Below are 112,297 nucleotides of genomic sequence, written 5' to 3' on the forward strand. Positions count from 1 at the left end.
ATAGAACCGCAACGCAGCAATACCTATGGCATGGGGATATACAAGAATATCTCGGACAATGAAATCGAGATTGGACTGGAAGGTTATTACCGAGCCTCTGAAAATAATTTAACCTACAAACCTGGGGCGGATTTCTTTCTTGAAGAATTTCTTGAAAGGGATGTGGTGCCGGCAGACGGAGAGGCCTATGGCGTTGAATTAAGCTTTAAAAAACCAAAAGGAAAGTTCAACGGTTGGTTCAACTATACCTGGTCGAGAAGTCTTTTGCGTTCACAACAGGAAAAACTTGCCGACCGGGTGAACAATAACGAATGGTATGCCTCCGATTTCGATAGGCCCCATGTCTTCAACGGAACGGTGAATTTTGAGGGTGATAAATACAATACCTGGAGTTTTAATTTTACTGCACAGACCGGAAGACCCTTTACGGTGGCTAATAGTGTTTTTGCCTTAGAGGATATTAACGTGCCTATATTTATTGAGCGCAACAATGCAAGATTACGACCCTATCATCGCCTTGATTTTTCATGGAAAGTAAAATATGGTAGAAATCCCAATCGAAAATGGGTAGGGGATTGGACCTTTACCATTTACAACTTATACAGCAGAAGAAACCCGTTCAATCTGTATTATTCTCAACGACAGGGAGCGGTAGATTCTGAAGTCTTTTTAGGAAGTCCTCTGGGCACTTATGAACTTTCAATTATGAACAGCCCGCTGATTGCCGTCACTTATAACTTTGTGTTCAACTAGAAAAGCGACTATTTTTTATAGAATTTCGTCTTTACGGTTTGTTCTTGCGAACGAATCGAAATCATATAAATACCGGATTCTAAATTGGAAATGGGAATATTCAAGGCGTTGTTCTTGATCTCCCATTTGTGGTGTAATATCGCGTTTCCGTATAGGTCGGAAACAATGATTTCAGCGCGATTACTGTTTTGAAGTCCTAATACGTTGACCACGTTGATGGCCGGGTTTGGAAACACCTTGACTTTTTGTACGGTTATCTCTTGACTGACCGGATCACTCTTGCCGTCATCGATTTGTGCGAACGAAGTTTGAAGCCCTACAAAGAGCATAATAAGTATGAAATGAAGCTTTTTCAAGATAGTTTACTTTTAAGAATTCAGCTTCATATGATGTTCTGTATTCAACAACGTATTTCATCGATCATTCGTATTATTTTTTGAAAAGCTTAACAGTTGAAGGGCTATTTTTGAGTAATAAAATTTCCCTAGGCTTTATTTGGGGCGTGGCACCCAGATTATTCAGGTTGACACAGCATCAGGAGTCAAGAACCAAGAGACAAGACGAAAGACAATTTTCAATGACTTCATTTCCCCTTTGGGGGCTAGCGGGTTTCTAATGCGCCTCTAACCAATCGTTTCCTTCGCCTAATTCAACATCCAAGGGTACGGAAAGTTTATAGGCATTCTCCATCTCAGATTTGACCATAGCCTTGAGCTTCTCCAGTTCAGGTTTATAGGCATCGAATACCAATTCATCATGCACTTGCAGCAGCATTTTGGATTTGTAATTTTCTTCAGATAGGTTTTTGTGGATGTTGATCATCGCCAATTTGATGATATCGGCTGCACTGCCTTGAATGGGTGCGTTGACCGCATTCCGTTCTGCCGCAGCGCGCACGACTTGATTACTTCCATTGATATCCTTTAAATATCTACGACGACCTAAAACGGTTTGTACATAGCCATGGTCGCGAGCAAAATCGATTTGTTCGCCCATGTAATTTCGGAGCTTTGGGTAGGTCTTGTAGTAGGTTTCAATAAGTTCTTTTGCCTCGGATCGAGAGAGGTCGGTTTGATTACTGAGTCCAAAGGCGGAGACACCATAGATGATTCCAAAATTGACTGTTTTGGCATTACCTCGTTGTTCTCTGGTTACTTCTTCAAGGGGAACGTTAAAAACCTTTGAAGCCGTCGAGGCATGAATGTCTTTCCCATTTTTAAAAGCCTCGATCATCGTAGTTTCTTCACTAAGGGCAGCAATGATGCGCAGTTCTATCTGCGAATAATCCGCTGCCAATAGAACATAGTTTTCATCCCTGGGAATAAAGGCCTTGCGAACTTGTCTCCCGCGCTCGGTGCGGATGGGAATGTTCTGCAAATTCGGATTGTTACTGCTCAAACGCCCAGTGGCGGCAACGGTCTGCATATAATCGGTATGAACCCGTCCTGTGGATGGCTCTACCTGTTCGGGCAGCGCATCTACATAGGTGCTTTTCAGTTTGGATAGTCCGCGATATTCCAGCACATTTCGAATGATTTCATGGTCTTTGGCCAAATACGAAAGCACATCTTCCGCAGTTGAATATTGTCCTGTTTTGGTCTTTTTGGGCTTATCGACCAATTTCATTTTATTAAAAAGGATTTCCCCTAATTGTTTGGGCGAACCTATATTGAATTCTTCTCCGGCATCCGCATATATTTTTTGCTCTAGATTTTTGATATCGCTATCCAAATCTGTGGAAAGCGATTTTAAAAACTCCTCGTTCAAATTGATGCCTTCCAATTCCATATCCGCCAAAACATGCAATAGCGGAATCTCTATATCATTAAAAAGGTCTTCGGTCTTCGCTTCGGCCAGCTCGGGTCTAAAGTGTTGTGCCAGTTGAAAGGTGATGTCGGCATCCTCGACCGCGTATTCTGTTTGCTGTTCCAAAGGCACATCACGCATATTCAATTGGTTTTTGCCTTTTTTGCCAATGAGTTCGGTGATCGATACCGGGGTGTAGTTGAGGTAGGTTTCCGAAAGCACATCCATATTGTGCCGCATATCGGGATTGATTAAATAATGCGCCAACATGGTATCGAAGAACTTGCCTTTGACCTTGACCTTATATTTGTCCAAGACTTTGATGTCATACTTCAAGTTCTGTCCGATTTTCTCGATGGCCTCCGATTCGAAAAAAGGGCGAAGTTGTTCGATAAGTTCTTGCGCTTCTATTTTATCCTCCGGAAAGGGAACATAAAATCCCTTAGTAGGCTCCCAAGAAAAAGCGATACCCACCAATTCTGCGGTCAAGGGGTTTATTCCGGTCGTCTCCGTATCGAAACAGACAGAAGACTGCTTCATCAGATTTTGAAGAAAAAGTTTCATCGCCATTCCAGGCGCTATGCTCTGATAAACATGGGGAACATCTTTAATGGTTTGTCGGCTTGAAACATCTTTGATGGTAGCCGGACTCGCGCCATCGTTTCCGAACAAAGAAAACTGTCCGCCACCCGCTGCTTGAGCTTGCTTTTTGGCAGTTGGTGTACTGGTGACCTGGGTTTGGGGCGTATCCTCTTCCCCTGAAAATATTTTAATAAACTGATCTTTCAATCTACGGAACTCCAACTCCTCAAAAATCTCCTGTACTTTTTCATTATCCGGAACGGACATTTCATAATCTTTGGCATCGAATTTTACATCACAATCGATGCATATGGTCGCCAATTTTTTGGAAAGCAGTCCCAATTCCTTATTGGCCTCGACTTTTTCTTTCAAAGCCCCTTTGAGCTTATCAGTGTTGGCAAAAAGATTTTCAATGGACCCAAATTCGGCAATGAATTTTTTGGCAGTCTTATCACCAACTCCGGGAAGTCCGGGAATGTTATCGCTCGCATCACCCATCATACCTAAGTAATCGATGACCTGTTCGGGCCGCTCGACCCCAAAGCGTTTTTGCACTTCCGGTATGCCCCAAATTTCAATTCCGTTGCCCATACGCGCTGGGCGGTACATGAAAATGTTCTCGGAGACGAGTTGACCAAAATCCTTGTCAGGAGTGACCATAAAGACTTTATAATCTTCCTTTTCGGCCTGCTTGGCCAAAGTACCGATGATGTCATCGGCTTCCCAACCTTCCAAGACCACTGAGGGAATATGCATCGCCTTTAGAATATCTTGAATATAGGGTACGGCAATTTTAATGGCATCGGGCGTCTCATCACGATTGGCTTTGTAGTCTTCAAATAGTTCGGTACGTTCCGTGCTGCCCCCCTTGTCAAAACAAACGGCCAGATGATCCGGTTTTTCACGTTTGATGACATCAAAGAGCGAATTCATAAAACCCATAATGGCCGAAGTGTCCATGCCCTTTGAATTGATTCGAGGGTTCTTTATGAGGGCATAATAGCCCCTGAAAATCAGAGCGTATGCGTCGAGAAGAAAAAGTCGTTTTTGGTCTGCCATAATTGGAAGTTAGAAATACGAATTTAGAGGTATGAAGTTTAAAATACTAAAGTCTTTAAAAGTAGAAAAAAGAGCCTAGAATCAAGAGTCATGACCCAAGACTTTTTGCAGGTGTGACCCATATCAAAAAAGGAGGCGCTTTAGTTTCGTTATTCTTATGACTTCAAATAACTTGTTACCTCCTTATTTTCATGTCCTTTAGTTGAATATTCGCGATAGGTAAATCCCGGATGAACGCAATACCCCCCTGTTTCCCCTTTTTTATTGATAGCAATAAAACCGATTTGAAAATCATCTCGGTCCTTGTTCTTTTCCATAATGCGCCTTACACCTTCTTCGCAGGCTTCTTGGGGTGATTTTCCCTGTCGCATCAGTTCGACGATCAGAAAACTACCAACGGTACGTACGACTTCCTCACCAACTCCGGTGGCCGTTGCGCCCCCGATTTCATTGTCAACAAAAAGTCCTGCTCCGATAATTGGGGAATCTCCGACGCGTCCTGCATACTTATAGCCCATTCCGCTTGTGGTACATGCCCCTGCAATATCTCCATTCTTATCAATGGCCAACATACCAATGGTGTCGTGGTTTTCGATATTGATTACCGTCTCATATTTGGAGGTCTTTTTCCATTCCCCCCATTCCAATCGGGACTGTTCAGTGAGCAAGTTGGTCTTTTTAAAACCTTGTTCATAGGCGAACTGTTCCGCACCTTTTCCGGCCAGCATGACATGGGGAGTCTCTTCCATAACCTTTCTTGCTACAGAAATCGGATGCGCTATATTTTGCATACAGAGTACGGCTCCGCAATTGCTGTCCTTATCCATGATACAGGCATCCAAAGTCACGTTTCCATCGCGGTCAGGTCTACCACCAACACCCACGGTCTGATTGTTCACATCGGCCTCTTCGACCATGACACCCTGTTCTACGGCATCCAAAGAGGCACCTCCATTTTCAAGTACTTCCCAGGCTTTGGTGGTCGCATTGTGAAAATCCCAGGTACAGATTGCAATTGGGCGAATGGCCTGCAAGGTCTCAATGGCCCTGGTTTTTTTGGCTTCTTCGTTACATGAGGCAAAAAGGGGAGTGGTAAATATTCCCGCGCTAGCGGCACTTGAATTTTTAAGAAACTTTCTTCGTTGCATGGGCTGTGTTGCTTACTTTTAGGACACTAAATATAGCGAAAATGCTAGTAGAAGTTTGCGCCAATTCTTTGGAATCTGCCTTGAATGCCGAAAAGGCCGGTGTGGATCGAATCGAGCTATGCTCAGAGTTGGCGGTGGGGGGCGTTACCCCCTCGTATGGGTTGTTGAAAAGTATCAAAAAGTATATTTCGATTCCTGTGCACGTACTTATTCGACCGAGAAGCGGAGACTTTACCTATTCCGAATACGACTTTGAAATCATGAAACAGGATATTGAACTTTGTGTGGATTTGGGTTTCGAAGGAATTGTTTCAGGGGTATTGCACAAAGACTTTTCATTAGATTTTGAACGAACGGCAGTACTTCGGAAAGCTTCCGGTACTTTGAAGTTTACTTTTCATAGGGCTTTTGATTGGGTGAAAGATCCATTAAGCGCTTTGGGGCGATTAGAGGATATTTCGGTCGATTATATATTATCATCCGGACAACGGAAATCCGCTCCCGAAGGCATTGAACTTCTGGCCCAGCTACATCGTAATTCCACTACGTGTACCATTATGCCCGGTGGAGGAATTCGCCCTGAAAACGTACATTTTTTTAAAGAAATTGGGTTCAAAGCCATACATCTATCCGGAGTGAAATTTGAAAGAACCTTGCCAAGCGAACCCATGGTCTCTATGAACTCACCTTCTTTTCTCAAGGATGACGAACTCGGTATCAGTGATGTTGAAACACTGCGAGGCGTTGTAAATGAAGTTAAATAATGCGAATAATGGATAACAATTTGAGACAGAAAATCCTTTTGCCCTAACCCTAAAGGGTAAGGATTTTCTTGAATATTCTTGTTTTCGAGAATTTTTCCTCCCTTTAGGGTTTGGAGAAATGAAAAATTCGTGCTGTTTGCTTATCCATTATTCAAGTTAAATAAAATGCAAAAGGGTCAATGTAACCGGCTCGAAAAAATATCTTTGTAAAAAATCGCTATGCTCCGTTGGATCATTTTTATTCTTATATACTTAGCGCTAGGTCTTTATGCCCTTCAGGCCCTAAAGACGATTACACGCCTACCTTGGGTCTATTACCTGTTCATTGCCTTATGCCTCTTGGTATTGGGTAACTTTATCTTTCAATTCACTTGGGGAGAGGCTGAAGGTAGAGTACTTAGCCGCCCAAAAAGTTATGCCTTTGGTTTTTTGATAACGGTAATAACATTTCAGTTGATTACCATTCTGTTTCTTTTTTCAGAAGATATTTTTCGATTGCTGGCAGGGGCCTATCATAAATTTCTAGGAGGAGATAAAACATTTACTGTCCCTGAGCGCAGAAGGTTCATGAGTCTTTTAGGCATGGGTCTAGCGGCCATTCCCTTTGGGGCATTATTATATGGCATGTATAAGGGCAAATACAATTTTAAGGTATTGAAATACGATTTGGAATTCGATGATTTACCGGATGCTTTTGATGGATATCGCATTACACAGATTTCAGATGTACATAGTGGAAGTTTTGATGACCAGAAGAAAATCGAATATGCCATCGACCTGGTCAACCAACAAAAGAGCGATGTACTTTTTTTACCGGGGATATGGTCAATAATAAGGCGGAGGAAATGAATCTTTGGAAAGAACTTTTCGCTACCTTGGGTGCGCCCGACGGAAAGTTCTCGGTTTTAGGAAACCATGATTATGGCGACTATGTAGATTGGGATACTCCGGAAGCCAAGGCCGAAAACCTACAACAACTGATCAACCTTCAAAAAGAAATCGGATTCGATCTCTTGCTCAACGAAAGTAGATATCTTCAAAAAGGAAACGATCGATTGGCCTTGATAGGCGTAGAGAATTGGGGCAGGGGAGGATTCAAAAAAGCCGGTGACCTGAAAAAAGCGACCGAAGGAATTTCTAAAGACGACTTTAAGATTTTATTGAGCCACGACCCATCACATTGGGAAGATGTGGTCATCAACGATGATTACCATTATCACCTGACGTTAAGCGGCCATACCCACGGTATGCAGTTCGGTATCGAGATTCCTGGATGGATCAAGTGGAGTCCCGTAAAGTGGCGTTACAAATATTGGGCGGGCATTTACAGTGAACTCGGACAATTCATCAATGTCAACCGTGGTTTTGGTTTTTGGGCTACCCCGGTAGGGTAGGTATTTGGCCCGAAATCTCGGTCATAACCCTAAAAAAGAAACGGATTACCTGATTTAAGAGCGTTTTTCGATTACAATTAAGTCGCCAGCACCACTATTTTATCAAATTTTATTACATTTGGCGGATAACACAATGCATACCATATGTCAAAATTTGGCGATCTTATCGATTTAAAAGTTCCGGTGTTGTTGGACTTTTATGCGGAATGGAATGAACAGTCTACTGCGATGCACGCCGTACTCCGTGATGTAGCTGCCGCCTTGGGCGATAAAAGTAAGGTCATCAAAATCGATGTGGACAAAAACAAAGAGCTTTCCCAAGCACTACGTGTCAAAGGGTTGCCCACGCTTATGATCTACAAAAAAGGTGAGATGGTATGGCGCCAGAGCGGTGAGCAAGATGCCAATACACTTATTGGGATTCTTAAGGAGTATGTTTAGTAAAATCTAAGACCCCAGAAATCTAGAGGGTCTCAATCTTTTAATTTATTTTCCATCTGGCACCAGAACCGTGTCCAAAACGTCTTCTGTTTCCGTGTTGTCGACGGCTATAGTATCTGAAATACCTACCGTATCGACCATATCGGGATTTCTTTCGGGCGTCACATTCATTTCAGGCTCTTCGTCTTTATAAAAATGACTGAATCTGTCAATATATTCATTGAAGATCAACGTTTCTTTTTCGGCCATTTCCCGATCATTGTTGTTGATCAAGATGTCGATATTTCTGCGATAGGCCTCCATATCGGAAATAATCTCGTCGATTCTTTCGTATTGCGCATCTAATGTCATTCCTGCATAGTAGGTGAGGCGCTCTTGGTATTTGGTCTTCAATTTCTCGAACAGTTCACGCGCTTTGGTAGTCTCCCCCACCTTGTAGTAGCCATCTGCAAAGGGCTCTGCAAACGTATAGTACCCGAAATAGTCCAGCGGCATATTTTCCATGGCCATATTGATAATATCCTTGGCCTTATCGATTTTATTTTCGTCGATCAAGGTTTCGGTCAATCGGGCAAGATTGCTACGGTACGAAATACTTTGAATTCGGGTTTGTGGATCGTGATAAATATCAGGGCTTCCCGAATTGCCCCAATCCCATTTCTTTACGATGTTGTACATGAGATCGCTATCGATTCTTCCCATTTCAAACGAGTTCTTACGCTCCGTTTTAATGGGAACCAATTTGTAGGCCATGCCATCCAATTGCAAATAATCTTTCATCCAAATATATTCGGCATCGTCGAAGCTTCCTCCTGAAAAATACAAAGGTCTTTTCCAATCATTATTGGCCAAAATATCCAGCATCATCATGCTTTTTTTAGTAATCGCAGTGGTGGGCAAATCAATATCTATATAGTCCACGATTTCAGCGGAATCCTTTATTTTGACCAGTCCGCTTTCCAAAACATTTTTCTTGTTGACCGAAACACGGATTTTATTGGTCGGATAATACACGATATTCTGGGTGTTCATGGAGTAATCGCTCAAATCGGCACCTTGTTGTTGCAGAATATGTTTCAATTTGGTCTGTGGCTTGTCACTATCGAGCCAGTTGATAAAATCTTTAATAGGCCAACGATTTTCGGTCACACCTTGGTGGTACAAAACATCTCGGGAGCCCCAACGGTATTTATCATGTTCAATTTGCGAGGGAATAGGGTCACTCTCATAGGCCTTTCGCTTCATTTGATCAACATACCAATCCGTTTCGAAAAGGCTGGTACACACGATGCGCACATCGGTGCGGTATCCCTCTATTTCTTGCGCGTACCATAACGGGAAGGTGTCATTGTCGCCGATGGTAAATAAAATGGCACCGGTATCTTCTTGACATGAATCGAGATAGGCCTTGGCCGAGGCATTGGCCGTAAAACGGTTGGAACGGTCGTGGTCGTCCCAATTCTGATAGGCCATAACGGTGGGTACGGCAAGTAAGCAAACCGCGGTGACGACTGGAGCCAATATTTTTGGGGTCAACCATTTTTTGAATTCATCGAAGAGTCCGTAAACCCCGAGACCTATCCATAGGGCGAACACGTAGAAGGAACCCACCAAAGAATAATCGCGTTCGCGCGGTTGAAAAATATAGGGGTTGGTGTAGAATTGAATGGCCAGGCCCGTGAACAAAAAGAATATAGCCAGTACCCAAAACTGTTTCGGATTTTTAGAGATTTGAAAAATCAATCCGATCAATCCTAAAATCAAGGGTAAAAAGAAATACGTGTTACGGGCCTTGTTGTTCTCAATGTCGCTAGGTAGGTTGTCTTGACTACCCAAGCGCATGGCATCCACGATCGGAATACCTGACAACCAATTACCATTGCCATTGTACCGGCCCTGAACATCGTTTTCCTTTCCGGCGAAGTTCCACATAAAATACCGCCAGTACATATATCCGAACTGGAATTCGAACATATACTTTATATTTTGCCATACCGTCGGTGGTTCGACTTCGAGGTATTCGTTAAATCTTTTTAGGAAGCTGATATACTGTTCCGCATCGATCTCACCGTTGGCAAACCCAGTTTTTACTTGATCTACGGCCTTGCGCAATTCTTCATTGGATTGCTTCATCTTAAAATTGAGAGGCCCGAAATACTGCATATAGTTTTCGGCGTTTTGACCGCTCCACATACGCGGAAGAATTCCCTGATGTTTTGGATTGGGGCCTTGCAAGGCATTCTCATAATGGTTAACGATGACATATTTGCCCAAGGTCTCGTCTTTCTCGTATTTGGGTTTTTCGTCCTTGTCTTCTCCTGCCGGAGCGAACATATCGGAATAGTAGGTGCCATAAATGGGACTGTCTACTCCGGGATATTGCTCTCGATTGTAATACGCCAATAAGGAACGTGCATCCGAAGGATTATTCTCATTGATGACCACTTGCGCATTCGCACGGATCGGAAGCATGATCCACGACGAAAATCCTAAGAACAAGAACATCAAACAGAGCACGATGGTATTAGCGGTCTTGTAATTGTTCTTACGGGTATAGTTCAGCCCCCAATAGAATGCCCCGATAAATAAGAGTCCAATAATGATGGATCCCGAGTTAAAGGGCAGCCCTATGCTGTTGATGAAAAAGACCTCTCCCCATCCAAAAAGGACCAACACATAAGTCAATGAAAACTTATAGACTAGCATCAAGATACCGATGACGGCAATGTTGGCGATAAGAAAATTCTTGACCGTGGTTTTTTTGTAGGTCTGAAAATAATAAAGTAGGCCGATAGAGGGTATCGCCAAAAAGCCCATAAATTGGATGCCGAAGGTCAACCCGACCACGAACGAAATAAGTATGATCCATCGGTTGCCCCTCGGGTCGTGAAGAGTGTCTGTCCATTTTAGCCCCATCCAAAGAAGCAGCGCCATGATAAAACTGGCCATAGAATATACTTCGGTCTCCACGGCATTGAACCAAAAGCTATCGGAAAAGGTAAAGGCCAAACTGCCCACAAGGCCGCTACCTAAAATGGCGATGGCTTTGCTATTCGTTATTTTTTCATCTTTATCGATGAGTTTGCGAACGAGGTTGGTAATCGTCCAAAACATAAAGAGAATGGTAAAGGCACTGGAAACGCCCGAAACATAATTGACCATGCGTGCCACTTGGTCCGGTTCGAGCGCGAACATGGCGAAAAATGCGCCGATCATTTGTAAAAGAGGTGCCCCTGGTGGGTGCCCTACCTGTAGTTTTGCTGAGGTGGCGATGTATTCACCGGCATCCCAAAAACTATTGGTGGGTTCTACGGTTATGGTGTAGACGATAAGGGCTATAAAAAAAACGGACCAACCCAAGATGGTGTCCCACTTCTCGAAGTTCTTTGAAAACATGTACTGTTCGGTTTATTCGATGCGGCGAATTTAGTAATTATAATAGATTTATGGATAGAATTTCATAAATCGTTAACAGCGTAATACAATCGAATTTTTAGGTTATTGTACTTAAAAATGTTTGTGCAAACCAAACTTTGTTCTAAATTTGCACGCTCAATTGCGGTAATGGCCTATGGTGTAATTGGCAACACAGCTGGTTTTGGTCCAGTCGTTCTAGGTTCGAGTCCTAGTAGGCCAACAAGAAAACCCCTTGATTTCGTTGAAATCAAGGGGTTTTTGTATTGTTGGGTACAACATAGGTACAACAAAAGTTGAAATCAACTGATATTAAATGGCTTTAAATAATATTTAGGAACAGTTAAAACATTGATAATGTGCTCATTTACTGTTCATTGGTCAAACATGCTCCAATACTCTAAATTCTATGGGATTTATGTAAATTCATTAGTTTTCTAGAAATCGTTAGATTTTTACTTTAATCCTTATATCTGATTTCCAAATTTCCCCCTAGATCTCATCAGGTTTGAGATTTAATTCATAACCTTTCAGAACTGACCAATATCATGGCAAAAATGTAGCTCTCGCACTACCTTGGTCACATTAAATTTCTAGGTCATGAACCAAAAAGAATCCAAAAGTAGATTTGAACCCCGACAGCAGACTCTTTTTTGCCATAGGGCTTACACCAGTAATCTTTCTTGTATGGAGGACATTGGACAAGAGTTATGATACAAGTAAGGAGGCCGAGTGTATCATCGCCCTTACCTCGGACTAGACCAGAAATGTAGAAAGAGAGATCTGTAATGGTTCCTTATTGTATTCCTGTTAATTTTAAATTGTTGTAACTTCCTTAATATTAGACTGAATTAAAATCTATCCATAAAAGGAAAGCATGTGGACTACAATCCTTCTTATTCTTTATGTTATCATCGCCATATCCATCGTAATAAGCATCTTATTGCATGGGGCGAAACCCTCTAAGACATTAGCTTGGTTATTAGCCATATTTACCGTTCCGGTGGGAGGTATCATATTGTATCTGCTATTGGGAAGAAACCGCAGAAAGAACAAGCTGTTGAAACTCAAAAAGAATACATTCTTTAATCTGCCCCGACCGTCTACCAGCCACATGGCATCTATAGGCGGTAAGTACCGAAAATTGATGATCTTGGTTTATCATAATTCGCATTTCCCCCCAACGGAAAATAATCGACTTCAACTACTCAAGGACGGAAAAATGACCTTCGAATCTATTTTTGATGCCTTGGAACGTGCCCGAACTCAAATACATCTACAATATTATATTTTTGAGGAAGGGGAACTCGCCGATAGGTTATTGCTTCTTTTTGAACAAAAGATAGACCAAGGTGTCTCGATACGAATGATTTATGATAGTATCGGCAGCTTTTCATTAAGCAAGCCATATTTAGAAAAACTACGTGCTATTGGTGTTGAGGTATATCCCTTTCTACCCTTTAGGTTTGGTCGGTTTCTTTCCTCTTTAAACTATCGAAACCATCGAAAGATTATTGTGGTAGACGGCACGGTCGCCTTTACCGGTGGCATCAACATATCGGATAAGTACCTTAAGGGAGATCCAGCGTTGGGTAATTGGCACGATATGCACCTGAGACTTGAAGGATCTGCTGCCGATCATCTGGACAATGTTTTTGCCATGGATTGGTTTCTGGTAAGTCAAAGATCAATTGAGCCACTTTCACGACCAAATAAGATAATTGCAGATAATTCAGGGAAACTGGTACAGATTGCATCGGGTGGCCCCGACGATGATTTTCCTTCGCTGGAACAGGCTTATTTTACCATTATCAATAAAGCCAAGGATTATCTTTACATTACCAATCCCTATGTCATTCCAGGACAGGCCATTATGCAGGCTTTACAAAGCGCGGCCCTTGGGGGAGTAGATGTTCGACTGATGGTATCCGAAAATGCCGATAATAAAATTGTCAACTGGTGTGTAAGGTCCTATTTTGAAACCTTGCTTAAATCCCATGTTAAAATCTATCTTTTTCCCGATGGATTTTTGCATAGTAAGATTATTGTCAGTGATGATACCATTGCAACCATAGGGACGGCCAACTTGGACGACCGCAGTTTTGAACAGAACTATGAGGTCAATGCCATTGTTTATGACAAGACTTTCACCGAAGAGTTAAAGAAAGATTTTCTAAAGGAAGCAAACGTTAGTAAAATACTTTCATACCATGAATATTTAGAAAGACCATGGAGTGACAAGTTGAAGGAAGGTTTTGGCAAAGTGTTCAGTCCGGTGTTATGAGTTGATCAATTCAAGCCCTAGTTCGTTTTTGCATGTTCCTTACTCCTAGCTATCCATATTCTGGAATTATATACCTGTAATTTCATCCTTTCGCTCTTTTCTGAAAATTAAATCTTGTTCCTCCATTGCAGTGACCACAAGTTTTATATAATCCTTTACCGACTTTTCTACATCCTGCGGATCGGTTATATCTATACCTCCCCTCCAAATCATTGCCCTTTCTTTGCCCTCACAAATGCAATACAAGGTAGTCTGTGCATGATATACCGTAAATGTGTCGTAGTAACCTTCATCGTTATAGATTCCCTGTTGCATTAGGTAATCCTCGTTGAACCGGCCTTGATAGTTGTCCCATATCCATAATAAAAGTCTTGTGATTTTTATAATTATGGGGTTATCAATAAAGTCTAGGAGGGGGCCCATGATCTTTCATTTCTAAATAAAACCGCCAAAACAATTTGTGTTTTGGCGGTTCGTTTAGACATTAACCAACTAATTTTTATGCCTAAAATAGTCCCGTACCAAGGCTTTGGTCTGGTTTTCAGTCATACTATCGGCTTTTGCGACCGTTTTCAATTTTTTAGCTAGATCCTTGTGTTCTTCCATCAACTCTTTCCGGAACTTTTCATTGGTGTCCGCTGGGCCGAATAGAGCTATTGCATCGGCATCCCTGATGGCATCTGCAAGGTTTTTGAAATATGCTTTAAGTTGATGCTTTTCCCTTTCCAGGTATTTACTGTCCTGAATCACGTCTTGGGGTCCCCATTTGGCAGAACGTGTCCTGGATCCTCCCGCTGGTTTCAAAAATTCAAGATTCGAGTAAATTGTTTCCAATTTTTCTCCCTCATCGTTCAAACGTACGATATGGGCTTTTTCCTTGTCCATCCAAATTCCTACATTTTTCATGTCCGTATGTTTTTAGTGTAAAGCCAAAATCGGCGTGGTGGCATCATAGCCAATTTCCTTGACCAAAGGTTTTGAAAAGACGCTGCCAAAAAAGAAGTGCTTTCTATTGATAAAGGCGATCATATCGCTACCCCGACTTTCCACAAAAGAGGTTATTCCATCTGAAATGTCGTTATCCGTTAGCATATGAAAGCTGTGGTCTACATTTCCTAGAATTTCGTCCAAGAGTTGTTTGTTGTTTTCTTGAGCCTCGTTCAGTTCGCGTTTTTTGTTGATGTATAAGACCCTAATGGCGGCATTGTGCATTTTTGCGATTTCTATTAAGTAATTCAATTCTTTTCGCTTGAAAGTCGACTTATAATTCGTTGGAAACACAATTTCCTTCGGAATGGAAAAGCGCACCTCTTCCGGGACTGCAAGAACAGGACATTCCCTGATTTTCTCCATGGTGTTTACAGTATGACTGCCAAATATCACACCCTTGGCACCCGTAGCTCCTTGGGTACCCATGACCACGAGATCGATATCTTTTTCGGCGATGGTCTGCTTGATGGCTTCCGATAAAAAGTTAAAGCTAGAAATCGTACGGTAAGTATGGTTTGGGTTGTCGTGGTGCAGTTCCAAAATATCCAACAGTTTTACGAATCCCTCTTTAGATTCTTCTTTTGCTGCTTCGTAGGGCGCACTGCCCGGTTCCGGTATGATTAAAGTATCCGTAGTATAGCTATTCACCCGAAATACGTTTAAAAAATAGAATTCACAGGTCTGTTTTTTATAAAGGTCCAGTGCATAGCGTATGGCATTCAACGCATTTTTTGAAAAATCCGTAGGTACTAATATTCTCTTGCCCATGACATTTCTTTTTTAGGTTCTTTGGTAAAATTAGAAGGCAAGGGGTCGATTACCTATGACAATTATCAGTCTTGATGTGGAAGTATTAAAAAGGGGATATCCGAATAGATACTGACATCCTTGATGACAGGTTCGCGTACCAACTTTTCGAAAAAGCTTCGTTTGTGGTGTGCCATTGCAAACATATCAATGTCAAGTTTTTCTAAAAAAGTATCTATTACCTGGGCCTTATCGGTAAAATTCTGCATCCAATGAAAACTATGATCGACATTCTTTAGGCAAAGTTCCAGTAGCTTTCTATGGGACTCCTGTTCTTTGTTCAGAATTTTCTCTTCATTGATATGCATGACCCGAATGGAGGCATCGCTAAACGAGGCCAAATACAATAACGGAGCTATCGTTTCCTTGGCACAGCCTTTTTTGAAATCGGTCACAAAAGCAATTTCTTTAGGCGCCTTGTAATCAATTTGTTTGGGCACCGCCAAAATAGGGCATTTGGTCAATGTGTTGGCAGCTTGCACAGTATTACTTCCTAAAAAGATTTCTTTGGCACCCGTATTACCTTTCGTGCCCATAACTACCAAATCTATTTGATGATCGTCAATGGTTTTAGCCAATACCTTAACAAGTATCCCTTTTTTTGAAATTGTCTGAAAACGGTGTTGGGGGTTTTCGGTGTCCATTATGATTTTATGGTAGGTACTTGTCAACTTTTCTTTTGATTCTGTCGCTATTTCCTTTAGCCGTTTCTTACTACCAAAAAGTTTGGTTTTTTTTCCATGTAAGGGCGTGTTTTCATCAAAAACATTCAGTATGTAAATGGCACAAGGTCTTGATGCCATTAATTTGGAAATATAGAATAGCGCGCAATAGGCGTCGTTCGAGAAATCAGTGGCAACCAATATGTTCTTCATCGTTTTCATCTTATAATTGTGGAATGACCATAAAAGGTACCGTAATATGGAACCCAATTTTTTTGATGACCGGTTCTATAAACAGACGCTCTAAAAACGTATGTTTGTTCTGTACCATGACCAATAGATTGATTTTTTCCTTGAGCTGAAAATCATTGATGGCATCGATAATTTCGTTGTCTGGCATATCATGGAAAAGAGCCTTATCTCCTAAAAGCTTTTCAAGTTGCAGCTTGTGTTTTTCCTGTGTACTCGTGAGGTCAAATTCTGTACGGACATGCATCACGTTGATTCGGGATTGGTGTTCTTCTGCGATGGTCAAAAGGGCATCGAAGTTTTCCTTTTTATACTCGATTTCATAATCTGTGGGAAACAAGATTTCTTTAGGGGCTTCATACTCAAATTTTGGAGGTACCGCTAATACGGCACACTTGGCCCTTTTAATAACGTGTACGGTATTGGTGCCGAACAGAATTTCCTTTGCCCCGGTGGCTCCTTTGGTACCCATGACCACTAAACCTATATTTTCATTTTCTATGGTTTCAGCGATTTCGCCCAATAGGGTATTGAAGGCCGTATGCACCTTAAAGGTGTGCTTCGGATTTTCATACAGATTTTCCAAACTACTTTGTAATTGCTCCAACTGCGTTTGGGAAGTTTCATGCATTATATCGCCCAGGCCAATCTGTCCCGGACTCCCCAAAAGATATTCTGTATGATAGATGGGAGGTGTATAGGTATGCAAAAGATAGAAAGTACATTCTATATCTTTAAAAGCAAGCAGGGCATATCGGATTGCTTCAAAAGCGTTATCGGAAAAGTCGGTGGGCAGTAAAATTCGCTTCATTGCGCTGGAATTTAGATTTCGATATAAATCTAGCGGAGAAGAATTCCAAAAACCATGATATCGGTCAGTTGGGCGTATTTATGGTTTTGGTAATTTTATATTTAAAGTTTAAACCTATGAAGAGCAGTTTCAATAAGATTATCGATTCGGAGATACCGGTTCTGGTAGATTTTTACGCGGATTGGTGCGGACCGTGCAAAATGCTGGCGCCGATATTAAAACAAGTGAAGGACGAAATGGGCGATGCCCTGAAAATCGTAAAGATAGATGTGGATAAAAATCAGCCCTTAGCAAACAAATATCAGGTTCGTGGCGTGCCGACCATGCTTTTGTTCAAAAACGGGCAACCGGTCTGGCGGCAATCAGGGGTTTTACAAAAGGCGGATATTGTACAAATTGTAAAATCCCATAGTTAGGCGAATTGCTTGCTATTTAAGGGTTATTCATGCAACACCAAAAAAGGGATGGTGGTATGGTAACTGATTTTCTCTACGGTAGGCCTGAACAAAATTCGTTGTAGGAAATTCAGGTTTTTTGCGACCATAACGACCATGTCGATATCCCTGCTTTCCGTAAAACATTGCACGGCCGTCTCCAGTTTTTCTCCCGTTACTTTATGGAAACTATGCTCGGTTCCTGAAAAATAATCGCCTAGATATTCTTGGTTCTTGGTTTGTTCCATGGTAAGTTCCTCGCCGGCTTTAGAAATGTAGAGAAAGCGCACCGAAGAACTGTTCACTAACGCAAACTCTTTTATAGCTTCCAATACTTTGATATCGTAACTCAAATGATAGTCCGTAGGGAAAGCGATTTCTTTGGGTCTGTGATATTCTGTATCCTCAGGAACTGCCAAAACGGGACACTTTACCTTGGTAATTACATTACCAGTGTTACTCCCCATCGCAACCGCTTTTAGGCCGCTGGCACCTTTTGTGCCCATGATGATCGATCAATGTTTTTGTCCTCGACCTCTTGCTTAATATGGTCTGTAAAAAATCCATAGAACGCCAGGATATGAAACGTATGCTTAGTGTTAAAGGGCTGCCGTTCTATCTCTTTAAGCAGTTTTTCAAGTTTTTCAATGCTTTTCTTTAGAATACTTTGCTCAAGAAGTTCTTGGGTCGCATACATGGCCGCTTCGCCACCCGCATGGGCCGCAATGGGGCTTACATGTACTATGTAAAAGGTACATTTTGATTTTTTGAACAAGGCCATTCCATACTGCATGGCGTTCCAGGCATTATCTGAAAAATCTGTGGGTATCAGTATGTTTTTCATCGTTGCAGTTCTATGTATTGCTATTTTAAAAGTAATCGACCCTTAATCTCTTCCCAATGACGAATATCATGATTTCGTTTTCAACTGACCTAATTTCATTTTAAGTTCGCCGGTTCTGTCTTATTTTTCAGAAAACCTAGAAAAATGAAAGCACTCACTACCCTAAAAAATGTGGACTCCGATTCCTGTAAGAAAATTATCGTTCGCAACTTGAACCGCATATTGGACATCCGAATTATCGACAGCGATGTTGAGAATGGTATACTCTGTTTCCTTTATAATGGACAGAAGGCCTTATTACGCTATCAATCTATTAGGGGAAAGATCAAAAATGGTACTTCGGTATGAAAGGCCACTCGTTTTATTACGTTCTCCTTTGTCAACTTCTCAAAAAAACTATGCCAATAATTGATCATCGCTATCATCCCGATATTCTTATTTTCGGATGCATACGACATAATAGCCTCAGAGATTTTGGCATGCCCTTCGACCTCCATAAATTTATAGTTCAATCCTTTTAGCAGCTGGGTCAATAAATCTTTATTGGTCTCCTGTTGGCGGCTCAATCCTTTTCCTTTATCTACATGAACAACTAGAATCTCGGAGTTCCAAAGTTTGGCTATTTCGATAAGCGGAACCAGTTCCACTTTTAAATAGGTATGTTCAAAATTTGTGGCGAAAGCAATTTTGTCCGGCAGGTCAAAGTCATAATTGCCGGGCACTGCCATAATCGGACAGAAGTCTAAGTTCTGTAAGACCTTAATGGTACTGCTGCCCATAAACACTTCCTTGGCCGCTGAAGAACCTTTAGTGCCCATAAAAATATAGTAGATATTCTCGTCTATGGCGGTGCGGCCAATGGCGTTTATCAAGGTATCGGCGATACTCAGGCCTTCAAAAGAGTGGAGCGGGTTTTCATTTTCGGATTCCAATTCTTGTACAAGCCGTTTTATGTTTCTTTCCGACTCTTCTTTTATGGCTCGGAACAAACGAGTATCCTTCGCCTTGCCCATGGTGCTGCTCAATCCAGAAGCCCCTACTTCAAAGGAGTTCAAAACATAAAACTTGCACTCGACCTTTTCGAATAGATAAATGGCATAATCGATTGCATTATGGGCATTTGCTGAAAAATCAGTGGGTAAAAGAATATGTTTGGTTTTCATGGCACTTTCTTTCAATTCAAATAATTAAGACTTATCATTTCTCAGGAAGCATCAACACCGGAACTTTGGAGTGAAAAGCGATTTTTTTCACGACCGGCTCCCCGATGACTTTTTCCCAAAACGTGTGGTGATAGCGTATCATCGCCATCAAATCCGCATCATTTTCAGACAAGTATTTTTCAACGCTATCGGAGATGTTCCCATCAAATTCTACGTTTTGGAAGGAATAGTCCAAAGTTGAAAGACGATTCTCCAAAATTTTTAGATTTGCCTTTTGAGTATCGTTCAACAAAAATTCAACCGCTACATGCAGAATCTGTATGTTGGCTTTCCAAAGTGCGGCCAATTCGGTCAACGGCAAGAGTTCGAACTTTTCAAAGGTTCTTGTAAAATCAGTGGGGAAGATCAAGGTTTTCAAATTTTGAAAATTATAGCCGGATGGCACCACCAGAACAGGGCAATTTCTTACCCTTTTCAGCACCTTTACCGTATTACTACCTATAAAGATTTCTTTGGCACCCGTTGCGCCTTGTGTTCCCATTACTACAAGGTCGATATCTTTTTCCGATACCAGTTCCCTAACAGCCTCCTCTAAGGTTTCCGATTTTGAAACAGTTTCGAAACTGTGTTTTGGATTACTATGGTTTTTATTCAAATACCCCAAAACCTTATCCAACTCCTGGGTTGAATATTGTGCCAACGAATCGTAAATGGTACCTAAGCGCGTTTGGCCTTTTCGACCAAGCATATTCAATGCACTGGGTTCATAGGCATGTAAAATGTAAAACTTACATGTTACTTCGGTATAAAGTTTGACAGCCGTAAATATGGCGTTCCAAGCATTATCTGAAAAATCGGTGGGCAAGAGGATTTTCTTCATATGATATTATTTTTTACTTTCTTCAGAGGCATAGGGCATGACCAAAAATGGAATTTTGGTATGATAGCCGATGGAGTCTACATTTGGCTGTACGATCAATCGATCTAAAAAGGAATGTTTACGGTTCATCATGGCCAAAAGTCCGACACCGTGCTGTTCGATATACTCATGGATAGCGTTGGGCATCAATTTGCCCTTGACCTGTTCAAATTTGGGATGTAGCGTATAATAATAGGATGCCAAAGACGCTTTGTTCTCTCTTTGGCCATCCGTTAGGTCATAATCGTCCTTTACGTTCAGAATGGTCAGTTTAGCATTATGCATTTTGGTCATATCGATAAGCATTTGTACTTCCTCTTTCTCAACGGAATTTACATAATCGGAAGGAAATAAAACGGATTTCAGTTCCCTGAAGACATATCCGTTGGGAACGACCAATACGGGTATTCTCGATTTTCTGATGACGTGAACGGTGCGTGTGCCAAGAAATATTTCCTTGGCACCAGTGGCCCCTTGGGTGCCCATGATGATTATATCAATGTTTTTACTTTCGGTTACTTCCCTGATTTCATCTGTTAGCATGTTAAAGGCCGAAAGGGTCTTGAACTGGTGTTTTGTATTTTTATAGTTCTTTCCGATATCCGCAAGGGTTTGGTCCAGACCGGCCTGGGCAATATCTACGCCCGCGTCGGGTATGGCACTAAAAGTAGGCCCTCCCATCATATAATCCGCTCGGTAGAAAGAAGGGGTGTAGGTGTGCAGGATATAGAAAGTACAGCTCTCGTTCTTAAAAAAATGCAGTGCATATACAATCGCGTTCCATGCGTTGTCAGAGAAATCAGTAGGCAGCAGAATTTTTTTCATCGCTCGTTAATTATGTGTTATCGCGGCAGATTTTGCATTACCAAAAACGGAAGTTTTAGATGCAGACCGATTTCATCCACAGTCGATCGGTACAACATATCTTCCAAAAACGAATGTCTTGCGTTTACCATAACCAATAGATTTACTTCATTTTTTGAGATGTATTCCATAATGGCTTCTGCCTTGTTCTTGACGGGAGTCCTCTCAAAATAGACATAGGCTTTGGGTAAGGATTCCTGCAAAAAGCGCTTATTGTCCAACTGTCTGTGGCTTAGATCCTCGAAATCGGAGATATACAGACAATGGACTTCCGATTTGAATTCATCCGCTAGATTATTCAAAAGTTTCAATTCCCTACGCTTATAGGGTAGCATATAATCGGTTGGAAATAATACTTTTTTAGGTTGTCGGTATTCATAATTTTCAGGAATGGCCAAAACAGGACATTGTACATATTTGAACACTTGTACGGTGTGGCTACCAAACGTAATTTTTTTATCCGCCGTTTGTCCTTGGGTACCCATGACGACCAGATCAACATTGATTTGGTTGGCGAAATCGTTTATGGCATCTACCAACGATTCAAAGGCGGATACAGATTCATATGAATGTTTCGGGTTACGGGTTTTTTCTTCGATTTCTGTGACCAGCTTTTTTAGCGCCTCTTCAGCATTGGCCTTTACCATCTTTTTTTGTTCATCCATAGATTCCCCGCCATTCTTTTTAAAGGGCCCATACACCTCATCGGCATAGGCATGCAAAAAATAAAAATTAGTACGTTCGCATTTGTAGAGATTCAACGCGTATTCGATGGCGTGCATCGCATTGGCTGAAAAGTCGGTAGGGATCAATACGGTTCTCATGGGTCTGTCTTTTGATAACATTCAAAGTTATTTGCAGTGATGTGCAAAACCTATGATATATATCAGTAGCAAGTATTCAAAAAGACAATGGAAAACTATTCGTGCAGTACCAACAATGGCACGCAAGTATGGAAACTCAATTTTTCTATGGTGGTATCAAACAAGAGTCGTTGCAGAAAATTAAGGTTCTTGGCCACCATGACCACCATATCGATATTTTCGGTATTTGCGAAGGCTTCGATAGAAGCTTTGACGTTTTTGTCTTCCAAGGTGTGAAAGCTATGCGATGTCGCAAAAAGTTCTTCAAGGTAATCTTGCAGATAAGCTCTGTTTTTTTTTTGGGTTGGGTCAAGGCCTCTTTTGATGCTTGATACATGTATGACCTGCATGTTGGCCTTGCAGATACGGAGTATTTCCGAGATGGTTTCTAATATAGGGTGGGAATAGAAAATATTATAATCGGTCGGGAAAGCAATTTCTTTGGGACTGCCCGACCTTGCGTTTTCGGGAATGACCAAAAGATTACATGGTACTTTGGTAATAACATCGCCTGTATTGCTCCCTACCACTGATTCCTTGATTCCCGATGCGCCTTTGGTTCCCATAATGATAAGGTCTATTTTTTTCTCTTGCACGATTTTGCGCAAAATGTTGACCAAATTGCCATAATCTTGTAAGGCGACAAAGTGGTGATCTTGGTTGATTGGTAATTGTTCTATCCGTCGAAAAAGATTATCAAGCTTTTCCTTTATAGAGGTAGCTATCTGGCCCACGGGCATTGTAAATGAATTGCTCTCCACGGAAGAATGCTTTAAATCGTCCACATGAAGTATATAGAAATTGCACGGGATGTCCTTGAACAAACTAACAGCATATGCTAGCGCGCTCCAAGAGTTTTCTGAAAAGTCGGTGGGGATTAGTATGGTTTTCATTAATACGAACTACGCCACTAATTTAGGTACACAATAGTCAGTAAAATATGATTTTTGTCATGCAACGAATCTTTTGGAAAAAGAATCGAAAAATACCTAGTTCACATATTGAAGGGCTTTCAATTCCTTGATTTTGATATTACGCCCCTCAATGTCGATGAGCCCTTCCTTTTTAAATCCTGATAGTGTTCTAATTAAGCTTTCCGTGGCTATTCCCGCGACACTCGCCAAATCGTTCCTTGAAATCTTGATGGGGTTTTCTGTCTTATTGTTCATGATTTCGGCAAACTGCAAAAGCGTCTGTGCCGTTTTTCTTACGAACCGAACTATAGGCCATTTGCAACAGTTGCGCCTTGATTTCGGTAATATTTTGCGTAAGTAGTTCCATCAGTTCCAGGGAAATGTTATGATTTTTCTCAAGGATATCCTTTAGCTTCTGCTTCGATATTCCAGCAAGTTCAACGTCTTCAATGACCGTTGCGGATTCTTGATAGGGAATGTTGTTCAAAAATGAAGTGAATCCCAGAAAATCATCGGCTCGGTATAAAGTAGTAATAAGTTCTTTACCGTCCTCGTCCATTGTATGGCACTTTACCAGGCCTTTTAAAATAAGGTAAATGATATTTGAGCGCGAACCTTCTTGATAAATGGCCTGACCTGTAGTAAAACTGGCCGGTTCGCCATTATCGTCAAAAAAGTTTTTTAGCTCGTTTAGGGTACGCATCTCCTCATCCGAGACTTGTGGTTTTAAAGAGCCATCGCGAATCATACGCCCCAAAAGTTCGGCCTTTGCCAATCGGCTTTCCACAGCGCTGATGAGGTCTTCTTCTTCAAAAGGTTTGGTCAGGTAATCGTCGGCTCCAAGATCCATCCCTTTTCGAATTTCCTTATGCTCCGTTTTTGCGGAAAGGAATATAAAAGGAATGTGCTTCGTTCTTTCATCCGCAGATAAATCTTGTAACACTCCGTAGCCATCCACCTCGGGCATCATGATATCACAGATTATGATATCGGGCAGTTTTTCCTTGCCGACCTGAATCCCGATTTTGCCGTTCGGGGCGGTAAGTACGTTATAACCGGAAAGTTCTAAAAGCTCTTCGGTGTTCTCGCGTAAAGCCTTGTCGTCTTCGATCAATAAAATAGTTTTCATTTTCTTCTAGGTTGTCTGTTCTTGGGGTATGCGTACGATAAAAGTAGAACCTTTGTTTTCTTCACTAGAGAACTCAAGGGTCGCCCCCAGATTCTCCAAATGTTGTTTGGCAATGTTCAGGCCAATGCCAGTGCCTTGGGTCAACAACGCATTCTCGGCCCTAAAATAACGGTCGAAAATATGCATTTGATCCTTTTTGGGAATACCTATACCCTTATCTATTACCTGCAATTGTATATTGTCCGCATAATTTTTGACCGAAATATCAATTGTTGAATCTTCAGGCGAATATTTAATTGCGTTGTGTATTAAGTTCGATAGCACCAGCTCAAGTGTCTTTTCATCGAAATTGATGACCATGTCGTCAACGTTTTCCGGATAACGGATTTTCTGTCCCGCCTTGAGCAGCATGTTGGCATCATACACCACCTCATTGACTAGTTTACTCAAAGGGAATTCCTCAATTTTATAATTGACCTTTCCGGAATCCAACCGTTCTACCGACAGAAAGTCATTGAGAATCGCGTCTAGATATTTGACTTTATTACGAATGGTCGTCACGTGTTTGTCGCGCTTATCCTGTTGGTCACCTTGGGTATATTTTGCCAACAACGTTATGGAGGTCAAAATGCTGCTTAAAGGGGTCTTGAATTCATGGGATACCAAAGACAGAAACCTTGTTTTCAATTCATTCAATTCCCTTTCCTTGGCCAAGGCTTCCGTAAGTCGTTTGGTGCGCTCTTGTACGGTTTTTTCAAGTTTTTCGGTGTAGTTTTTTCGTTCGGTGATATCTAGTATCATGGCGACAAAGACATAGTTGTCTAAGAGACTGGATACTTGAAGATGTACTTCTACAGGATATAAGGTGCCATCTTTTCTGCTGTGTGTAGTTTCAAATTTTATTTTAGTTTTTTTCCCCTTAAGCAATGGGGCAATAAGTTTACCGAACTTGGGACGGTTAAACTCCGGTTTGATATCCAATGGGGTCATCGTCTTAAGTTCGGCCATTGAATAGCCTAGATTACGTTGGGCTTCTTGGTTGACGTTTTCGAAACGAAGTGATTTGACATCAAATACATAGATTTCGTTCAGGGATTCATCGAATATTCTGGCCCAATGGCTCAATTCCCTTTCCTTTATTTTTCGTTCGGTGATATCGATAACCAAGGCCATAACATAGGTAGAACCATATATTTCAAAAGGATTTAGACCTGCTTCCACGGGAAATTCCTCGCCGTTTTTACGTATTCCATTTATATCCCGCCCATGGCCCATTTGACGTTTTTGACTTTTTTTAATAAACTCGTCTACGTGCCGGTCGTGGTTCTTGTGGTATCTTTTGGGTATAAGGGTATCCAAAGGTTTGCCAAGGAGCTCATCCTTTTTGTAACCGAACATTTCCTCAGCGGACGAATTGGTCGCCACAATTTCCTGTTTGGTATTGACAACGATAATACCCTCGGAGACGCCTTCCGAAAGGAGGTTGAAAATGTTACTGTTCTTTTGGAAAACACGCATGAACCAAAGTTAAACCTTTAAACTGATTTTCGTCATAGAAAAGAACTGTCGTTACGCTTACCTTCATTTCGTCAAATACTAAATGTACAAAAATGCAGAATTCGCAAAAAGTAGGTATCAAGCTGTACGAAAATCTTGGAAAATTGTTCTACGCTGTTGCTATGGCCGATGGAAATGTACATATTAAGGAGTTGGACAAATTAAAGGAAATCGTGAGAGATAGTTGGCTGGATATAGACGACATTGAAGACCGATACCATTCGGATGCCGCCTATCAAATAGAAACCGTTTTTGATTGGCTTTTGGAATATGAAAAGGAAAGTGGGGAATCTTTTGATGACTTCGTTGATTTTTACAAAGATCACCCCAATTTATTCCCAATACATATCAAAGAATTGATTGTTGATACAGCCAACGGCGTTGCCAATTCCTTTGCGGCTAAGAATAAGTCGGAGCTTGTCATTCAGGCCAAACTAGCACTGCTTTTCATGGATTGATTTATGGTGTAAACAACACCTTAGGGTCGACACGCTGCTCCTTGGCCAATTTCGCTTTGATTTTAAGCCTGTAGGCAGTTGTTGCAGAGAAGCATAACGGTACCATTATGTCTTAACCTAGATAATCTCGCACTTATTAAAAATTCAAATTTATGGGCTCAGTATTTTGAGCCTATGTGTAATGATTTTGATGTGCGATTCGCTTGTAGGTATCTGTTGGTACTGAATGTTTATGGTCACTATTTTACGTTTTTAAATCTTGGAGAAAACTAAAGTCAACTTTCTTAACCCAAAATGATTTAGGTCATTTCAAGTGGAATTGTAAATCTTCATCTTTATGCCTCATTATAAAAAACAAAGATCATGGCACTAAATTTTAATCAATATGCGACCGAAGGCAATACCTTTTTGAAGGATTATACCAAACAGATGGCCCTTGGCAAGGATACCGACAAGGCCGGCAGAATATTTACCGCAATCATGCATGCCTTGCGGGATATTATTCCCCCCGAAGAATCTTTACAATTCATCGCGCAGCTACCAATGTTCCTAAAAGGGGTCTACGTGAATGGGTGGAACATTAAAAAGAAAAAGCCCAAAGTAAAGAATATGCCAGAATTTTTAGAGCTGGTCAGGTCGCATGATTGGCCTGCCGCCGTAAACGATTTTGAATACAGCGATGATGTTGCCGAACGGTATGTAGATACCACTTTTATCTATCTCAGAAAATATGTATCGCTAGGCGAGATGGAGGACATTCGTGATAGTCTTCCCAAAGATTTGAAAAGTATGATCTATTCGAATTTGATGTTCTGAGAAAGGGATTGACTGACCAAAATCATTTTAAATAACATAGGTCGATACTACCTTCGCGTAAACTAAAAACACACTATATAATGAAACGTATTTCAATACTATTGGTTGTATTAATGACGACACCATTCTTTTGTTTTTCACAAACATTAAAAGATATCAATAAAGCGATTATCGAAGGTCTAGATGAGGTTGCGCCTTTCAATGAAGGCTTGGCAGCGGTCAGAAAGGGAAATCAATGGGGCTTTATCGATAAATCAGGAAAACTGGTAATAGACTTCAGAAAAGATTTGGTCTGGAACAAAGATGCCGACAAAACAAGGCAAGATGTAATGGGTGTTCGCTATCCCAGTTTTAAAGATGGTAGGTGCCTGGTAAAAGAATTAAAAGAAGAGGGTATAGCCCACTATGGTTTCATTGACAAGGCCGGCAAAATTGTAATCGAACCCGAATATTTGAACGTCACGGAATTTGATCAAGGTAATGCCATTGGTATTTTCTCAAGGAAAAGCTTCAGGGGGAAAAGTGAAATCAAGGTAGATGTCTTCGACTATGTTTTTACCGAGGCCGTGGTAAATACATCTGGTGAAATGATATGGCCTATTGGTGAAAGAGATAATATACTTATGTCAAAAAGAAGATACGAATTGCCCGAATTGAGGGCAAAATTGCTATCTGAGAATTTGCTAACAGTGAAGAACAAAGACAACCATTGGGAAATTCGCAAACTAGACCTCTAACAAAAAACAAGGGAATTATGGATCGCTTAAAAGATAAAGTCGCTATCATTACCGGAGGGGCGGGTGGCATTGGAAAAACCACCGCAAAATTATTTTTAAAAGAGGGAGCCAAAGTAGTTCTCGTGGATCTCAATAAGGATATTTTAGAAAAGGCCAGTTATGAACTCGACCATGAGAACCTATCGTACTGTGTTGCCGATGTCTCCAAAGCTGCCGATAACCAAAAGTTTGTGGAACATACTTTGGAATTCTACGACAAGATTGACATCTTTTTCGCAAATGCCGGCATTGAAGGCACGTCAAAACCTATTGCAGAATATCCCGATGACGTTTTTGATAAGGTCATCGCCGTCAACTTAAAAGGCGTATGGTTGGGTTGCAAATATGTCATCCCCAAAATGAAAAAAGAGGGTAGCGTTATGATTACGTCTTCGGTTGCGGGCTTAAAAGGTTTTGCAGGATTAGGCGCTTATGTTGCCACCAAACACGCTGTGGTCGGCATCATGCGTACAGCGGCCCTGGAAAATGCGGAACGAAAGATTAGAGTTAATACGATTCATCCCGGGCCTGTCAACAATGATATGATGCGCCGTATCGAAAAAGATATGGATCCCGAAAACCCTGACGAAGTGATGAAAGGTTTTGAGGCTACCGTGCCGTTTGGCCGATATGTGGAATCTAATGAAATAGCCGACATGGCCTTGTTTTTGGCTTCGGATGAAAGCAAGTTCATTACAGGTTGCACCCATATAGTGGATGGGGGAATGTTGACTAGTTAATCCTATAAAAAGGATGAAAAATGAAAGCAAGAACCAAAATTCTTGGCGTCATTGGGTTGCTTCTACTGATTTCTGTTGGTGCATATATCTATTACGGGGGTTTTAAGACAATAGCTCCTAAAATTCAGGAATGTGGTGGCGAGACCTTGATCTATGAAAAAATGACTGGGGATTATGCCCAAAGCGGAATCGTTTCGGATCGGGTGTATCAGAAATTAATCGATGCACATGGTATAACGACCACCAAAGGTTTCGGCATTTACTACGATAATCCCAAGACAGTGGAAAAAGAAAACTTGCGTGCGGATGTGGGGTGTATTCTAGAGTCCGATTTTGAAAAGTTAGAGACTTTGAAGGCCGATTTTGAAGTGACTGAATACCCCGTCTCAGAATATCTTGTTGCTGAATTTCCATATAGGGGAAAGTCTTCTGTGATTCTTGGGATTCTAAAAGTGTATCCAACATTTGAAGTATATGCGAAAGAAAATGGATATGAATCGGATACACCAGTTATGGAGATTTGGGATGTGCCCAACAAAAAGATCACCTACAGAAAACACCTAAGGAAAAAAGGCTGAAGATTACTCATGGCAAATACATTTTAACTTAAATTATTAAAGTTTACTAGAATGAAAACAAAATTAATGATGTTGATTTTGGTTCCCTTAATGTGGAACTGCAAAGAAAATCCGGAAGCAGCAAAACCAAAAATTGAAGAAGCAAAACAGGAAATCCAAACCGTTACCGCGTTGCCTGCAATCATCAAGGAACTGGCAAAGTTTGCCGAGCCCACTTTCTCGGACTCTACGAACATCGATGAATTAATGATGTTCAAAGAGCTTGATGCAAACGGAACGGTTACCCCAATAGATATGGAAAGAGCGGTAGACCTTTACAAGGCCATGACGAAACCAGCTCAGGCTGCCGAGATGCCAATATTTGAAATACAAAACACGGATAATTCAATTCTTCCCATTCAAGGTAAAGGATTTGGTGGAGTTATTTGGGCTAATGTACTGGTCGACAGAAAGACTTTAGAAATCAAAAAAGTAGCTTTTGAACACAAAGCGGAATCCGACGATTATGGGGCCGCCATGACACAAACATCATTTGAAAATCAGTTTGTTGGTACAAAAATAAACCTTGAACAGAACACATTTAGTCTGCAGAAAGCAGTTGAAAAAGCGGTTGATGACGGGCAAATCATAGACGGAATTTCCGGCGCGACCATGACCAGTAAGGGTGCCGTTGAGATGATGAACGAAGGTTTGCGAACGTATCGCAGCTATTTAGAAGGAGAATGAGTTTTACGCTTTAAAAAAATGAATCCAACAAAAATTATAGCGGTAACACCTGAAAACGCAAAGGAAGAAACCCTCTTTTGTGTTAAGGACATTACCAATCCGGGTTTTGAGAACAAACTCAAGTGGTTTGAAAAAAGGTATAAGGAAGGACTAAGAATGAAAATTTTGAAGAACAGCGACGATAAGATGATCGGGTTCATTGAGTATGTTCCCGCCGAGTTTGCTTGGCGCCCGATTGACGGGGATAATTTCATGTTCATCCATTGTATGTACGTCTACTCCAAAAAAGACCGGAACAAAGGCTATGGAACCCTACTTATAAACGAAGCTGAAAAGGAGGCCAAGACCAACAAAATGGATGGGGTATGTGTGATGACCAGTAAAGGTGTTTGGATTGCCAACAAAAGTATTTTTGAAAACAACGGCTTTAAAGAAGTTGATAGCAGAGGCAGGTTTGAATTGCTGTTAAAAAAATGGAATGCAGGGGCACCAAACCCCAGCCTAATGGACTGGCCCGCAGAACAAAAAAAGTATCAAGGCTGGCGTTTGCTATATGCCGACCAATGCCCATGGCACGAAAAATCGGTTGAAGCTATTTTGAATGTGGCTATGGACCATGAAGTTGATCTCAAAGTAGAGAAAATAAAAACGGCGAAAGAGGCAAAACATGCTCCATCCGGGTTTGGGGTTTTCAACCTACTATATAATGGAAAATTATTGGAAGACCATTACATCAGTGCCACGCGGTTCAGAAATATTTTAGAAAAGGAACTTTCCACAAAAGAGTAAATAGGAAGGTAACCGAGGAAATTTTATGAATTCGATAAGAATTGAAGGAGCTGCTAATTTAATTGAAGAGTCATGAAAGAACGAAACGAAGATAGTACAGTTATCAAGCAAAGAAATGAAGAATGCTGCCCGACCTTTAATCTTGAAAAATGGGATGAAAAAACACATCATTGGGACCATAAGAAATTTATCAAGGCATCGGTGCCGACACTTTTTCATATTCCCTTGCCTCCCATGATTGGGAATCAGGTAACTAAAATGATGAGGCTGGCAGAAGATTCAAATAATCTTGCCGCCGATAGAGAAGATATTTTGTTGTTATTCTCAGATCCCAGTGCCTTTAAATCCGATTTGCACTTGTCTGTTGAAAATACTGTGCCCGAAGCTGAAAACACGACCCTTTCGGGTACTTACGTGAGCAAGGTTTATGATGGGCCTTTTAATTCCGTACCAAAGTTTATCAAAAAGATGGATTCATATTTGAAAAAGCATCAACAAAAAGCCAATCGTTATTATGTGCATTACGCCTATTGCCCAAAATGCGCTAAAAGAGAAGGGCATAACTATATGGTATTGTTTGCCGAGTTGGAGGGGTGAATATAGTATTTCAATGAAATATATTATGTAAGTAGATGAATTCTAAAAATAGAATAGAGTGGTTTTTAGAAGGCGATGTCTCCATACAATATCAAGTACATCGTGACCTGCTATCTACAGAACGTAAAGACCTTAGAGAACGGATTGCCCAAGAAGGCTGGGGTGCACAATTTCTATCAAAACGGAATCCAAATGGTCACTGGGGCCAAAAGTTCTACCAGCCCAAATGGACATCCACACATTACACCCTTTTTGATTTACGAAACCTTTGTATAGCACCTGATAACGAGCTCATACAAGAATCCATTGAGATTATCCTGCAAAATGAGAAGGCGAATGACGGAGGTATTTTACCTATTGGCACCAATCAAGTAAGCGATCTATGTATTAATGGAATGTTCTTAAACTATGCCTCCTATTTCAAAACAAATGAAGAGGACTTAAAATCTGTGGTTGACTGCACATTGACCCAAATAATGCCCGATGGCGGCTTCAATTGTCGATTAAACCGTTCCGGTGCAAAGCATAGCTCACTTCATACTACACTTTCGGTATTAGAAGGCCTTACGGAATATGAACAAAACGGATATACGTATCGGTTAGCGGAGGTTCAGAAAGCAATTGCATCATCCCAAGAATTTATTTTACTACACCAATTATATCTCTCAGACAGAACCGGAAAAATCATCAACAAAGATTTTTTAAAACTCTCCTACCCAAGACGTTGGCGGTATGATATTCTAAGTGCCTTAGATTATTTTCAATATGCCGGATTACCATGGGATGAAAGAATGAGGCCCGCTCTAGAAGTTTTACTGAAAAAACAGAACAAAGATGGCACATGGAATGTTCAGGCAAAACATACCGGACAAACCCATTTTAACATGGAAAAAGCGGGAAAACCGAGCCGGTGGAATACGTTGCGGGCTATGCGGGTATTGCAACACTTCAGTCTTGAAACAATTTGACACCAAGAAGTGTCAGTAGCATGATTTTAATCATACCACGCTGTTTTTGAAGACCTTACCTTGAAAAACACAATCTTTAAAGAAAAAAGTGATGACAACCAAAAAAGAAGATAAGAGTAGTTGGGCAATTGGGGGCATGACTATGGTTGGAGTGGGTGTCGGACTCATTTTCGTTCAAACGTCGCCCTTACTAATGGCCGCCTCCGTAATCATTGGGGTAGGTTTAGGTCTTGTGTTGGCACCTTTTATATCTAGAAACAATTAGCACATCAAAAGCATTAAAAAATTATACTTAGGTAAAAACATGGCCAAGGTTTTTAGACGGATTCGGCAAAAGCTTTTAACTGAAAATAAATTCAGCAAGTACCTGCTCTATGCCATCGGGGAGATAGCCCTTGTTGTGATTGGAATAATAATCGCCCTACAGATAAATACCTGGAATAACGGAAAAATAGAAAGACAGGAAGAGAAAAAATCATACTTAAATATTAAAAGGCAATTGATTGATGATAAGAACGAATTAATCAAAGTGAAAGGCGACAATAAGAATTACGCTGCCATTTACGAGTACGGCAATAAGATTATAATGGCTCAGGATCGCACTAAGACAGATTCGCTCACTCATGTCGCGATTGGGTTATCACAATATTCAGATTTTCATAGTAGCGGCAATATATATGAAACCCTAGTCAATAGTGGAGAACTTAAATTATTGAAAAATTCAGAGATAACCAGTGCAATTCAGCATCTGGAAAAGACGTACATATTTACAAATAATCTTGAAAACATACATTGGGAGCTAATTATTAACGAATTATCCCCTGAACTAAAAGGGGTTATCAATTACGCTACTATGAAAGCAGTAAAGCCCGAAAAACTCTATGCTGTTGAATTGCAAAACATATTCATAGAAATCATAGGTCTATGTAAATATAAGGATGCAACCTACGGTCAAGCCCTTGGTGAAATTGATACAATAAATAAATTGATTGATGAAGAATTGAATTCTCACGAATACGAACAACTAAGCGAATGAAAGCAATTGTATACACCAAATACGGGGGCCCTGAAGTACTTCAACTGAAGGAGGTAGAAAAACCTGTTCCCAAAGACAACGAAGTTCTCATAAAGATGAAGGCCACCACGGTAACCTCAGGCGATGTGCGTATGCGTAAGCCAGACCCACAAATAATGGCAAGACTGGTTGCAGGAATATTCAGACCTAAAAAAAAGATTCTGGGCGTTGATATCGCCGGAGTTATCGAAGAGGTAGGAAAGGATGTGAGCTTGTTCAAGAAAGGCGATCCGATTTTTGGGTCGGTTTACGGTAGTAATACAGGTACGTATGCTGAGTACGCCTGTGTGCCTGAAGACCGTGTGTTGGCCATAAAGCCGGCCAATGTGAATTTCCAAGAGGCAGCTGCCATTTATTTCGGAGGAAATACCGCATTGTATTTTCTTAGAAAGGGAAATATTCGGAGTGGACAAAAGGTCTTGATTTACGGAGCTTCTGGAAGCCTTGGCACTTATGCAGTGCAGCTTGCGAAGTACTTTGGTACAGAAGTCACGGGAGTATGCAGCACCGCAAATCTTGAAATGGTAAAATTCTTGGGTGCCGATAAAGTTGTTGATTACACTAGAGAAGATTTTACCAAAAACGGGGAGACGTATGATGTCATATTCGATACCGTGGGCAAGAGTCCGTTTTTAGGATGTGTAAGGTCACTCAAGAAAAAAGGGGTCTATCTAAGATCGGTACATATGTCACTAAAACCCCTGCTTTTAGGATTGTGGACGACTCTAACGAGCGGTAAGAAAGTAATAGGTGGGGTCGCACACGAACACAAAGAAGACCTGATCTTTCTTGGTGAGCTTGTTGCGCAAAATAAACTGAAACCGGTCATAGACCGTGTTTATCCTTTGGATCAGATGGCAGAAGCACATCGCTATGTTGAAAAAGGGCATAAAAAGGGAAATGTAGTAATTGCCATAGGTCATCATACTGCTCCACAAAACTATGCTGAATAAAAGGATGAATATAAAACCGATTTAGATACTGAAATCAAAACAATATCAATTTCTAAAACTATATAATCATGAAAAAAACACTACTGACAGGCATATTTGCCATTGCAACCATTTTTAGTCTTTCAGGGCAAACAGAAATGGAGTCCGCGCAGCCGGAGTTCGAGATCAAAGTAATAACCAGTGTAGAGTCTATCGTCCCATTGGGTTTAGGTCGCTCAAGGATTATTTCGTCCACCGCGGAGCGTGATTATACAGAATTCTCTTCGGAACAAACAGAAGAAGATAACACTCGAAACAAATCGAAACGAAAAGATATTCGTGTAAAAGATTTTGAAGAAACAAAACTGTTGAACTTCTATAATGTTGGGGGTATCCGATTTCAAAATATAGCGGCAAATGATGCCGTGATATCTTCAAAACTAACGACGATGTTAGCAGAAGGTTGGGATCTACTATTTGTTACAAGTGGCGTAGAAAGTGATGCTGGCGAAACTGATGAGCAAGGCATATTTATTACGCGGTATATTTTTAAGAGAAAATTATAAGTATATGCTATCCGCTAAGGGTAAAAGAGTAGGCCACAGTTGGTTGGTCGGTTCAAAACTTTAGACAAAATAATTATTAACTACTAAATAAATATATCATGGAAAATACGAAAGCGTATCAAAAGGCAAAGAAAAAAGTAGAAGCAAGACTTGGGTTTAAGGTTCATTTAACCGTATTCCTTGTTGTAAATGCAATTCTTATAACTGTCAACCTAATTAATTCCCCAAATACCTTATGGTTCATTTGGCCGCTCATGGGATGGGGCATCGGTATATTTTGGCATGCAATGGCAGTATTTGTGTTCGATAAAAAAGGTCCCGATATATTAGAAAGGATGATTCGAGAAGAAATGGACAAACAGAGCTAACTGTTTTTAAAGATAGAATAATCTAGAAAGCAATATGGTAACCGATTAAATTCAATCTCATGGACAAAGAACATCCAAATATTGAGGTCTTAAAAAGACTTGACCTTACCAATTTAGCAGCAAGCGCCGAAGTCATAGCTGAAGACTTTGTTTGGCATTATTATAACCCGAAGCTACCGGATGTACAAGGAGACTATGTGGGTCTGAAAGGACTTCAAACCTTTTTCGAGACAATAGGAAAGCGTATGAAAGGCACTTTTAAAGTGAACCCGGTTTCCATTACGCCTATGGGAGATGAATTTGTCGTTGTACATGTTATAGACACCATGGTTTTGGAAGACCGGAAAATGGAACTTGATGCGGTTGTTGTTTGGCGTATTGTTGACGGTAAGATTGCCGAGGCATGGGACATTCCGGGGGTTAATACGGTAAGAGAAGTCGAACATGAGGCTAAAAAGTAACCCTTCTGTCTCCTACCAAAGATTGCTAAATAAAGGTTTCAAGCCAACAAATCAAGATATTCTTGGCACTATTGGAGATAAATCAGACTTGTGGTTGCAGTTACATCAGTTCATAGAAGACAATTATGATTTCAAGAAAGAGCTTGCCTTTTACTCAAAAAACTATGGATGGACGGTTCGTTACAGAAAAAGTAAAAAGACCTTGGTTTCCTGTTTTCCTGAGAAAGGGGCTTTTTCTGTACTTCTAGTCCTCGGGAAAAAGGAAGCCAATAAGGTCGAGTTAGTAAGAGATGAATTAAATGAGAACTTTTTGTCCGTCTTTGATGAAACGGAGCAATTGCATGACGGTAGATGGTTGTGGATAAGAATCCTAACTCAACAGGATTTGGATGCGCTGATAAAGGTTATCCAAATCAAAAAAAGAATCAGGAAATGATCGCAAACAAAAGTATAGCAAGAATTATTGGAGCATTGTTTATTACTGCGACCGCCGCATCTTCATTGAGCATTATTTTTACTGAGCCTATTCTTGATGCTTCAGATTATCTTACTACCATTTCTGAAAATGAAACTAAGTTCATAAGCGCAATGCTCTTAATGCTCGTAGACGCTATTGCCGTTGCTGGTATTGCAATAGTGTTCTACCCAATTCTAAAAAAACAGAACACTGTTTTAGCACTGGGCTATGTTGGTGCCAGGATTGTTGAGAGCGTGTTTTTTATTGTATATGTCATCTTCTTATTGACCCTATTTACCTTAAGTCAAGAATTTGTAAAAGCTGGTGCACCAGATGCTTCCTATTTTCAAACCGAAGGCGTTGTGTTACTGTCAGCATCCGATTGGTCTTTTTCAATTGGGTTAGGCATCATTTTCACTCTTTCCGCCTTGATTTTAAACTATTCCCTCTATGTATCGAAACTTGTTCCGCGATGGTTATCCCTTTGGGGCAGTATTGGGGCCATATTATCCTTCTTCGTAGTGTTAATGAGGTTTTACAATATTTATATTACGGAAGCGCTAGATGTTCCCATAGCCATTCAGGAAATGGTATTTGCACTATGGCTCATCATCAAAGGATTTAATCAGGATGCAATTGCTCCCCAGTCGGATAAAACGAATAATTAAACTAAATGACAATGCAAAAATTTAGCCTAGCCCTATCATTATTGATACTACTTTTTGTCAGTTGTCAGTCCCAGCCTGCCGTTCCCTATAAATACCAAGTGCCCGAGAATATAAATGATGGCCTCGATGTCGGCACTTTGGACGAAGTGGGCATAGATACCACATTAATTGTAAAAGGAATCAACAAAATTCGTCAAGGCAGCTTTGATGAAGTCCATTCCATGCTAGTTTACAAAGATGGCAAACTAGTATTAGAAGAGTATTTTGATGGTCACAAGTACAAATGGGATGGTCCTGACCATCATGGTGAATGGGTAGCTTGGGACAGATCCATGCCACATCATATTATGTCGGCAACAAAAAGTATTACTTCGGCCTGCTTGGCAATTGCTTTAGAGAAAGGCTTTATCGAAAGTGTTCATCAATCCATATTTGATTATTTACCTGAATATCAGCATCTCAATTCAGAGCGTAAGAACAAAATTACCATCGAACATCTGCTTACCATGACCTCGGGATTGGAGTGGGATGAGTGGGGAGCGCCACTTAGCAGTTCGAGTAATGATCTTGTTGGCTTATGGGTTCATTGCGAAGATCCGATCAATTGTATTTTAGAACGTCCACTATTAGATGACCCAGGGACAAGCTATACTTATTCAGGAGGTAATATGGTTGTTTTAGGAGAGATTATTAGAACGGCAACAAAAATGAAAATTGATGAATTTTCAAAAAAATATTTATTTGAACCCTTAGGAGTTGATTCTTCTACTTGGGCACAAAAATTCGATAATGGAGTAATTTATGCTGGTGGTGGGCTAATTATTACACCCAGGGATATGGTAAAATTTGGTGTTACTTTTTTAAATAATGGGGATTGGAATGGAAAGCATATTATTTCAGAACAATGGGTCGAAAAATGCACTACTGAATATCGAAACAACAAGAGTATAAATATTCCGGGGCAAGCATCCGGAAGACATGGTTATTCATATTCCTGGTGGTTAAAATCATATACAAATTCAGGTAAAAAAATCAACATGTATAATGCCGGAGGTTGGGGAGGGCAAGAAATTATGATTCTCCCTGAGTTAAATACAGTAGTGGTGTTTACAGGAGGAAATTATCTTTCGAATGTGAGAGTATTTGATATTCTTGAAGATTACATTATTCCCGCTATTAATTAATAATTAAAGTATCGCAATTATGAAAAGTAAACAAATAGCAAATCGAAGTATAGATTTTGTACAGAAAAAAGCTGCGAAAATTGCTGGCTTCATGTTCCTGTTCATTTTGACCGCTGTTTTGGTCAACTCTTATGTATTCTCGCAACTAATCGTGGCGGGAAATGCCCTGGCAACTTCCGACAATATTATGGCCAATACAGGATTACTTCGTGTCGGTATAGGCAATGAACTGATTTTGTCCATCGCGGCGATACTGTTGGCACTTGCACTTTATATAATCCTAAAACCTGTAAACCGAAATTTTGCTTTACTAGGGTTTTCTTTGAAGCTGACAGAAGCAATATTATCGGCTGTTATAGCACTTCTCAATTTTGTTGCGCTACAAATCTTAAATGGAGATGCCGCTTCGACGGTATTACCACCAGAGCAGCTGAAGACCCTGGTCGGTTCGTTTTTGAATATGCATGATGTTCTTTACGCCATTCCGATGGTATTCCTAGGTCTGAACCTTGTTGTTTTCTCCTATTTATTTTTAAAATCTAAGTATATACCAAGGTTATTGGCCGGCTTCGGAATCATTTCCTATGCGCTGGTTTTCCTTTTTGCCCTCGCAAGTATTCTGTTTCCCAATTTGGCCGTGCTGCTATTAGCTGTACCAAGTATTCTTTTTGAATTGATAATCGGCCTATGGTTGTTGTTAAAGGGGGTCAATCTGTCTGCAATCAATTCAGAAGTTGTTAAAACGGACAATTAGTAATATTAAAAATTAATCATCATGAAAACGCTAAAATTTAAAAAATTAAAAATCGCAACGACACTATTATGTGTTGTATGTTCGCTAACAATGAGTGCCCAAATAGGCGGTTGGAACCCTGAACTGGAAAACGACGCAGAAGAGGCATTGCAAACCATGCTAGAAAAAACGTCTAAACTCGAATCTTTTCGTGACGCGGCTTACGGGTATGCAGTTTTTCCAAGAGTTACTAAAGCTGGAGCTGCCATTGGTGGGGCCATTGGTAACGGAATCGTTTATAAAGACAATGCGATTGTTGGATCCTCAAAATTGAGACAAGCCTCTTTTGGCTTACAAATCGGTGGACAGCAATATATAGAGGTTATCTTCTTCGAGAATGAAACGTCCTTCAATCATTTTACCAACGGAAAGTTGAAGTTCGATGCACAGGCATCGGCGGTACTTTTAAAAGAGGGTGCATCGGTTGATGTCGCCTATCACGAAGGCGTGGCCGTATTTTCCTCGACTATTGGGGGAGTAATGGCAGAAGCTTCTATCGGTGGTCAACATTTTAAATACGAGCCGAAAGAGAATGAATGAAACTTAAATTTTGAATCAAATGAAAACAACTATAAAAAGGCAAAATGATGCCAAGGAAGTTTTTAAGAAGTGTGGAACCTGCTCTCGGACCTTTGCACATATCTTGAATCGAGAATTTGGGCATCCAAAGGAACATGAAGAACGCGCCATGAATCCGATGGCAGGAGGTATTATAAACCATGGACATCAATGCGGTATGATTTGGGGTGCTGCATTGGCGGTGGGAGCGGAATCATATCGAAAACATGAAAACCTTGACAGGGCTGTTGCAACCGCCATTACCGCTACACAAGGTGTAGTGGAATCTTTTATAAAAGAATCTGGTGCGACAAATTGTAGGGACATTATCGGTTATGATCTTACTAGCAAAATCGGGATGGCGAAATTCATGTTGAAAGTAACATCACAAGGCATGAAAAACAGTCATTGCTTTAATCTGGCTGAACAATGGGCTCCAGAAGCTGTGGAAACAGCTACAAAAGGGCTGTCTGAAAATGTAAACATCCAACAAAAGCCATTAAGTTGTGCTTCGCAGGTCGTAAAACAAATGGGTGGGAGTGATGAGGAAATGGTAACGGTAGCAGGTTTTGCCGGAGGTCTTGGCCTAAGTGGAGAGGCTTGTGGCGCGCTAAGTGCTGCGATATGGAAGAAAATGCTTGACTGGTGCAGGAAAACCCAGATAAGAATCCGCCTTTTTTCAATAACAAGACTGCTAAAAGAATGCTTAAAGCCTTTAATGAAGCAACAGATAATAAAATACTATGTAGTGAAATTTGCGGACAAAATTTCAAGAGTTTGGAAGACCACACGGAATATATAAAAAATGGAGGCTGCCAAACAATTATGGATGTTTTGGCCAGTTCTTAAATGGAAAATTAAAGTTTGATGTATAGGCAAACAACTCAAGTACTTTGTTTTAAAAACGGAAAAGAAATCGTATCATCATACCGATGAGCGGCATTGAAAATAGATTGCAAAAGGTGTTGGAGAGAACCGTGGACGCTAAAAATGTCTTTGGGACTTCATTCTGTGTAAAACACAAAGATTTTACATGGTGTGGAACAAGTGGAAACTTCCAAAAAGACGAACAATATTTTATTGCCAGCACAACAAAACTCTTTGTTACCGCAATTATTCTCAATCTTAGGTCAAAAAACATCATTTCATTTGATGACAGAATCTCAGCATACTTGACTGATGATATTTTGAATGGATTGCACACCCTCAATGGTACAGACTATTCCAGTGGATTGACGATCAAGAATTTGCTGGCCCATACATCCGGAATACCTGATTACTTTCAGCAAAAAGATGGCAATGGGAAAAGTTTGGAAAAAGAATTGGTTAATGGTAATGACCGATCTTGGTCATTCGAGGAAGCCATTGCATTGAGCAAAACGCTAAAGCCTTTATTTATTCCGGACCAAAAAAGAAAAGCACATTATTCCGACACTAACTTTCAACTTCTGGGACGGATAATCGAGAACAGCACCCAAATAAGTCTTTCGGACAATTTTGAGGAATTGATTTTTAAACCCTTGCATTTAACGAAAACGTATCTATACCAAGACAACAATGATAAAACACCTAAAGTGTTGTTCTATAAAAATCGGGAATTGATTATTCCGAAGGCAATGAGTTCATTTGGTGCCGACGGTGGCGTCGTATCAACATCAAAGGAACTATTGCAATTTATCGAAGCATTTTTTAGCGGCGGGTTTTTTCCAGCTGCCTATATCAGTGAGTTACAGGTTTGGAATAACATCTTCTTTCCATTGCAATCCGGAATAGGAATACAGCGATTTAAACTTCCCTGGATTTTCAATCCCTTTGGTAATTCTCCAGAGCTCATAGGCCATTCGGGACTTTCCGGTGCATTGGCGTTTTATAACCCAAAAAACGAAATTTTCATCTCAGGAACTGTAAATCAAGTTGCAAACCCAGGAATCTCATTTAGATTGGTTTTAAAAATAATTCAACACTTGTTGAAAAAATGACTTCACTGAAAAATAGGCATATACATTGTCTCTAGACCAAAAAGGGTGTTAGAATTTATGCTGACACCTCACTTGCTTGCAGTTCATGAATCATTTTAACTATAGGTTCAATACTATTTTTGTCAACATGGTCGAAGCCATAACGCTCTTCTTTACTGGCCGCTGGATCAGGATTGATAAGGGATCCAATCCACAGAATCAGCCGAATCAACCAATTGACTTTGGAATGGTCTAACTTGCCGCCCAGGGCCACATGCTCCATTTGTGACAATAGCACCGGAGGAAAGGATTTGGCTACCCACCTCTCGAGTTTATCACTTGGCCCGGCACCTGAGACCGAGAAAAGGATCTTTGATCGGCCATTGAGCTTGGACAGATTTTCCTTTGCCCATTTTCGCATGCTCAGCTTCATATAGATAATCGAACTGCCCAATACCAAATAATCATAACCTGCGGGATCAGCACGGTCATCCTTGATATCGAATACAGGTAATCCTGTGGCTTTACTGATCCAGTTGGCATATTGTTCTGTACTTCCGTATTTACCTGAGAAAAAAATTGCTCCTTTCATAATATATTGTTTTAGTTAATTATTTGTAATATAATACTAGCCCATAGGGCCAAAGTCCAAGACGAGTTCATCATGAGAATAATGCACTTCAATATTTGGATATAATTTTGTGAATTTTTGAATCATTCCAGATGATTTATAGACGTCTTTCTTACCTTGTTTTCCGTAATCAGTATTGACTTTTATTCCATTTTCCATTGCCCAACGATTCAATTCGGCGTCTCCAACAATAAATTGCGGAGTGGGCTTATTATTAATCAGATACCCAATATGGTCTTTTGTATGTCCGGGTGTTGAGATTGCAAAAAAACTTCCATCATTAAAAACATCCAAGACTTTTTCAAATGGCTCAAGTGCGAATCCGTTCGTGTCAAAATCCAAAAGATGAATCTTCTTTCCTTTCAAATGGCTACCTCCAATCAAACGATAATAAAAGCTGTTTTCTTTTTTTCCGAAAAAAACGGGACAACTGGATTCCAAAGAAGGTATTCCTGATGTATGGTCCGGATGAAAATGTGTAAGGAATACATGAGTTGGTTTAAGGTGCAATCTTTTCATGTGATTTTCAAAATCTTCACCGGGCTGTTGGGAATATCTTATGTTGTTCAGCTTTTGAAAAATCTTCATAATCACCGATAAATTTCCGTACGGTGGATTATCTGTAAAAGAGCTGCTAAAACCACAATCTATTAGGATATCTCCTTTCTCAGGATGTTTAAAACTGAAGGCCATCATATCGCAGTCCAAAGCCATGTTACCATCAATAGCTGCGGGAAAGGATGTGGTATCAGAATATGTTTTTACTTTTCCGGTAATTCGCCCGGTGTTGAATGCGTGGAATGTCATCGGCTTTGCAGACTCGAAAACTTCTTCCCAAACACTGTATTTTTTTACGCTATTTTTCGATGATTTTTGCATTTCACTAAAATTAATTTTCAGGCAGCCTATTTCTTTTCACTATAAGCCAGATACTTAGCAAAAGTTCCGCAGCAGCCATGGTTAACATTATTAGTATCCCAAGTGTTTCGGGTAGATGAAGATCTACAAAGAATACGATGTATGTAAAAGATGCAACCACTAACAAAACACCGAGGCTTTTCGGAATATATCCAGACTTAAAAACCGCATAACCAAGTACGAAGATGTGCAAGGCAAAAAATACATATCCCAAGAGTTTTATGGATGCATAGCCATACACATCGATAATTTGAAATGCCAGAGCGAACAATGCAATGATCAAAGTAAAGGCGTATAGCAACCTGAGAACTGCCGTTAGCGACGCACGATTCTTATTTGCGGGTTTAAGAACTACATAAAGTGCGAGACCAATAATAGCATCAAGGGCAAGTACGAGTAGATAACCAACAACAGCAAAACCAAAGCGTCTCCCGTTAGCCTCAATATCGCTGGCTAAAGTTTCTGTATCACCCGGTACTACAAAATTGGCTAAAAGAAAATCATCAACAATAGTTACAATGATAACTGAGGTTATAAACGCAATTCCCACAACCATTGCCGCTTTGCTGGTCGATAAATTAGTGATGAAATTTTTCATGTCTTTTTCTTTTGGTTTATCGGATTTCTATCAAGACATTCTTAGCAAGATTTTTCCTCCAGTCATTTGACTTCTATAATCACGGATGGCTTCTTTCACTTCGTGCAGCGGATAGATCTTTCTGATGTTACTTTTCAGATGATTTGGTATTTGTTTCTGTGCCCGTTTCCACAACCGCATTGTCTTCAGAACACTCTGATTACTGATATAAGGACCTAGCCAGAAACTGTCAATCGCCTTATTTTCAAATATCATTAGACCGGGACTCGCTTGAATAGCTTCCCGGGACAGTGCGCTGAACACAGTAACCTTGCTGTTTTCGGGCATCGCTTTTAACAGTTTACCGGTCAATGGACCCGCCACCGCATCAAATGCAAGATGGGTATTGTTTTGATGGCAGGCATCATGTAGTTCTTGTTCAAATCCTGCTTCACTACTGTTCAGGACAATTTCAGCTCCTTGGGCCTTAAGAAAATCTACTTGTGCCTCTCTGCGAACCACGTTTATTATTTGAACTCCTTCGCTGCGTCCCAGTTTGTTCACCATTTGGCCTAATGAGCTTGCCGCAGCAGTTAATGCAATGGCTTTATGTCCTCCTTCTTTCGCAATGGCTATAAAAGAGCTGGCCGTTTGTGGGTTTATTATGGACATTGCTCCTTGCTCTAAAGGCAATGATTTATTCAAAGGCAAAACACCTCCCTTTACACTTTTAACTACATATTCCGACCATACACCTCCGCCTGTTCCCCAACCAGCACAGGCAACACGCTTACCATTGAAATAGCTTGCCATCATTCCTGGTCCTGCAGCTACCACTTCTCCAGAACCTTCTCCACCCGGAACAATAGGGGTGGGATTTTTAAAACCATAATGACCTTCCAACGTGGCTAGGTCTGAAGGATTTAATGGGGAGAAGGCTACTTTGACCAAGACTTCATTCTTTCCAGGTTTTGGTACCGGTCGTTGTTCGATACTCAAAGCATCAGCACCAGAATATGAATTCAAAACTGCCACTGTCATCGTTTCCGGGATTTTTATTTTTTTCATATTTATTCTGTTTTGTAAGGTTTACGATTTAGCTATTTAGAAAATTGATTAACCCCAACGCTCCCGATATCCGGATGCTCTAACCCTGTGGAGGGTTTGACTTTCATATCGATTGTTAGGCGCTGTATCATTTCCATCAATAGAATATGTCAACCCCCGCCAAATTGCATCATGGAATTATGTTCCTCAGAAGACACCTGGAATCAACCGATAACGCACACGACGCACATAATCCCGATACCCTAGCAATTCTTCTTGTAAAGTTTTATCTTCCAGCACGGTTCTTATCACCGCAATGATCAGCGCTGCTATTACTGGAATTATTGTCCAAATAGAGCCTAAAGCCAGCACAATGCCCGGTAGTGCTAGAATATTTCCAGCATAACCAGGATGTCTTACAATCCTATAAGGGCCGCTGTCACATACTACATGCCCACGCTCCTTCTGAATCCGCGTCACGGATGAAAAGAAACGGTTCTCTATTATTGCCCATGAAGCAAAAGCATATCCGAATTTTATCAGTATAAAGCCAAGTATGTTGAGCCATATAGGAAATTCGGGCGACCATCCAAAGTGGTGGTCGAGTCCGGCTACGATAAATAATGGAAATGATAAGCTAATTGCCATTAATGGAGCAAGTACCTTATCCCAGGGTTTTACGTTTTGATTTTTTCCGAAATTGCCCCGTTCCGCCATTAATCCTGGATGCCTTTTTTCGGCTAAAACCCGTGAACCTATTCCTATTACCAAGAACAATACTGAATACAACCATCCCTGCCACCAGGCTAAGTCCCATCCGATTATTAGAAGAACCAATGGCATCAATAAGTACGTAAGAATTAGTTTTATCCAATTCAGTGCCCCTGCTTTTTCATACCCATGTTGATCAAATTTCTTCGATGCCATACTTATTTACTTCTTTTAAACTGCCATTCTCCCTAAGAAATTTTAGAAATAACATTACTCCGAACAAGACAGCTTAGCGAAACTAATTTCATCGTATTCCGGTAATTCTTTTCCAGTAATCTGGTAGTTTCTTAAGCCATAGCTCTGCAAGTTCTTCTACATTTTTGTGATTTTTTTGCTACTTTTTAGTTTAATGTTCAGCAATTGCGGATTATCAATTGGCTTACCAATTTGAGATACGATAAAAACGCTTGCATAATCTGCTAAGTTATTTTCAACCACTTCCCTACTTAAATCCATAGCAAAATAATTATATATTTTCCCGATATGACTGACTGGATTTTTTCCGGAAGTTGCTTCCAAACTCATTGGATGATAGGGCGTAATCAAGCCATTTATTCGGTTGCCTCTACCAACTTGTCCATCATCACCGTTTTCGGCACTAGTACCAGTAACCGTCAGATAAATACTACCAGTTTTATAATCATCAGCTGTATTTATTTGAATGAGTGCATCTTCTAATTCTAGTTCAGTACTAACAAATTCTTTTACCTGGTTTAATTTTGAAATGTAATCCTGTAAATCGGATATATAACTATCAACTATTGCAATGGCAATAGTGAAAAATTCTTTCCCTTCCATTTCAACGCCCATCACTTTGATGTCTTCACCAATAAAGGGATATTTATTTTTTGCTAGCGACGAATTGAGTAACTTTTCAATGTTAATAACATTTTTTTCCATTTGGCTAATCGGATAAAATCCAACTCCAAAAGAAGTATCATTGGACAGAGGAACCTCCCCTTTTCCGAAACGGCTAAATAGATTCACCAAATCGGAACTACCAGGGCGAATTTTAGATATGATTTCAATATCTTTTTCAGCATTCAAGTGTGGTATATGTTTTTGAATCCATTTTCGAGCGGTCTCAATGGCAATTTCATCAACAGGTATTGATTTATCCTCAACTTTTGCCGTTGCCCTTCCTGCAAGGATTAAGGAAATGGGTTGTACGACTTTTCCGCCTTTAAATGCTGGAGCAGATTGGCCTCCAATTAAAAGTGCTTTGTCTACATTATGATGTAAGATATGGCCAAACTCCTTCAAATAATAGCGGCACAATTCCACAGAAATCTGTTCGGTAATTTGATCACAAATGGTATCAGGATGTCCGATTCCTTTGCGTTCTGCCATTCCAATTTCACCTTCTGAAATTTTTTGAATAAGAATATTTTTCATCATACCTGTAAGTTCTACAATTTTTTATTTCATTTAACTTCTAATCATCTTTCAACTTAGCAATTACATGTCCCGCAAAACCATACATACTTCCGATAATATCACCATCATCTGTTTTTAAATATTTTTCTTCAAATTCATTTGGTGTATAATGCTTAATAAGCAAAAATCCATTTTCATTAAGAAACTCGATAATAATTGAGTATCGAATTATTGGACGGCGGCATCTCCATAATGTTTTTTATCCAGTTCAAGTAAAACTGACGTCATATTTTTGTTCAGTATTGCCGAGGCGCAAAACACACCACTCCCGAAAGCGCCTGGAACGCCTGAAGTGGCAATATCAGCTCCGGTTAGAAGCAGTCCGTCGATTGCCGTTTTAGGACGCAAACGATCATCTTTGTATCTTCCTGGAGGGCTGGTCAGGCCATAGGCAGAGCCCTGCGCATGTCCCATATAATGTTCGGCCGTTAAAGGGGTGCCAACTGAAATATATTCAATCAAATCCTCCAATTGCGGAAATTTGTCTAAAACTGGTTTAAGCAAAGCCTCTTTGAGCTTGCTTTTCATTGCTTCATAGTCATCCGGGCGTAACTGGCTTTTGGTTTCGGCCCACTTTTTGAAAAAACCGTAATTGAGCCATGCACATACCGTCAAGGTGTGGGATTTAGCAGCTCGATCTTTCAAAGAGGGAAAAGTGAGCATGACCGATTTTACCTCCAAACTGTCATCCCTGGCACTTTGCAGTTCTTTAATGCTTTGTGGAAACTTTGTGTCCGAAGAAAACCAATAATTCGAGCCATCAATTCCTGGGATAGTAGAAGGATCATCTTTCAATCCGGCATAAAGTTGTGTATAGGAGACAGAATTTTTGTACTCTCGTAGGAGATCCTTCATGTCATGTGGAATACATTGCTCGGGCAGCAATTTCGTGAAGGTAGCCCGAATGCCGATTCCTGAAACAATCGTCTTTCCTTTGATAACTTCGCCTGACTCCAGTCTTACCCCGATTGTTTTGTTGTTTGAATCATCCAAGAGGATTTCTTTCACACCTGAATTTGTTCGAAGTAATCCTCCCTTGTTTTCGATGAAATTATTTAACGATTCAGAAATTGATGTTGCACCACCGTCCGGATACCAAGCCCCATAAAGATAACTCCCTAGGGTTATCCAATGCGCATAAATCGAACTTTCACTCGGTAGTCCGCCGAAAGTTCCCCAAGGTGCGCAAATGGCAGCTTTCAGTTTTTCAGAGCATCCTATCCGTTCAAAATAATGATCTATCGATTGTTCGGGAGTTTTCCGAAGAAGTAGTCTAAAGAATGGTCTAAGAAGTTTCGCAAGGGGAATCGGCATTAGCTTGGGGGCCCAGACCAAATCCATTTTCTTTCTGAAACTTAGCAGATCATCAAAATAACAATCAATTTCTCGATGTTCATCGGGGAACAGCGATTTTAAGTGACTTCTGTATTCTTCAGGTGATGACGGTACATCCACCTGAAAATCGGGGAAACAATAATGATCGAACACCTCCGGCATCTTCTTCCACCGTAATTGGTTTCCGGTCAGGTATCTGCACCCATGAAAAAAAAGGTTTCCTGGTTCCATTGAACTTAAATAGTGGACCGCAACATCCCAATACCACGATTTTCGTTGAAAACTCTGGGTGTAACCGCCCAATTGGTCGTGTTTTTCCAAAACAACTAACTTCATTCCATTATCTGCCACTATAGCGGCGGTAGTGAGGCTACCCACACCTGAACCGATAATAATGGCGTCATACATTTCTGAATTATTTTGATTTTTCATAATTTCTTACTTTTATTATCTTGAGCAGTTCTCATATTACTTTTCTAAGCGGTTTCTATTAGAATTGTTTCGGTGTTAAATCCTAGGGTTTTACTAAGGAATAACAAACGCAACAAAATTGAGAAGAGCAATAACTGCCGATAGTGTAATATAGTCTCCTTGTAAATCTGGTAGTTGAGGGTTAATAGAATGCCATGTTGCGATTTCGTGCTTTTTTATTTGTTCTGAATTAATTCATGGGTCCAAATATTATGGCCTCATCACCGATATCGATACCCTCACAACTTTTAGAAAAGCTGCTGCCATCCAATTCGATCTGAAATTTTAGGTGATCGTCATCAGCAGTCGATGAAACGGGAAGCCAGCGATAAGGTAAATCCAACTCGGCCACTTTCGAATTCAAGAGGTTGAGACATGCATACTTCCCTTTCTGGGGTTGAGAATCGGCTGGTTTTTCAAAACTCAATTCCAGCGTATGATCATCGATCGGCTTATGCTCCAGCAGAGTGACGATTCGCTTGTCAACGAAATGCTCATCATCGACTGCTGACCATATCTTGTCTTTATTCATCTGCAAAGCAGCTAAGAAGCCTCCCGTGATGCTTCCTTCGAATCCTCCACCAGGAAAGGCCCATGCCGATGCGAAGTACAAATTGGGAATCAAGAAATTATTTCTGAATCGCTTGTTCCCTGTTTGACCTTTAATTTGGGCATAACCATAGACCGATCCGCTGGGATTCGAGGTGTATCGTTGAATCGTTTTTGATGTAGAAACCTCGTAGTACTCAATGCTCTCCCTGATCCCCGGAAACTGCTTCTCCAATCGTTGTAGCAGTATCTGGGCCACTTCTTCCTTCTTCGCCTTGTAGTCTGTTTCGTTCAAGTCTTCCCAATCCTCGATATAGTCGACCGTACAGATCACCCCTTCTGATTTGTCAGGTGGTGCCAATTGGGCATCGACTTTCGCATAGTCGACAAAAATGAACCTGCGTTTCGACCAATCGCCCTGATGGTTGGGCTTGACATCCTTCAAGGATCTCACGTCCTCACCCTCGATGACATTCGAGTAATGCTTCACTCCAAATTTTTCTACATCCGTCTTGAAACCAAAGTACATGCACAATATCGAGCAAGAATTGGTCTTATCACCAATCTTTTCTTTGAGCATTCCAGCATAGGGCTCATCAAGTAAAGCCGGTACCACAGGAATGGCGCAATTAGCGACCACATTATCACAAGAGATAGTGACCGGATCCGTGTCTTCATTAAAATTATCTCGGAAGGTTACTCCCGTCACTTGCCCATTCTCCGTGACGATCTTCTCGGCCTTTTTTCCCAATAGCACAGTGCCGCCATGCTTTTCGATGTAGGCTGCGAGGTGGTCAGAAAGTTTTTGAGACCCCCCTTTGATGAAATGACCTCCATTCTCAATGAATCCAGAGAACGGTAGGCCGTAGTAAAACATCGATAGGGTATACGGATCATCACCCCAATACGCAAGGTGTGCTACCAGATCCACTTTGATATTCTCGTTGCTAATGTACTTGTCCAACCAGGACCCGACCGTATGTCGATCTGCTTCTACAAGATTGGGATATAGCAGCGGCATCAAGGGATAAATGAGCTTCTTCACCCATGCCGAACGCGGTTGCTTCAACCCTTCCTTTCGAATTCCTGCAAGCAACTTCATGAAGCGCTTGATGCCTTTTTCATCCTCTGGGTATTTGTCGATCAGCGCCTTGGTGGCTGCATCAAAGCCATGTGGGAACACAAATTTTCCTCGATCTGAATAGGCTGCATAGAATTCAGGTACTTTCAGTAGATCGACCTCTTGATCGACATCGAGCATTTCGAATATCTGTGGAATCGCACCATTCTCCGCTATGCCGCTCATCTCATGTAGGCCGACTTCAATGATGAAATCACCTCGTTTAAAGGTGGTTGCACAACCACCCGGCTTATGGTGTTGCTCCAATAAGAGTACTTTCTTTCCGAATTTTGATAGTGTCGCTCCTGCCGTCAATCCGGCTAAACCTCCTCCGATGATAATCGTGTTATATTTCATAGTTGTTTATTTAGTACAAATTCAATGGCTCGGTAGGTTACCGGTTTGAATCTAGATGATGTATGTTGGGAGAACTGGAAAGAATGGGACAAACTTTCCTATGATATTTAATGACAGGTCGAAAATACTATCGAAAAATCAATTATAATATGATGAAAATCAGTTCGGTAAACTCTTTTTTGACCTTTTTACCGCTATGAAATGTTTCAGCACAATTGGATACCAAATAGTAAGTGTACCAGAACTAATTATAATGAATGACTATAATCATTTGCCATCCTAGCACTAATAAATATCTTCAATACAACAGATAAAGAATTTTTAGGCTAGCTGAAATTAGAAATTGAAAAAATGAGAATAACATTATGTTCAAACAAAGGATTTACGCGGCCCTCTTATTCGTAGGAGCAGGTGTTTTATTGACTCGAACGATCATAATGTTATCTCAAGGGGCTTTGGAGACACTTACATGGTGGGCATCGGCCTTATTGCTGCTAGAATTATTGATCGCTTTGGCATGCATGGTAAGCTCGGTAAAATGGTTCATTAGAAATGACCAAAGCGAAGACCACATTCCTTTGCGCCTTGGGGCCGCGATAACCATATTGCATGCCTTCCGCGTACTCATTTTTGTAATCGGTCGTGCAGGGCCATGGGTGGATTTTGATATTAGACCTGGGAAAGAAGCGCTACATTGGAACTGGGAGTTAGTCTACTTTGCAGCGGTAATGTCGGTAATAGGTATTTTGGGGGTAATAATCATCTGGAGAATAAGGCGTCGTTCAAAAAAAGATATTCTTGATCACGCAAACGAAACACAGCTTGATTGATCCAATCCAATACTAGGGGGGGTACATAAAAGAAAATCAATCTTAAAATAAAAACAATGGGACGAAGAGGAGACCTCAAATTATCGATACTTGTTATCCTAAGCATAGTGCTGACACTTTTCTTGTTGGTCGGCCAGGCATTTTCACTGATAAATTATGACTTCATCGTATCCCTTGGTTTACAAGAATCGATTGATGAAGTAACTGCCGTTGGAATAGCTTGGTTAAAAGCATTTGCTTTGGGAGATACCCTGGTTTACATCCCACTATTAATAATGGGAATCATTGGATTGCTAAGAAGAAAAAAATGGGGTTTTTATGCCATGATGTCGAGTTTGGCAATCTCGACCTATTGGCCCGTGGTAAACCTTTCTGCGATTTATTTTGGTAGAAATGATATGGCATTAGATGCTGACAAATATGTCTCTTTTTCCATCATCTTACCATTGATATCGCTATACGGTTTTTGGGGCATCTGGTACTTATATAAAAATCAAAATATCTTTATAAAATGAACGCGGATAACATTCTTATTTCTCTTATCAAAGGGAATAAAACGCCCTCTGTGCACTATATCTTTTTTGATGCCGAACGGGTAATCCATAGATTTAAAGGGGGTCTTGCTGATATAAAAAATAAAGAACAGGTTTCCGACCAAACTAGCTATGCTGCTTTTTCAGTGACAAAAACATTTACGGCCTTGGCGGTACTGCAGCTGGCCGAAAACAAAAAAATCAACCTTGATGAATCGATAAAAAAATACCTTCCTAAGTTTACTTATGGCGCAGAGATATCGGTTCGCAACCTCTTAAACCATACCGCAGGGATCCCCAATCCCAATCCATTGTCATGGATACATCTCGAAGAGGAACACACTTCTTTTGATAACAAACTCTTTTTTGATAGCATCTTCATCAAACACAATAAGACTAAATCCAAACCCAACGAAAAATTCAACTACTCAAATCTAGGGTATGTTTTACTGGGGCAGCTTATTGAAAAAATTTCAGGACAAACCTATGAAAACTATATCCGAAATCATATCTTAAAACCCATTGACATACCTCCTGCCAAATTGGACTTTGAAATCCATGAAGGGACTAAACTGGCCAAAGGGTATCAAAAGAGGCTAAGTTTTATGAATTTGCTGTTGGGGTTTTTCATAGACAAATCGAAGTTCATGGCAAAAGCGGAGGGCAAATGGAAGCCATTTCGGAAAAATTATGTGAATGGCAGTTCCTATGGGGGCTTAATGGGCACCCCAGATGCCTTTGTCAAATACCTTCAAGAGCTGTTAAAGCCCAATTGCGCACTACTTTCAGCCGAATTCAAAAAAATGTTGTTTACCGAAAAGCGTACAAACGACGACAAAGCCACAGGTATGTGCTGTTCATGGTTTACAGGAATGTTAAACCAAGAACCTTATTTTACACATGCAGGCGGGGGCGGTGGTTATTACTGTGAGGTTAGAATTTACACCGAGATTGGAATGGGCAGTGTAATCATGTTCAATAGATCGGGAATGCGGGACGAACGCTTTTTGGATAAATTGGATTCCTTCTTCATTGAAAATAAAAAATGACACTGTTTAAAACTCTAGTTACTACCCATAAGAACCAGTTCAAGGCCCTTGCAATCGTAATTGTATTAGTGCTTGGCGGAGTTGGTTTGCTATCCTATTCAAACAGTTCGTTTTTTCAACGATTCTTAGGGGAGGTTAATCCCTTATTAGCTATCTCTCTAAGTGGTGTTTTGGGTTTTTTGAGCTTGTCGTTTTTATTATCCAAAGAATGGTTTACAATTCATAAAAAGTACCCACTTAAAAAAGTGCTTCCCTATACGGGGCTGACCCTGTTATTCGCATCGGTAGCCATTCTGATTGATATTAATATCGTTTACCCTGCTGATATGAATATCCCGTTTCCGGAATCGCTGCTGTTTTATCCGGTAATCGCTTTTTTGGTGGAAATTATTTTTCATGTGCTTCCCCTCACTTTACTATTGATTGTAGCAACTTCTGTTTTTAGGAAGTCCGATTGTGGTAAACTTGTTTTGCCCTGCATTCTAATTGTGGCACTCTTTGAACCTACATATCAGATCATTTTTATGGATAATTACCCGATTTGGGCCACGGGGGCGGTTTGGATCAACCTTTTTTTATTTAATATAACCCAGCTTTTCATTTTTAAGAAGTATGGCTTCTTAAGTATGTACGTACTTAGGTTGGTCTATTACCTCTTTTGGCATATTATATGGGGAGCCTTGCGTCTGGAACTATTATTTTTAATCGCACTCGATTTTCAACTCGATTTTTTCTTCTAAGGAAATGCCCCTATCCACAAATACGCCCCGTGAATAACAAGAGCGACAATATTCCGTATTTATCGTGCCATCTTTATTAGATCCAAAATTGGCAAGATGGTGCATGGGTATCTCGCACTGTTGACAAATATTTCTTTCCGGGGTATTCATTTCATTTTTATGATTTTTGTTCATGTTCAATGGCTTCAAAACTCTAATTTATAATCCTGCTGGGTAATAGACCATGACCTATATCATTTCGTCTCAATTTTTTTATTGATTACTTGTCAGTTCAATCAAATGGTAAATTATAGAAAATGAAGACCAAAACGTGTTTATTGTTAGACCTATGGCAGGAAGCCCGAACGCGGTTTTCAAATCAATTACCTATCCTTAAAGAAGAAGACCTAAAAAAGAAGTTGCCACCAGCGGCGAATAGTGTGGGATTTTTAATCCGACATATTGGCGATGTGGAATTGCTATTCGCAAAAAATGTATTTGGAGGCAAGGAAATAAAGGTCATCGCCAAAACCGTAATCGCCCAAAAAGATACCGGCGAATGGACAGATTTGGCTGAATTAAAGGAATATGTAAACCATTCTTTCCAAACCTTAAAATCGATTGTTGAACAACAAACGGATGCCGATTGGGAAACAACGATCACGACCAAAGAATTCGGTACCAAGACCAAAGCTGAGGCATTTGGAAGAATCATATCGCATACCAACCATCATGCAGGGCAAATGGCAATTATATTAAAATATGGAATTTTAAATTAATGTACTGTATAATTATGAATGTAAATAAACAAGTGGCACAAGCCATCGGAGATCAACTCGGAATTTCATGGGAAGAAGTAAATCTAGATGAATTTACTGTGGGTATGAATGTTGAATTTGAACATGGTACCCGCTACCCTGAAACGAATGTGACCAATGACGACAAAATAGTAACAGGTAAAATTGCTTGGGCACATTTAAAGGAGTTTCCGGACTATTATACCCGTTTGGAAAAAATGGAAAAGGAGGCCGAAGATTATTGGAAAGTGAAATGAAAAAATCTGTCTCGACCTATCTTCTTATTAGTCTGGTTTGTTTTCAAATGATTAGCGCAATACCTGCGGGTTTGATGATGATATTAGATCCCACCGGTGCAATGCTTGGCGTGCCATTGAACATGTTGGAACCTTCCCTTTTTCCGATTTTCTCATTCCCGGCTTTTTCTTGTTTTTTATACTCGGAATTTTTCCGGTACTTATCGTTTACGGCCTCCTAAAAAAACCGAATTTCGAATTTGCGAATCGATTGAATCTCTTCAAAGACCAACATTGGTCATGGACTTTCTCCTATTATCTAGGACTATTATTAATACTATGGATCAACATGCAGCTTTATTTCATAAAAGGTTGGGATATCCTTCACTTTGTATATTCTATGCTTGGTGTTTTGATTATTGTCGTGACCCATTTACCCAGCACAAAGCGGGACTATAAATTGAGACATACGCCATAAAATCGGTTAACTCTCCTTTTTTGGAGCCCGTGGTAAGACCTCTTCTGGAAACGGAAATAGAATCGTGGAATTCTTTTCCGCAGCGATATTCGATAAGGTCTGATACAAACGTAATTTAATGGCCGATGGCGATTTATCGATTTGTAGACCCGCTTCAAGCAATTTTCCCGCAGCCTGATTCTCAGCTTCCGCTAAAATTATTCTGGCCCTTCTTGAGCGTTCGGCCTCCGCTTGGTTGGCCATCATCCTACGCATGTTTTCAGGCAATTGAATATCCTTTATTTTGACATCTATAATTTCGATGCCCCAGTGATTCGTTTCATTTTCTACAATAGCTTTTATGTTTTTACCCATTTCCTCTCGTTTTGACAAAATGGTGTCCAGTTCTACTTTTCCACATACATCGCGTAATGCGGCTTGGGAAAGTTGTGTAATTGCAAATGTGAATTCTTCCACTTCTAAAACTGCTTTTTCAGGATCACTAATTTTAAAAAAGACCACTCCGTCTATGCTACAGGGCACATTATCCTCGGTCATGACCTCCTGTGATACTACATTGATAGTAATTACGCGTATATCTACGACTTGAATGGTCTCTACAAACGGAATAATCCATCTAAGACCCGGTTGCAATGTTGTAATATATTTTCCAAAACGGAATTTTAAGGCTCTTTTATATTCGAAAATGACGCGTAATCCAGCCAGTAGGAGTACGCCGATAATGATACTGAACAATAGTATAGGGTTCATTTGATAATTCTTTATGGGTTGTTGTGATCTATTCTCTAAGATCAAGGAGAAATGTTGAAATAAATTGGTCATTTGAAGCCGATCGAACTGTCGGGGTTCAATATTTTAAACGTAAATAGGAAGTCATTTACTTTCTATTGAGTTTAAGCGCGGTTCTTTTAAAGTTACGATAATTAAGCAGGGGAACAAAGCAGAAAAGGTTAAAACAATGGCCTAAAACTAGTAAGTTTTTTGCTTAAGTCCATTACCATTCAACTAAACTGGAATCTCTAACCAAAATTCATCAATATGACCTGGATCATTGTCTCAAACTGCTATTTCAAGTTCCTTTGTTGAAAATCAAAATTGTGTTTTGGATCGTTTTTTTTATCCTCTTTTTTCTTGCGGTCATCTATTTGCTTCTGGTGCCGATCATTCTCTATATCGACACGACTACAAACCAGTACTACATACAATTACTGGGTTTGGCAAAGGCAAGTATACAAGGCGATAAAGAAGAACTGATATGTATTCGACTAAAAGTGTTCTTTTTGAATTTTAGCCTTTATCCGCTTAGAAAATCCAATTCCGAAAATAAAAAGCAAAAAAAGCACAGTTGAAAAGCAGAAAAAGAAGAATGGGTTTTAGAACAGGACTGAGGCTTTTGAAATCATTTAGAATAAAGCAATTTCTATTGAATGTTGATACGGGTAATTGTATTTCGAATGCAAAATTATATCCCGTTTTTGCCTTTTTAAACTATCGCGTAGGTGGTTTCAATATCAATTTTCAAGGAAGGAATCAATTGGTGCTGCATATTCAGAACAGACCAATTCATATTATAAGATCATTTATTAACTTTTAAAACAATTTATCATGGAAGTACATTTTGAAGAATTATTAGGAAAAGTAACCGACTTTATAAAGTCGGAAGCAAAGACAGAAACCGTTGTAGGTGAACAGTTCGATTTGGGGGAATTCAAATGCGTGCCCGTTATCAAAGTCGGCATGGGCTTTGGCTCTGGTGGCGGTGGTGGTGAAGGCGGTCAATCGAATAAAAAAGGCAAGGGCGAAGGCGGTGGTGCCGCCGCTGGCGTTGGCATAGAACCCATTGGCTTTTTGGTGACCCGGGCTGAAGAAATTTCGTTTCTGGCTGCCGGTAAAACCCATGGACTCGCTGCCGCTTTTGAAAAAGTTCCTGATTTGATTGAAAAACTTGCCAAAAATCGAGGCGAGAAAGAAAAAGAAATGGCTTAGAGACTGTTTTGAAATATGTCGATTATTTTGTTATGCCCCTTTTTGCGCCATTCTTCGTCAAAATTTTAGACCGTAGCCATGGCTATGCTATAAAATTTTGCCTAAAATGACATCAAAAATGATCTATCACAATTCTAATCACATATTTCAAAACAGTCTCTTAAATATTTAAAATTTTAATCCTGAAAATTGGGTAGGTTTTGGTTAAATCTGCCCTTTTTTTAGATAGTGCTTTCCAAGCAGCTGTATGGTGTTAAGAATTAATGTAAGGATCCGCCAGCTGTTGAATCACTTTTTTAAGTTTATCTCGAACCGTTTCGGCAATGGTAATCAAGCTATCGTTTTTCACGGCCTGCATGGATGCCGCCGGATCTACGGCAGCAATTTCGATAGTGCCCGATTCCCTTTCCCGAACAATAACATTACAAGGAAGCATAGTGCCGATTTTATCTTCGCTCTGAAGTGCCTTATAGGCCAAGGTTGGATTGCAGGCTCCCAAGATTTTGTAGTTATGAAAGTCTACGTCCAATTTTTTCTTTAGGGTAGCTTTCATGTCGATTTCGGTCAATACCCCAAAACCTTCTTGCTTTAAGGTTTCGGTCGTTCGTCTTACGGCTTCATCAAAAGTCAGGTCTTTTAGATATGTTGAAAAGTAGTAGTCCATTTTTTTAGTTTTTGAGGTTCTTGAAAATATTTCAAGTTTTTAGGCATCTATTTTTATCTTTTTGGAGGAAACAGAATTTAAAATGATCCATTTGTAGAGTTCATCTACATCCTTCTTTTTGCAGAGTTGTGTGCCTTCTGTCATCGTCGCCGCAGTGCCACAGGCAACTCCATATTTGGCCATTTCGAAAATCGATTTTCCCTCCGCCAAGGAGAAGGCCATTCCTGCGACCATACTGTCACCGGCACCGATTGTACTTTTTTGATAGACGATGGGGGCCGCAATATATTCCACATTGTCCTTAGTGATCATTATGGCACCCTGAGCACCAAGGAGACCACCATAATTTCACAAGGATTGTTTTTCAAAAAGGTTTTGGCCGCGGATTCCAACTCTGAAAAGGAAATGGTTTTCACGTTGCAAAGTGTTGCAAGTTCGCCTAGATTCGGCTTCAAAAGAAAGACTCCCGCCTGTGCGCCTTTGAGCAAAGCTTCCCCTGAGGTATCTAAAATGAACTTGACATTTTTTTCTTTGTAATAGCGGAAACTTTGGCGTAAAAATCGATGGGCATCCCTGGGCAAAGACTGCCACTGGCCACCAATAGATCGCCATCCAACAAAATAGCCTCCAACTTTCCGAGGGCATTTTGCCATTCGCTTTCGGCGACCAAGGGGCCTGGCATCCCGAATCGGTACTGCTGGTTGTTCATGGTGTCCGTTACAGCAAGGTTTTCGCGTACCCAACCTTGAATGGGAATAATCTGTTGTAGAATATCCAGATCGACCAGCAAATTTTTTAAATGGGTTCCGGTAGGCCCTCCCGCCAAATACATGCATAGTGATTTTCCGCCCAGTTCATTAAAAACCCGTGACACATTGATGCCTCCGCCCCCGGCTTCATAAATGGGTACGTCGCATCTTAATTTGCTATGTGGTTTTATGCCTGCCACCGCAGTGCTCTTGTCAATGGCCGGATTGATGGTAAGCGTGATTATTTTGTTCATCGTTTGAATTCCTTTATACAACTTGATTCAAATATAATAGGAACCCACAGCTCCACCTATGACGAATGTCATTGCCAAAAAAGCACTACACGAATACCTTCGTTCAAAATTAATTTGAAAATGAAAGGTGTCTTAAAATTGGGAAGTGTTGCTGGAATCAAGATCGAAGTCCATTGGACGTTTACCCTTTTGCTGATATGGGTCGCTTTTCTGGAAATACAACAGGGTGCAAACCTTAATCGGATACTGCTCAATGAGGCCTTAATCGTGGTCTTGTTTCTCTGTGTTGTACTCCACGAATTGGGCCATGCTCTAACCGCAAAAAGGTTTAATATCAAGACCCAAAAAATCATGCTATTGCCCATCGGCGGGGTCGCCACGTTGGATAAAATGCCCGATAAGCCCGCACAGGAATTATTGGTGGCCTTGGCTGGACCTGCGGTCAACGTGGTCATTGCCTTTATTTTGGCACTGGTGGTTCCCGTTCGTAGCTATTTCAATTTTGATGCTATTGTCTTGGAAGAAATGCTCTATGAAGTTACCTTTCAGAATTTTCTGTTCTATCTTTTTATTGCCAATGTGATGCTGGTGGCCTTCAATCTTATTCCCGCTTTTCCGATGGATGGCGGCCGCGTGCTCAGGGCATTATTGGCCTTTAGGTTGGGTAGGGTAGAGGCCACTAAAATTGCGGCCGGCATAGGTCAGGCCCTGGCTGTTCTATTTTTTGTGATCGGACTTCTTTTCAATCCGTTTTTGATATTGATCGCTCTGTTCATCTTTTTTGGGGCCTATGGCGAGAATCAAATGGTCAAACAAAGCTCATTGCTGGAAGGCCATACGGCAAAGGAGGCCATGTTACAATATATCACACGGCTCCATCCGGGAGATACCGTACAAAAGGCCATTGACACCTTGTTGGCGGGTTCGGAGAAGGATTTTGTGGTCACGGAAGACAACAAAATTGTTGGGATACTCTACCAAAAGGATATCATTAAAAATGCCGCCAAGCCTTCTATATTGATCCGCGGGATTATGCATAGCAATTTTAAAACGGTGGATATGGCAACGGAAATCACAAAAGTGTTGGAACTTCTTGCAAAAGAGAAAACAAACTTTTTTCCCGTAACACTGAACGAAGAATTGGTCGGAGCGATAGACAGTACGAATATCAGCGAGTTCATTTTATTGAAAACAGTATCTTCGGACAAAACGGAAAACTAATGACTGTCCATCACTTTGGCGAAGGAAATTCGCTCTTAAATCAATTTGTAGCTGAAATCAGGGATACCGACATTCAAAAGGATGCCATGCGGTTTCGACGGAATATCGAACGTATCGGCGAAATCTTGAGCTACGAAATGAGTAAATCCTTGAATTATCAGGACAAAGTAATACAAACACCTTTTGGTGCCAAAGAAATGGCGTTGCCTAAAGACAAGTTGGTACTCTGTTCCGTTTTACGTGCCGGACTTCCGCTGCATCAGGGCATGTTGAATTATTTTGACGGTGCCGAAAACGCCTTTATTTCCGCCTATCGCCATCATCGTGGCGATGAAGGTGCCTTTGAGGTAATCGTAAAATATTTTGCAGCTCCCGCTTTGGAGGGTAAAACTTTGGTGCTGACCGATCCTATGTTAGCGACCGGTAAAACTTTGGAAAATGTATTGAATGCATTAAAAGAACATGGTTCGCCTAAACAGATTCATATTATTTCGGTCATCGGATCGCAGACCGGTATTTCACATATCAAAAAAGTGTTTCCCGAAAACACCCATTTATGGATTGCTGCTATCGACCCTGAACTTACCAATAAAGGTTATATTATTCCGGGTATTGGCGATGCGGGCGATTTGGCATTTGGCGAGAAGTTGTAGTAGGTAAAATCGTTTTCTTTATTGGATATGATACGGCTTTAATCAAGTTTCTTAAAAGCTTATTTTATGAGACTATTAAAAAGGACTGGAAATGGGACTGGACTAGAATTGGATAAATAGTTCTTTATTTTAGTGCTTTAAAACGGCCGTTTTATTGACTTTAAAAATCGTAATCAATAGGTCGTAAATTGAATATAATCATTGACTATATATCCCTATATTAGTTGATTACCATATTCCCTTGTTGTAAAACATTTTGAAGAACCCTCTAACTAATTGAAAAAGTGGATATTTATTATAATCGGAGTAATTCTAATTGGGATAATCGGAATCGGAATAAAAATCAACTCGGATTTTGATAAAGTTGCGGAGGCATTTCATTCGGAGCATTCTCTGAAAGGATCTGATTTAGTTCTTATTTCTGACTCAATTTCGCCGAATGAGAAATATAAATATTATGAATATCAATTTGACAATGGCGGTTTTGGATATTCAAGAGTATTTTGGTCTGTTATAGAAAATGCCGAAAATGAAAATGACCTTGAAAAAGGTTTGATTCCTGATGGATTTAAAATAACTGGTTGGACAAATAAGAGTGAACTGATTTTGGAAAAGTGGGATCCATATTATGAAATAAAGAAAACGGAATTGGAAAACGGAATGGAATTAAACGGAGTGAAAATAAACATAACTGAATAAAAACGTTTTACAACAAAGACGTGTATAAAACATTGCTAATAAAGGCTTTTCGAGAGGTTTGTTCTTATTTGCGAAGTCCGCCAAATTTTCAAATTTGGCTTTTTGAGTAATTTAAGATAAAAAGAAAATTTAAAAATTCCGCTCTGTGTCAATCCGAAAGGTCAGCGTCTTTTTGCACGCTAGGTTTCATGCACAAACCGTTGTATGTAATTCCCCACATAAAGAAACTCTATTATTTTCTTTAGTTAACGACCACGATCCCCGAACTTTAAACCGACCCTTGCCAAGTCCGATTTTTAAACTGGTGCATCATAGCCCGGGCGTAATTCTGGTCGAAATGTAAAAGCCCCTGAACTACGAATTCAAGGGCTTGTTGATAATTTCAGTGGTGGCCGTTTCATGACCCCGTTCAGAATAATTCTCAAGTTCAAAGTTACATTTCCTTGGGTCATTTTTTATCAATCCTTAAAAATTTTTACAATGGAAAGAAAAATGAAACTGGGAATGGACGTGGTCAATTTCAATGCTGCCGGCATCGATGTGGGCAGTCGCTCCCATTACGTGGCCGTAGGCCAGGAACTCGACGACGTAAAGGAGTTCGGCGTCTACGCCGAGGACCTTACCGCACTCTGCCAATGGCTGATGGAATGCGATGTGACCACAGTGGCGATGGAATCCACCGGGGACTACTGGCAGAACCTCTACACCGAACTCATCGGCTTCGGTTTCCAGGTGGTACTGGCCAATGGCAAGTTCACCAAGAACGCGAAGGGAAAAAAGACCGACGTCAAGGACTGCCGATGGATCCAGAAACTGCACACCCTGGGCCTGCTTACGGGAAGTTTCCTGCCTGACCTCGTGACCGAACAACTGCGCACCTATTGCAGGCAAAGGGGCAACTGGATAGAGCTGGCATCCTCGGCCACCCACAAGATGCAGAAGTTCCTAAAATTGCTCAACTTTAGATTGGACGTGGTCGTAAAGGACGTATGCGGGCTTACCGGGATGAAGATCATAGAGGACATCTGCAAGGGCAACCTTGACCCGGACAGCCTAGCGGAACACCGCCACTACAACTGCCGGAAACCCAAGGAGGGGATCGCAAGGGCTTTGCAGGGCAACAACCGCCAAGATTATCTCTTCGGGCTCCAACAGGAATTGGATAACCATAGGTTCTGCCAAAGAAAGATAAAGGCCTGCGACCAAGAAATCGGCAGGACCATCAAACGGTGCATCAAAGAACGGCCCGAAAGGAAAAAACTCAAGACCATCGAAAAACCACATAAGCGAACCAACAAGAACGCACCGGACATAAAGGACATGAACCAGCTCGCGTTCCGATATTTCGACGGGGTGGACCTATTTGCCATAGAAGGACTATCACATGCGTCCATCCTGAGCATAATGAGCGAGATCGGGCCCGAAGGGTTCAAAAAGTTCAGGACGGCAAAACACTTCACCTCTTGGCCAAGGCTTGCCCCTAACAACAAGATATCGGGAGGAAAAATACTCAGCAACAGGGTGCCAAAGGGCAGCAACAGACTGAAAATAGCCCTCAGACAGGCGGCCAATGCAATAGGCAACCTGAAGGACACCCACCTCTCGGACTTCTTCAAAAGAGTGGCCTTCAGAAGGGGAAGGCATTCCGCCGTGAGCGCCACGGCAAGAAAACTCGCCGTGATCATATGGAACATGGTCACCAAAAAGTTGGTCTACCACCCGCCAAGACCATATCTCTTCCTTGATCAAAAAAGAAAAATGGGACTGGCCAAAAGAATCAAAAAACAAATCGATAAATTTGACCTGAAACCTGAAGATCTGGGTTTTGATAAAACATTGAATATCAGCACCTAAAATTGACGTTAGTCAGAATGTAAGATACAATCTACAAATAGTTATAGATGATCAGGAAAGGAATTGAATTATTGCAGTCTGATGGATTCTTGATTCCACTAATGGTAATGATATCTTGAAAATTTCTGATTTTACCGGCTTGTTTCGCCTATTTTTATGAGTAACTTGTAAGAAGTAACCAGAAATAAAAAAACTATTATGAGTAAAAATATTATTTTAAGAAAAAAACCAAAAATTGAATTCCAGCTTCTTGATAATGGATTTACATTAATTGATGCACAAATAGAACAAAATTCCGGTCTTTACTCATATAATGATGTACAATCCATTGAATTAAATAAGATTTGGTTTCCAACACTTGCCAAATGGTTAAGAATTATTACATGGATATTTAATGGAGCTCCATATTTTCCAGATGCAGAGACTTGTAAAAAAGCTAATCTCATTATTCATTTAAAAAAAGAATCTTGGTATATGGTTGACCGATTCTTACATGGCTGGTAAGGCAAAAAAGCTAAATGAGTTATTAGAAGAAAAAACTAAACACAACAAAACCTAAACTGCATGTTGCATACGCTTAAACGCAGTTTAGCCAAACCGTTGGGAACAAACTAAACAACCAAATTTCAACTTTAACATTTTGCCTTATTAATTGTCTTCCTAGAAACTGTAACGTATGAAAAAAGATGTTCTAGGATTATTTGTTTTGGCCTTGATTTTAAATGCTTGCCATTCCGGGAAGAAAATAAAGGATCCAATAATAACTGTAAAAACAAATACCCAAGAAATAACGGTTATATATAATGAACAACCTTTTCCCTGGAAAATATCAAACGATAACTTATCCTTTCCCTATGCAAAAGATGGTAGTAAAATTGGTTTTATAACTGATAAAGATACCATTACCCTAAATTTATTACCAAATGACAGTATAAAACTTAACTTCATAATTAGGGAGATAGACACTATTCAGTCCATTGCTATCGGACAACCTAAGTCAGTAGATTATACTTCAGCGTATATTAATAAATATAAAGGCAAATATCAGGTTCTCGCTCCTAAAGTACATGAATTGGTAAATATTTGTATTGCCTTAACTGATATTGGGCAAAAAGATTCTAATATGGTTTTTATGAATTCTGACTATTATCAGGAAGTGATGAATCACTTTAGTAAATTTAAAAATCTGAAGATAATTGACAAGCTGAATGAAAATATTACTGAAATTTTTGGTTCAGAAACTTACGATTACTATTACAATATACGTATGAATGCCTGTATGTATTCATTCGAAAACGGTAAAATTGTAAACTATAGCCCCTATAATAGATTAAGCTTTGGTAGTGGCAACAGTCTAAATGAATTACTTCCTCTGTTAGAAAGCTTTGCTAAGAAGTCAAATTTTAAACAATTTTATGAATCGAATATAGATTATTACAATTCTTTAATCACCACATATCATGAACTCGTTCCAATAAATAAAATGTGGAAATGGCTAGAAAAAAATTCCCTCAAAAGTATGATTCTTATAAAATATATTTCTCCCCATTAATAGGTGGTGCACATAGCACGAAGAGTTTTTTAGAGGGGTCTTTTAAAGAAACAATAATGTTTGTTGATGCGCCTATATTTATTGACCAATATACTTCACAAGAAAAAGAAGCTATTTTGGCAAGAGTCATTTTTACAGAAATCGATCATAATTATGTAAATCCAATTACCGATAGTTTTCCTGAAGTAGGAAACCTGTTAACGCCACTTGATTGCTGGAACGATGGAAGTCAGGGCTATAATAACAGTTATTCAACGTTTAACGAATATATGACTTGGGCTATTTTCACACTATATCTCTACGATAATTTCGAAAAGGACATTTTTGAAAAAAGAAATGAAGTGGAAACAAACTTTATGGTTGATAATCGAGGTTTTATTAAGTATAAAGAATTCAATGAATTTGTTTTAGACTGGTATTTAAGTAATCCTAATAAAATCTTGAGTGAATTGTATCCAGAAATAATTAAATGGATAAAAAAAGAAAAGTGTTAAGCTACCATAGTTTGACAATATTAAAACTCTCATAACTAGATTTCGAAACGGAGAAAATCCAGTTGCCGACAACTTATCCTATGAAAAGCCTTAGTCCCGTTCTCTAAAGTTGCAATTTCTCTAATCTCTTGGTTTAGTTTCATAAAACGGCCACGAACGTTTTATGAGACTTTATAGCTGAATAACACTGAAAAAGAAAGAATAACCAAAAATCAAGAACTATAGCTTAACCCGTTTCCCCAACTTCACAAATTCAAACCAAAGCACAGAAACCACCCCAGCAAAAAACGAAACACCCAATTGCCCAGGCGTTAAAGTTTCAAACTCAAAAAATGCCGTAAACGGAGGTACAAAAAGTAACAACGCGGCCAAGACAAAAGTGATACCGATAATCAATGGTACGAGCCTATTTTTATATTTTAAGGTCGTCCAGATCGAGTAGTAAAAAGAGCGGTTCACCAAGGTCAAGAAAATATTCGCAAAGATGAGCACCATAAAGACCATAGTGCGCGTAACAGATTCATTAAAACCTTGCGCCACGGCGTATTGATAGACCGAAAGGGCCCCAAGGGTGATGACCAGGCCTTGAATGATACTCGTCGTCAATTCCTTGAAATTAAAAAGTTGGTCGTAAAAGGTCTGGGCTTTTGCATCATGGTATTCTTTTCCATAGGCTCGTTTTCATAGATGATGGAGCAGGTCGGCCCCATTATGAGTTCCAACAGGATTACATGCGAGGGCGAAAAAATAGTCGGATACATCCAGCCCAATGCCAAGGGGATGAAAACGGTCAAAATAATGGGAATATGAATGGAGATGATATACTGGATAGCCTTCTTAAGGTTGGTATGGATCTTTCTCCCCATGGCAATGGCATCTATCATCTTTGATAGGTCATCGTCGACCAAGATCAACGAAGCCGCCTCTTTGGCGATTTCCGTTCCCTTTTTGCCCATGGCTATCCCGAAATGCGAGGCTTTCAGAGCTGGGCCATCGTTTACGCCATCGCCAATCATGGCTACTACTTCGTCGTTTGCCTTAAGGGCATTTATAATGCGTAGCTTGGCGTCGGGGAACATGCGGGTAAAGACTTGGGTGGTCTTGACTTTTTCGCGTAGTTCACTTTCATCCAATTGCATCAGTTCGTTACCGGACATACATTTTTCATATCCGATGAATTCAACCTGTTTGGCGATGGCAGCAGCCGTAACGGAATTATCACCCGTGACCAATTTTACATTGATTCCTGCTTTGTCGAACTCTTGAAGTACCTCGCGAATATTTTCTTTCGGGGGGTCGTAAAAAGCAACAATCCCCAAAAATTGGAATTGGAAATCCTGCTGTTTTTTTGGGTAATGGGTACCTTCAAATACGGCCTGTCCCACACCGAGCAACCGATATCCGTCCTTTCCCAAGGTTTCTATCGTTTCTCTTATTTGTGTTTTTTCAACGTTCGTCAAGTCGGAGATTTCCAAAAAAGCCTCTGGTGCGCCCTTGGCCGCGATGATGCGATGACCAGAACCATTTTGAAAAAGATGGGTCATCATCGGAGGTTTTCCGCCTAGGGGGTACTCATGTACCATATTGAAGTTGGGTCTTTCATCAAGCAAGGTCAAATTTTTATAGGCCTCGTGCAAAGCGGTTTCCATCGGGTCAAAGGGTATGGGTTCGCTTGCCCACATGGCCAGGGTGATCAATTCTTTTTCGGAATCGGTCAACTCCTTTTCGGCAGCACTTATTTTTCCTGTTTTCAGCAAAAAAAGTTTGACCAATGCCATTTTATTTTCGGTAATGGTTCCGGTTTTGTCCACACAGATTACCGTGGCACTTCCAAGGCTTTCTACGGTCTTCATCTGCTTTACCACGATTCCCAGTTTCATCAAACGCCATGCGCCCAAGGCCATAAAAGTGGTAAAGGCCACAGGAATTTCCTCGGGTAAAATGCTCATCGCAAGCGTTAGTGCCTTGAGCAGACTATCCAGTACATCATACGATTTTAAATAGTTGATGCCCCAGACCAACAAAAAGGTGATTCCACCCCAGATGGACATATTTTTTACAAAGTTGGCTATCTGTCGCTCCAAGGGTGTTTTTTCTTCCTGAATGGATTCGAGGCTTTTCCCGATTTTCCCCAACTCTGTCGCGTTGCCGATTTCGGTAACGGTAGCGATGGCCAATCCGCTGGCTATGGTGGTACCGGTAAAAATGCGATTGTCCGATTTGGAGGTATCCTTGAAAACGGAGAGCGATTCCCCCGTCAACAATGATTCATTGACCGAGAAATCATTGGAATGTACAATAGTGCCATCGGCAGGGATGATGTTACCCTCCTCGACCATCATGCTATCGCCGATGACCAGTTCATCGCTATGGATTTCCACGACTTCTCCGTTTCGGATGACCCTGCTATTGGGCTGGGTAAGGTTCTTTAATTTTTCCAAAGCCTTGCGACTCCTGGCATCTTGATAGAACGAAATGGAAGCTACCAAAACAATGGCTACGGCCAAAAAGATACCATCCCCGAGATTACCGCTGATAAAATAAATGCTCGACGCTACGGTCAACAATAGAACCATAGGCTCTTTGACAATACTTTTTAGGGCATCTAAAAAATTGTTTTCCTTCTTATAATCAAGGGTATTCTTCCCATGGGTTTTTCGGGAACGCAATACCTCCTCATCGGATAGTCCTTTAATTCCAAAATCGGCAGGATTTATCATGTAGTGGATAGATTTCTATGGTTATAACGACTGCTCATACGGTTCTTTAGCCTTAATGGGAAATTCGAAAATGGATGCCGTCTCCAGAACGGTCGGGATTGTTTCCCCAGCCCTAAAGGGCGCAATCCCGAACGGTCTGGAGACTTGAATCTTAGAAAAAGTCCTCCCTTTAGGGTCGGGGCAAAGACTTTTTCGACTTTAATTGACATTAATTTCTGAACTGGTAACAAAGCGGACAAACAATTTATAAAGGTATCCAAAAATAATAGGAAAGAAATTGTACGGGACTGACGCAAATCATTTTCTCGCAAGGTAGTTGGCTGTACTTTCGGACTATAAAAAATGTTTAACCTTTAAATATAAATGTTATGTCACTCGTAAAATTTAGAAGAAGACCTTTTGGAAATCTGGTTGCTCAAGATTTCTTCGACATGGACGATTTCTTTGATAATCGTGCTTGGGTAAGAGATATGTTGCCTAGCCGTTTTTGGAACGGTAAAACGGCAGAACCGGCTCTTAACGTTAAAGAAAACGATAATAATTTCGAAATCGAGCTGGCCGCTCCCGGGTTTGCCAAGAAAGATTTTGAAGTAACTATCGAAGATGGCTGTCTTAATATTACCGCCGAAAAAGAACATTCGGAAGAAGAAAAAGATGACAACTATACTCGCAGGGAATTTAGTTACAACTCGTTCGAACGTTCATTACAACTGCCTGAAAGTGTAAAGCAAGAAGAAATCAAGGCCAAGTATAACGATGGTATTCTCAGCTTTAAATTGGACAAAAAAGAAGAGGCAAAAAAAATGCCTCCAAAAAAGATAGCGATTTCGTAAGCCGCTTTCAACTCGATTGGTTTCTTAAAATGCCTTCTTGCCAAACCTAAAATGCGTCCATGCTAAAAAGGTTGGTTAGAGGGCATTTCTGTATATAAATTCATTGCCCTGATTATAAAAAACCCTCTCCCATATGGTTCAAAATCCGTATTCTGTTCAAGTATCCGATATTCTGGAGCAACTCAACACTTCACTCTTCACTGGGCTGACCGAAACCCTTGCAAAGGAACATCGCCAAACTTTTGGGGAGAACCAAGTGCCCGAACATGAACCGAAAAATAGAATCCATGTACTTCAAGATCAGTTGGCAGATCCGATCATTTACATTTTAATCGCAGCGGCCCTATTGGCCTTTCTCTTTCGCGATTGGCTTGAGGGGACTGCCATAGTTATTGTTATCCTAATTTCCGTTGCCATTGGTTTTTTTATGGAATTGCAGGCCATACGTTCCTTGGAAGCCTTACGTAAAATGGGACAGGCAATGACCTCGGTAATACGGTCAGGTAAAACTATGCGCATAAAAGCTTCTGAATTGGTGCCCGGTGATATTATGTTGTTGGAAGATGGAGATGTCATCTCCGCCGATGCACGATTGGCCGAAGTTGATAATCTTACGGTAAAGGAATCCGCTTTGACCGGGGAAAGTGTTTCAGTAACAAAACAAATCGGAACGCTACCGACCGATACCCCAATTACCCATCGGAAAAATATGGTTTTCAAAGGCACAACGGTAATGACCGGATTTGGAAAGGCGATAGTAACCGCCACCGGAAAAAATACCGAGTTAGGCCATATACAGCAAATGGGTATTGATGCCCAAAAGGAAGCAACCCCATTGGAAAAGAAATTGAACCAATTGAGCAAATGGCTCATTTGGCTCACGCTGCTTCTCGCTGTTCTGATTGTTATCTCCGGCTACCTACGGGGTAAAGATTTGGTCATAATGATCGAGACCGGGGTTGCTCTGGCAGTTGCGGCTATACCGGAAGGCCTTCCCATTGTAGCCACCATTGCCTTGGCACGGGGCATGCTTCGACTTTCGAAAATGCAGGTTATCATTAAAAAAATGGAAGCCGTCGAAACCCTTGGCGCAACCGATATCATTTGTACCGATAAAACGGGAACGTTGACCGAAGATAAAATGGAAGTACATACTATGGTTTTTGAGGGTGGCCTCGTTACCGATATCCCTCATAAAAACAAAGATGAATTTGAGAATTCGAAAAAAAATGGGACGTTTAATACAATGCTTTTGGCATGTATTCTTTGCAGTAACGTAAAATCAACTTCCGTAAGGATGCATGGTGATTCGATGGAAGTTGCCTTGATGCATTTTGCCAAACTTGTTGGATACAATCCTGAATCAATCCGAACAGAATATCCGGAAATATTAGAATTGCCCTTTGATGCCAGTCGAAAACTAATGGCGACCGCACATCAATCTGCAGAAGGTTTTCATGTGTTTGTCAAAGGAGCTTTTGAGACTGTGTTCGTTCACTGTGATACAATCATAAAAGACGATAAAACTGTGCCTTTCAATAATGCCGAAAAATGGCATCGTCAAGTACATAAATTAGCCTCCCAAGGATTGCGGACGTTAGCATTCGCCCATAAAATAACAAAAAGAGAACCTACATTGGATACCCTTTTGAGCGACCTGACCTTTATAGGAATTATCGGATGCATCGACCCGGCAAGAAACGATGTAAAGGCGACCATCGATATCTATAAAAAAGCCGGAATCAAGGTGGTTATGATAACGGGAGACCATCCGGGGACTTCGCAAAAAATAGCCGAGGAAATCGGTTTGTTGCTACCAGAAGCGGTCAAGGGCATGGTTTTACAAGGTAAAAACCTCAAAAACATCCAAGAGGTCGATGAAAATCTGACCGAAAAATTACTCAATGCAACAGTGTATGCCAGAACGACACCCGAACAAAAACTGGATTTGATTCGTTTTTACCAAAAAAACAATCATGTGGTGGGTATGATCGGTGATGGCATCAATGATGTGCCCGCCCTTAGAAAGGCGGATATAGGTATCGCCATGGGCATTCGAGGAACTGGTGCCGCAAGGGAAGCCGCCGATGTAATCTTAAAGAATGATAAGTTTACGGCCATAGAACTGGCCATACATCAGGGCAGGGTGGTCTTTCAAAACATACGTCAATTCGTGGTGTATTTGTTATCCTGTAACCTAGCGGAAATTCTCTCGGTAGGAATTGCAGCATTACTGAATTTGCCATCCCCTTTATTGCCGTTGCAGATACTGTTCTTGAATTTGGTTACCGACACCTTCCCTGCCCTGGCCTTGGGATTGGGGAAAGGCCCTAAGGATATCATGGTACAACCACCCAGAAATGCGAAAGAACCGATTATGACCCGAACGGACTGGAAAAGCACGATACTATATGGCATTTGCATCACCACCGCGGTACTTGGTGTCGTTGTCTACGCCGATGTTATTTTAAAACTAGATTCGGTCGCCATAAATAATATGGCATTCTACACGTTGGTCTTCGCACAGTTACTGAATGTCTTTAATATGCCGAAACAAACGGAATCATTTCTAAAAAACGAAGTGACCACAAATATATGGGTGTGGTGCGCACTCATCCTGTCATTGGCCATTGCTGTTGGCGCTTATTTAATTACTCCCGTCGCCAAGGCACTCGCTTTAAAAACGCTTTCTTTTGAGCAATGGGGATTGACCGCTTTGTTTGCTCTAGGGGCTTTACTTTTGGCGCAATTGTTGAAACGGTTGTATACGTTGTTCATAAAGGATTGATTTGTCAATCCAAGCCTTTCGGCTGTCACCTAAGAAAGGCTAAAGCGAGTAATCTGACCCTTGCTCGGTTATTGATATATCGGTTTGGAGACCGCCATAGGATGCCAATGCTTTCTTTGCTGCGGTATAGCCCAAGTCAAAAATGGAATCAATGCTATTCAATGAAAACATACCAAAATTGCCCATGTTCTGGGGGCGTATCAATATATCGCAATCCTTGAATTTGGCAAGGGTATCGTTGGCCATCATGATATGGTAGACCCTTTCCATGACGTTATGGGCGTGCTTGAGGTCTTCGATTTTATTTTTTCAAAAGGGTTCACGTATACCCCTACTATTCGATCACAATACATCTGGATAAGGTCTACGGGAAAATTGTTCAACGCGCCACCGTCAACATAATAGCCGTTCTTGATCTTTACCGGGGCGAAGATTCCTGGAACGGCTGCCGAGGCAAGAACCGGTCGTATCAGTTCGCCCCGATGGAAAACTTTTAATGTGCCATCGAGAAGATTTGTGGCGGTTATGTAAAGTGGCTTTTGTAGTGTCTCAAAGGAATCCTTCGGTAAATAGGATTTAAATTGGTCATAGAATTTATCGGTATCCACAAGGCCCGGTTTGTTTCTTGCATATTTGTTCAAGCTGAAAATTTGAGTCGTTTTGAAGAAATCCAACATCTCTTCCCAAGAACAACCCCCGGCATACAATGCCCCGACAACCGCACCTGCGCTGGTTCCCGCAATATGTGAGGGATAAATACCATGTTCTTCCAAGGCCTTGATGGCCCCGATATGGGCAATGCCCCTTGCACCGCCTCCTGAAAGTACAAGACCTATATTCATTTCTATTTTTTAAATCTCATTAGCATATTTCAAAGGTATCGATATTAGAAAACTAATGTATGACCGTTGTCATTTTCAGCAAGGGGAAGCAATAGTACTTTTGATTTGAAAATAGCCCCAATGGATACCGATATTACAGAACTGTTTGGCAAAGAATCTTGGCTGACCCATGTAACGGTGTTGTTGGTCTGTATATTGGTGGGCCTTGCATTACAGTGGGTTATCTTTTCAACCTTAAGATTATATAATCGTAAAAAACCAACAGTTCTAAAAGAGCAATTCCTAAAATATCTAAAAAGGCCTGCCAAGTTCTTTATTCCACTGCTACTTATTTATTTGACCTTATTTTTCTATTCAGAACTGAATGCCTTGGGGCATAAGGTCGTTGAAGTCCTGCTCATTATCAATTTTGCCTGGATATTGATAGCGGTATTGCAGGTATTGGAAGTGGTGGTAAAACAAAAATTTCAGATTGATGGCGGTCATAAGGCAAGAGAAAGAAAAGTACTGACCCAACTGCGATTTATAAAAAGTGTGGCGATAGTGGTAATCATTACGTTGGCGGTTGCCTCTATTTTATGGAATATACCGGCCGCTCGCGAACTTGGCCAAACCATTCTTACATCTGCAGGGATTATAGGAATCATCGTGGGGGTTGCTGCACAAAAGTCACTTGCCAATCTGATCACAGGCTTTCAACTGGCCTTTACCCAAACGTTAAAAATCGATGACGAAGTGATGATCGAGGGCGAATTCGGCACCGTTGAAGATATGACCCTTACTTACGTGGTGGTCAAAACTTGGGACTGGCGCCGACTGGTCTTACCGTTAAACTATTTCAACGATAAGCCCTTTGTGAATTGGAGCTTCAATTCAAAGGATATTATCAATAGCGTTTTTTTTTATGTGGATTACAGTTTTCCAGTGGAAGAACTGCGGAAAAAATTCATGGCGGTCTTAAGCGAAAACAAATTGTGGGATAAAAGAGTGGCCGAACTTTTGGTTACAGAAATAGATGATAGAACCATGCAGCTCAGGGCCAGTTTCAGCACTAAAAATGCCACCGCTGGCTGGAAACTACGTTGCGGTATTAGAGAAGAACTAGTAGGTTTTATTCAAGAATCATACCCCGACGCCCTTCCAAAACTAAGAAGAATGGACACAGAAGAGCTTCAGTGAAACATATATTTATGCGGGTTTGTTCCTCTCGAAAAAGATGCCCTTTTGCCCCATTCTCTGAAAGTATCAAACCTGTTTTCGTGTTGCCTATTTTTTAAATCTAAAATTTGATTTTGGGACAAAAGAATGAAATTATCTGTATCCTATTTTCCTGGATGATGGTCTTCGCATGACCGATATCATTTTTCCCCAAAGGCCGCTGCGATATATTTACAGTAGCACATAAGAAATTACTGTGGCCGACCTCACCAATATGATTTACGGATAAAGTAGTAATTCACCTTTACATTTTTCCTGACAAGGGGATGGTCCTTTTTGATAGAAGAATTGACGCGAATTAAATTCTAATTAGGTTATGTCCGCAGCATTGGAAATAGAAAACGATCTTCTTTTTAAATATCTAGATACGGTGGCATCCATTTTTCTGGTTATCAATGCCGACCATTCCATAGCATTGGTCAATAGAATAGGATGTGAGGTTCTCGGATATGAAAGGGATGAAATCATCGGGAAGGACTGGTTCAAGAATTTAATTCCTAAAGCGGATAGAAATGAACTCCGTAAACTCTTTGACCAGGTCCTTGATGGTGCTATGGAAGCCCCCGACGTTTATGAAAACTGGGTCTTGGCGAAAGGAAACAAGCGCAAACTGATCCAATGGCGAAATGCGGTCCTAAAAGATGATAATGGCAAGGTTGTCGGTTTGATCAGTTCAGGGATAGATGTTACCCAACAAATGATTCTGGAAAGGGAATTGAGGGACAGCGAAGCCAAGAACAGGGCCATTTTGGATGCTATGCCCGATGTGATTACTGTTCATAATTTAACGGGCCAAATACTTGAAATACATGTGCCCGATGCGTCGTACCTGATTGCTCCCAAGGAAGAATTGATAGGCAAAAATGTGAGGGATCTATTGCCTCCGGATATTGCCGAACAACTAATGCACATATTTTCAAAGGTGCTCGATAATCGAAAAATGGAGACCTTGGATGTAACGGTACCGGTTTCCGATAGGTTGGTAGACTATGAATGTAGATTTGTTCCCCTCATCGGAGGTAGGGTCTTGACCATCGCTAGGGACATTACCCAAATCAAGGTTGCCCAAAATGTGCTGCATACCCGAAACCGGGCCTTAGAGGCCGCAGGTAACGGAATCATTATTGCGGATGCTTTACAACCCGACCTCCCGATAATTTATAGCAACAATGCATTTGCTCGCATAACGGGCTACAAGCAGAGCGAAGTTCTTGGTAAGAACTGCCGCTTTCTACAGAACGACGACCGCGACCAAGAAGAAATATCCATCGTGGCAAAGGCCATTGAACAAGGTGAACCTTGCCGGGTAGTACTGCGCAATTACCGAAAGGACGGGTCCCTTTTTTGGAACGAACTTTCCCTCACCCCGCTATACGACGAAAATCAAAAATTGACCCATTTTATAGGCGTACAAAACGATGTCACTGAAATTCTAGAAAGTAGAAGGAAGCTTGAAAATTATGCCGAAACGCTAAAGGAAAAAGTGGAAGAGCGCACCATGGAGATCGAATCCACGGTACAAAAACTGGTGGCGACCAATTTAAACTTGGAGGACCAGGTACAGGAAACCAAGTTGGCCGAAACCGAGGCCCAGCGAAGCCAGGCATTGTTCGGGGCCATTGCAAAAAACTTTCCCAAGGGGTTGATCGTAGTGTTCAACGCAGATTTTGAACTGACCTATTTGGAAGGAGAGGAATTCAGACGGTTCGTTTTGAACAAGGGCGATTTTGAAGGCATGCGCATCGATGATGTCACCATCTTTTCAAAAGCCCAAAGAGAAAGCATAAAAGCAGATGTGGAAAAAACACTGAACGGTAAAAGCCTGTCTTTTGAAGTTGACTATCAAGACAATAGCTACTCGGTAAATTCGACGCCTTTGTATTCCGATGGAAAAAAAGCCGTTTGGGCCTTGTTCGTATATCATAATATTACGGAACAGAAACAGGTACAAAAAGAACTGGCAAAGGCGCTAAGGATCGAACGTGAATTGAACGAATTGAAATCCCGCTTTATCTCAATGGCTTCGCACGAATTCCGTACGCCCTTAAGTGCGATTTTATCCTCGGCCATTTTGATCGGCAAACAGAACGAACCGGGCAAGGAGGAACAAAGGAAAAAACACGTGGCACGAATCAGAAATGGCGTAAAAAACCTTGTGGTCATCCTAAACGATTTCCTCTCGTTGAGCAAACTGGAAGAGGGCAAGGTTCACGCTGTTCCAAAACGTTTTGAACTGGTCCAATTTTTAAAATTGTTATTCGATGAAATGGAATCGAGCTTGAAGGAAGGCCAAAAGATCATATTAAAAACGCACGAAAAAGAGGTTTTGCTCTACCAAGACCCCAAATTGCTAAGCCACATCTTGATCAATTTGCTATCGAACGCCACCAAATATTCCGATGAAGGTCAAAATATACTTTTTGAGATTTCCGGTAAGGGCCAAGATGTACTATTAAAAATTCGGGACAAAGGCGTAGGAATCCCCAAAGAAGAACAACAACATCTGTTCGACCGTTTTTTTCGGGCGGCCAATGTGACCAATATACAAGGTACGGGCCTTGGCCTACATATCGTAAAGCAATATACCGATCTTATCGGCGGTACGGTAAGCTTTAAAAGTAAACTGGGTAAGGGAAGCACCTTTACCGTTCGACTTCCCCAAAACCTAGAACACCATGCAAAAAATATTACTGATTGAAGACAATAAGGATGTACGTGAAAACACGGCGGACATTCTAGAATTTGCAAACTACAAGGTAGCGACCGCCGAAAATGGCAAGATAGGTGTTCAAAAAGCGAAACAGTTCAAACCCGATCTGATCGTTTGCGATATCATGATGCCCGAATTGGACGGCTACGATGTATTGCGCAGTTTAGCCGGGGATGGACTTACGGCAAGCATCCCCTTTATTTTTCTAACGGCAAAGACCGATAGGGCCGACATGCGCCTAGGTATGAACCTTGGGGCAGACGATTATTTGACCAAGCCCTTTGAGGAAAAAGAATTGTTGGACGCCATCACTTGCCGATTGAGTAAGTATGATTTTCTAAAGAAGGAAGTTGTCAAGAATTTGAAGGGCCTAACCGATTTTTTGGAAGAGGCATCGGAATATATGGATCTCGAAAGTCTTTCGAAAGACCATGAGCTGAAACATTATGAAAAGAAGGAAATTATTTTTTGGGAAGGAGACAATGCCCATTCGCTCCACTTTATAGAAAGTGGAACCGTAAAGACGTATAAAAGTACCGAGGCAGGTAAAGAATTTGTGACCGGACTCTACGGCGCAGGCGATTTTATTGGGCAACTTTCCCTTTTGAGCAAGGAGGGAAAATATGTTGAAAATGCCATGGTAACGGAAGACGCAGCTCTAAGTGCCATACCAAGGAACGATTTTATCAAATTGCTCTATGACAATCCCATAGTCTCACAGAAATTTATCGAATTGATTTCCAACAACTTGATCCACGTTCAGACACAATTGGTCGATATGGCCTTCGCCTCTGTGCGGCAGCGGGCCGCCAAGGCGCTTTTGGAATTGTACGAAAAGGGAATTATAAAAGACAAGGCGAATGGGGTTTGGGTATTCCCCGTGAGGACTTTGCGGGCATGATCGGAACGGCTACCGAAACCGCCATACGAACCCTATCCGATTTTAAGGACGAAGGCCTGATTACCACCGATCATGGTAGAAGAATCCTTCTTTTAAACAAAGAGGAATTGGAAAGTATCGCTGAATTTGGGTAGCGTGCAATTGGAATGACAAATCAAGGCGGTAATCACAAAAAAGAAACCATATCAATTTAAAAGTTCCAATTGACGAGTTCTGCGAAATAGTCTAGAGAGTTTTTGAAGGGCGAAGGTCAGGGCCATTTGTTGTAAAGATCCCTTGAACCCACTGAAGAACTGCACAGGGGATAAATCGGACTTCACCTTGTTCAGGTGTAATTTGAGGTTTTCGGTGGCGATTTCCCTTTGTAACCTTAATATCTTAAGTCGCGCATCAATTTCCTCGAAAGAATTGTATTTAGTGATCATAATCCATCAAAATAAAGAGGTGAAAATTTTCTGAGAACCGGTCCGTTCCATCGCTTTCTGAATATATAGAGTAGTATACTGACCACGACATAAAACCCTCCGACCAACACGAAACCGAGATAATAGCTGTCCAAAACCTCGCATAGCGCCAAAGAGGCACCCAAGGACAGGAAAAGCAACACGAAAACGACACCCAGACTTACCAAAACCGTCTGCAGGCTAGTGGTAAGAAATTGCATCAATATTTTGAACACTTGAAGTTTAAGATATTCGTCGCTATGTTCCAGATAAGACCTTACGTCGGTGTCGGCCTCCATAAGGTCTTTTTTGAGTTCGTCGAAGGCCATGCGGTTTTATTTCTGTAGTTGGGCATTCTTCTTTTTCAGGTCTTCGAGTTTGCGCTCCAACTTTTCAATAATCTCATCGGCCTTATAGCTCATCATAGAGACCGCCTCGTCAAGCTTGCGATCAAAGGTGTCTTTTTTCTCATTGGCTGATTTGGTAAGCTCTTCTTTGGCATGCGAGATACGGTCTGAAAGGTCGTGTGTGGTATCCTCTACTTTTCTTTTTATTTTATGTCGCGTCTCGATTCCCTTGTCGGGAGCATATAGAATTCCGATTCCCGCGCCGATTGCTGCCCCGGTCAACAGGGCCAATAGTACATTTCCACTATCGTTTGTCATGATTTTGTTTTTTAAGGTTATACATTCTTAATTTCTAATCAAAAATAACTTGTTGGAAAGTGAACCGAAATGATTTCCGTCATGTTATAAGTATAAATTTCGAGTATTCCGGATTTTAAATAGCTTACATACCAAAGGTTTAAAAACAAAAACAGGAAGCCGAGGCCTCCTGTTTCCTATGAGGGGTTAAAATTCGTTCGTACTTCCAACCAATCCTTTACACCACTTTATCGCTAAAATGACCTAGAGGTCGATTTTGGTTCGAACTGCATCGCTGCCCGCACTATGATCTATGCACCTTGCGGCAACATAAACCAATTTTTTAAAGAAACCGGGACACCGAAATGTCCCGGTCTCAAAGAAGGTATTGCATTTGCTTGTTACGCTTACAGCGGTTCACTCAAAATACCTATTGCTAGGCAGACTGGCAAACCACAGGGTCTAAAACAGCTGTGATACCTTCTCTGGGGCTCCGTTGCATTGCTGCGCCGAAGTACCCGTATCATAATATATTCAAAGAACGTTGTTGCTATTAATTATGATGCTAAAATACAGGGACTCTATCAGGGAGAAAATGACCTAGGTCAGTTTGGGTGATTTTTTTATTTTTTAACACTCCGGTCCGATTACCACTTGAGTCTTTAATTCTATTTCGACCCGAGAAATACTTCCCTACTGATATTAATCATTTTATGCTGACTTACAAGTTGTCATTTTTGGAAGAAATTATGACCTAAAATACATCGGTATGAAAAACACAGTAAACTATTTCGAACAAGAAAGAAAATTCCATGTATTCGTGGCGGGTACATTTTCGAAATTGGATGAGTTCAAGAAAAAAGGAGATAGCATTTCATTTAATATGGAATTGCTCAAAATTTTGCCGGAAGTGAAGCGTTACGTGGGAAGTCGACTTCTAACTACATTGAATAAAGGTATTATCGATAAGAACAAATTCAGGACAGAAGATTTTATAGACCAACTCTTTATCGAAGTGTACGACCATTTTGATGAAGTGGCCAATGCGAAGGAACTGCACCCATGGTTGTTCAAAAAAGCAGATGAATTGTTGGATGATGCCATTGTCGAAGAAGAATTCGATACGTTGTTCTTTGATAATATCGATGACTATTCCAAACCCGAATGGGATGCTATGGAAGAAAAGTTCAGCACCGATGGTGATGGCGACCTGGTTATGTTTGAGGAGTTGGACGATAGTTTCTATAAAAAGAATGCATATACGCTAAACCATGTTTTCGTGGAAGACGATGAACAGGAATTGGCGACAAAGCTTGATGAGCAATTGGATCAAGAGCGTATCGAAAACCATATGAAGATGGTGTTCAACAGGATGTCCTCTACAATGAAAAGTGTATTCGAATTGTTTACCGATCATCAATTCTTGATTCCAGAAATAGCTAAAATCAAAAGTTTGACTGTTCAAGAAGTAGAAAAACTTTTGGCCGATGCCAGAAAAATGCTAAGAACTAGTTTTTCAAAAAGATATTTAATTGATAGTAATTAAAAACTTAAAAATGAACAGCAAAATTTCAAACCCGAAAAAAGAGCTATTGCTAGGCGCAGGCCTCGATGTGCTGCATCAAGAAAGCAGTGAATGGCAAGAAACCATTTCCTTTTGGAAAGACGAGACTAAATTTTTCGCCGATCTGTTGTCTAAAAAAGAGGCCGCGGCATCGGAATACGGAAAAATGCTAAAGAACTTGGACAAGATCCACGAAAACCTTTTTGATTATCTGTCGGATGATATTATCGACCATGAAAAATTCCTTTCCCGTTTGGTAAAAGGCGAAAAAGGATTATCGGACGGTGATTATCGCGAACAGCATCGAAAATTGAATGAAAAAATGGAAGTTTTTGGTCGGGATTTCAAGGAGTTCAAAAAGATGGTTTTTGGTTACGCGAAGAAACTTTAAATAGTATCCGAAAAACTAAACACCCCATTGGAAATTACCCTTTTTACAAGAGAATGCAAGCCTGTGGATAGTATCGCCCATTTTATGGATTTCTACTACAGTCTTCAGTTGCGCTATTTGGCCAGCGATTTACTGAATCAGGGCCTTACTCCCAAACAAATCAACGATGCCGTAATAAAGGCGATGGGTATCGGAAAATCTTCGGGGATGGATTTGCGCCAACATTTTAGACCGGTCTTTAGCGGAATCGATAAGGAAATCATAAGCGATTGTAAACTTTCACATTTTGCATACGGTCTAGTACTGATGAATGCCGTTACCGAACTCTCATTCGTGGGAAATTTTCAAGTGGATGTTTTACAACAATAATAAGCAGCCTAGTGTACTTATAAATCGATTTCAAGTCCGATAGGGCAATGGTCAGAGCCTAGTACTTCTGAAAATATGGTAACCGATTTAATTTTATCCACCAAAACAGGACTGACCAAAAAATAATCGATACGCCAGCCCGTATTCCGCTCTCGGGCCTTGAAGCGATAACTCCAATAGGTATAAGCTACGGTATCGGGATGCAGGTGCCGGTACGAATCCACAAAACCTGAATTGACAAAGTTGTCCATTCCGTCGATTTCTATTTGGGTATATCCGGCCGTTTTATTGTAATTAGCCTTGTCGTTTTTCAAATCGATAGGCCGGTGGGCCACGTTAAAATCACCACAGGTAATAACGGCTTTGGTCTTTTCGAGATTTTTTAGGTACTTGAGAAAATCGGAATCCCATTGTTTCCGGTAGTCCAGACGATCCAGTTGCTGCCCTGAATTGGGTACGTAGACGTTTACCAAATAAAAATTTTCGTATTCCGCACATTGGATTCTTCCTTCTGAATCATGGTCGTCAATGCCCATGTCATCGGTCATCTTAATCGGGGCCATTTTGCTCAATACCGCGGTACCGGAATATCCTTTTTTATCCGCTGAATTATAGTGTATTTGATACCTGTCCAAAGGCGAAAGTACCTCCGCTACCTCTTCATCCTGAGCCTTGGTCTCTTGAAGGCAAAGAACATCCGCCTTCATCTTTGCGATAGATTCAAAAAAATCCTTTTTGACGATTGCTCGTATGCCGTTAACGTTCCATGAAATAATTTTCATCCGTTTTTCTATTTTGATTACTGGAAAATAAAAATTGCCGTGATGAATTTAAAAAAATCCAATGCAATTTTAATAAATATAGGGTTGGAATATTTTCTCTAAGAAATCAGCTTACTTTGTAAACATCTTCGAATCGATACCAAAAGATCTTCCAGATCGGAAGGCTTTACAATGTAGTCGTATGCGCCCAACTCCAAGCTGTTTTTGATATCCCTCTTTTCGTTCTTGGCACTATAGATGATCAGGGGAATGGTTTTAAGGGACTTGTAATTTCCTAATTTGGCCAGCAGTTGAAGGCCGCCCATTTCAGGCATCAGCAAATCGCAGACGATAAGATCGGGAATGTGGCGGAATATTTTATCAAAGCCATCCTTGCCATTGACTGCGGTTATGGTTCGGTATCCTTCCAGCTCCAAAAACTCGGCCGTATTCTCGCGAATCGTACAATCATCCTCAATGAGTAAGATAGTCGGCATGAAGAAAATAGATTAAAATTCAGGGACTATGAAGATAATGATTTTCTTACATATAGTACGTGTCTCGCATTGAATAGTTTTAAATTCCTGAACTATGTATTGAAGGAAATATTTACTCCAGTTATTTCCCCTACATATACGTACTCAGAAAACGGAAGAATTTTTTCTTAAGGTCTGCGTAGATCTGGCGTTGTGTCTCCATCTTGTTTCGGAACTCCAAATGGTTTTTGACCATGGCGATATCCAGCGCATCTTCTCCTGTCATGCTCTGTCCGGCGATCCGCGTCTCATGTTCTTCGATGGCTTCCTGAAGGTCTTCGATGACGCCACCGTGCAAGATGAATTCATTCTGGTAATGTTCCAGTTTTGCAAGTACATCTTTTGCTGTCCATCGGGTAACGAGTTCGCTTAATCGGTTATTGAAAGATTGTAGTTCATCCTCCCAAAAGGCAAGTTCCGATTGCCATTGCTTGTGTTCAAAATGGAGGTTCGAGTTGTAAATGATTTCCTTTTCCATGATACTTCAATTTAAATTTTGTTCTTGTTCTTTGAGTTGGACTACAAAGGTATTTCAATACAAAAGCTCTTAAAATGATATAGGTCATTTCAAAAAATTTCCATGCCAGCTTACTTTGCTAAATAAAATTTAGAGCGATGAAAAAATGTAAAAGATTTGTCCCGATATTGATGTTATTTGTTTTTTTCGGCTTTGCAAGTTGCGGCCCGGTAGTCATTACCTCTAGGGCAAGTAACCCGCCGCCGCCTTGGTTCTATCCGAACCGTTTAGAGGTAGTGCGCTATGTCTATTTTCCGGAATACCATTTTTACTATGACCTAACGGCACGCACTTATCTTTATTTGGATGGTGGCGTCTGGGTACGAAGAAATGTCTTGCCACCAAGGTATCGGAGTATAGATTTAAGAAGGTCGCGATATGAGCGGATACGCAATTATAACGATGACAACATTCGCAGGTATCATGAAGAAAACAATGCGAATCGGGGGAGGAGTAATAGAACTACAACTAGGAGAAGCAATTGATGAAACAGTTGGATTCAATGCGAAACCAATTTTTGAAAAAGTTTCATCCTGGTTTGCCAGAGTCGCATAAAGATGATGAAAACAAGTCCTAGAAATTTATATCCTTAATTTATCCTGAGCAATAGTCTCCTAGAAAAAATACTGTTATCGATATTTATATACTGTCAGTATCATGAACGCAAATAAAATGAGTTGCTTCCATAAGGTCTTAATGTAGTTTAATCCGTATAGCCTTTGTAAATTTGATATGATTTTTTCTTTTCCCTTTAATAAAATCAATACTAACTTGAGATAGTGCAACTCTTGACAGTTTGACACTCAAACTGACTTTTATCATCTTTTTAAATGATTAAAACGAAGATCTTTGATAAGATAAACCCGATTGTATGCTAACAGCGAAAGACTTAAAAAAAACGAATAATAAAAAAGAATTCATTGCACTTATCAAGGCAAAGAAAAGCAAGGCAGAGGTAAACGATTTATTGGAGACCGTTCAATACGAAAAAGAATTATTGGCTCTTCAGGCAGAATTTGTAGACTTTCAGCGTTGGGTTGCAAAGACTAAAAAAAGGGTCTGTATCATTTTTGAAGGTCGCGATGCCGCGGGAAAAGGAAGTGCCATTAGGCGTTTTACCGAGCACTTGAATCCACGTTCCATGCGCGTTGTGGCGCTTACTAAACCTACTGAAGTTGAAAAAGGGCAATGGTATTTTAGACGTTATATCAAAGAATTGCCCAACCCCGGAGAAATCGTTTTTTTTGATAGAAGTTGGTACAATCGTTCTGTTGTAGAGCCGGTAATGGGGTTCTGTAACGAGGAAGAATACAAGAAATTTATGGTGCAAGTGCCTGAATTTGAGCATATGCTCTATGAAGATGGTGTTGAAATAGTCAAATTCTGGTTCTCCATTTCAAAAGACGAGCAGGTAAAAAAGATTTAATTCACGTCTTGAAAACCCCCTAAAACGTTGGAAGTTTAGCCCTGTAGATAAAGAAGGGCAAAAATTATGGGACAAGTATACGTTCTATAAAGAACAGATGTTCAGTAAGACCCACACCAATTTCGGCCCTTGGATTATTGTCAAGACAAACAATAAGAAAGAAGCGCGATTGGAGAGTATGCGCTATGTACTTTCCAAATACGATTATGAAGGGAAGGGAGATTCCAGTGATATTCTATTACCAGACCCAAATATTATTCAACGCTACCATCGCTTGGTAAAACAAATTGACATATAAGATGCATTCATTAAGCAAAAAAGAATTAAAGCTATTGAACTCCAAAAAAGGATTGAAACAATTCTTATTAAACGATGGTATTAGCAAAACCAAAGTCCTACGCAATCTTACCTATGAAGTTCGAATTAAGAAGCTTCAAGAAGAGCTTATAAAGCTTCAGAATTGGGTAACGGAAAATAACGAGAAAATCGTGGTGCTTTTTGAAGGACGCGATGCCGCAGGTAAAGGAGGTGCTATTAGAAGGATAACACAGCATTTGAACCCAAGGGAATTCAAGGTGGTTGCCTTGCCTAAACCAACCACTGAAGAAGAGGGCCAGTGGTATTTTCAACGTTACATTAACAAACTACCAAGGGAAGGAAAAATTGTTTTCTTTGACAGAAGTTGGTATAACAGGGCGGTAGTAGAACCTGTAAACGATTTTTGTACGCAAGAACAGTACGACATATTCATGGATCAAGTCAATGACTTTGAACGGATGATCATTCAATCGGGCATACGACTGATAAAACTTTATTTTTCCATTACCAAAGAAGAACAGGCAATGCGATTTGAAGCGATTAAATCAAATCCGATAAAAAAATGGAAGTTCAGCAACGTGGATCAAAATGCCTTGAGATTATGGGATGTTTATACGGAATATAAATGTAAAATGTTCGAACATACCAACACCGAAATTGCGCCATGGACCATTATCAAGGCAAATAAAAAAACGGAGGCCAGAATTGAGGCAATTGAATATATTCTCGACGTCATTCCATACAATCCGAAAGACGAAACCATTATTGAGCATGTAGAAATTGAGGAAAAGGTAATCGATTGATTGGTACTATAGCGTATTGAAGTTCATCCGGAAGAGTTGTCGTTTTCTAGCAAACGTTAGTTTTACGGGTAGTTTTTTTGTCTTATCCCTTTGTAGATACACTTAGTAATTTACTTCACATCCAATTTTGATGGAAACTCTTTGAGTGCTTTTTTTACCCCTTTGATCATCCTATCCTTATCCATTTGCTCATTAAGTTCCATATATCTTTCTGCTGTAGATTGCCAAACGACGGCCCCTGTTTCTGAATCTATTAAATCTATTATCAATGACCCTTTAAGAAACCTGTAGGTTTCTTGATTGTAATAACTCTCGTACTCATCCCAATAACGAATTGGCTGTACATAGGGATCCATCATATCGGGGTGTTTTGTATAAACACTTTCCTTTTCCTCGAGAATGACATGAAAGCCAACCAACAATTCAGGTGTGTTTTCATCATTGACAAGACCTTTGGATTCCAATTCCTCCTTGATGATATTTTGTATTGACTGCATTCTTTCAAGATTATATCCGTAATCCGGTCCCTGATAATTTAATTCGCATCCCTGTATCCAACAATAGGTATTGTACTTATTTAAATCTATTTTGGGGTCCTGTACGGATACTACCTTTACCCCCGCACAACTTGAGGCAAGTATGTAAACCAAAGCAATAAAAAGTGTTCTCATGTAATTTCTATTTAGTGTTTATTACCCTTAAAATTTAATTGATCGTAAATTCAACTAATAATTTCTTATGGGTTTCCAGTTGATGTTTCAGTAATTGTTTCGGCTTTCCAGATAAGCTAAAAATCCCTATTTATCCTCCACAACCTGTTTGACAAATTGCTCTGTATCCATCAAATAATCCGTGACGGTAAATACTTCTTTTCGGTTACTGCGGAAATCTTTGACAAATGTGGCGATGTCATCTTCAAGCTGTTGGTGCTCCGCTCGAAACTTATGCGAATCATAGGCAAAGGGATTATCAATGAGCTCTGCCAAATGATGTGGATGTTTGTTAACGCGGTACGCCAAGGATCCACATTGTTTTTCAATGTTTAAAAGACTTACCTCGATTTCACGAACCATATCAATGTTTTCCTTTTCTGAAATCCACATAAAATACTTATCGATAAGGTTGCGCAAAAATTTTAAATCATCCTCATAAAAAGAGAGATCTGATTTCCAATGTTCGGTAAGTACATATAATTGTTGCCAATCGGCTTCGTGAATATATTGGTCGTTGGGCCTGCTTCTGAAATTGCTCATGTCGTGTGTTCTTAAAGTGTAAAAAGTAAAATTACCAAGGAAAATTCCAATTAAACATGACCTTCGTCAGTGATAATACATAGAACTCGTCTTGAGTTAATCTTTTACCTACGAATTTCGCATTTTGCGTCCTGATTTTACCATTTTTAGTTTCCGTAGCATATGGCTATGCAACCAAAAAATGACTTCATCAGGCCTCAAAAGCCTTCTCCCGATAGCTATCGGGACGGTGCCAAACATTAACTCAAAACGAGTTCATATTGCAGAATAATATACAAGCTGTGTACTTGTTAAAATTGACATTGGCCAGTTTCAGATTTGGAAGGGTTTCCCTTTTATATCTTAATAATATCCGTTGGAGTTTCTATTAAAATGGTAATATCCCCTCGCAGGGCAATGGGCTGTTTCATGATTTCAGGATTGTGTTTTATCATTTTAATCCAGTCATCGGGAGAGAATTCATGAGGCTCAAAATGTGATTTGTAGGAAGGATGTTCTTGATTAACAAGGTCTTTTATTTCAATATACAATCGGTTCGCCAGCTCGGCAATTTGGGTTCCTGTCAGAGGAACTTTTAATATATCTATTTCCATTATGGGCAATCCCTCTGCCTTTGCATAGGCCAAAGTTTGTTTTGCCCTTGTTGATTTAGAACTATAAAACAATGTGATTTGTCTTTCCGAAGTAGCAATTTCTCCCATATTCTTGAACTCAAATTCAACTAATTATTTTTTTTATGGGTTTCCAGGTGGTGCTTCAGCAATTGCTTTAAACTCTCAAGATACGCCAGCATGGCTTCCTTGTCCACATGTGGATGGTTCTCGGCAGGAATGGTCATCGGGTTTTCATCCAAAGAACGATATAGCTCAGGGTAATTTGTCTCGATATTAGTCGTAAGCTTCTCGATTTCGGCTATTACGTTCCTTAAATCCTTCTTTACCATATTGAATTAGTTGTATGGGGTAAATGTATTCAAGGTTTTAATCAGAAAACATGACACAGGTCATTCAAAAGTCGTTCAGAGGGTCATAGTTTTGGAATCAATTTAAAAAAGAAATCAAGTTGAAAACAATTGTATACGCTACGGATTACTCCGAAAATTCGGTAGCCGCCCTGAAATATGCGCATACTTTGAACACACAACTAAGTAATCACTTGGTCATTACACACATATTCGATTACCCTACTGTTTTAGGTACAGAAGGGCTTGAAGAACCCTTTCCACATTTGGAAGAAACAGCCTTTAAAAACCATCGTGCCAAACTGGAGAAATTCTGCGAGGAACATTTCGGTAGTGATTGGAAGGACCCAAATATTCGGTTGGAGGCCGTAGAAAACAAATCGGTCATCAAAGGTATTATTTCAGTAGCCGAAGAATGGCATGCCCAAATGATTGTTGTTGGCATGAAAGGTGGAAGCGGTCTACGGGAACTGATTATGGGAAGCACGGCAAAACAGCTAATTGAAAAAGCGCCTTGCCCTGTATTGGCGATTCCCGCCGATGCGAGTCATGTGGCGATTAAAACCATCGTGTATGCCACCGATTTTGAAGAAGAGGACATCTATGCGATCCAGAAACTGGTCGAAATTGCCAAGCCCCTTGAAGCGACCGTAAATGTAGTACATATTTCCACAAAGGAAGAATATAAGGGGGATATGCAGATGGCGTGGTTCAAAGAAGCACTCAAAGAAAAGGTAACGTATAAAGGGATTACGTTTCAGCAACTGTTTTCAGAAGATATTTTTGATTCGCTTCGAATTTATTTAGGGAATGTGGGGGCCGACCTGATGGTCATGCTGGAAAGAGAAAAGAAAGGATTTCTCAAAAAATTGTTCCATCAGGATCTCGTCAAAAAAATGGAGTCCTATGGTCGGGTACCGCTTTTGAGCTTTAGGGAGGGCCATCATCAACTCTTTTATTTTAGCGCGGTACTTTAAACGCAAGATGGTTTTATAAATTGAAAATATCATGGCCAGAAGAATATATAGTATACTGATTGCAATAACAGGAAGGGTAATACAACTGGAGTGTAGGGTCTACTGATCTGTGAACAATCCAAACGCCTGCTTAGCAATTTCCAACTCTTCATTAGTGGGGATGATCAAAATCTTAACTTTAGAATCATCGGAATTGATTTCCCGCAATGCCGATGATTTCATTTCGTTTTTTGAATCATCCAAAGCAATCCCTAAATAATCCATATCGGCACAGACCATTTTGCGGAGTAAAGCGGAATTTTCCCCGATACCTGCCGTGAAAACGACGGCATCCAAACCGTTCATTGCCGCCGTGTAAGCACCGATGTATTTTTTGATTCGATACGCATTCATTTCCAAAGCAAGAATACAATCGGCATTTCCTTTTTCGGCTTCGGCTTGAATATCCCGTAAATCACTATATCTCGTTAGGCCTAACATGCCACTTTTTTTGATGAGTAATTCATTTACTTCATTCAAACTATAACCCAAAGTCTCTACCAAATAGAAAATAATCGAATGGTCGATATCCCCGCTCCGTGAGCCCATGATGAGTCCGTTTGAGGGGGTAAACCCCAAACTGTGGTCGATGCTTTTTCCATTTTTCACCGCAGTCATACTACAGCCATTTCCTAAATGTATGGTAATGATTTTGGAATTTTTCTCCTGCAAATAGTCAATAGCTTTTTCCGAAACATATTTATGGCTGGTACCATGAAATCCGTAAACTTGAATGCCATGTGCGGAATAAAATTTATTTGGAATGGCGTATTTTTTAGCCTTTTCGGGAATGGACTGGTGGAAGGATGTATCAAAAACGGCAACCTGCTTAGCCTTCGGAAAAACTTCCTCCGCCAAAACAATTCCCTCTAGATTCTGCGGATTGTGCAGGGGAGCCAAAATGGAAAGCTCCTTGATTTTTTCTTTAACTTCTTGTGTAACGAAAGTGGTGTCGGAAAAAGTATTTCCCCCATGAACGACCCGATGGCCGACGATTTCGATTTCCTCGGCATTTTTAACGACCCCGATTTCAACATCCAACAATAACTCTGCTATTTTTTGGAAACCAGTTTTGTGGTTTTGAATTTCTAGGATTTCCTTTTTCTCAACAGCATCCGTTTTGTATTTCAAAACGGCATCTTTTGAACCGATACGCTCCACGATTCCACTACAAATGACCTTTTCGGAAGGCATACCCATAAGTTGGTATTTGATGGAGGAACTGCCAGCGTTGATGATTAGGATGTTCATGTTTTTTGATTATTAACCTGTCATTCTGAATATAATGAGGAATCTGTCAAATCTATGGACGGATTCTTCGCTGCGCTCTGAGTGACAAATAAACTCATAACCCCTGCGCCTGTATAGCGGTAATGATTACTGTATTAAATATATCGTCAACGGTGCAACCCCGGCTTAAATCGTTTACGGGTTTATTCAACCCTTGCAACATCGGTCCGATAGCCAATGCCCCGGTTTCACGCTGTACGGCTTTATATGTATTGTTACCTGTATTCAAATCGGGGAAAATAAATACAGTTGCCTGACCTGCCACTTGGGAGTCGGGGAGTTTGCTCTTGCCAACGTTGATATCTACGGCTGCATCGTACTGAATAGGGCCTTCCACCTTTAAATCGGGCCGTTTCTTCCTGATTATTTCAGTTGCTTTACGAACCCTATCTACATCTTCGCCCACTCCAGAGGCCCCAGAGGAGTAGGAAAGCATGGCAATCTTGGGCTCGATACCAAAAGCGTTACTGGTGGCCGCAGAGGAAATGGCAATTTCCGATAGTTGCTCCGCCGTGGGGTTCGGATTGATAGCGCAATCGCCAAAGACCGTTACCCGGTTGGGAAGACACATAAAGAAAACCGAGGAAACGATGGAAACCTCTGGCCTTGTTTTTATAAACTGCAAAGCGGGCCGTATGGTATGCTGTGTAGTGTGTACGGCTCCGGATACCATTCCGTCGGCATGGCCTTTGTAGACCATCATCGTGCCGAAATACGAAACATCTTCCATCAGGTCCTTGGCCATGGCCAGATTGACATTCTTGTGTTTTCGTAATTCGAACAGGGTGGTCGCATAGTCCATAAAATGGGATGATTTTTTAGGATCGATTATGTCGATTTTTTCTATATCCAACCCGATATCCAGTTCTGTAATCTTCGCCATTACTTTTACTGTATCTCCTAAGAGCGTGATTTTTACGGCATCAGCATCGATAAGCTTTTTGGTAGCCATTAAGATACGTTCGTCAGTTCCCTCGGGGAGTACGATATGTTTTTTGGCGGATTTTGCCCTTTTCAGCAGATTGTACTGGAACATCCTTGGGGTAATACCCTCAGCCTTAAATGTGATGAGTCTCTCGGCAAGATCATTGGTAGGGACGTATTTTTCGAAATCCTGTATGGAGGTGGTTATTTTTTCTGTGTTCTCGGCGTATATCTTAGGCCGTATGGCACCTATACGATTGGCGACGGAAAATGTGCCTCCCTTGACGGATAGTATGGGAATAATATCGGAAAGTCCCTCTATCAATTTAATGATGGATTTTTCTGGCAGCAAGTCGCCCGTAAGTACAACGCCCGAAAGATTTGGATAATTAGCCGAGATATTGGCCTGTAGCGCACCTAAAATAATATCTGCCCGGTCGCCCGGTGTAATGACCAGGCTATCCATTTTTAAATGGGTCAGATAATTGCGGAGCTGCATTGCACCGACGCTAAAGCCCCCGACCTGATTGTTGAGAAAAGATTCACCGAACAAAATTTTGGCATTCAGTTCTTGTGCGATTTCCTTTACTGTTGGATTGCCCAAAACCGGATTCATAGGAATGGCACCGATCAAAACTTTTTTCGGCAATTTTTTCTTTAGCCCGGTAACGACAAGTGTTACATTTTCGGGCTGTACTTTATTGGCCACCGTCAAGAGTACCTCGACCCCTTTTTCCTTGAAGGAGTCGTACGCCATGTAAAGGTTGCCCACAAGTTCTTCCAAAGTTTTGCCGGTTCCACTGGCAATAATAACCGCGGGAATTCCTAAATTTTTTGCAATGATTACATTGATGTCCCATTCTATAATAGCACCTTCTCCCGAAAAATCGGTGCCTTCGACCAATACAAAATCGAACCGGTCTTCGATGGCCTTGAATTTGTGGATGATGTGGCCCACGATTTCATCGTCCTTATCCTGATTTTTGAGCTGAACGACTTGGCTACGGGTATAGGCGTAGGTATCTTCAGGTTTTAAGTCTACTTCAAAATAGGTCAGCACTGTTTTGATGTGGTTATCGATTTTGCCTTTTTCAAGGTCATCTATTATCGGCCTGAAATAGCCCACTTTGGCCATTTTCCCCAATAAAAGTTGCATCAGGCCCAAAGAGACTATCGATTTTCCGCTGTTGGGTTCAGTGGTGGCTACATAAATGGCTTTACTCATATTGTGAAGTCTATTTGAACCGTAAATTTATGAGATTCTTCCTCAGTATCCCATCAATATATTAAAAACAGAAACAGGAGGCCAATGGCCTCCTGTTATCTCGAAGTTACATGCATCAAATCTGAATTTTAATTCTATAAATATGCCCTATATCGGGCCAACCTATAGGATCTAAAATTTTAGATAATGCAGGTACCTTCCCGTTCTTGTTAAATGAATATGGGCTTCCCCAAACCTCGATCCATTTTTTCAAAGAACTATAACCAACTTATGATACCGCTAAAATATATCTTAACAATGATTGACAAAATGACCTAGGTCATTATGGCGATATTTTTTCAACCTACTTTCAATTACTGCTTATTACATTTCCATAGGTCACAAAACTTTCTTCGGCCTTGTTCATATTTTCGATGCCCTGCAATAAGGCATCCGGATTGAACGAAATGCTATCGATACCTTCCTTGACCAAAAATTTGGCAAACTCCGGAAAATCACTGGGTGCCTGCCCGCACAATCCAATTTTAGTTTTTGTCTTTTTGGCGGATCGAATGGCCATTGCGATCATACGTTTTGAGGCCTCATCGTTTTCATCGAAAAGTTTGCCCATGAGCTCCGAATCCCGATCGATACCCAAGGTCAATTGCGTCAGGTCGTTGGAACCTATCGAAAATCCATCAAAGATCTCGGCAAATTCTTCGGCCAGAATCACGTTACTGGGAATTTCGACCATGGTATAGACCTCAAGTCCGTTTTCGCCTCTTTTCAAACCGTTTTCTTCCATCACGGACAGTACTTTTCTACCTTCAGACAAGGTTCTGCAAAAAGGCACCATAACTTTAAGATTTTCAAGGCCCATCTGTTCCCGTACTTTTTTGATGGCGGCACATTCCAAGGCAAATCCTGCTTTGTACAAATCGTTATAATATCTAGAGGCACCCCTAAAACCGAGCATGGGGTTTTCTTCATGCGGTTCAAAATCGGTTCCGCCAATAAGGTTGGCATATTCGTTGGTCTTGAAATCACTTAATCTAACGATGACTTCCTTTGGAAAAAATGCGGCGGCAATGATCGCGATGCCCTCGGCAAGTTTATCGATAAAATAGGTTTTCTTGTCCTTATAATTTTTGGTCATTTCCGCAATTTGATTTTTTACGGCGGATTCCTTGATAGCATCAAAATTGACCAAGGCCATCGGATGTATCTTCACCCAATGCGTTATAATAAATTCCATACGTAGTAGACCGACACCGTTATTGGGATAAAAGGAAAGTTGAAAGGCATTTTCAGGGTCGGCCAGTATCAGTTTGGCCTCCGTGCTAGGGATCCTTATGTTGGAAAAATCGATCTGTCGCTCCTCAAAGGGCACCTTGCCTTTAAAGATATATCCGGTCTTACCTTGGGCGCAGGATAGCGTGATGGTTTCCCCATCCGTTATTTCAGTGGTGGCGTTTCCGCAACCCACGATGGCAGGCACGCCCAATTCACGGGCGACTATGGCCGCATGACTGGTCCTGCCGCCTTTATTGGTTATGATTCCCCCGACCTGTTTCAGCAAGGGATCCCAATCTGGAGTGATTGTATCGGTAACGATAATCGAATCGGAATTTAAATGTTTTGCCTCTTTTGGGGAATTCAAAAGTACGGCCTTCCCCACTTTTATTTTGGAACCCACGGCATTTCCATGGACCAAGACCGTTCCCTTTTCGGTCAGGCGATATTCAATATGCACATTCTTATTTTTGATATGATGCACCGTTTCAGGCCGTGCCTGAATGATAAAGAGTTCATCGGAAATTCCGTCTTTGGCCCATTCGATATCCATCGGTTTTTGATAATGTTCCTCGATCAATAAGGCCCATTTTCCCAAAGTGATGACTTCCTCATCCGATAATACATATCGTTCTTGTTTCTCAACGGGAGTATTTATGTTGATAACCGTCGTCGTATCTTCTTCACCACCGTAGACCATGGTCAATTTTTTATCGCCCAATTTTTTTGGAGGATGGAGTATTTTCCGTTTCGCAAACTCGGTTTAAAGACATAGAATTCGTCTGGGGTTACAGTTCCCTGAACGATGTTCTCGCCCAGACCCCATACGCCCGATAAGAGGATGGCATTTTCAAATCCGGATTCGGGCTCAATAGTAAACCCGACTCCAGAACAACCTTTGTCCGCCCGGACCATTAATTGCACCCCGACCGATAAGGCTACATCCGAATGCTTGAAACCTTTGTCTTCGCGATACTTTATAGCCCTATTGGTATAGAGGGAGGCAAAACATTTTTTTGCCGCTTGTAAAACGGCCTCTTCGCCCCTGACATTTAAAAAGGTCTCATGCTGGCCAGCGAAACTGGCATCGGGCAAGTCTTCGGCCGTGGCACTGCTGCGTACGGCGACCGCGGCATCCTTACCTAAATTCTTGTAGGCCTCGACGATTGCTGAGGTAAATTCATGTGAAAATTCGCCCTTGAGAATAAGGTCTCTTGCGCGTTCGCCGATCAAGCTTAGATTGCCGTAATTTTTTCTATCCAACCCTGTAAGAATATTTTGTAACGCCTCTTCAATATGGTTTTCTTTAAGGAATTTCCAAAAGGCCGCTGAGGTAGTTGCAAAACCATTGGGTATTCGAATGCCCTTTGAAGTCAATTGGTTGTACATTTCGCCCAAGGAGGCATTTTTGCCTCCAACGGCGGGGATATCTTCTATACCTATAGACTTAAATGATTTGATTAACATGTTGCGTAGTTTAGAGATTTTGCCCAAATCTAAGCGCAGACTGTATGGTTACCAATGACCTTGGTCATTTTGAACGATTTTAAAACAGCCACTAGGATTTCCGTAGCTTTCCGGTAATTTCACCAATTTTGATACGATATATTATAGGATTGTCATCCGTATAAATTTTGCTCGAAAAGTCACTTATAAAATGTACTTCTTTTTCAGCATTGCGATTGATGATTTTCTTTACGCCTTCCGAAAATTCATGCAACATATGTTTGGCATTGATTCCATCAAGTTCTTCGTAAGTACCATGCACCATGACAGATCGCCAATCTTGCACTGATTTGATTTCATTCACGCTCAAGGCCACTGCTGGGTTTTTTCGCATCGCTTTTACTTTATGGCCTTTCGAAGAATAACTGGTAATAGTATGGGTATCGCTATCGTAATAATATGTTATTGGTAAGACGTAAGGACTCGCCCCTGTCAAATAAGCCAGTTGGGCGATATAATTGTTGCTCAAAATTGCTATGCATTCTTTTGTGTCCAATTTTCTTCTCATGACCTGTTAGTTTACATCAATGATACCAAAACTATCATTTGCCCATTAGAAAACATATGATATTGGTCAGTTGCAAAATTCCGGAAAATGATATTCTAAATCGAAAAAGGGATAACTGATCTAGGTCATTGTAGGCCGCTCATTGGCAAGGTATTTTTACATCGTAAACTCAAAAAGTTTACCGCTAATACATATTAATTTAAATAATACGATCATGAAAAAAATTCTATTTGGTTTATTAACAATTGGATTAACCGCCCAAACTTATTCTCAAATCATAAAGACGGAAGAGCTATCGGAAGTTACCGTAGTAGCCACTAATTACAAATATTTGAATGATGTGAATTCTCAAGAGGTGGCATCCATTCCCGTAGAATTGTTAGAGCGAAAGGTGGCCGCGTTCGATCCCACAAGTTCTGATTTTTATTTGGATGAATTTGACCGGTATAACATATCTTTTTATATCCCTGAGGGCAAGATTCTTGCCGCTTATGATAAGGACGGAAAGCTAATCCGTACAGCTGAGAAATTCAAGGATATTAATTTACCCACCGCTGTTAAGGAAGCCGTTTTAGACAGGTACCCAAAATGGACCATTACCAAAGATGTTTATTTGGTAAGTTATAGCGATGCTAAAGGCTCAAAAAAGACCTACAAATTAAAATTGGAAAACGGCAAGGACGTTATCAGGGTAAAAGCCGATGAAGACGGAAATATTCTATAAACCATAAGGGCAGGGAAACACCCTGCCTTTTTAGTATCATTTAAAAAAAGAATTATGTCAGTATTAAAAGTAATAGAACTTATGGGCAATTCAACGGTCAGTTTTGAGGATGCCGTTCAGAATGTCATCAAAGAGGCCTCAAAGACCGTAAAGAATATCAAATCGGTCTATGTCAAAGACATGCAGGTCACGGTCAACAATAATCAGATTGCCCAATATCGTGTCAATACCAAGGTAAGTTTTGGTATTATGGATTGAATTGAACTACAGATAGAGGATATTCGCAAAGTGTTACGTTACCGAAACCCGTTTTGGGGTTATCCTCTTTTCATAAATGCTCCACCGAGCATCTTGCCTTACAAATCTGAAGGAATCTATTAATAAGAACATCATGAACCATCATACCCTACCCGATAAACCGCGTACGAAGCGCAGGCGGCCTTTCCCAAAAATCCATGAAAAAGGGATTAAATATTTAGAGGTTGAAGGGAATTCGTTGCAAAACCTTTTTAAAAATAGTCTCAAAGCCATGGCCCATAGATTAAAACGAGGGTCCCATGATTCGGTGAGTCACTACGACTGCGTCATGCGGGTCGAGGCTATTGCGGATGACCCCAAAGAGCTTTTATTCGCTTTTTTGACCAAGGTATTGGCATTGACCCATACGCATAGAACTATTTTTGTTTCGATGCACGTTCTAGAATTTAGCGAGAAAAAAATTGTTGCCCAAGTTTATGGCATTTGGTACGACAACTTGGATGAAAAGATTAAATCTATCCCCGAGCACGGAATTCATATCCATAAAAATGAAGACCAATCATGGCTAAGTTCGATTAAATTTGAACTGGAAAGTCGCCAAAATTGATTAATGATTTCGAACATTGGTATTATTGACTTGCTCCAATAGTCGAATGGCCTCTTCATCCGAAACTTGAGGGAAATCCTCATAAAACTGTCCCACCGCCCGAAAATTTCGGGGAGTTTTCAAACAAATAACTTCATCGACAAGCGTTGAATCCTTTAAGGTCCGGATCGTCGAAATAGGTGCCACCGGCACGGCCACTACAATTTTTTCCGGTTTTTGTTGGCGGGCCAGTGTTGCAGTTACAAGGATTGTATTTCCGGTAGCGATGCCATCATCGATAATGATGACAGTTTTATTTTTTAGCTTTTGGGGAATTCTATTTTGATAGTATTGATCGTGTCGCTCCTTCAGTTTTTGCCGAATTCGTTGTGTTTCTTCTTTAATATAACCCTTGGTCACTCCCATGGCATCGGAAAGGATAACATTTTCCAAGCTAACGGCACCAATAGCATATTCCTTGTTATACGGATGCCCTATTTTTTTAGAGAGCGCTACGTCCAACGGAGTTTGTAATGTTTCCGCCACTATAGCCCCTAAAGGCAATCCGCCTCTGGGAATGGCCAATACCACAATATCATGATTCTTGAACCGCACTAAATTATCGGCCAATTGGGTTCCCGCATCTATCCTATTCTTAAACATAACGGGGTGTTTTTAATTTTTGAACTCGTCTTGAATTATTCTTTTACCTATGATTTCCATACCTACCCACCGAGCAGGTTTTCCAAACTATAACTCATGATGGGTTCAGTATTTGAAAATACGCTTGGCTTATTTCGATACTATTTTAAATCGTTACAACGAAGAATTTGTGTATTGAACCAACTACATCATAGAAATAGAGGTTGTGCGTATTTCGGTAGCGTATTGAATGGAATCTTTGCTCAATTCTTAAGTTCTGAATCCACGCCAAACTTCCGCTTGCACTTCTCGATTTCCTCTTTTGCCCGTTGCCCTGAAAAGCCCAGTGCGATAGCATATTTAAAAATGAGCTTTTCCTCGGCACTATCGATGGTATAATCGGCGTATATAACGGAAAACAGATCACGCAACCGTTCGATTCTTTCTTCAAGACCAAAGGTGCTGATATAGGGATTGCGCTCAGGATTTTTTAGGATCGCTTTATATTCCTCATCGGAAATATTTAGCTTAACGGCCAGCCGTCCTAAGACAATTTCTTCTTCCCTTTTGATAGTACCGTCAACTTGGGCCAAATTGACCAGGGCCATAAAATGGGCTGAATTGCTGGTATGCTCTGCTGTATCATATAAATCTGAGATAGACATTTTTTTCGTTTTTTATGGATTATTAAAGAATACCTCCGGTATATTTGAAAACTTTGGTTTTGTATTCATTGAAACCGGTATAAAAATCATTGAATCGTTTTTTTAAAACCCCGTGATTCTCTTGGTAAAAAGTATCGCATGCAATATCCTCGCATTCCAAAATTCCTTTTAAGGTGGTTTCGTAAATATTTACCTCCTTTTTTAGGCTTTCCAACTCTTGGATTTTTGTTTCGATTTCATTTTTAAAATTTTGCAAGCGCTCAAATAGCGTGGGCTTTGATTCGGTAAAAGCCTTCGAATTCAACAGTCTTTTTATGAACCTAATTTCATTTTCCTTATGGCCTATCATTGACTTCCAACCCATGGCGTCGTTGTGAAATTCAGCTAATAATTCCGCCGATGTATGCTCTTGTTTTATCATTGTATTGGGTATTGACAAACCTAGGGGAAATCTATACTATAAATTGGATTAATAAAATGATTATGATCAGTTTGAAAATATAAATATGATTTAAAATAGTATTGAAATAGATTTTAGACGAACTCTAAATTTAAATAAGCCGTCTCAGATGGTTGCCGAAAAATTTTATCAATACTGCTGATCTTAGTCATGCTAGCTATGGATTGTTAAGACTAATTTTAAGTCGTCAATAGAAATGCTTACATGAAAGCAGCTTATCTAAAAAAATATGGCCCCGCCGATACCGCCTTTGAAATCAGGGATGGCATACAGCCAATACCAAAACCCAATCAAGTTTTGATAAGCGTGGAGGCGTTCGGGCTCAACTTTGCCGATGTAATGGCACGATTGGGACTCTATAAAGCGGCACCTCCTTTACCGGCGATTTTAGGATATGATGTAGTGGGAACAATCTCGGAAATCGGTTCGGAAGTCCGGACGTTAAAAATAGGGGATAGGGTAACCGCCCTTACCCGTTTTGGGGGCTATGCGCAATATGCCGTTGCGGAGAACAATGTTGTCTTTAAGATTCCGGAAACACTTACTGCCGGGGTAGCAGTTGCTTTGGCCACCCAGTACAGCACCGCTTATTTTTTAAGCCATACCATGGCGAATCTTCAAGAAAATGATAAGGTTTTGATTCATGCCGCAGCAGGGGGTGTGGGAACGGCCTTGACGCAAATGGCATTGCACAAAGAATGTATAGTGTTCGGCACCTGCAGTTCTCCGGAGAAAATGGATTATCTATGGAAAAACGGAGTACACCACCCCATCAATCACAAGACGGAAGATTTTACGGAAGCAGTTAGGAAAGCCCTAGGTAAAAAAGGATTGGACGCCATATTTGACCCCGTAGGTGGTACCTCCGTAAAGAAAGGATATCGATTGCTCGGCGCGGGTGGTCGGCTGTTCTCATTCGGTGTTTCTAGTATGAACCAGACCAAATCCATTTTTGGAAAGTTGAGGGTGGCCTACCAGTTCGGATTTTATCATCCGTTGCAATTCTTGAGCAATTCAAAAGGAATCGTCGGGATCAATATCCTGAAAGTTGGGGAAGCAAATCCTGAAAAACTTTCTCGGGCTATGGAAGCGGTCGTTCAAATGACTGAAGAAGGTATACTAAAACCCCATGTCGGGGGCGAATTTTCCGTTGATAATTTGGCCGAGGCGCATGCGTTTTTGGAATCCCGAAAATCGATGGGAAAAATCGTGGTCAAGTGGTAACTAAATTTAGATGATGAAGGAAAACTACCTTAACAACAAAGTGGCATTGATCAGCGGGTCAAGTATGGGCATCGGCAAGGCGATTGCTATGGAACTGGCATCCAAAGGAGCCAAAGTAGTGTTGAATGGTAGGGATGCCGAAAAATTATACGGTACCGAAAAAGAGCTAAAGGCATTGGGGTATAGTGTTGCAGCATTGGTTGCCGACATCCGTTATCCTGAGCAATGCGACCATTTGATTCAAGAGGGTATTAAGACTTATGGAGCTCTCGATATTCTCGTAAACAACGCGGCAGTTAGTAGTCGAGGTTCTGTGGAGCATATGGCGACCGGGAACTTTAAAATCCTGGCGGATACTAATTATATGGGCGCAGCCTATTTGAGTAAGTATGCGATTCCACATTTGAGAAAGACATGCGGACATTTGATTTTTGTCAACAGCGCGGGAGGCTTTCGAGGTATGCCCTATAATTCCGCTTATTCCGCCTCGAAAGTAGCACAAGCTGCACTCGCGGATGCCATAAGAATAGAACTCTATGATGATGACATTCATGTGGGTGTGGCCTTTGTAGGTTTTACCGAAAACGACCCCGAAAAGACTATCTTGGATGTTGATGGTTCATGGGTATATCTACCCACACGGACAAATATCGTGTTGGCAAAACCACAGGAAGTGGCCAAAAGTATTTGTTCGATGGTTGTTAATAGAAATGATACGATTACTTTGACAAAACTAGGGTATCTAGCGGGTTTTACTACCCGATATCTTCCGGCCCTCAGTAGTTGGATTCTTCAAATGAAAAGAGATGATATCAAAGAGGAGTTTACCATGATAGGAGGCAAGAAAGTAGTTAAGAAAATCTCCGTTGGAGAACTACCTTAAAGTACTCCTACGGAATAACTCAATAAAGGAATACCGATGTTGGATTCCATTCTCAAGACCATGTCCCGATCAAAAAGTTTACGAATAACTCCCTTATCCTTGCGCTCCAACATGACCAGTAAATCGGCCTCTTTCTCCAACAAAGAACTCAGTAGTTTTTCATAAATGTTTTCGGAGTAGATCAGATTGTATTCCAGTTTATTGTAATCTACCTTTTGCTGTACCATCTCTTTGAACCATTGCAGTTGCTGATCGCCAACGTATTCTTTTTTAGTGGTTATATGGATTACCCTGATGATCGCATCGAACGCTTCCGCAATTTTCGCCAATCTTCGGATGGCAAAGATATCGGCCTTCTCAAAGTCACTTGCATATACGATGGTCTTGCAATATTTAGTATTTGAGGTCTCAGGAACGGCCAATACGGCACAAGGAGCCTTTCGAATCAGTGCCTTTGCGGTGCTTCCGAAGATAAACTCCTTTACGGCACTTGCACCTTTTGTTCCTACAACGGCCAGGTCTACATTGTGGTCGATTACTTTTTCTATGATTCCATCCGAGGTTGAACCATCCTCATCTACGAGTAGCTCTAAATTGATTGTTTTTAGTTTATCCCCTAAGTGTTCGGCACAAAAATCCTCAAGTTTTGCGCGATGTTCTGCAAAAAGTCGCTTTTCTTTTCGAATGTAGGATATGGAAACCGGGCTCGCCACCGATACCGGAATATCAAAAACATGCATGACCAGTAATTTTGCATTCAACTTTTCCGCAAAAAAATGGGCAAAATTCAAGGCGGCTATCGAATTTTCGGAATAGTCGGTAGCATAGAGTATGTTTTTCATGATTTTGTGTTTTTGATGTACCCTGTAAAATTATCCTGACCCGAAGTAGTACAAAATGACATTGGTCATTTCCGTTTGTGGCCCTAGGTAATAGCTTTGTGCAAAGATGTTCTCAAATGAAAAATCTACAACGTATTCTATCGGAGATTGTTCAGTTGACCAGCAGTATGGAAACCAACTACCCTGAACTCTATCAATTTTTGGATGAAACCCCGATTACCATTCCATCGACCGCCCATCCTGATTTGACCGAACTTACCTTAACGGAATATTTGGAAGACTTAAAAGAGTTGCTAAAACACCACTTGCAAACCCATAAAAATAAACTGGCATGAAATGAGGCATAACAATTCTTGATATCAACCGACATATTTAATGGCGAAATCGAAGATTCATGAACACCTTGAAAAAATAATTGATAAAGACGTGAATAATTACATCTGACCGATAAAAAACAATAAAATTTAACCAGATGAAAGGTTTTAAAAAATTACTTTGGATATTCCTAGGCCTAATAACTGCTTTTTTCCTCTTCCTTATTTGGTATCAATACCGCTACTCTATGGATGTCATTGACCCCTTTGAAGTTAACGCACCCAACCTGGAAATAAAGTTGCTGGTCGCTACCCAGGGCAGTGCTTTTAAGGACAGCATTACGAATGCCGTGGTAGATTATTATAGACCAAATTCCATTTATATCAAGGTCATCGATGTCAGCGGGCTTCCCGAAATAGACCCAGCCGATTTTAATGCCATTTTGGTCATCCATACCTGGGAGAACTGGAAACCTCCTACCGAAGTCAAATCCTTTATTGAACGAACTAAAAACGATTCTAATAAAATTGTGGTTCTGACCACCTCGGGCGAGGGCAGTTATAAGATGGAAGATGTAGATGCCATGACGGGGGAGTCCATAATTGAAGAAGTACCCGTTTTTACAGGGAAGATTATAGAAAGGCTGAACCCTTTATTGAATTTTAAAGATTGAAAAAATGGCACTTAGAAAAACAAGAAGATTTGGAATGGAGATGAATCAATGGGTCTGGGTAATCATCGTAATCGTAATTGCCGTTGCACTGTTGATGGGGGTATTCGTATTTTTTGGTACTCCTGTCGATTAGGTTTAGCGGATTTTAATTTAGGTTATGTGATTTTTAAAGAGAAGGTCATGGCAAAAAAGAATAGAATCATATTGGTTTTTGGCCTTCCCGGTTCCGGTAAAAGTTATTTCGCCTCTAATCTTGCTAAAATGCTTGGTGCTGATTATGTGAACAGCGATCGGTTGCGGAAAGAATTGTTTCCAAAAAGAACCTACTCCGAAAAGGAAAAATCCAAAGTCTACGATACGATGTTGAAAGAAATGGCGGTGGCAATAGGCCAAGGCAAGAACTTGGTACTCGATGCCACCTTCCATAAAAATGCAACAAAGGAATTGTTTATGGAAAAAGCTAAGGAAAATCTTTTTTTTATAGAAGTGAGGGCCGATGAAAAAATCATCAAGGAACGCTTGAAAAAGGATAGACCTAATAGCGAGGCGGATTATGAAGTCCACAAGTTAATCAGGCAACAATGGGAACCTTTGGAACGGCCCCATCTAATTCTCCAATCTACAAATGATAACATCGATGACATGTTGAAAAAGGCGATCAAATACCTGAACGATGACACAAGAGCAGATCGATAAACTTCTTTCAGAGGGAGAGTTCCCAGAATCGACCGAACAAAGACAATTGGTAGAAACCCATATTTCTTGGGTCGTTCTGTGCGACCGATTCGTATATAAGATCAAAAAACCGATCCGGTATTCATTTTTGGATTTCTCGACCTTGAAACTCAGAAAGCATTTCTGCGAAAGGGAGCTCGACCTAAACAAAAGATTTGCCAAAGGAGTATATCTCGAAGTACTCCCGATCTATGAAACTGGCGGACAATACCAAATCGGTGGTAATGGAGATGTTGTTATTGACCATACCTTAAAAATGCGCAAACTCGACCCAATAAAACAGATGGATGTTCTTGTGAGGAACGATAAAGTAAGTCCAACGGATATACGCAATCTGGCAAAACGGATTGCAGACTTCCATAAAGAAACCAACATCATTTTCAATAAAGATGTTTTGGATGTAAAGGAAAAATTCAACGCGTTGGGCGAGGAAAGGGAATTTCTGGTGGAGCACTTAAATAAGAATAGTGGCAGGCTTATCGACCGCGCCATCAAAGCCTCGAACGACTTTCTGAAAATCAACAAAACGTTGTTGGCAGACCGGTTGGGTCACGGATTTTTTCGAGATTGCCATGGCGACCTTCATACCCGTAATATTTTTCTGTTGCCTGAACCCCAACCCTTTGATTGCATCGAATTCAATGATGATTACCGACAGATCGATGTACTGAACGAAGTGGCCTTTCTCTGTATGGATCTCGATGCCTTGGGTAGAAAAGACCTTTCCGAACTCTTTGTAAACCATTACCATCAACTTTTTCCTGTCATGCGTAACGAGAAAGAACGCCAACTTTTTATTTACTACAAAAGTTACCGTGCCAATGTGCGGGCGAAGGTCAACAGCCTTCGGGCAAAAAGTGCATCAAACAAAGCGGACAAAACAAAAGCACTTAATGAGGCTTTGAAATATCTGAGGTTGATGGAATCTTACTTAAATTCCTTTGAAACATTATTTACCAAGGCTTTGTGAAAATTTATGGGCACCAGCTCTTCGACGAAATGCGCATGTTCTCGACTTATTTCAATACATCTTGGCAATGAGCCTTTATTCGACAGGTTCATGTATGATATTTATCATTCTTCAAATGGCAATTGTCCCTTAGCTTTATCTCTAAGATGAAATTTGATACACGTCGAACATGTGCGGCGATATGACCTTTAAATACTATGAAAACCTATGTGGACCTTTAAAAACTTTAACATAGCCGATTGGTTTTCATTTTACCGTGTCATTGCAGTACCCTTATTAGTAGCGTTATTATGGTTCGGAGAACGCGAACTTTTTACTTGGTTCTTGCTCATTAGTTACAGTACCGATGCCATCGATGGGTATTTGGCTAGAAAACTCAAAATAACCAGTGCCCGAGGTTCACAATTAGATTCGATTGGGGATCAATTGACTTTTTCGATGGGCCTTATTGGCCTTATCATATTCGAGACCGCCTTTATCAAAGCGAATATCATACTCATTCTTATTGCATTTGTGCCTTATCTTCTTCAAATGGTAATCGCTTATTTCAAATATGGCAAGGCGACAGCCTTTCATACCTATCTTGCCAAATTTTCCGCTCTTGTTCAAGGTGTATTCATTTTGTGGCTCCTATTTTTTGGGCCGGTGTATTGGCTGTTCTACTTTATGATTGTATTGGGACTTTTGGAAACGATAGAGGAGATTACGCTTATCTTTATGTACGATACTTGGGTATCGGATGTAAAAGGTTTTTATTTCGCACTACAGGACAAAAGAAGATTTAATGGCACTGATGTCGTAAAACAATAAATAAAGCATGCGATCTTATTCCCTTTTCGCAATTGTTCTTTTATGTCTGGCATTATTACTCATAGATATTTTTGCTTTCTATTGGTTGCTTTCCATAACACGACCATTTCCATCTACGCTGCTGAAAAACAGCATTTATTTTGCTTTTTGGATTTTTACCATTGGGTTGATTACTTCCATTTTGATTCTAAAGATAAGACTAGATCTAGTCGCCCCTGAACGCCAACAACTTTTGATATCGAGATTGTACGGGTTGACCGTATCGTCATTTATCCCCAAACTGATTTTCGTAATCGTTATTAGCATTTTATACTTTTCAAACCATGTGTTTTCTGAAAGTGAATCGCTTATTGTGATTCCCTTAATTGGTGTTTTCTCCGGCTTTCTACCTTTTTTTGTGATTCTCTATGCTGTCTTTAGTGCGGTCTACCGGTTCAAGGTGCATCATATCAAATTGAAATGTGACGTTTTACCAACAAATTTTAAAGGGCTGCGTATTGTGCATATATCCGACCTTCATTTGGGCAGTTTTAATTTCAAGTATCATGTGCTGGACCGTGCCATCAAAAAAATAAATCATTTAAGGCCCGATTTTATCTTTTTTACGGGGGATCTGGTCAACAATTTCGCATGGGAATTAAGGGGATGGGATTCCGTTCTAAATCAATTGTCGGCCAAGCAAGGAAAATATGCCGTTTTGGGAAACCATGACTACGGCGATTACAGTCGATGGGAATCACAAAAAGAAAAACAGGACAATTTTCGTGGCATCAGGGATTTTTACAAAAAAATCGGTTTTAAACTGTTGATGAACGAGGCGGGCCTTTTTGAAAAGACGAATGAAAGAATGGCTATCATTGGAGTAGAAAATTGGGGAAATCCACCTTTTAAACAATATGGCGATTTGCAAAAGGCTTTGAAAAAAGTAAATGATATTCCCTTTAAAATTTTGCTGTCACACGATCCATCGCATTGGCGTGAAGAAGTGGCTCACCATACTAATATTGCTTTGACACTTTCTGGTCATACCCATGGTATGCAGGCCGGTATCAATCTCAAAAACAAAAAGTGGAGCCCTATCAAGTATAAATATGAACATTGGGCAGGTCTGTACAAGGAAAGCAAGCAATACCTTTATGTGACCCGAGGTCTAGGTTGGATGGGGTTCCCTGGTAGATTGGGCATGCGCCCTGAGATCACTTATATCCAATTGGAAAAGTCCTAGTCAATATACTTTCTTTATCGATATCAGTTCAACCCATCTAACGACTTCATAGATACTGATATTGGTCATTCCATAACCTCCAAAGCCGTCTTATTTTTGAAAAGATTTATTTTCCGATGAAAAGATATACCATCAACCTACCCAATGTTTTTTACTTTTTTGGCATTACTGCCTTAATCGTTTATCTGCTTATAGAAGGTCAAGTAATTCTTGTTCCGTTTATTTTTAGTTTTTTTTTGCCCTGATGCTAAAGCCTATTGTTAGTTTTTTTGAGGCTAAAATGCACAATAGATTCGTATCGATAATAGCAGCCTACCTTGTGGCCGTAGTACCTTTAATGGGAGTGCTTTTTTCTTCTTCAATCAATCCAGAATTTTGTTTGGTGAGCTACCTTCGGTTAGGGATAGGTTGAATAGTGTAGCAACAGAATCCATGGGATGGTTCGACCAGCAGTTCGAATTGGATCCCAAAACTTCATTTAACTGGGTATCAGAAAACCTTCTTTCCGTACTCGATCTTCCTTTAGGATTGTTACAAGAAAGCTTTCAATCGGGCACGACCATCCTTGTGAATACGGTCTTGATTAGTTTGATTACGTATTTCATGTTGTTATATCGAAAGGCGTTCAAGAATTTCTTTCTTTCACAGATCAATCCGAAATACAGGGAAACTACGGAACATCTTTTTGATCAGTTGCAAAAATTGACGAAGCGCTATATGATAGGGCAAGGACTGATCGTCGTTATTCTCGGTGTCCTCATTGGGTCGGGGTTATGGTTGATCGGCGTACCCTATCCTTTTTTCTGGGGGTTTTTGGCAGGCTTCCTTGAAATCATACCCTATGTAGGCACTACCATTGGTGGTATCCTGCCCTTTACCTATATGTTGATGGTCGCCGATACGCTTTGGCAACCTTGGGCAGTGTTGATCTTATATATTATAGTTCAACAAATAGAAGGTAATCTGATCTCGCCCAATGTAATGGGTTCTAGCATCAAGGTCAATCCATTATTTATCATAACAGGACTCTTTTTAGGGGGATTTATTTGGGGTGTCTCGGGCATGATTCTGGTATTACCCGTTTTGGCAATTTCCAAAGAGGTATTTAGAAGTTTTGATGTACTAGCTCCCCTTAGTTATTTGATGGAGGATGGGCTTTCAAGGAAATCAAATGTTTTTCTTGAAGAATTTGATAGCAGTGAGTACCGTTTTTTCCATGTTTTTTTTGAGGAAAAGGGGGATGGGAAAGAAAAAAAGAAAGCAATACTGATAATTGAGACATGAAGATAAAAGATAAATTGTTGGTGGTTAAAATCATCCATTCAATAATTTGGGTCTTCTATAATATGGTCATATTTTATTTGTTGTACGCCGTTATTGCGAATAAAATAGACCGTTGGGTATGGATCTGTGTTGGTTTGGTATTGCTAGAAGGCCTGATTTTGGTACTATTCAAAATGTTTTGCCCGTTGACCGTAATAGCTCGTAAATATTCCGATTCTACCAAAGATAATTTTGATATTTTTTTGCCGAATTGGTTGGCGAAGTACAATAAACTCATTTATACGAGCATTTTTGGTGGAGCGATTGTTATCCTGATTTATAGGCTCCTTACCTCCGACTGAATAAAGGTAATGGGAACCAAAATTTTTGGATCTTGGGATCATTATTTTCTTACTCCTTCTTTTCTTGCTCCTTTTTCTGCTTTCTAAAATAACCCCTGGTCAAAAAGTTATGCTTTAAGGCTTCCATGTTCTCATTGAAACGCTCCGTTCCTTGCTCGATGTTGAACATCGTTCTTTCCAATTGATTGACCACGGCAGTATCCTTTGAAACATAGTTTACCAAGCCATCCCCCCTTTTATTCCTCCGACAATGGTATTCAAATCTTGGGTCATCTTGTTTATTTCAATGCTGGATGTCTCTAGGTTTTCAATAACATTCCGCATTTTTCCAGCTGATATTGTATCGGTAAGGAGTACTCCCGCGGTGCTTTCCTCAAAATCGATTTTACCTATAATCTTGTTCAATTCGGAAATTGCGTAATTCGCTTGATTACTGGTATACTTTAAATTGGTAATCGTTTGTTGTAGATCGCCTGCCATCGTGGTATCGTTGAGCAACCTGCCCAAAGTACCTTTTCCCTTTATCAATGATTGGGTCACTTTCAAAAGATCTTCTGTCAACAAAGCCGCATTTTCATTGGTGGTATTCAAGGTAGTCATCATATCTTGAGTGGCCACTTTGCTATACGATGGTAGTTCGTCCCCCGGCTGTATCAACTGCGCAGTACCTTCCCCTGGAATGATGTTGATGAGCATGCTTCCTACGAGACCATCAGAACCAATAGCTGCTATGGCATCTTTTTTAATATGTTCCAGCATTTTGTCGGCAATAATCATATGTACCCTTATGGTAGTGTCGTTGACCATTTCGATCTTGTTTACCGTACCGACATTTATTCCCGAAAAACGGACATTGTTTCCATTTTGGAGTCCGCTAGCGTTCTTGAATACTGCTGTTACAGGAAAGGTCTTCCCGAACATATTTTGCCGGTTCCCGATTAGATATGCGGCTACGAGTAATAGCAGCGTACCAAGGACTACGAAAATGCCCAATTTCAAATTTTCCATTGCTGTCTTCGCCATACCGTTATTTTTTAAAAATGCTTCTACTTTTGGGTCATTGGATGCCGATAGTTCAGCATAGGTACCTTCCGCATAATTGATGCCATCCACCAATAAGATCATCTTTTCGGAAATGACCCGAGCGCAATCCACATCGTGCGTAATGATCAATGATGAGGTTCCATATTTCTTTTGAATGGACCGCATCAATTCTATAATCTCTTTGGAGGTAATCGGATCTAAACCGCTGGTAGGTTCATCGTACAAGATTACCTTGGGTTTTAAGATAAGTGTGCGGGCCAAGGCGACCCGCCGTTTCATTCCCCGGAAAGTTCGGCAGGCATTAAATCTAGCGTGTGGGCCAGACCTACATTTTCCAAAGCCTCAAGTACCAGAGGTGTAGTGTCATTAACAACACCCAACTTTTCTTTATGCCGCCGCATCGGGAATTCCAGATTTTCGCGAACGGTCATGGAATCGTATAATGCACTTCCTTGAAAAAGAAATCCGATGTCAGATCGCAGTTCGTCAAGATGCTGCTGATCAAGGGTATTAATTTCCTTCCCTAAAACCTCTACATAACCACTATCAGGAGTTATCAATCCGACCAAGCACTTGATCATGACCGACTTTCCAGAACCTGATTTTCCCATGACCACCAGATTTTCGCCTTTATACAAGGTCATATTGAAACCGTTCAATACGTGGTTGTCGCCAAAACTTTTACGCAGGTCACTTATTTCAATGACCACCTCCTTCTCTTCGACCTTAGCCTCTGCAATCTTTATATGTTCTTTTGTATTCATATTAGAGTTCATAAAAAATATCGGAAATAAATACAGCGATAAAATCCACAACGAACAGTAAAAGCGAGGCCATGACCACGGCTGTATTTGCCGCCAAGCCAACGCCGGCCGTTCCCTTATCGCTATAATATCCTTTGTAACAGCCCACAAGTCCAATGACAAATCCGAAAAAGAACGACTTAATGGTTGCCGGTACCAGGTCCCCATAGGATAAGGCATCAAAAACCGTATTGAAATAGAGTTGGAACGAAACGGCACCCTTTAAATTTTCAATCAAGGCCGAGCCATAAAGAGCGACCAAATCGCCGAAAATAACCAATAAGGGAAGCATTAGAGTAGTGGCCAGAATTCGAGTTACGACCAGATATTTAAACGGATTGGTACCCGAAACTTCCATGGCATCGATTTGTTCGGTAACACGCATTGAACCTAATTCCGCACCAATTCCTGAAGCGATTCGACCTGCACAGATCAAAGCTGTAATTACGGGACCTATTTCACGTACAATTGAAATTCCAACCATATTGGGCATCCATGAGACTGCGCCAAATTGAATAAGTGTAGGTCTGGATTGTAGTGTGAACACCAAACCGATAATAAACCCTGTCAAACCGACCAACAATAATGAGCGAACGCCCATTTGGTAACATTGTCGATGCAATTCCTTCAATTCGAACGGCGGTTTTAAAACCTCCTTAAAAAAACGACCCGCAAAATAGGAGAGGTCACCTATTTGGATAAAAAACTGTTTGGTCTTATCGACCATTTCAGTTGCTAGCGTCATATTACTTTCCAGAGTTTCTATGGGTTTCACCAAATATAGAGTAGGCGCAATTGGTTAAAAATGACGATGGTCATACGGTCAAACACTGGAAAATTCATGCCGTAAAAGAGTTTGGATTGGTGAAGAGACCCATGAAGACCCGTTGGTGGTTCGGGGAATCAAAACCCAAGCGATCATGACGCAAGTCATATTTTTGATGTTAGCTACCTCCTACTTTTGAGAAAAGTGTGTGATGCACGCAACAAATTTGGATATTCTGTTGTAGGAACTGAAAATGACCTCGGCAGAAAGACCCGGTCAGGGGGCGCTTTTAGAAGAATCAGAAAATAAGCCTATGCCAAGAAAATGCAAACATAGTAGGGGCTGGTTATTGATAGGTATGGTGTGGCTGATCCTGGTATCGTGCAATACCCATAATCCGACCCAAGGTGAAAAGATGACCACGAATATCAAAGTATTTTTGGCGGACAAGAATAAATTAGATTTACCCACTAACATTCAAATAAACCAAAATGTAACCATTGGTGAGTATTTTGGTTATATGGATTCTTTGGTGCGACGTTATGATACTTTGGTTCCTTACCCATTATCGGAACATCTTTTGGCACGGAATAATCCTTGGGTCATCGATACCTTGGCCAACACCGATTATTATCGAATGATAGAACGGGATTCATTTGTGTACGACCAAAGGAAAATGATCGTTCTTCCTAAAGGTAGCATCCTGCAATTTCCAGATTCCTTAAAAGCTTGCACGATACTTCGGAATTTTGAACGTACCGAAATTGATGTAAATATTCCTGAATATACACTCCGCATCTTTCAAGATTCCATTTTACTTTACACCTTTCCCGTACGTGTCGGTCAGAATCGAAAGCGCTATTTGGCAATGGGAGACCGCGAAACCGATCTACGGACCAAACGGGGCAAAGGCACGATAGTAAAACATGTAAAGCATCCCGATTTTTACAATCCTGTGGATGGAAAGCAATTTTTCTTGACGAAAAGGGATGATGGCCAAACTACGCTAATGCCCCAAATACCTTGGATAGAAACGCAGATCAATGGGGTCAGAAACGGACAGATGATACACCCGACGACGAATCCGGAAACTCTGGGCAAGGCCTATTCCAATGGATGTATCGGTACAAAGGAAGCTGATGCCTGGGTCATTTATTACTACGCCCCGTTGGGAACCGGAATACGAATACGTTATGATCTACAGAATTTCGAGGAGGGAATTGTAGTATCTATCTTTAAGGATGTTTATGGCTATGGCATCTAAGGTCTAAGGCCTCTCATACCTTCCTAATCGCCGTTTTAGCGACCGAATCTCTTCAGGCATTTGTTGCATCCTTTCCATTAAGCAGTGAATAGCCTCTATGCCTACCCAATTGATACTCAGATCTTGGTGGAGTCGAACCATTCTTTCCACTTTGGGCAAGTCCTCTAAAGTGATAAAACGGTCATTGTTATGCACCTCAAGAATTATCAAATCATACGATTCCAATTCTATGTTGAAGGTTTGGTCTATCTTATGGACCTGGCAAAAGTCATTGATATGTATTAATTGCGTTTCCATCCGAATTAGATTATAGGTTCGTTACTGCCAATACCTCAAAAAGTTCTTTTTGCCTTTTGGTAAGTTTAGAAGGTATCTTAGCCGATACGTAATGAATGGATCTCCGAACTGCCCTTCTTTTTTGTACTTGGGCAATCCTTTTCGGGTCAGTTTTACTTTGGTTCCGTTTTGAGTTTCGGACTTCACACTCGACTTTACCTTTCCGCTTAAGGTTTCCGTAGTGATTTCCCCTCCCAGAATAGCAGTGGTAAAACGTATTTCCACCGATTTATAAAGATTGTCTTTTTCTCGCCCGAAACTTGTATTGTTCAGAATTTTGAAAGAGATGTACAGGTCGCCATCGGGACCATTATTTACTCCGGGGCCGCCATGTCCGGTAATTTTAATGGTCTGTCCGTCTTCTTCTCCTGCGGGGATGGTTATGCGAACAAGGTTTTTAGATTTGCG

At 40.7% G+C, this 112,297-nt stretch carries 130 protein-coding genes, 1 tRNA gene and 5 pseudogenes (3 of these 136 cut by a window edge); 74 read left to right on the forward strand and 62 right to left on the reverse strand.

All coding sequences use genetic code 11. The features are described from left to right. Positions 1-753: the 3' end of a TonB-dependent receptor gene (locus N8A86_RS12165; RefSeq protein WP_273565636.1), read on the forward strand. Its footprint begins 1,662 nt before the window's first position; 753 of the gene's 2,415 nt are visible here — the last part of the coding sequence; its start codon lies beyond the left edge, outside the window; the stop codon is at positions 751-753. An 8-nt stretch (positions 754-761) separates the two neighbouring features. Here N8A86_RS12165 and N8A86_RS12170 read toward each other — a convergent pair whose 3' ends face one another. From N8A86_RS12170 to N8A86_RS12180, 3 genes are all read right to left on the reverse strand, one after another. Beyond that, on the reverse strand, positions 762-1,109 hold the full coding sequence (locus N8A86_RS12170; protein ID WP_273565637.1) for a T9SS type A sorting domain-containing protein: 348 nt from the start codon (positions 1,107-1,109) through the stop codon (positions 762-764). 256 nt (positions 1,110-1,365) lie between these two features. Further along, positions 1,366-4,200 carry a DNA polymerase I gene (polA, locus tag N8A86_RS12175; protein WP_273565638.1) on the reverse strand — a complete coding sequence of 945 codons (2,835 nt, stop codon included), beginning with the start codon at positions 4,198-4,200 and terminating at the stop codon, positions 1,366-1,368. A 155-nt stretch (positions 4,201-4,355) separates the two neighbouring features. Beyond that, a complete protein-coding gene (locus tag N8A86_RS12180; protein WP_273565639.1) occupies positions 4,356-5,348 on the reverse strand; it encodes an isoaspartyl peptidase/L-asparaginase family protein in 993 nt (330 codons plus the stop codon). A gap of 41 nt (positions 5,349-5,389) precedes the next feature. Here N8A86_RS12180 and N8A86_RS12185 point away from each other — a divergent pair, with 41 nt between their 5' ends. From N8A86_RS12185 to N8A86_RS12195, 3 genes and pseudogenes are all read left to right on the forward strand, one after another. Next, positions 5,390-6,112 (forward strand): copper homeostasis protein CutC, encoded by a 723-nt coding sequence (locus tag N8A86_RS12185; RefSeq protein WP_273565640.1) that lies wholly within the window; start codon positions 5,390-5,392, stop codon positions 6,110-6,112. A gap of 219 nt (positions 6,113-6,331) precedes the next feature. Continuing rightward, positions 6,332-7,559: pseudogene (locus N8A86_RS12190) on the forward strand (metallophosphoesterase). A gap of 91 nt (positions 7,560-7,650) precedes the next feature. Further along, positions 7,651-7,947, forward strand: a complete 297-nt coding sequence (locus N8A86_RS12195) for a thioredoxin family protein (RefSeq protein WP_273565641.1) — start codon at positions 7,651-7,653, stop codon at positions 7,945-7,947. Positions 7,948-7,992: 45 nt separating this feature from the next. Here the strand turns inward: N8A86_RS12195 and N8A86_RS12200 are convergent, their stop codons facing one another. Then, positions 7,993-11,343 carry a glycosyltransferase family 117 protein gene (locus tag N8A86_RS12200; protein ID WP_273565642.1) on the reverse strand — a complete coding sequence of 1,117 codons (3,351 nt, stop codon included), beginning with the start codon at positions 11,341-11,343 and terminating at the stop codon, positions 7,993-7,995. Between the two features lie 169 nt (positions 11,344-11,512). Between N8A86_RS12200 and N8A86_RS12205 the strand changes: the two genes are divergently transcribed. Then, positions 11,513-11,584: transfer RNA gene (locus tag N8A86_RS12205), tRNA-Gln, on the forward strand. A 654-nt stretch (positions 11,585-12,238) separates the two neighbouring features. Then, on the forward strand, positions 12,239-13,645 hold the full coding sequence (gene cls / locus N8A86_RS12210; RefSeq protein ID WP_273565643.1) for a cardiolipin synthase: 1,407 nt from the start codon (positions 12,239-12,241) through the stop codon (positions 13,643-13,645). 66 nt (positions 13,646-13,711) lie between these two features. Here the strand turns inward: cls and N8A86_RS12215 are convergent, their stop codons facing one another. The 5 genes from N8A86_RS12215 to N8A86_RS12235 all read right to left on the reverse strand — a co-directional run bounded on the left by N8A86_RS12215 (position 13,712) and on the right by N8A86_RS12235 (position 17,164). Next, on the reverse strand, positions 13,712-14,068 hold the full coding sequence (locus N8A86_RS12215) for a hypothetical protein (protein ID WP_273565644.1): 357 nt from the start codon (positions 14,066-14,068) through the stop codon (positions 13,712-13,714). 69 nt (positions 14,069-14,137) lie between these two features. Next, positions 14,138-14,551 (reverse strand): hypothetical protein, encoded by a 414-nt coding sequence (locus N8A86_RS12220; protein ID WP_273565645.1) that lies wholly within the window; start codon positions 14,549-14,551, stop codon positions 14,138-14,140. Positions 14,552-14,563: 12 nt separating this feature from the next. Then, positions 14,564-15,403, reverse strand: coding sequence for a universal stress protein (locus N8A86_RS12225; protein ID WP_273565646.1), 840 nt, complete (start codon positions 15,401-15,403; stop codon positions 14,564-14,566). 65 nt (positions 15,404-15,468) lie between these two features. After that, positions 15,469-16,317 carry a universal stress protein gene (locus N8A86_RS12230; RefSeq protein WP_273565647.1) on the reverse strand — a complete coding sequence of 283 codons (849 nt, stop codon included), beginning with the start codon at positions 16,315-16,317 and terminating at the stop codon, positions 15,469-15,471. A gap of 10 nt (positions 16,318-16,327) precedes the next feature. Continuing rightward, on the reverse strand, positions 16,328-17,164 hold the full coding sequence (locus N8A86_RS12235; RefSeq protein WP_273565648.1) for a universal stress protein: 837 nt from the start codon (positions 17,162-17,164) through the stop codon (positions 16,328-16,330). A 116-nt stretch (positions 17,165-17,280) separates the two neighbouring features. On the opposite strand from N8A86_RS12235, the gene trxA reads away from it, so the two are divergent. Then, entirely contained in the window at positions 17,281-17,580 is a 300-nt protein-coding gene (gene trxA / locus N8A86_RS12240) for a thioredoxin (protein WP_273569064.1), read from the forward strand. A gap of 23 nt (positions 17,581-17,603) precedes the next feature. Here the strand turns inward: trxA and N8A86_RS12245 are convergent, their stop codons facing one another. Further along, positions 17,604-18,104, reverse strand: a complete 501-nt coding sequence (locus tag N8A86_RS12245) for a universal stress protein (RefSeq protein WP_273565649.1) — start codon at positions 18,102-18,104, stop codon at positions 17,604-17,606. Next, positions 18,077-18,442, reverse strand: coding sequence for a universal stress protein (locus N8A86_RS12250; RefSeq protein ID WP_273565650.1), 366 nt, complete (start codon positions 18,440-18,442; stop codon positions 18,077-18,079). Before N8A86_RS12250 ends, N8A86_RS12245 begins: the two co-directional genes overlap by 28 nt. A 144-nt stretch (positions 18,443-18,586) precedes the next feature. On the opposite strand from N8A86_RS12250, the gene N8A86_RS12255 reads away from it, so the two are divergent. Then, positions 18,587-18,790, forward strand: a complete 204-nt coding sequence (locus N8A86_RS12255) for a hypothetical protein (protein ID WP_273565651.1) — start codon at positions 18,587-18,589, stop codon at positions 18,788-18,790. Here the strand turns inward: N8A86_RS12255 and N8A86_RS12260 are convergent. The 7 genes and pseudogenes from N8A86_RS12260 to N8A86_RS12290 all read right to left on the reverse strand — a co-directional run bounded on the left by N8A86_RS12260 (position 18,748) and on the right by N8A86_RS12290 (position 25,812). After that, positions 18,748-19,605 carry a universal stress protein gene (locus N8A86_RS12260; RefSeq protein ID WP_273565652.1) on the reverse strand — a complete coding sequence of 286 codons (858 nt, stop codon included), beginning with the start codon at positions 19,603-19,605 and terminating at the stop codon, positions 18,748-18,750. The genes N8A86_RS12255 and N8A86_RS12260 overlap by 43 nt on opposite strands. A 34-nt stretch (positions 19,606-19,639) precedes the next feature. Then, positions 19,640-20,485, reverse strand: a complete 846-nt coding sequence (locus N8A86_RS12265; RefSeq protein WP_273565653.1) for a universal stress protein — start codon at positions 20,483-20,485, stop codon at positions 19,640-19,642. Positions 20,486-20,491: 6 nt separating this feature from the next. Further along, positions 20,492-21,349, reverse strand: coding sequence for a universal stress protein (locus tag N8A86_RS12270; RefSeq protein WP_273565654.1), 858 nt, complete (start codon positions 21,347-21,349; stop codon positions 20,492-20,494). Positions 21,350-21,366: 17 nt separating this feature from the next. After that, positions 21,367-22,212, reverse strand: a complete 846-nt coding sequence (locus tag N8A86_RS12275; protein ID WP_273565655.1) for a universal stress protein — start codon at positions 22,210-22,212, stop codon at positions 21,367-21,369. A gap of 95 nt (positions 22,213-22,307) precedes the next feature. Beyond that, positions 22,308-23,144, reverse strand: a complete 837-nt coding sequence (locus N8A86_RS12280; protein ID WP_273565656.1) for a universal stress protein — start codon at positions 23,142-23,144, stop codon at positions 22,308-22,310. Between the two features lie 96 nt (positions 23,145-23,240). Continuing rightward, positions 23,241-24,294: pseudogene (locus N8A86_RS12285) on the reverse strand (response regulator). Between the two features lie 6 nt (positions 24,295-24,300). Next, the gene (locus tag N8A86_RS12290; RefSeq protein WP_273565657.1) at positions 24,301-25,812 is read right to left on the reverse strand and encodes a sensor histidine kinase; all 1,512 of its coding nucleotides are present in this window, start codon (positions 25,810-25,812) and stop codon (positions 24,301-24,303) included. A 92-nt stretch (positions 25,813-25,904) separates the two neighbouring features. Here N8A86_RS12290 and N8A86_RS12295 point away from each other — a divergent pair, with 92 nt between their 5' ends. The 22 genes from N8A86_RS12295 to N8A86_RS12400 all read left to right on the forward strand — a co-directional run bounded on the left by N8A86_RS12295 (position 25,905) and on the right by N8A86_RS12400 (position 41,340). Beyond that, positions 25,905-26,309 (forward strand): hypothetical protein, encoded by a 405-nt coding sequence (locus tag N8A86_RS12295; protein WP_273565658.1) that lies wholly within the window; start codon positions 25,905-25,907, stop codon positions 26,307-26,309. Between the two features lie 363 nt (positions 26,310-26,672). Continuing rightward, complete coding sequence (locus tag N8A86_RS12300; RefSeq protein ID WP_273565659.1) at positions 26,673-27,125, forward strand: DUF2267 domain-containing protein; 453 nt, start codon at positions 26,673-26,675, stop codon at positions 27,123-27,125. Between the two features lie 80 nt (positions 27,126-27,205). Then, positions 27,206-27,862 carry a WG repeat-containing protein gene (locus tag N8A86_RS12305; RefSeq protein ID WP_273565660.1) on the forward strand — a complete coding sequence of 219 codons (657 nt, stop codon included), beginning with the start codon at positions 27,206-27,208 and terminating at the stop codon, positions 27,860-27,862. A gap of 17 nt (positions 27,863-27,879) precedes the next feature. After that, the gene (locus N8A86_RS12310) at positions 27,880-28,641 is read left to right on the forward strand and encodes an SDR family NAD(P)-dependent oxidoreductase (RefSeq protein ID WP_273565661.1); all 762 of its coding nucleotides are present in this window, start codon (positions 27,880-27,882) and stop codon (positions 28,639-28,641) included. Between the two features lie 20 nt (positions 28,642-28,661). Then, positions 28,662-29,219, forward strand: coding sequence for a GyrI-like domain-containing protein (locus N8A86_RS12315; RefSeq protein WP_273565662.1), 558 nt, complete (start codon positions 28,662-28,664; stop codon positions 29,217-29,219). 51 nt (positions 29,220-29,270) lie between these two features. Next, the gene (locus tag N8A86_RS12320; protein ID WP_273565663.1) at positions 29,271-29,945 is read left to right on the forward strand and encodes an FMN-binding protein; all 675 of its coding nucleotides are present in this window, start codon (positions 29,271-29,273) and stop codon (positions 29,943-29,945) included. Between the two features lie 18 nt (positions 29,946-29,963). Then, a complete protein-coding gene (locus N8A86_RS12325; protein ID WP_273565664.1) occupies positions 29,964-30,734 on the forward strand; it encodes a GNAT family N-acetyltransferase in 771 nt (256 codons plus the stop codon). 72 nt (positions 30,735-30,806) lie between these two features. Beyond that, the gene (locus N8A86_RS12330; protein WP_273565665.1) at positions 30,807-31,331 is read left to right on the forward strand and encodes a hydrolase; all 525 of its coding nucleotides are present in this window, start codon (positions 30,807-30,809) and stop codon (positions 31,329-31,331) included. 35 nt (positions 31,332-31,366) lie between these two features. Beyond that, positions 31,367-32,299: a hypothetical protein gene (locus N8A86_RS12335; RefSeq protein ID WP_273565666.1), complete on the forward strand. Its 933-nt coding sequence runs from the start codon at positions 31,367-31,369 to the stop codon at positions 32,297-32,299. A gap of 91 nt (positions 32,300-32,390) precedes the next feature. Next, positions 32,391-32,564 (forward strand): hypothetical protein, encoded by a 174-nt coding sequence (locus tag N8A86_RS12340; protein ID WP_273565667.1) that lies wholly within the window; start codon positions 32,391-32,393, stop codon positions 32,562-32,564. A 39-nt stretch (positions 32,565-32,603) separates the two neighbouring features. Further along, on the forward strand, positions 32,604-33,335 hold the full coding sequence (locus N8A86_RS12345) for a DUF6090 family protein (protein ID WP_273565668.1): 732 nt from the start codon (positions 32,604-32,606) through the stop codon (positions 33,333-33,335). Next, positions 33,332-34,327 carry an NAD(P)-dependent alcohol dehydrogenase gene (locus N8A86_RS12350; protein WP_273565669.1) on the forward strand — a complete coding sequence of 332 codons (996 nt, stop codon included), beginning with the start codon at positions 33,332-33,334 and terminating at the stop codon, positions 34,325-34,327. The genes N8A86_RS12345 and N8A86_RS12350 overlap by 4 nt, the downstream gene beginning before the upstream one ends. Before the next feature lie 68 nt (positions 34,328-34,395). After that, positions 34,396-34,872, forward strand: a complete 477-nt coding sequence (locus tag N8A86_RS12355; RefSeq protein ID WP_430682159.1) for a hypothetical protein — start codon at positions 34,396-34,398, stop codon at positions 34,870-34,872. Positions 34,873-34,970: 98 nt separating this feature from the next. Continuing rightward, a complete protein-coding gene (locus tag N8A86_RS12360; protein WP_273565670.1) occupies positions 34,971-35,240 on the forward strand; it encodes a 2TM domain-containing protein in 270 nt (89 codons plus the stop codon). Between the two features lie 59 nt (positions 35,241-35,299). Further along, on the forward strand, positions 35,300-35,701 hold the full coding sequence (locus tag N8A86_RS12365) for a nuclear transport factor 2 family protein (protein ID WP_273565671.1): 402 nt from the start codon (positions 35,300-35,302) through the stop codon (positions 35,699-35,701). Further along, on the forward strand, positions 35,685-36,137 hold the full coding sequence (locus N8A86_RS12370) for a DUF3788 domain-containing protein (protein ID WP_273565672.1): 453 nt from the start codon (positions 35,685-35,687) through the stop codon (positions 36,135-36,137). The genes N8A86_RS12365 and N8A86_RS12370 overlap by 17 nt, the downstream gene beginning before the upstream one ends. After that, on the forward strand, positions 36,134-36,826 hold the full coding sequence (locus N8A86_RS12375; protein WP_273565673.1) for a DUF4386 domain-containing protein: 693 nt from the start codon (positions 36,134-36,136) through the stop codon (positions 36,824-36,826). Before N8A86_RS12370 ends, N8A86_RS12375 begins: the two co-directional genes overlap by 4 nt. Before the next feature lie 11 nt (positions 36,827-36,837). Continuing rightward, positions 36,838-38,010, forward strand: a complete 1,173-nt coding sequence (locus N8A86_RS12380) for a serine hydrolase domain-containing protein (RefSeq protein ID WP_273565674.1) — start codon at positions 36,838-36,840, stop codon at positions 38,008-38,010. Positions 38,011-38,029: 19 nt separating this feature from the next. Then, entirely contained in the window at positions 38,030-38,764 is a 735-nt protein-coding gene (locus tag N8A86_RS12385) for a DUF4386 domain-containing protein (protein WP_273565675.1), read from the forward strand. 21 nt (positions 38,765-38,785) lie between these two features. Further along, a complete protein-coding gene (locus tag N8A86_RS12390) occupies positions 38,786-39,343 on the forward strand; it encodes a lipid-binding SYLF domain-containing protein (protein ID WP_273565676.1) in 558 nt (185 codons plus the stop codon). 19 nt (positions 39,344-39,362) lie between these two features. Then, positions 39,363-40,163 carry a C-GCAxxG-C-C family protein gene (locus tag N8A86_RS12395; protein ID WP_273565677.1) on the forward strand — a complete coding sequence of 267 codons (801 nt, stop codon included), beginning with the start codon at positions 39,363-39,365 and terminating at the stop codon, positions 40,161-40,163. Positions 40,164-40,293: 130 nt separating this feature from the next. Further along, positions 40,294-41,340, forward strand: a complete 1,047-nt coding sequence (locus N8A86_RS12400; protein ID WP_273565678.1) for a serine hydrolase domain-containing protein — start codon at positions 40,294-40,296, stop codon at positions 41,338-41,340. 55 nt (positions 41,341-41,395) lie between these two features. Here the strand turns inward: N8A86_RS12400 and N8A86_RS12405 are convergent, their stop codons facing one another. The 9 genes from N8A86_RS12405 to N8A86_RS12445 all read right to left on the reverse strand — a co-directional run bounded on the left by N8A86_RS12405 (position 41,396) and on the right by N8A86_RS12445 (position 50,532). Then, complete coding sequence (locus tag N8A86_RS12405; RefSeq protein WP_273565679.1) at positions 41,396-41,911, reverse strand: flavodoxin domain-containing protein; 516 nt, start codon at positions 41,909-41,911, stop codon at positions 41,396-41,398. 36 nt (positions 41,912-41,947) lie between these two features. Then, on the reverse strand, positions 41,948-42,829 hold the full coding sequence (locus N8A86_RS12410) for an MBL fold metallo-hydrolase (protein WP_273565680.1): 882 nt from the start codon (positions 42,827-42,829) through the stop codon (positions 41,948-41,950). Positions 42,830-42,839: 10 nt separating this feature from the next. Beyond that, a complete protein-coding gene (locus N8A86_RS12415) occupies positions 42,840-43,466 on the reverse strand; it encodes a DUF4386 domain-containing protein (protein ID WP_273565681.1) in 627 nt (208 codons plus the stop codon). A gap of 30 nt (positions 43,467-43,496) precedes the next feature. Next, positions 43,497-44,486, reverse strand: a complete 990-nt coding sequence (locus N8A86_RS12420; RefSeq protein ID WP_273565682.1) for an alcohol dehydrogenase catalytic domain-containing protein — start codon at positions 44,484-44,486, stop codon at positions 43,497-43,499. A 213-nt stretch (positions 44,487-44,699) separates the two neighbouring features. After that, positions 44,700-45,419: a methyltransferase family protein gene (locus tag N8A86_RS12425; protein ID WP_273565683.1), complete on the reverse strand. Its 720-nt coding sequence runs from the start codon at positions 45,417-45,419 to the stop codon at positions 44,700-44,702. Between the two features lie 156 nt (positions 45,420-45,575). Further along, on the reverse strand, positions 45,576-46,661 hold the full coding sequence (locus N8A86_RS12430; protein ID WP_273565684.1) for a methionine adenosyltransferase: 1,086 nt from the start codon (positions 46,659-46,661) through the stop codon (positions 45,576-45,578). Between the two features lie 37 nt (positions 46,662-46,698). Further along, positions 46,699-46,824 (reverse strand): hypothetical protein, encoded by a 126-nt coding sequence (locus N8A86_RS12435; protein WP_273565685.1) that lies wholly within the window; start codon positions 46,822-46,824, stop codon positions 46,699-46,701. A gap of 44 nt (positions 46,825-46,868) precedes the next feature. Then, positions 46,869-48,467, reverse strand: coding sequence for a phytoene desaturase family protein (locus tag N8A86_RS12440; RefSeq protein WP_273565686.1), 1,599 nt, complete (start codon positions 48,465-48,467; stop codon positions 46,869-46,871). A 229-nt stretch (positions 48,468-48,696) separates the two neighbouring features. Next, the gene (locus N8A86_RS12445; protein ID WP_273565687.1) at positions 48,697-50,532 is read right to left on the reverse strand and encodes a phytoene desaturase family protein; all 1,836 of its coding nucleotides are present in this window, start codon (positions 50,530-50,532) and stop codon (positions 48,697-48,699) included. A gap of 365 nt (positions 50,533-50,897) precedes the next feature. Here N8A86_RS12445 and N8A86_RS12450 point away from each other — a divergent pair, with 365 nt between their 5' ends. The 4 genes from N8A86_RS12450 to N8A86_RS12465 are packed head-to-tail and all read left to right on the forward strand — an operon-like array spanning position 50,898 to position 53,684. Beyond that, positions 50,898-51,362 carry a hypothetical protein gene (locus tag N8A86_RS12450; protein WP_273565688.1) on the forward strand — a complete coding sequence of 155 codons (465 nt, stop codon included), beginning with the start codon at positions 50,898-50,900 and terminating at the stop codon, positions 51,360-51,362. A 56-nt stretch (positions 51,363-51,418) separates the two neighbouring features. Next, positions 51,419-51,877 (forward strand): hypothetical protein, encoded by a 459-nt coding sequence (locus N8A86_RS12455; RefSeq protein WP_273565689.1) that lies wholly within the window; start codon positions 51,419-51,421, stop codon positions 51,875-51,877. Further along, on the forward strand, positions 51,874-52,944 hold the full coding sequence (locus N8A86_RS12460; RefSeq protein ID WP_273565690.1) for a serine hydrolase domain-containing protein: 1,071 nt from the start codon (positions 51,874-51,876) through the stop codon (positions 52,942-52,944). Before N8A86_RS12455 ends, N8A86_RS12460 begins: the two co-directional genes overlap by 4 nt. After that, positions 52,941-53,684, forward strand: coding sequence for a hypothetical protein (locus N8A86_RS12465; RefSeq protein ID WP_273565691.1), 744 nt, complete (start codon positions 52,941-52,943; stop codon positions 53,682-53,684). The genes N8A86_RS12460 and N8A86_RS12465 overlap by 4 nt, the downstream gene beginning before the upstream one ends. Here the strand turns inward: N8A86_RS12465 and N8A86_RS22035 are convergent. Continuing rightward, entirely contained in the window at positions 53,646-53,858 is a 213-nt protein-coding gene (locus N8A86_RS22035) for a zinc ribbon domain-containing protein (RefSeq protein WP_430682160.1), read from the reverse strand. The two genes, N8A86_RS12465 and N8A86_RS22035, sit on opposite strands and share 39 nt — an antisense overlap. Before the next feature lie 122 nt (positions 53,859-53,980). Here N8A86_RS22035 and N8A86_RS12470 point away from each other — a divergent pair, with 122 nt between their 5' ends. Both N8A86_RS12470 and N8A86_RS12475 read left to right on the forward strand, forming a co-directional pair. Further along, positions 53,981-54,442 carry a DinB family protein gene (locus N8A86_RS12470; RefSeq protein WP_273565692.1) on the forward strand — a complete coding sequence of 154 codons (462 nt, stop codon included), beginning with the start codon at positions 53,981-53,983 and terminating at the stop codon, positions 54,440-54,442. Positions 54,443-54,456: 14 nt separating this feature from the next. Further along, the gene (locus N8A86_RS12475; protein WP_273565693.1) at positions 54,457-54,717 is read left to right on the forward strand and encodes a DUF5661 family protein; all 261 of its coding nucleotides are present in this window, start codon (positions 54,457-54,459) and stop codon (positions 54,715-54,717) included. 463 nt (positions 54,718-55,180) lie between these two features. On the opposite strand, the gene N8A86_RS12480 is transcribed toward N8A86_RS12475, so the two are convergent. Beyond that, on the reverse strand, positions 55,181-55,924 hold the full coding sequence (locus N8A86_RS12480) for a slipin family protein (RefSeq protein ID WP_273565694.1): 744 nt from the start codon (positions 55,922-55,924) through the stop codon (positions 55,181-55,183). A gap of 332 nt (positions 55,925-56,256) precedes the next feature. Between N8A86_RS12480 and N8A86_RS12485 the strand changes: the two genes are divergently transcribed. The 3 genes from N8A86_RS12485 to N8A86_RS12495 are packed head-to-tail and all read left to right on the forward strand — an operon-like array spanning position 56,257 to position 57,160. Next, positions 56,257-56,523 (forward strand): hypothetical protein, encoded by a 267-nt coding sequence (locus N8A86_RS12485; RefSeq protein WP_273565695.1) that lies wholly within the window; start codon positions 56,257-56,259, stop codon positions 56,521-56,523. Beyond that, the gene (locus N8A86_RS12490) at positions 56,520-56,768 is read left to right on the forward strand and encodes a hypothetical protein (RefSeq protein ID WP_273565696.1); all 249 of its coding nucleotides are present in this window, start codon (positions 56,520-56,522) and stop codon (positions 56,766-56,768) included. Before N8A86_RS12485 ends, N8A86_RS12490 begins: the two co-directional genes overlap by 4 nt. A gap of 11 nt (positions 56,769-56,779) precedes the next feature. Then, entirely contained in the window at positions 56,780-57,160 is a 381-nt protein-coding gene (locus tag N8A86_RS12495) for a GerW family sporulation protein (RefSeq protein ID WP_273565697.1), read from the forward strand. Positions 57,161-57,413: 253 nt separating this feature from the next. Here the strand turns inward: N8A86_RS12495 and N8A86_RS12500 are convergent, their stop codons facing one another. The 4 genes from N8A86_RS12500 to N8A86_RS12515 are packed head-to-tail and all read right to left on the reverse strand — an operon-like array spanning position 57,414 to position 58,827. Beyond that, entirely contained in the window at positions 57,414-57,824 is a 411-nt protein-coding gene (locus tag N8A86_RS12500) for a DUF302 domain-containing protein (protein WP_273565698.1), read from the reverse strand. Positions 57,825-57,863: 39 nt separating this feature from the next. After that, on the reverse strand, positions 57,864-58,136 hold the full coding sequence (locus N8A86_RS12505) for a PfkB family carbohydrate kinase (protein WP_273565699.1): 273 nt from the start codon (positions 58,134-58,136) through the stop codon (positions 57,864-57,866). Then, positions 58,136-58,312: a hypothetical protein gene (locus tag N8A86_RS12510; protein ID WP_273565700.1), complete on the reverse strand. Its 177-nt coding sequence runs from the start codon at positions 58,310-58,312 to the stop codon at positions 58,136-58,138. Before N8A86_RS12510 ends, N8A86_RS12505 begins: the two co-directional genes overlap by 1 nt. A gap of 17 nt (positions 58,313-58,329) precedes the next feature. After that, positions 58,330-58,827 (reverse strand): 1-phosphofructokinase family hexose kinase, encoded by a 498-nt coding sequence (locus N8A86_RS12515; RefSeq protein ID WP_273565701.1) that lies wholly within the window; start codon positions 58,825-58,827, stop codon positions 58,330-58,332. A gap of 120 nt (positions 58,828-58,947) precedes the next feature. Between N8A86_RS12515 and N8A86_RS12520 the strand changes: the two genes are divergently transcribed. The 7 genes from N8A86_RS12520 (at position 58,948) to N8A86_RS12550 (ending at position 65,300) form a co-directional block, all read left to right on the forward strand. Beyond that, a complete protein-coding gene (locus N8A86_RS12520; protein ID WP_273565702.1) occupies positions 58,948-60,048 on the forward strand; it encodes a site-2 protease family protein in 1,101 nt (366 codons plus the stop codon). Beyond that, positions 60,048-60,701 (forward strand): uracil phosphoribosyltransferase, encoded by a 654-nt coding sequence (upp, locus tag N8A86_RS12525; RefSeq protein WP_273565703.1) that lies wholly within the window; start codon positions 60,048-60,050, stop codon positions 60,699-60,701. The genes N8A86_RS12520 and upp overlap by 1 nt, the downstream gene beginning before the upstream one ends. A 276-nt stretch (positions 60,702-60,977) precedes the next feature. Beyond that, complete coding sequence (locus N8A86_RS12530; protein WP_273565704.1) at positions 60,978-61,400, forward strand: hypothetical protein; 423 nt, start codon at positions 60,978-60,980, stop codon at positions 61,398-61,400. A 480-nt stretch (positions 61,401-61,880) separates the two neighbouring features. Further along, a complete protein-coding gene (locus N8A86_RS12535) occupies positions 61,881-63,254 on the forward strand; it encodes an IS110 family RNA-guided transposase (protein WP_273565705.1) in 1,374 nt (457 codons plus the stop codon). Positions 63,255-63,452: 198 nt separating this feature from the next. Further along, positions 63,453-63,758: a hypothetical protein gene (locus N8A86_RS12540; RefSeq protein WP_273565706.1), complete on the forward strand. Its 306-nt coding sequence runs from the start codon at positions 63,453-63,455 to the stop codon at positions 63,756-63,758. A gap of 172 nt (positions 63,759-63,930) precedes the next feature. Beyond that, positions 63,931-64,806, forward strand: coding sequence for a DUF4932 domain-containing protein (locus tag N8A86_RS12545; RefSeq protein WP_273565707.1), 876 nt, complete (start codon positions 63,931-63,933; stop codon positions 64,804-64,806). After that, a complete protein-coding gene (locus tag N8A86_RS12550) occupies positions 64,746-65,300 on the forward strand; it encodes a hypothetical protein (RefSeq protein WP_273565708.1) in 555 nt (184 codons plus the stop codon). The genes N8A86_RS12545 and N8A86_RS12550 overlap by 61 nt, the downstream gene beginning before the upstream one ends. Positions 65,301-65,519: 219 nt before the next feature. Here the strand turns inward: N8A86_RS12550 and N8A86_RS21590 are convergent, their stop codons facing one another. Beyond that, a complete protein-coding gene (locus tag N8A86_RS21590) occupies positions 65,520-65,906 on the reverse strand; it encodes a cation transporting ATPase C-terminal domain-containing protein (RefSeq protein ID WP_337251596.1) in 387 nt (128 codons plus the stop codon). Next, on the reverse strand, positions 65,903-68,020 hold the full coding sequence (locus N8A86_RS12555) for a cation-translocating P-type ATPase (protein WP_337251597.1): 2,118 nt from the start codon (positions 68,018-68,020) through the stop codon (positions 65,903-65,905). Before N8A86_RS12555 ends, N8A86_RS21590 begins: the two co-directional genes overlap by 4 nt. A 368-nt stretch (positions 68,021-68,388) precedes the next feature. Here N8A86_RS12555 and N8A86_RS12560 point away from each other — a divergent pair, with 368 nt between their 5' ends. Together N8A86_RS12560 and N8A86_RS12565 are read left to right on the forward strand one after the other, a co-directional pair. Further along, positions 68,389-68,853 carry an Hsp20/alpha crystallin family protein gene (locus tag N8A86_RS12560; RefSeq protein WP_273565709.1) on the forward strand — a complete coding sequence of 155 codons (465 nt, stop codon included), beginning with the start codon at positions 68,389-68,391 and terminating at the stop codon, positions 68,851-68,853. A 133-nt stretch (positions 68,854-68,986) separates the two neighbouring features. Next, the gene (locus N8A86_RS12565) at positions 68,987-71,641 is read left to right on the forward strand and encodes a cation-translocating P-type ATPase (protein ID WP_273565710.1); all 2,655 of its coding nucleotides are present in this window, start codon (positions 68,987-68,989) and stop codon (positions 71,639-71,641) included. Between the two features lie 39 nt (positions 71,642-71,680). Here N8A86_RS12565 and N8A86_RS12570 read toward each other — a convergent pair whose 3' ends face one another. Both N8A86_RS12570 and N8A86_RS12575 read right to left on the reverse strand, forming a co-directional pair. Further along, positions 71,681-71,911 (reverse strand): hypothetical protein, encoded by a 231-nt coding sequence (locus N8A86_RS12570; protein ID WP_273565711.1) that lies wholly within the window; start codon positions 71,909-71,911, stop codon positions 71,681-71,683. Further along, the gene (locus tag N8A86_RS12575) at positions 71,887-72,483 is read right to left on the reverse strand and encodes a patatin-like phospholipase family protein (RefSeq protein ID WP_273565712.1); all 597 of its coding nucleotides are present in this window, start codon (positions 72,481-72,483) and stop codon (positions 71,887-71,889) included. Before N8A86_RS12575 ends, N8A86_RS12570 begins: the two co-directional genes overlap by 25 nt. A 66-nt stretch (positions 72,484-72,549) precedes the next feature. Between N8A86_RS12575 and N8A86_RS12580 the strand changes: the two genes are divergently transcribed. From N8A86_RS12580 to N8A86_RS12595, 4 genes are all read left to right on the forward strand, one after another. Further along, positions 72,550-73,662 (forward strand): mechanosensitive ion channel family protein, encoded by a 1,113-nt coding sequence (locus N8A86_RS12580; RefSeq protein ID WP_273565713.1) that lies wholly within the window; start codon positions 72,550-72,552, stop codon positions 73,660-73,662. 355 nt (positions 73,663-74,017) lie between these two features. Further along, a complete protein-coding gene (locus tag N8A86_RS12585; protein WP_273565714.1) occupies positions 74,018-76,399 on the forward strand; it encodes a PAS domain S-box protein in 2,382 nt (793 codons plus the stop codon). Beyond that, positions 76,377-77,312, forward strand: a complete 936-nt coding sequence (locus tag N8A86_RS12590) for a response regulator (RefSeq protein ID WP_273565715.1) — start codon at positions 76,377-76,379, stop codon at positions 77,310-77,312. The genes N8A86_RS12585 and N8A86_RS12590 overlap by 23 nt, the downstream gene beginning before the upstream one ends. Beyond that, on the forward strand, positions 77,309-77,446 hold the full coding sequence (locus N8A86_RS12595; RefSeq protein WP_273565716.1) for a helix-turn-helix domain-containing protein: 138 nt from the start codon (positions 77,309-77,311) through the stop codon (positions 77,444-77,446). The genes N8A86_RS12590 and N8A86_RS12595 overlap by 4 nt, the downstream gene beginning before the upstream one ends. Positions 77,447-77,497: 51 nt before the next feature. Here N8A86_RS12595 and N8A86_RS12600 read toward each other — a convergent pair whose 3' ends face one another. From N8A86_RS12600 to N8A86_RS12610, 3 genes are read right to left on the reverse strand one after another with little or no spacing between them, the layout of a single operon-like run. Then, positions 77,498-77,737: a DUF6327 family protein gene (locus tag N8A86_RS12600; RefSeq protein ID WP_273565717.1), complete on the reverse strand. Its 240-nt coding sequence runs from the start codon at positions 77,735-77,737 to the stop codon at positions 77,498-77,500. Next, the gene (locus tag N8A86_RS12605) at positions 77,734-78,084 is read right to left on the reverse strand and encodes a hypothetical protein (RefSeq protein WP_273565718.1); all 351 of its coding nucleotides are present in this window, start codon (positions 78,082-78,084) and stop codon (positions 77,734-77,736) included. The genes N8A86_RS12600 and N8A86_RS12605 overlap by 4 nt, the downstream gene beginning before the upstream one ends. 6 nt (positions 78,085-78,090) lie before the next feature. After that, on the reverse strand, positions 78,091-78,420 hold the full coding sequence (locus N8A86_RS12610) for a YtxH domain-containing protein (RefSeq protein WP_273565719.1): 330 nt from the start codon (positions 78,418-78,420) through the stop codon (positions 78,091-78,093). A gap of 748 nt (positions 78,421-79,168) precedes the next feature. Here N8A86_RS12610 and N8A86_RS12615 point away from each other — a divergent pair. From N8A86_RS12615 to N8A86_RS12625, 3 genes are read left to right on the forward strand one after another with little or no spacing between them, the layout of a single operon-like run. Continuing rightward, positions 79,169-79,945 carry a sigma-70 RNA polymerase sigma factor region 4 domain-containing protein gene (locus N8A86_RS12615; protein WP_273565720.1) on the forward strand — a complete coding sequence of 259 codons (777 nt, stop codon included), beginning with the start codon at positions 79,169-79,171 and terminating at the stop codon, positions 79,943-79,945. 10 nt (positions 79,946-79,955) lie between these two features. Next, positions 79,956-80,354 carry a hypothetical protein gene (locus N8A86_RS12620; RefSeq protein ID WP_273565721.1) on the forward strand — a complete coding sequence of 133 codons (399 nt, stop codon included), beginning with the start codon at positions 79,956-79,958 and terminating at the stop codon, positions 80,352-80,354. Positions 80,355-80,381: 27 nt separating this feature from the next. Then, entirely contained in the window at positions 80,382-80,723 is a 342-nt protein-coding gene (locus N8A86_RS12625) for a hypothetical protein (RefSeq protein ID WP_273565722.1), read from the forward strand. Between the two features lie 17 nt (positions 80,724-80,740). Here the strand turns inward: N8A86_RS12625 and N8A86_RS12630 are convergent, their stop codons facing one another. The 3 genes from N8A86_RS12630 to N8A86_RS12640 form a co-directional block, all read right to left on the reverse strand. After that, positions 80,741-81,505 (reverse strand): exodeoxyribonuclease III, encoded by a 765-nt coding sequence (locus N8A86_RS12630; protein ID WP_273565723.1) that lies wholly within the window; start codon positions 81,503-81,505, stop codon positions 80,741-80,743. A 98-nt stretch (positions 81,506-81,603) separates the two neighbouring features. After that, complete coding sequence (locus N8A86_RS12635; protein ID WP_273565724.1) at positions 81,604-81,981, reverse strand: response regulator; 378 nt, start codon at positions 81,979-81,981, stop codon at positions 81,604-81,606. Positions 81,982-82,111: 130 nt separating this feature from the next. After that, positions 82,112-82,498 carry a hypothetical protein gene (locus N8A86_RS12640; RefSeq protein WP_273565725.1) on the reverse strand — a complete coding sequence of 129 codons (387 nt, stop codon included), beginning with the start codon at positions 82,496-82,498 and terminating at the stop codon, positions 82,112-82,114. A gap of 137 nt (positions 82,499-82,635) precedes the next feature. On the opposite strand from N8A86_RS12640, the gene N8A86_RS12645 reads away from it, so the two are divergent. The 3 genes and pseudogenes from N8A86_RS12645 (at position 82,636) to ppk2 (N8A86_RS12655) (ending at position 85,084) form a co-directional block, all read left to right on the forward strand. Further along, complete coding sequence (locus tag N8A86_RS12645; RefSeq protein WP_273565726.1) at positions 82,636-83,022, forward strand: hypothetical protein; 387 nt, start codon at positions 82,636-82,638, stop codon at positions 83,020-83,022. Positions 83,023-83,408: 386 nt separating this feature from the next. Then, a pseudogene (gene ppk2, locus N8A86_RS12650) lies at positions 83,409-84,261 on the forward strand (polyphosphate kinase 2). Position 84,262: 1 nt separating this feature from the next. Further along, positions 84,263-85,084 (forward strand): polyphosphate kinase 2, encoded by an 822-nt coding sequence (gene ppk2, locus N8A86_RS12655; RefSeq protein ID WP_273565727.1) that lies wholly within the window; start codon positions 84,263-84,265, stop codon positions 85,082-85,084. Between the two features lie 110 nt (positions 85,085-85,194). Here the strand turns inward: ppk2 (N8A86_RS12655) and N8A86_RS12660 are convergent, their stop codons facing one another. The 4 genes from N8A86_RS12660 to N8A86_RS12675 form a co-directional block, all read right to left on the reverse strand. After that, the gene (locus N8A86_RS12660; RefSeq protein ID WP_273565728.1) at positions 85,195-85,755 is read right to left on the reverse strand and encodes a DUF4136 domain-containing protein; all 561 of its coding nucleotides are present in this window, start codon (positions 85,753-85,755) and stop codon (positions 85,195-85,197) included. A gap of 126 nt (positions 85,756-85,881) precedes the next feature. Beyond that, positions 85,882-86,337 (reverse strand): hypothetical protein, encoded by a 456-nt coding sequence (locus N8A86_RS12665; protein WP_273565729.1) that lies wholly within the window; start codon positions 86,335-86,337, stop codon positions 85,882-85,884. A 335-nt stretch (positions 86,338-86,672) separates the two neighbouring features. Then, complete coding sequence (locus N8A86_RS12670; protein WP_273565730.1) at positions 86,673-87,038, reverse strand: arsenate reductase family protein; 366 nt, start codon at positions 87,036-87,038, stop codon at positions 86,673-86,675. 20 nt (positions 87,039-87,058) lie between these two features. Further along, a complete protein-coding gene (locus N8A86_RS12675) occupies positions 87,059-87,280 on the reverse strand; it encodes a hypothetical protein (RefSeq protein WP_273565731.1) in 222 nt (73 codons plus the stop codon). A gap of 119 nt (positions 87,281-87,399) precedes the next feature. Here N8A86_RS12675 and N8A86_RS12680 point away from each other — a divergent pair, with 119 nt between their 5' ends. Then, positions 87,400-88,275 carry a universal stress protein gene (locus N8A86_RS12680; protein WP_273565732.1) on the forward strand — a complete coding sequence of 292 codons (876 nt, stop codon included), beginning with the start codon at positions 87,400-87,402 and terminating at the stop codon, positions 88,273-88,275. A 99-nt stretch (positions 88,276-88,374) separates the two neighbouring features. Here the strand turns inward: N8A86_RS12680 and N8A86_RS12685 are convergent, their stop codons facing one another. The 4 genes and pseudogenes from N8A86_RS12685 to N8A86_RS12700 form a co-directional block, all read right to left on the reverse strand. Beyond that, positions 88,375-89,565, reverse strand: a complete 1,191-nt coding sequence (locus tag N8A86_RS12685) for an acetate/propionate family kinase (protein ID WP_273565733.1) — start codon at positions 89,563-89,565, stop codon at positions 88,375-88,377. Positions 89,566-89,659: 94 nt separating this feature from the next. After that, positions 89,660-91,753: a phosphate acetyltransferase gene (pta, locus tag N8A86_RS12690; RefSeq protein WP_273565734.1), complete on the reverse strand. Its 2,094-nt coding sequence runs from the start codon at positions 91,751-91,753 to the stop codon at positions 89,660-89,662. 349 nt (positions 91,754-92,102) lie between these two features. Continuing rightward, positions 92,103-94,492 (reverse strand): annotated as a pseudogene (gene ppsA, locus N8A86_RS12695) (phosphoenolpyruvate synthase). Between the two features lie 91 nt (positions 94,493-94,583). Then, positions 94,584-95,039, reverse strand: a complete 456-nt coding sequence (locus N8A86_RS12700) for a pyridoxamine 5'-phosphate oxidase family protein (RefSeq protein ID WP_273565735.1) — start codon at positions 95,037-95,039, stop codon at positions 94,584-94,586. 214 nt (positions 95,040-95,253) lie between these two features. Between N8A86_RS12700 and N8A86_RS12705 the strand changes: the two genes are divergently transcribed. From N8A86_RS12705 to N8A86_RS12715, 3 genes are all read left to right on the forward strand, one after another. Next, positions 95,254-95,763: a nicotinate-nucleotide adenylyltransferase gene (locus tag N8A86_RS12705; protein ID WP_273565736.1), complete on the forward strand. Its 510-nt coding sequence runs from the start codon at positions 95,254-95,256 to the stop codon at positions 95,761-95,763. Positions 95,764-95,817: 54 nt separating this feature from the next. Then, positions 95,818-96,021 (forward strand): dodecin family protein, encoded by a 204-nt coding sequence (locus tag N8A86_RS12710; RefSeq protein WP_273565737.1) that lies wholly within the window; start codon positions 95,818-95,820, stop codon positions 96,019-96,021. 133 nt (positions 96,022-96,154) lie between these two features. Continuing rightward, positions 96,155-96,628: an archease gene (locus N8A86_RS12715; protein WP_273565738.1), complete on the forward strand. Its 474-nt coding sequence runs from the start codon at positions 96,155-96,157 to the stop codon at positions 96,626-96,628. Here the strand turns inward: N8A86_RS12715 and N8A86_RS12720 are convergent, their stop codons facing one another. From N8A86_RS12720 to N8A86_RS12730, 3 genes are all read right to left on the reverse strand, one after another. Continuing rightward, on the reverse strand, positions 96,629-97,270 hold the full coding sequence (locus tag N8A86_RS12720) for a phosphoribosyltransferase (RefSeq protein ID WP_273565739.1): 642 nt from the start codon (positions 97,268-97,270) through the stop codon (positions 96,629-96,631). Positions 97,271-97,512: 242 nt separating this feature from the next. Beyond that, on the reverse strand, positions 97,513-97,914 hold the full coding sequence (locus tag N8A86_RS12725) for a DNA polymerase III subunit alpha (protein WP_273565740.1): 402 nt from the start codon (positions 97,912-97,914) through the stop codon (positions 97,513-97,515). A 22-nt stretch (positions 97,915-97,936) separates the two neighbouring features. Further along, positions 97,937-98,335 (reverse strand): hypothetical protein, encoded by a 399-nt coding sequence (locus N8A86_RS12730; protein ID WP_273565741.1) that lies wholly within the window; start codon positions 98,333-98,335, stop codon positions 97,937-97,939. A gap of 243 nt (positions 98,336-98,578) precedes the next feature. Here N8A86_RS12730 and N8A86_RS12735 point away from each other — a divergent pair, with 243 nt between their 5' ends. Next, positions 98,579-99,598: a quinone oxidoreductase family protein gene (locus N8A86_RS12735; RefSeq protein WP_273565742.1), complete on the forward strand. Its 1,020-nt coding sequence runs from the start codon at positions 98,579-98,581 to the stop codon at positions 99,596-99,598. A 10-nt stretch (positions 99,599-99,608) separates the two neighbouring features. Beyond that, positions 99,609-100,481, forward strand: coding sequence for an SDR family NAD(P)-dependent oxidoreductase (locus tag N8A86_RS12740; protein WP_273565743.1), 873 nt, complete (start codon positions 99,609-99,611; stop codon positions 100,479-100,481). On the opposite strand, the gene N8A86_RS12745 is transcribed toward N8A86_RS12740, so the two are convergent. Next, positions 100,478-101,323, reverse strand: coding sequence for a universal stress protein (locus N8A86_RS12745; RefSeq protein ID WP_273565744.1), 846 nt, complete (start codon positions 101,321-101,323; stop codon positions 100,478-100,480). The two genes, N8A86_RS12740 and N8A86_RS12745, sit on opposite strands and share 4 nt — an antisense overlap. Before the next feature lie 116 nt (positions 101,324-101,439). On the opposite strand from N8A86_RS12745, the gene N8A86_RS12750 reads away from it, so the two are divergent. The 9 genes from N8A86_RS12750 to N8A86_RS12790 all read left to right on the forward strand — a co-directional run bounded on the left by N8A86_RS12750 (position 101,440) and on the right by N8A86_RS12790 (position 107,676). Continuing rightward, complete coding sequence (locus N8A86_RS12750) at positions 101,440-101,658, forward strand: hypothetical protein (RefSeq protein WP_273565745.1); 219 nt, start codon at positions 101,440-101,442, stop codon at positions 101,656-101,658. Between the two features lie 137 nt (positions 101,659-101,795). Beyond that, positions 101,796-102,311, forward strand: a complete 516-nt coding sequence (locus N8A86_RS12755; RefSeq protein WP_273565746.1) for a hypothetical protein — start codon at positions 101,796-101,798, stop codon at positions 102,309-102,311. 4 nt (positions 102,312-102,315) lie between these two features. Continuing rightward, entirely contained in the window at positions 102,316-102,444 is a 129-nt protein-coding gene (locus tag N8A86_RS12760) for a hypothetical protein (protein WP_273565747.1), read from the forward strand. 47 nt (positions 102,445-102,491) lie between these two features. Continuing rightward, positions 102,492-103,007: a P-loop nucleotide/nucleoside kinase family protein gene (locus N8A86_RS12765; RefSeq protein ID WP_273565748.1), complete on the forward strand. Its 516-nt coding sequence runs from the start codon at positions 102,492-102,494 to the stop codon at positions 103,005-103,007. Then, positions 102,985-104,016, forward strand: a complete 1,032-nt coding sequence (locus N8A86_RS12770; protein WP_273565749.1) for a hypothetical protein — start codon at positions 102,985-102,987, stop codon at positions 104,014-104,016. The genes N8A86_RS12765 and N8A86_RS12770 overlap by 23 nt, the downstream gene beginning before the upstream one ends. A 207-nt stretch (positions 104,017-104,223) precedes the next feature. Then, the gene (locus N8A86_RS12775; RefSeq protein WP_273565750.1) at positions 104,224-104,826 is read left to right on the forward strand and encodes a CDP-alcohol phosphatidyltransferase family protein; all 603 of its coding nucleotides are present in this window, start codon (positions 104,224-104,226) and stop codon (positions 104,824-104,826) included. Positions 104,827-104,833: 7 nt separating this feature from the next. Continuing rightward, on the forward strand, positions 104,834-106,051 hold the full coding sequence (locus tag N8A86_RS12780; protein ID WP_273565751.1) for a metallophosphoesterase: 1,218 nt from the start codon (positions 104,834-104,836) through the stop codon (positions 106,049-106,051). A 297-nt stretch (positions 106,052-106,348) separates the two neighbouring features. Continuing rightward, positions 106,349-107,335, forward strand: coding sequence for an AI-2E family transporter (locus N8A86_RS12785; RefSeq protein WP_273569066.1), 987 nt, complete (start codon positions 106,349-106,351; stop codon positions 107,333-107,335). Beyond that, a complete protein-coding gene (locus N8A86_RS12790) occupies positions 107,332-107,676 on the forward strand; it encodes a hypothetical protein (protein WP_273565752.1) in 345 nt (114 codons plus the stop codon). The genes N8A86_RS12785 and N8A86_RS12790 overlap by 4 nt, the downstream gene beginning before the upstream one ends. 49 nt (positions 107,677-107,725) lie before the next feature. On the opposite strand, the gene N8A86_RS21600 is transcribed toward N8A86_RS12790, so the two are convergent. The 4 genes and pseudogenes from N8A86_RS21600 to N8A86_RS12805 all read right to left on the reverse strand — a co-directional run bounded on the left by N8A86_RS21600 (position 107,726) and on the right by N8A86_RS12805 (position 110,268). Continuing rightward, positions 107,726-107,899, reverse strand: a complete 174-nt coding sequence (locus tag N8A86_RS21600; protein ID WP_337251600.1) for a hypothetical protein — start codon at positions 107,897-107,899, stop codon at positions 107,726-107,728. Beyond that, positions 107,893-108,699, reverse strand: coding sequence for an MlaD family protein (locus tag N8A86_RS12795; RefSeq protein WP_337251806.1), 807 nt, complete (start codon positions 108,697-108,699; stop codon positions 107,893-107,895). The genes N8A86_RS21600 and N8A86_RS12795 overlap by 7 nt, the downstream gene beginning before the upstream one ends. Before the next feature lie 9 nt (positions 108,700-108,708). Further along, positions 108,709-109,484 (reverse strand): annotated as a pseudogene (locus N8A86_RS12800) (ABC transporter ATP-binding protein); the annotation flags it as partial. A 1-nt stretch (position 109,485) separates the two neighbouring features. Beyond that, a complete protein-coding gene (locus N8A86_RS12805) occupies positions 109,486-110,268 on the reverse strand; it encodes an MlaE family ABC transporter permease (protein ID WP_273565753.1) in 783 nt (260 codons plus the stop codon). Positions 110,269-110,602: 334 nt separating this feature from the next. Between N8A86_RS12805 and N8A86_RS12810 the strand changes: the two genes are divergently transcribed. After that, positions 110,603-111,553 (forward strand): L,D-transpeptidase, encoded by a 951-nt coding sequence (locus tag N8A86_RS12810; protein ID WP_273565754.1) that lies wholly within the window; start codon positions 110,603-110,605, stop codon positions 111,551-111,553. Positions 111,554-111,556: 3 nt separating this feature from the next. Here N8A86_RS12810 and N8A86_RS12815 read toward each other — a convergent pair whose 3' ends face one another. Beyond that, the gene (locus N8A86_RS12815) at positions 111,557-111,850 is read right to left on the reverse strand and encodes a chaperone modulator CbpM (RefSeq protein ID WP_273565755.1); all 294 of its coding nucleotides are present in this window, start codon (positions 111,848-111,850) and stop codon (positions 111,557-111,559) included. A 21-nt stretch (positions 111,851-111,871) separates the two neighbouring features. After that, positions 111,872-112,297 carry the 3' portion of a DnaJ C-terminal domain-containing protein gene (locus N8A86_RS12820; RefSeq protein ID WP_337251807.1) on the reverse strand. It continues 18 nt past the right edge of the window, so only the last 426 of its 444 coding nucleotides appear in the window; the start codon falls outside the window, past its right edge; the stop codon is at positions 111,872-111,874. Continuing rightward, positions 112,270-112,297 carry the 3' portion of a hypothetical protein gene (locus N8A86_RS12825; RefSeq protein WP_273565756.1) on the reverse strand. It continues 374 nt past the right edge of the window, so 28 of the gene's 402 nt are visible here — the last part of the coding sequence; the start codon falls outside the window, past its right edge; its stop codon occupies positions 112,270-112,272. Before N8A86_RS12825 ends, N8A86_RS12820 begins: the two co-directional genes overlap by 46 nt.

It is taken from the genome of Maribacter halichondriae, assembly GCF_027474825.1.
GTDB classification, from domain to species: domain Bacteria; phylum Bacteroidota; class Bacteroidia; order Flavobacteriales; family Flavobacteriaceae; genus Meishania; species Meishania halichondriae.

Excerpts from the sequence above, each read along its gene's own strand:
- polA (WP_273565638.1), bottom strand. The coding sequence starts at position 4,200 with ATGGCAGACCAAAAACGACTTTTTCTTCTCGACGCATACGCTCTGATT.
- N8A86_RS12180 (WP_273565639.1), bottom strand. The coding sequence starts at position 5,348 with ATGCAACGAAGAAAGTTTCTTAAAAATTCAAGTGCCGCTAGCGCGGGA.
- N8A86_RS12185 (WP_273565640.1), top strand. The coding sequence starts at position 5,390 with ATGCTAGTAGAAGTTTGCGCCAATTCTTTGGAATCTGCCTTGAATGCC.
- N8A86_RS12195 (WP_273565641.1), top strand. The coding sequence starts at position 7,651 with ATGTCAAAATTTGGCGATCTTATCGATTTAAAAGTTCCGGTGTTGTTG.
- N8A86_RS12200 (WP_273565642.1), bottom strand. The coding sequence starts at position 11,343 with ATGTTTTCAAAGAACTTCGAGAAGTGGGACACCATCTTGGGTTGGTCC.
- cls (WP_273565643.1), top strand. The coding sequence starts at position 12,239 with ATGTGGACTACAATCCTTCTTATTCTTTATGTTATCATCGCCATATCC.
- N8A86_RS12215 (WP_273565644.1), bottom strand. The coding sequence starts at position 14,068 with ATGGGCCCCCTCCTAGACTTTATTGATAACCCCATAATTATAAAAATC.
- N8A86_RS12220 (WP_273565645.1), bottom strand. The coding sequence starts at position 14,551 with ATGAAAAATGTAGGAATTTGGATGGACAAGGAAAAAGCCCATATCGTA.
- N8A86_RS12225 (WP_273565646.1), bottom strand. The coding sequence starts at position 15,403 with ATGGGCAAGAGAATATTAGTACCTACGGATTTTTCAAAAAATGCGTTG.
- N8A86_RS12230 (WP_273565647.1), bottom strand. The coding sequence starts at position 16,317 with ATGAAGAACATATTGGTTGCCACTGATTTCTCGAACGACGCCTATTGC.
- N8A86_RS12235 (WP_273565648.1), bottom strand. The coding sequence starts at position 17,164 with ATGAAGCGAATTTTACTGCCCACCGACTTTTCCGATAACGCTTTTGAA.
- trxA (WP_273569064.1), top strand. The coding sequence starts at position 17,281 with ATGAAGAGCAGTTTCAATAAGATTATCGATTCGGAGATACCGGTTCTG.
- N8A86_RS12245 (WP_273565649.1), bottom strand. The coding sequence starts at position 18,104 with ATGGGCACAAAAGGTGCCAGCGGCCTAAAAGCGGTTGCGATGGGGAGT.
- N8A86_RS12250 (WP_273565650.1), bottom strand. The coding sequence starts at position 18,442 with ATGAAAAACATACTGATACCCACAGATTTTTCAGATAATGCCTGGAAC.
- N8A86_RS12255 (WP_273565651.1), top strand. The coding sequence starts at position 18,587 with ATGAAAGCACTCACTACCCTAAAAAATGTGGACTCCGATTCCTGTAAG.
- N8A86_RS12260 (WP_273565652.1), bottom strand. The coding sequence starts at position 19,605 with ATGAAAACCAAACATATTCTTTTACCCACTGATTTTTCAGCAAATGCC.
- N8A86_RS12265 (WP_273565653.1), bottom strand. The coding sequence starts at position 20,485 with ATGAAGAAAATCCTCTTGCCCACCGATTTTTCAGATAATGCTTGGAAC.
- N8A86_RS12270 (WP_273565654.1), bottom strand. The coding sequence starts at position 21,349 with ATGAAAAAAATTCTGCTGCCTACTGATTTCTCTGACAACGCATGGAAC.
- N8A86_RS12275 (WP_273565655.1), bottom strand. The coding sequence starts at position 22,212 with ATGAGAACCGTATTGATCCCTACCGACTTTTCAGCCAATGCGATGCAC.
- N8A86_RS12280 (WP_273565656.1), bottom strand. The coding sequence starts at position 23,144 with ATGAAAACCATACTAATCCCCACCGACTTTTCAGAAAACTCTTGGAGC.
- N8A86_RS12290 (WP_273565657.1), bottom strand. The coding sequence starts at position 25,812 with ATGCGTGTTTTCCAAAAGAACAGTAACATTTTCAACCTCCTTTCGGAA.
- N8A86_RS12295 (WP_273565658.1), top strand. The coding sequence starts at position 25,905 with ATGCAGAATTCGCAAAAAGTAGGTATCAAGCTGTACGAAAATCTTGGA.
- N8A86_RS12300 (WP_273565659.1), top strand. The coding sequence starts at position 26,673 with ATGGCACTAAATTTTAATCAATATGCGACCGAAGGCAATACCTTTTTG.
- N8A86_RS12305 (WP_273565660.1), top strand. The coding sequence starts at position 27,206 with ATGAAACGTATTTCAATACTATTGGTTGTATTAATGACGACACCATTC.
- N8A86_RS12310 (WP_273565661.1), top strand. The coding sequence starts at position 27,880 with ATGGATCGCTTAAAAGATAAAGTCGCTATCATTACCGGAGGGGCGGGT.
- N8A86_RS12315 (WP_273565662.1), top strand. The coding sequence starts at position 28,662 with ATGAAAGCAAGAACCAAAATTCTTGGCGTCATTGGGTTGCTTCTACTG.
- N8A86_RS12320 (WP_273565663.1), top strand. The coding sequence starts at position 29,271 with ATGAAAACAAAATTAATGATGTTGATTTTGGTTCCCTTAATGTGGAAC.
- N8A86_RS12325 (WP_273565664.1), top strand. The coding sequence starts at position 29,964 with ATGAATCCAACAAAAATTATAGCGGTAACACCTGAAAACGCAAAGGAA.
- N8A86_RS12330 (WP_273565665.1), top strand. The coding sequence starts at position 30,807 with ATGAAAGAACGAAACGAAGATAGTACAGTTATCAAGCAAAGAAATGAA.
- N8A86_RS12335 (WP_273565666.1), top strand. The coding sequence starts at position 31,367 with ATGAATTCTAAAAATAGAATAGAGTGGTTTTTAGAAGGCGATGTCTCC.
- N8A86_RS12340 (WP_273565667.1), top strand. The coding sequence starts at position 32,391 with ATGACAACCAAAAAAGAAGATAAGAGTAGTTGGGCAATTGGGGGCATG.
- N8A86_RS12345 (WP_273565668.1), top strand. The coding sequence starts at position 32,604 with ATGGCCAAGGTTTTTAGACGGATTCGGCAAAAGCTTTTAACTGAAAAT.
- N8A86_RS12350 (WP_273565669.1), top strand. The coding sequence starts at position 33,332 with ATGAAAGCAATTGTATACACCAAATACGGGGGCCCTGAAGTACTTCAA.
- N8A86_RS12355 (WP_430682159.1), top strand. The coding sequence starts at position 34,396 with ATGAAAAAAACACTACTGACAGGCATATTTGCCATTGCAACCATTTTT.
- N8A86_RS12360 (WP_273565670.1), top strand. The coding sequence starts at position 34,971 with ATGGAAAATACGAAAGCGTATCAAAAGGCAAAGAAAAAAGTAGAAGCA.
- N8A86_RS12365 (WP_273565671.1), top strand. The coding sequence starts at position 35,300 with ATGGACAAAGAACATCCAAATATTGAGGTCTTAAAAAGACTTGACCTT.
- N8A86_RS12370 (WP_273565672.1), top strand. The coding sequence starts at position 35,685 with ATGAGGCTAAAAAGTAACCCTTCTGTCTCCTACCAAAGATTGCTAAAT.
- N8A86_RS12375 (WP_273565673.1), top strand. The coding sequence starts at position 36,134 with ATGATCGCAAACAAAAGTATAGCAAGAATTATTGGAGCATTGTTTATT.
- N8A86_RS12380 (WP_273565674.1), top strand. The coding sequence starts at position 36,838 with ATGCAAAAATTTAGCCTAGCCCTATCATTATTGATACTACTTTTTGTC.
- N8A86_RS12385 (WP_273565675.1), top strand. The coding sequence starts at position 38,030 with ATGAAAAGTAAACAAATAGCAAATCGAAGTATAGATTTTGTACAGAAA.
- N8A86_RS12390 (WP_273565676.1), top strand. The coding sequence starts at position 38,786 with ATGAAAACGCTAAAATTTAAAAAATTAAAAATCGCAACGACACTATTA.
- N8A86_RS12395 (WP_273565677.1), top strand. The coding sequence starts at position 39,363 with ATGAAAACAACTATAAAAAGGCAAAATGATGCCAAGGAAGTTTTTAAG.
- N8A86_RS12400 (WP_273565678.1), top strand. The coding sequence starts at position 40,294 with ATGAGCGGCATTGAAAATAGATTGCAAAAGGTGTTGGAGAGAACCGTG.
- N8A86_RS12405 (WP_273565679.1), bottom strand. The coding sequence starts at position 41,911 with ATGAAAGGAGCAATTTTTTTCTCAGGTAAATACGGAAGTACAGAACAA.
- N8A86_RS12410 (WP_273565680.1), bottom strand. The coding sequence starts at position 42,829 with ATGCAAAAATCATCGAAAAATAGCGTAAAAAAATACAGTGTTTGGGAA.
- N8A86_RS12415 (WP_273565681.1), bottom strand. The coding sequence starts at position 43,466 with ATGAAAAATTTCATCACTAATTTATCGACCAGCAAAGCGGCAATGGTT.
- N8A86_RS12420 (WP_273565682.1), bottom strand. The coding sequence starts at position 44,486 with ATGACAGTGGCAGTTTTGAATTCATATTCTGGTGCTGATGCTTTGAGT.
- N8A86_RS12425 (WP_273565683.1), bottom strand. The coding sequence starts at position 45,419 with ATGGCATCGAAGAAATTTGATCAACATGGGTATGAAAAAGCAGGGGCA.
- N8A86_RS12430 (WP_273565684.1), bottom strand. The coding sequence starts at position 46,661 with ATGATGAAAAATATTCTTATTCAAAAAATTTCAGAAGGTGAAATTGGA.
- N8A86_RS12440 (WP_273565686.1), bottom strand. The coding sequence starts at position 48,467 with ATGAAAAATCAAAATAATTCAGAAATGTATGACGCCATTATTATCGGT.
- N8A86_RS12445 (WP_273565687.1), bottom strand. The coding sequence starts at position 50,532 with ATGAAATATAACACGATTATCATCGGAGGAGGTTTAGCCGGATTGACG.
- N8A86_RS12450 (WP_273565688.1), top strand. The coding sequence starts at position 50,898 with ATGTTCAAACAAAGGATTTACGCGGCCCTCTTATTCGTAGGAGCAGGT.
- N8A86_RS12455 (WP_273565689.1), top strand. The coding sequence starts at position 51,419 with ATGGGACGAAGAGGAGACCTCAAATTATCGATACTTGTTATCCTAAGC.
- N8A86_RS12460 (WP_273565690.1), top strand. The coding sequence starts at position 51,874 with ATGAACGCGGATAACATTCTTATTTCTCTTATCAAAGGGAATAAAACG.
- N8A86_RS12465 (WP_273565691.1), top strand. The coding sequence starts at position 52,941 with ATGACACTGTTTAAAACTCTAGTTACTACCCATAAGAACCAGTTCAAG.
- N8A86_RS22035 (WP_430682160.1), bottom strand. The coding sequence starts at position 53,858 with ATGAACAAAAATCATAAAAATGAAATGAATACCCCGGAAAGAAATATT.
- N8A86_RS12470 (WP_273565692.1), top strand. The coding sequence starts at position 53,981 with ATGAAGACCAAAACGTGTTTATTGTTAGACCTATGGCAGGAAGCCCGA.
- N8A86_RS12475 (WP_273565693.1), top strand. The coding sequence starts at position 54,457 with ATGAATGTAAATAAACAAGTGGCACAAGCCATCGGAGATCAACTCGGA.
- N8A86_RS12480 (WP_273565694.1), bottom strand. The coding sequence starts at position 55,924 with ATGAACCCTATACTATTGTTCAGTATCATTATCGGCGTACTCCTACTG.
- N8A86_RS12495 (WP_273565697.1), top strand. The coding sequence starts at position 56,780 with ATGGAAGTACATTTTGAAGAATTATTAGGAAAAGTAACCGACTTTATA.
- N8A86_RS12500 (WP_273565698.1), bottom strand. The coding sequence starts at position 57,824 with ATGGACTACTACTTTTCAACATATCTAAAAGACCTGACTTTTGATGAA.
- N8A86_RS12505 (WP_273565699.1), bottom strand. The coding sequence starts at position 58,136 with ATGATCACTAAGGACAATGTGGAATATATTGCGGCCCCCATCGTCTAT.
- N8A86_RS12515 (WP_273565701.1), bottom strand. The coding sequence starts at position 58,827 with ATGAACAAAATAATCACGCTTACCATCAATCCGGCCATTGACAAGAGC.
- N8A86_RS12520 (WP_273565702.1), top strand. The coding sequence starts at position 58,948 with ATGAAAGGTGTCTTAAAATTGGGAAGTGTTGCTGGAATCAAGATCGAA.
- upp (WP_273565703.1), top strand. The coding sequence starts at position 60,048 with ATGACTGTCCATCACTTTGGCGAAGGAAATTCGCTCTTAAATCAATTT.
- N8A86_RS12535 (WP_273565705.1), top strand. The coding sequence starts at position 61,881 with ATGGAAAGAAAAATGAAACTGGGAATGGACGTGGTCAATTTCAATGCT.
- N8A86_RS12540 (WP_273565706.1), top strand. The coding sequence starts at position 63,453 with ATGAGTAAAAATATTATTTTAAGAAAAAAACCAAAAATTGAATTCCAG.
- N8A86_RS12545 (WP_273565707.1), top strand. The coding sequence starts at position 63,931 with ATGAAAAAAGATGTTCTAGGATTATTTGTTTTGGCCTTGATTTTAAAT.
- N8A86_RS12550 (WP_273565708.1), top strand. The coding sequence starts at position 64,746 with ATGGCTAGAAAAAAATTCCCTCAAAAGTATGATTCTTATAAAATATAT.
- N8A86_RS12555 (WP_337251597.1), bottom strand. The coding sequence starts at position 68,020 with ATGATAAATCCTGCCGATTTTGGAATTAAAGGACTATCCGATGAGGAG.
- N8A86_RS12560 (WP_273565709.1), top strand. The coding sequence starts at position 68,389 with ATGTCACTCGTAAAATTTAGAAGAAGACCTTTTGGAAATCTGGTTGCT.
- N8A86_RS12565 (WP_273565710.1), top strand. The coding sequence starts at position 68,987 with ATGGTTCAAAATCCGTATTCTGTTCAAGTATCCGATATTCTGGAGCAA.
- N8A86_RS12570 (WP_273565711.1), bottom strand. The coding sequence starts at position 71,911 with ATGGAAAGGGTCTACCATATCATGATGGCCAACGATACCCTTGCCAAA.
- N8A86_RS12575 (WP_273565712.1), bottom strand. The coding sequence starts at position 72,483 with ATGAATATAGGTCTTGTACTTTCAGGAGGCGGTGCAAGGGGCATTGCC.
- N8A86_RS12585 (WP_273565714.1), top strand. The coding sequence starts at position 74,018 with ATGTCCGCAGCATTGGAAATAGAAAACGATCTTCTTTTTAAATATCTA.
- N8A86_RS12590 (WP_273565715.1), top strand. The coding sequence starts at position 76,377 with ATGCAAAAAATATTACTGATTGAAGACAATAAGGATGTACGTGAAAAC.
- N8A86_RS12595 (WP_273565716.1), top strand. The coding sequence starts at position 77,309 with ATGATCGGAACGGCTACCGAAACCGCCATACGAACCCTATCCGATTTT.
- N8A86_RS12600 (WP_273565717.1), bottom strand. The coding sequence starts at position 77,737 with ATGATCACTAAATACAATTCTTTCGAGGAAATTGATGCGCGACTTAAG.
- N8A86_RS12605 (WP_273565718.1), bottom strand. The coding sequence starts at position 78,084 with ATGGCCTTCGACGAACTCAAAAAAGACCTTATGGAGGCCGACACCGAC.
- N8A86_RS12610 (WP_273565719.1), bottom strand. The coding sequence starts at position 78,420 with ATGACAAACGATAGTGGAAATGTACTATTGGCCCTGTTGACCGGGGCA.
- N8A86_RS12615 (WP_273565720.1), top strand. The coding sequence starts at position 79,169 with ATGAAAAACACAGTAAACTATTTCGAACAAGAAAGAAAATTCCATGTA.
- N8A86_RS12620 (WP_273565721.1), top strand. The coding sequence starts at position 79,956 with ATGAACAGCAAAATTTCAAACCCGAAAAAAGAGCTATTGCTAGGCGCA.
- N8A86_RS12630 (WP_273565723.1), bottom strand. The coding sequence starts at position 81,505 with ATGAAAATTATTTCATGGAACGTTAACGGCATACGAGCAATCGTCAAA.
- N8A86_RS12635 (WP_273565724.1), bottom strand. The coding sequence starts at position 81,981 with ATGCCGACTATCTTACTCATTGAGGATGATTGTACGATTCGCGAGAAT.
- N8A86_RS12640 (WP_273565725.1), bottom strand. The coding sequence starts at position 82,498 with ATGGAAAAGGAAATCATTTACAACTCGAACCTCCATTTTGAACACAAG.
- N8A86_RS12645 (WP_273565726.1), top strand. The coding sequence starts at position 82,636 with ATGAAAAAATGTAAAAGATTTGTCCCGATATTGATGTTATTTGTTTTT.
- ppk2 (WP_273565727.1), top strand. The coding sequence starts at position 84,263 with ATGCATTCATTAAGCAAAAAAGAATTAAAGCTATTGAACTCCAAAAAA.
- N8A86_RS12660 (WP_273565728.1), bottom strand. The coding sequence starts at position 85,755 with ATGAGAACACTTTTTATTGCTTTGGTTTACATACTTGCCTCAAGTTGT.
- N8A86_RS12665 (WP_273565729.1), bottom strand. The coding sequence starts at position 86,337 with ATGAGCAATTTCAGAAGCAGGCCCAACGACCAATATATTCACGAAGCC.
- N8A86_RS12670 (WP_273565730.1), bottom strand. The coding sequence starts at position 87,038 with ATGGGAGAAATTGCTACTTCGGAAAGACAAATCACATTGTTTTATAGT.
- N8A86_RS12675 (WP_273565731.1), bottom strand. The coding sequence starts at position 87,280 with ATGGTAAAGAAGGATTTAAGGAACGTAATAGCCGAAATCGAGAAGCTT.
- N8A86_RS12685 (WP_273565733.1), bottom strand. The coding sequence starts at position 89,565 with ATGAACATCCTAATCATCAACGCTGGCAGTTCCTCCATCAAATACCAA.
- pta (WP_273565734.1), bottom strand. The coding sequence starts at position 91,753 with ATGAGTAAAGCCATTTATGTAGCCACCACTGAACCCAACAGCGGAAAA.
- N8A86_RS12700 (WP_273565735.1), bottom strand. The coding sequence starts at position 95,039 with ATGAGAAGAAAATTGGACACAAAAGAATGCATAGCAATTTTGAGCAAC.
- N8A86_RS12705 (WP_273565736.1), top strand. The coding sequence starts at position 95,254 with ATGAAAAAAATTCTATTTGGTTTATTAACAATTGGATTAACCGCCCAA.
- N8A86_RS12710 (WP_273565737.1), top strand. The coding sequence starts at position 95,818 with ATGTCAGTATTAAAAGTAATAGAACTTATGGGCAATTCAACGGTCAGT.
- N8A86_RS12715 (WP_273565738.1), top strand. The coding sequence starts at position 96,155 with ATGAACCATCATACCCTACCCGATAAACCGCGTACGAAGCGCAGGCGG.
- N8A86_RS12720 (WP_273565739.1), bottom strand. The coding sequence starts at position 97,270 with ATGTTTAAGAATAGGATAGATGCGGGAACCCAATTGGCCGATAATTTA.
- N8A86_RS12725 (WP_273565740.1), bottom strand. The coding sequence starts at position 97,914 with ATGTCTATCTCAGATTTATATGATACAGCAGAGCATACCAGCAATTCA.
- N8A86_RS12730 (WP_273565741.1), bottom strand. The coding sequence starts at position 98,335 with ATGATAAAACAAGAGCATACATCGGCGGAATTATTAGCTGAATTTCAC.
- N8A86_RS12735 (WP_273565742.1), top strand. The coding sequence starts at position 98,579 with ATGAAAGCAGCTTATCTAAAAAAATATGGCCCCGCCGATACCGCCTTT.
- N8A86_RS12740 (WP_273565743.1), top strand. The coding sequence starts at position 99,609 with ATGATGAAGGAAAACTACCTTAACAACAAAGTGGCATTGATCAGCGGG.
- N8A86_RS12745 (WP_273565744.1), bottom strand. The coding sequence starts at position 101,323 with ATGAAAAACATACTCTATGCTACCGACTATTCCGAAAATTCGATAGCC.
- N8A86_RS12750 (WP_273565745.1), top strand. The coding sequence starts at position 101,440 with ATGAAAAATCTACAACGTATTCTATCGGAGATTGTTCAGTTGACCAGC.
- N8A86_RS12755 (WP_273565746.1), top strand. The coding sequence starts at position 101,796 with ATGAAAGGTTTTAAAAAATTACTTTGGATATTCCTAGGCCTAATAACT.
- N8A86_RS12760 (WP_273565747.1), top strand. The coding sequence starts at position 102,316 with ATGGCACTTAGAAAAACAAGAAGATTTGGAATGGAGATGAATCAATGG.
- N8A86_RS12765 (WP_273565748.1), top strand. The coding sequence starts at position 102,492 with ATGGCAAAAAAGAATAGAATCATATTGGTTTTTGGCCTTCCCGGTTCC.
- N8A86_RS12770 (WP_273565749.1), top strand. The coding sequence starts at position 102,985 with ATGACACAAGAGCAGATCGATAAACTTCTTTCAGAGGGAGAGTTCCCA.
- N8A86_RS12775 (WP_273565750.1), top strand. The coding sequence starts at position 104,224 with ATGTGGACCTTTAAAAACTTTAACATAGCCGATTGGTTTTCATTTTAC.
- N8A86_RS12780 (WP_273565751.1), top strand. The coding sequence starts at position 104,834 with ATGCGATCTTATTCCCTTTTCGCAATTGTTCTTTTATGTCTGGCATTA.
- N8A86_RS12790 (WP_273565752.1), top strand. The coding sequence starts at position 107,332 with ATGAAGATAAAAGATAAATTGTTGGTGGTTAAAATCATCCATTCAATA.
- N8A86_RS12795 (WP_337251806.1), bottom strand. The coding sequence starts at position 108,699 with ATGGCGAAGACAGCAATGGAAAATTTGAAATTGGGCATTTTCGTAGTC.
- N8A86_RS12805 (WP_273565753.1), bottom strand. The coding sequence starts at position 110,268 with ATGACGCTAGCAACTGAAATGGTCGATAAGACCAAACAGTTTTTTATC.
- N8A86_RS12810 (WP_273565754.1), top strand. The coding sequence starts at position 110,603 with ATGCCAAGAAAATGCAAACATAGTAGGGGCTGGTTATTGATAGGTATG.
- N8A86_RS12815 (WP_273565755.1), bottom strand. The coding sequence starts at position 111,850 with ATGGAAACGCAATTAATACATATCAATGACTTTTGCCAGGTCCATAAG.